General features: G+C 61.1%; 116 protein-coding genes, 2 tRNA genes and 1 other RNA gene (2 of these 119 cut by a window edge). 44 read left to right on the top strand and 75 right to left on the bottom strand.

The window, feature by feature from the left end; genetic code table 11:
- The 4 genes from smc to QQL64_RS03130 form a co-directional block, all read right to left on the bottom strand.
- Positions 1-1,136 carry the start of a chromosome segregation protein SMC gene (gene smc / locus QQL64_RS03145; protein WP_284395857.1) on the bottom strand. It extends 2,374 nt beyond the left edge of the window, so only the first 1,136 of its 3,510 coding nucleotides appear in the window; it begins with the start codon at positions 1,134-1,136; its stop codon lies beyond the left edge, outside the window.
- 119 nt (positions 1,137-1,255) lie between these two features.
- Positions 1,256-2,719: a hypothetical protein gene (locus QQL64_RS03140; RefSeq protein ID WP_284395856.1), complete on the bottom strand. Its 1,464-nt coding sequence runs from the start codon at positions 2,717-2,719 to the stop codon at positions 1,256-1,258.
- A 53-nt stretch (positions 2,720-2,772) separates the two neighbouring features.
- Positions 2,773-3,018, bottom strand: coding sequence for a BolA family protein (locus QQL64_RS03135; RefSeq protein ID WP_284399622.1), 246 nt, complete (start codon positions 3,016-3,018; stop codon positions 2,773-2,775).
- Between the two features lie 8 nt (positions 3,019-3,026).
- Positions 3,027-3,329, bottom strand: a complete 303-nt coding sequence (locus QQL64_RS03130; protein WP_284395855.1) for a YciI family protein — start codon at positions 3,327-3,329, stop codon at positions 3,027-3,029.
- A gap of 310 nt (positions 3,330-3,639) precedes the next feature.
- Here QQL64_RS03130 and QQL64_RS03125 point away from each other — a divergent pair, with 310 nt between their 5' ends.
- Genes QQL64_RS03125 through QQL64_RS03100 form a run of 6 tightly spaced genes read left to right on the top strand, consistent with a single transcriptional unit; the run spans position 3,640 to position 7,341 of the window.
- Positions 3,640-3,960: a hypothetical protein gene (locus QQL64_RS03125; RefSeq protein WP_284395854.1), complete on the top strand. Its 321-nt coding sequence runs from the start codon at positions 3,640-3,642 to the stop codon at positions 3,958-3,960.
- A 4-nt stretch (positions 3,961-3,964) separates the two neighbouring features.
- Entirely contained in the window at positions 3,965-4,339 is a 375-nt protein-coding gene (locus tag QQL64_RS03120; protein ID WP_284395853.1) for a GntR family transcriptional regulator, read from the top strand.
- Positions 4,336-5,193: an ABC transporter ATP-binding protein gene (locus tag QQL64_RS03115; protein ID WP_284395852.1), complete on the top strand. Its 858-nt coding sequence runs from the start codon at positions 4,336-4,338 to the stop codon at positions 5,191-5,193. Before QQL64_RS03120 ends, QQL64_RS03115 begins: the two co-directional genes overlap by 4 nt.
- Complete coding sequence (locus QQL64_RS03110; RefSeq protein WP_284395851.1) at positions 5,190-6,146, top strand: hypothetical protein; 957 nt, start codon at positions 5,190-5,192, stop codon at positions 6,144-6,146. The genes QQL64_RS03115 and QQL64_RS03110 overlap by 4 nt, the downstream gene beginning before the upstream one ends.
- Positions 6,147-6,196: 50 nt before the next feature.
- On the top strand, positions 6,197-6,718 hold the full coding sequence (locus tag QQL64_RS03105; protein WP_284395850.1) for a hypothetical protein: 522 nt from the start codon (positions 6,197-6,199) through the stop codon (positions 6,716-6,718).
- A 59-nt stretch (positions 6,719-6,777) separates the two neighbouring features.
- Positions 6,778-7,341 (top strand): DUF2884 family protein, encoded by a 564-nt coding sequence (locus QQL64_RS03100; RefSeq protein ID WP_284395849.1) that lies wholly within the window; start codon positions 6,778-6,780, stop codon positions 7,339-7,341.
- 49 nt (positions 7,342-7,390) lie between these two features.
- On the opposite strand, the gene QQL64_RS03095 is transcribed toward QQL64_RS03100, so the two are convergent.
- Positions 7,391-8,788, bottom strand: a complete 1,398-nt coding sequence (locus tag QQL64_RS03095) for a class II fumarate hydratase (RefSeq protein ID WP_284395847.1) — start codon at positions 8,786-8,788, stop codon at positions 7,391-7,393.
- A gap of 373 nt (positions 8,789-9,161) precedes the next feature.
- On the opposite strand from QQL64_RS03095, the gene purB reads away from it, so the two are divergent.
- Positions 9,162-10,529: an adenylosuccinate lyase gene (gene purB / locus QQL64_RS03090; RefSeq protein ID WP_284395846.1), complete on the top strand. Its 1,368-nt coding sequence runs from the start codon at positions 9,162-9,164 to the stop codon at positions 10,527-10,529.
- Between the two features lie 67 nt (positions 10,530-10,596).
- Positions 10,597-11,346, top strand: coding sequence for a sulfite exporter TauE/SafE family protein (locus QQL64_RS03085; protein WP_284395845.1), 750 nt, complete (start codon positions 10,597-10,599; stop codon positions 11,344-11,346).
- A 30-nt stretch (positions 11,347-11,376) separates the two neighbouring features.
- Here the strand turns inward: QQL64_RS03085 and QQL64_RS03080 are convergent, their stop codons facing one another.
- The gene (locus QQL64_RS03080) at positions 11,377-11,985 is read right to left on the bottom strand and encodes a hypothetical protein (protein ID WP_284395843.1); all 609 of its coding nucleotides are present in this window, start codon (positions 11,983-11,985) and stop codon (positions 11,377-11,379) included.
- 128 nt (positions 11,986-12,113) lie between these two features.
- Between QQL64_RS03080 and QQL64_RS03075 the strand changes: the two genes are divergently transcribed.
- From QQL64_RS03075 to pilH, 8 genes are all read left to right on the top strand, one after another.
- Positions 12,114-13,325 carry a JmjC domain-containing protein gene (locus QQL64_RS03075; protein WP_284395841.1) on the top strand — a complete coding sequence of 404 codons (1,212 nt, stop codon included), beginning with the start codon at positions 12,114-12,116 and terminating at the stop codon, positions 13,323-13,325.
- Positions 13,322-13,831 carry a DUF7931 domain-containing protein gene (locus QQL64_RS03070; RefSeq protein ID WP_284395839.1) on the top strand — a complete coding sequence of 170 codons (510 nt, stop codon included), beginning with the start codon at positions 13,322-13,324 and terminating at the stop codon, positions 13,829-13,831. The genes QQL64_RS03075 and QQL64_RS03070 overlap by 4 nt, the downstream gene beginning before the upstream one ends.
- Positions 13,832-14,081: 250 nt before the next feature.
- Complete coding sequence (locus tag QQL64_RS03065; RefSeq protein ID WP_284395836.1) at positions 14,082-16,925, top strand: 2-oxoglutarate dehydrogenase E1 component; 2,844 nt, start codon at positions 14,082-14,084, stop codon at positions 16,923-16,925.
- 50 nt (positions 16,926-16,975) lie between these two features.
- The gene (sucB, locus tag QQL64_RS03060) at positions 16,976-18,178 is read left to right on the top strand and encodes a dihydrolipoyllysine-residue succinyltransferase (RefSeq protein WP_284395834.1); all 1,203 of its coding nucleotides are present in this window, start codon (positions 16,976-16,978) and stop codon (positions 18,176-18,178) included.
- Between the two features lie 135 nt (positions 18,179-18,313).
- A complete protein-coding gene (gene lpdA / locus QQL64_RS03055; protein ID WP_284395831.1) occupies positions 18,314-19,738 on the top strand; it encodes a dihydrolipoyl dehydrogenase in 1,425 nt (474 codons plus the stop codon).
- Between the two features lie 155 nt (positions 19,739-19,893).
- On the top strand, positions 19,894-20,490 hold the full coding sequence (locus tag QQL64_RS03050) for an LOG family protein (RefSeq protein WP_284395829.1): 597 nt from the start codon (positions 19,894-19,896) through the stop codon (positions 20,488-20,490).
- Between the two features lie 34 nt (positions 20,491-20,524).
- Entirely contained in the window at positions 20,525-21,529 is a 1,005-nt protein-coding gene (locus tag QQL64_RS03045; RefSeq protein WP_284395827.1) for a YhdH/YhfP family quinone oxidoreductase, read from the top strand.
- A 69-nt stretch (positions 21,530-21,598) separates the two neighbouring features.
- Positions 21,599-21,964: a twitching motility response regulator PilH gene (gene pilH / locus QQL64_RS03040; RefSeq protein ID WP_284395826.1), complete on the top strand. Its 366-nt coding sequence runs from the start codon at positions 21,599-21,601 to the stop codon at positions 21,962-21,964.
- 73 nt (positions 21,965-22,037) lie between these two features.
- Here pilH and QQL64_RS03035 read toward each other — a convergent pair whose 3' ends face one another.
- Both QQL64_RS03035 and QQL64_RS03030 read right to left on the bottom strand, forming a co-directional pair.
- Positions 22,038-22,937 carry a DnaJ C-terminal domain-containing protein gene (locus tag QQL64_RS03035; protein WP_284395824.1) on the bottom strand — a complete coding sequence of 300 codons (900 nt, stop codon included), beginning with the start codon at positions 22,935-22,937 and terminating at the stop codon, positions 22,038-22,040.
- Between the two features lie 133 nt (positions 22,938-23,070).
- The gene (locus QQL64_RS03030; RefSeq protein ID WP_284395821.1) at positions 23,071-23,523 is read right to left on the bottom strand and encodes an Hsp20/alpha crystallin family protein; all 453 of its coding nucleotides are present in this window, start codon (positions 23,521-23,523) and stop codon (positions 23,071-23,073) included.
- Positions 23,524-23,662: 139 nt separating this feature from the next.
- Here QQL64_RS03030 and QQL64_RS03025 point away from each other — a divergent pair, with 139 nt between their 5' ends.
- On the top strand, positions 23,663-24,151 hold the full coding sequence (locus QQL64_RS03025; RefSeq protein ID WP_284395819.1) for a peroxiredoxin: 489 nt from the start codon (positions 23,663-23,665) through the stop codon (positions 24,149-24,151).
- A 149-nt stretch (positions 24,152-24,300) separates the two neighbouring features.
- On the opposite strand, the gene gyrA is transcribed toward QQL64_RS03025, so the two are convergent.
- The 41 genes from gyrA to QQL64_RS02820 form a co-directional block, all read right to left on the bottom strand.
- Positions 24,301-26,907, bottom strand: coding sequence for a DNA gyrase subunit A (gyrA, locus tag QQL64_RS03020; protein WP_284395817.1), 2,607 nt, complete (start codon positions 26,905-26,907; stop codon positions 24,301-24,303).
- A gap of 138 nt (positions 26,908-27,045) precedes the next feature.
- Positions 27,046-27,456 (bottom strand): GtrA family protein, encoded by a 411-nt coding sequence (locus QQL64_RS03015; RefSeq protein WP_284395815.1) that lies wholly within the window; start codon positions 27,454-27,456, stop codon positions 27,046-27,048.
- On the bottom strand, positions 27,453-28,478 hold the full coding sequence (gene mtnA, locus QQL64_RS03010) for an S-methyl-5-thioribose-1-phosphate isomerase (protein WP_284395813.1): 1,026 nt from the start codon (positions 28,476-28,478) through the stop codon (positions 27,453-27,455). Before mtnA ends, QQL64_RS03015 begins: the two co-directional genes overlap by 4 nt.
- Before the next feature lie 49 nt (positions 28,479-28,527).
- Positions 28,528-29,595, bottom strand: coding sequence for a class III poly(R)-hydroxyalkanoic acid synthase subunit PhaC (locus QQL64_RS03005; RefSeq protein WP_284395811.1), 1,068 nt, complete (start codon positions 29,593-29,595; stop codon positions 28,528-28,530).
- Between the two features lie 9 nt (positions 29,596-29,604).
- Positions 29,605-30,666 carry a poly(R)-hydroxyalkanoic acid synthase subunit PhaE gene (locus tag QQL64_RS03000; protein ID WP_284395810.1) on the bottom strand — a complete coding sequence of 354 codons (1,062 nt, stop codon included), beginning with the start codon at positions 30,664-30,666 and terminating at the stop codon, positions 29,605-29,607.
- A gap of 111 nt (positions 30,667-30,777) precedes the next feature.
- Positions 30,778-32,883: a polyribonucleotide nucleotidyltransferase gene (pnp, locus tag QQL64_RS02995; protein WP_284395808.1), complete on the bottom strand. Its 2,106-nt coding sequence runs from the start codon at positions 32,881-32,883 to the stop codon at positions 30,778-30,780.
- Between the two features lie 75 nt (positions 32,884-32,958).
- Positions 32,959-33,228 (bottom strand): 30S ribosomal protein S15, encoded by a 270-nt coding sequence (rpsO, locus tag QQL64_RS02990; protein ID WP_284395806.1) that lies wholly within the window; start codon positions 33,226-33,228, stop codon positions 32,959-32,961.
- A gap of 152 nt (positions 33,229-33,380) precedes the next feature.
- A complete protein-coding gene (gene truB / locus QQL64_RS02985; RefSeq protein ID WP_284395805.1) occupies positions 33,381-34,322 on the bottom strand; it encodes a tRNA pseudouridine(55) synthase TruB in 942 nt (313 codons plus the stop codon).
- Positions 34,323-34,349: 27 nt separating this feature from the next.
- Entirely contained in the window at positions 34,350-34,724 is a 375-nt protein-coding gene (gene rbfA, locus QQL64_RS02980; protein WP_284395804.1) for a 30S ribosome-binding factor RbfA, read from the bottom strand.
- A gap of 178 nt (positions 34,725-34,902) precedes the next feature.
- Complete coding sequence (infB, locus tag QQL64_RS02975) at positions 34,903-37,695, bottom strand: translation initiation factor IF-2 (protein ID WP_284395802.1); 2,793 nt, start codon at positions 37,693-37,695, stop codon at positions 34,903-34,905.
- 125 nt (positions 37,696-37,820) lie between these two features.
- Positions 37,821-39,326 (bottom strand): transcription termination factor NusA, encoded by a 1,506-nt coding sequence (gene nusA / locus QQL64_RS02970; RefSeq protein ID WP_284395800.1) that lies wholly within the window; start codon positions 39,324-39,326, stop codon positions 37,821-37,823.
- 47 nt (positions 39,327-39,373) lie between these two features.
- Positions 39,374-39,892 carry a ribosome maturation factor RimP gene (locus QQL64_RS02965; protein ID WP_284395799.1) on the bottom strand — a complete coding sequence of 173 codons (519 nt, stop codon included), beginning with the start codon at positions 39,890-39,892 and terminating at the stop codon, positions 39,374-39,376.
- A gap of 188 nt (positions 39,893-40,080) precedes the next feature.
- Positions 40,081-40,157 (bottom strand) — tRNA-Met (locus QQL64_RS02960).
- Between the two features lie 87 nt (positions 40,158-40,244).
- The gene (nuoN, locus tag QQL64_RS02955) at positions 40,245-41,684 is read right to left on the bottom strand and encodes an NADH-quinone oxidoreductase subunit NuoN (protein WP_284395797.1); all 1,440 of its coding nucleotides are present in this window, start codon (positions 41,682-41,684) and stop codon (positions 40,245-40,247) included.
- A 12-nt stretch (positions 41,685-41,696) separates the two neighbouring features.
- A complete protein-coding gene (locus QQL64_RS02950) occupies positions 41,697-43,205 on the bottom strand; it encodes an NADH-quinone oxidoreductase subunit M (protein ID WP_284395795.1) in 1,509 nt (502 codons plus the stop codon).
- Between the two features lie 14 nt (positions 43,206-43,219).
- Complete coding sequence (gene nuoL / locus QQL64_RS02945; protein ID WP_284395793.1) at positions 43,220-45,268, bottom strand: NADH-quinone oxidoreductase subunit L; 2,049 nt, start codon at positions 45,266-45,268, stop codon at positions 43,220-43,222.
- A gap of 4 nt (positions 45,269-45,272) precedes the next feature.
- Positions 45,273-45,578, bottom strand: coding sequence for an NADH-quinone oxidoreductase subunit NuoK (gene nuoK, locus QQL64_RS02940; RefSeq protein ID WP_284395791.1), 306 nt, complete (start codon positions 45,576-45,578; stop codon positions 45,273-45,275).
- The gene (locus QQL64_RS02935; protein WP_284395789.1) at positions 45,575-46,240 is read right to left on the bottom strand and encodes an NADH-quinone oxidoreductase subunit J; all 666 of its coding nucleotides are present in this window, start codon (positions 46,238-46,240) and stop codon (positions 45,575-45,577) included. The genes nuoK and QQL64_RS02935 overlap by 4 nt, the downstream gene beginning before the upstream one ends.
- A 12-nt stretch (positions 46,241-46,252) precedes the next feature.
- Complete coding sequence (gene nuoI / locus QQL64_RS02930; protein WP_115476770.1) at positions 46,253-46,744, bottom strand: NADH-quinone oxidoreductase subunit NuoI; 492 nt, start codon at positions 46,742-46,744, stop codon at positions 46,253-46,255.
- A gap of 8 nt (positions 46,745-46,752) precedes the next feature.
- Positions 46,753-47,781 carry an NADH-quinone oxidoreductase subunit NuoH gene (gene nuoH / locus QQL64_RS02925; RefSeq protein ID WP_115476771.1) on the bottom strand — a complete coding sequence of 343 codons (1,029 nt, stop codon included), beginning with the start codon at positions 47,779-47,781 and terminating at the stop codon, positions 46,753-46,755.
- A gap of 3 nt (positions 47,782-47,784) precedes the next feature.
- Positions 47,785-50,112 (bottom strand): NADH-quinone oxidoreductase subunit NuoG, encoded by a 2,328-nt coding sequence (nuoG, locus tag QQL64_RS02920; RefSeq protein WP_284395787.1) that lies wholly within the window; start codon positions 50,110-50,112, stop codon positions 47,785-47,787.
- Positions 50,109-51,434 carry an NADH-quinone oxidoreductase subunit NuoF gene (nuoF, locus tag QQL64_RS02915; protein WP_284395785.1) on the bottom strand — a complete coding sequence of 442 codons (1,326 nt, stop codon included), beginning with the start codon at positions 51,432-51,434 and terminating at the stop codon, positions 50,109-50,111. The genes nuoG and nuoF overlap by 4 nt, the downstream gene beginning before the upstream one ends.
- Positions 51,435-51,444: 10 nt before the next feature.
- Positions 51,445-51,972 (bottom strand): NADH-quinone oxidoreductase subunit NuoE, encoded by a 528-nt coding sequence (gene nuoE, locus QQL64_RS02910; RefSeq protein ID WP_284395784.1) that lies wholly within the window; start codon positions 51,970-51,972, stop codon positions 51,445-51,447.
- Positions 51,973-51,990: 18 nt separating this feature from the next.
- On the bottom strand, positions 51,991-53,250 hold the full coding sequence (locus QQL64_RS02905; RefSeq protein ID WP_284395782.1) for an NADH-quinone oxidoreductase subunit D: 1,260 nt from the start codon (positions 53,248-53,250) through the stop codon (positions 51,991-51,993).
- 2 nt (positions 53,251-53,252) lie between these two features.
- Complete coding sequence (locus tag QQL64_RS02900) at positions 53,253-53,981, bottom strand: NADH-quinone oxidoreductase subunit C (RefSeq protein WP_284395780.1); 729 nt, start codon at positions 53,979-53,981, stop codon at positions 53,253-53,255.
- Positions 53,982-53,991: 10 nt separating this feature from the next.
- On the bottom strand, positions 53,992-54,549 hold the full coding sequence (locus tag QQL64_RS02895) for a NuoB/complex I 20 kDa subunit family protein (protein ID WP_115476777.1): 558 nt from the start codon (positions 54,547-54,549) through the stop codon (positions 53,992-53,994).
- Positions 54,540-54,896, bottom strand: coding sequence for an NADH-quinone oxidoreductase subunit A (locus QQL64_RS02890; RefSeq protein WP_284395779.1), 357 nt, complete (start codon positions 54,894-54,896; stop codon positions 54,540-54,542). Before QQL64_RS02890 ends, QQL64_RS02895 begins: the two co-directional genes overlap by 10 nt.
- A 304-nt stretch (positions 54,897-55,200) precedes the next feature.
- The gene (locus QQL64_RS02885) at positions 55,201-55,554 is read right to left on the bottom strand and encodes a PilZ domain-containing protein (protein ID WP_284395778.1); all 354 of its coding nucleotides are present in this window, start codon (positions 55,552-55,554) and stop codon (positions 55,201-55,203) included.
- Positions 55,555-55,656: 102 nt separating this feature from the next.
- A complete protein-coding gene (locus tag QQL64_RS02880; protein ID WP_284395776.1) occupies positions 55,657-56,583 on the bottom strand; it encodes a PIG-L deacetylase family protein in 927 nt (308 codons plus the stop codon).
- Entirely contained in the window at positions 56,583-57,518 is a 936-nt protein-coding gene (gene holB / locus QQL64_RS02875; RefSeq protein ID WP_284395774.1) for a DNA polymerase III subunit delta', read from the bottom strand. Before holB ends, QQL64_RS02880 begins: the two co-directional genes overlap by 1 nt.
- Positions 57,515-58,150 (bottom strand): dTMP kinase, encoded by a 636-nt coding sequence (tmk, locus tag QQL64_RS02870; RefSeq protein ID WP_284395773.1) that lies wholly within the window; start codon positions 58,148-58,150, stop codon positions 57,515-57,517. Before tmk ends, holB begins: the two co-directional genes overlap by 4 nt.
- Positions 58,147-59,187, bottom strand: a complete 1,041-nt coding sequence (gene mltG / locus QQL64_RS02865; protein ID WP_284395771.1) for an endolytic transglycosylase MltG — start codon at positions 59,185-59,187, stop codon at positions 58,147-58,149. The genes tmk and mltG overlap by 4 nt, the downstream gene beginning before the upstream one ends.
- Positions 59,184-59,999, bottom strand: coding sequence for an aminodeoxychorismate lyase (gene pabC, locus QQL64_RS02860; RefSeq protein ID WP_284395770.1), 816 nt, complete (start codon positions 59,997-59,999; stop codon positions 59,184-59,186). The genes mltG and pabC overlap by 4 nt, the downstream gene beginning before the upstream one ends.
- On the bottom strand, positions 59,999-61,348 hold the full coding sequence (locus QQL64_RS02855) for an aminodeoxychorismate synthase component I (protein ID WP_284395768.1): 1,350 nt from the start codon (positions 61,346-61,348) through the stop codon (positions 59,999-60,001). Before QQL64_RS02855 ends, pabC begins: the two co-directional genes overlap by 1 nt.
- Positions 61,348-62,586, bottom strand: a complete 1,239-nt coding sequence (gene fabF, locus QQL64_RS02850) for a beta-ketoacyl-ACP synthase II (protein WP_284395765.1) — start codon at positions 62,584-62,586, stop codon at positions 61,348-61,350. Before fabF ends, QQL64_RS02855 begins: the two co-directional genes overlap by 1 nt.
- A gap of 197 nt (positions 62,587-62,783) precedes the next feature.
- The gene (gene acpP, locus QQL64_RS02845) at positions 62,784-63,023 is read right to left on the bottom strand and encodes an acyl carrier protein (RefSeq protein WP_115476787.1); all 240 of its coding nucleotides are present in this window, start codon (positions 63,021-63,023) and stop codon (positions 62,784-62,786) included.
- A gap of 279 nt (positions 63,024-63,302) precedes the next feature.
- Positions 63,303-64,043, bottom strand: a complete 741-nt coding sequence (fabG, locus tag QQL64_RS02840; RefSeq protein ID WP_284395763.1) for a 3-oxoacyl-ACP reductase FabG — start codon at positions 64,041-64,043, stop codon at positions 63,303-63,305.
- A gap of 48 nt (positions 64,044-64,091) precedes the next feature.
- Positions 64,092-65,039, bottom strand: a complete 948-nt coding sequence (gene fabD, locus QQL64_RS02835; protein ID WP_284395761.1) for an ACP S-malonyltransferase — start codon at positions 65,037-65,039, stop codon at positions 64,092-64,094.
- A 109-nt stretch (positions 65,040-65,148) separates the two neighbouring features.
- Positions 65,149-66,123: a beta-ketoacyl-ACP synthase III gene (locus tag QQL64_RS02830; RefSeq protein ID WP_284395758.1), complete on the bottom strand. Its 975-nt coding sequence runs from the start codon at positions 66,121-66,123 to the stop codon at positions 65,149-65,151.
- Between the two features lie 167 nt (positions 66,124-66,290).
- A complete protein-coding gene (rpmF, locus tag QQL64_RS02825) occupies positions 66,291-66,485 on the bottom strand; it encodes a 50S ribosomal protein L32 (protein ID WP_284395755.1) in 195 nt (64 codons plus the stop codon).
- 18 nt (positions 66,486-66,503) lie between these two features.
- Positions 66,504-66,983: a YceD family protein gene (locus QQL64_RS02820; RefSeq protein WP_404601090.1), complete on the bottom strand. Its 480-nt coding sequence runs from the start codon at positions 66,981-66,983 to the stop codon at positions 66,504-66,506.
- A gap of 197 nt (positions 66,984-67,180) precedes the next feature.
- Here QQL64_RS02820 and QQL64_RS02815 point away from each other — a divergent pair, with 197 nt between their 5' ends.
- On the top strand, positions 67,181-67,633 hold the full coding sequence (locus QQL64_RS02815) for a hypothetical protein (protein WP_284395751.1): 453 nt from the start codon (positions 67,181-67,183) through the stop codon (positions 67,631-67,633).
- The gene (locus QQL64_RS02810; protein WP_284395748.1) at positions 67,630-68,214 is read left to right on the top strand and encodes a Maf family protein; all 585 of its coding nucleotides are present in this window, start codon (positions 67,630-67,632) and stop codon (positions 68,212-68,214) included. Before QQL64_RS02815 ends, QQL64_RS02810 begins: the two co-directional genes overlap by 4 nt.
- On the opposite strand, the gene QQL64_RS02805 is transcribed toward QQL64_RS02810, so the two are convergent.
- On the bottom strand, positions 68,215-69,837 hold the full coding sequence (locus tag QQL64_RS02805; RefSeq protein WP_284395746.1) for an ArnT family glycosyltransferase: 1,623 nt from the start codon (positions 69,835-69,837) through the stop codon (positions 68,215-68,217).
- On the opposite strand from QQL64_RS02805, the gene QQL64_RS02800 reads away from it, so the two are divergent.
- The 4 genes from QQL64_RS02800 to QQL64_RS02785 are packed head-to-tail and all read left to right on the top strand — an operon-like array spanning position 69,836 to position 74,320.
- On the top strand, positions 69,836-70,777 hold the full coding sequence (locus tag QQL64_RS02800) for an AAA family ATPase (protein ID WP_284395743.1): 942 nt from the start codon (positions 69,836-69,838) through the stop codon (positions 70,775-70,777). The two genes, QQL64_RS02805 and QQL64_RS02800, sit on opposite strands and share 2 nt — an antisense overlap.
- On the top strand, positions 70,777-71,724 hold the full coding sequence (locus tag QQL64_RS02795; RefSeq protein WP_284395741.1) for a DUF58 domain-containing protein: 948 nt from the start codon (positions 70,777-70,779) through the stop codon (positions 71,722-71,724). Before QQL64_RS02800 ends, QQL64_RS02795 begins: the two co-directional genes overlap by 1 nt.
- A gap of 44 nt (positions 71,725-71,768) precedes the next feature.
- Entirely contained in the window at positions 71,769-73,697 is a 1,929-nt protein-coding gene (locus QQL64_RS02790; RefSeq protein WP_345782623.1) for a transglutaminase TgpA family protein, read from the top strand.
- A gap of 50 nt (positions 73,698-73,747) precedes the next feature.
- Complete coding sequence (locus tag QQL64_RS02785) at positions 73,748-74,320, top strand: Slp family lipoprotein (RefSeq protein ID WP_284395739.1); 573 nt, start codon at positions 73,748-73,750, stop codon at positions 74,318-74,320.
- Between the two features lie 50 nt (positions 74,321-74,370).
- Here the strand turns inward: QQL64_RS02785 and QQL64_RS02780 are convergent, their stop codons facing one another.
- The 8 genes from QQL64_RS02780 to QQL64_RS02745 all read right to left on the bottom strand — a co-directional run bounded on the left by QQL64_RS02780 (position 74,371) and on the right by QQL64_RS02745 (position 79,355).
- A complete protein-coding gene (locus QQL64_RS02780) occupies positions 74,371-74,715 on the bottom strand; it encodes a histidine triad nucleotide-binding protein (protein WP_284395736.1) in 345 nt (114 codons plus the stop codon).
- Between the two features lie 27 nt (positions 74,716-74,742).
- Positions 74,743-75,342, bottom strand: coding sequence for a recombination mediator RecR (gene recR / locus QQL64_RS02775; RefSeq protein WP_284395733.1), 600 nt, complete (start codon positions 75,340-75,342; stop codon positions 74,743-74,745).
- Positions 75,343-75,422: 80 nt separating this feature from the next.
- Positions 75,423-75,746, bottom strand: coding sequence for a YbaB/EbfC family nucleoid-associated protein (locus tag QQL64_RS02770; RefSeq protein ID WP_188798615.1), 324 nt, complete (start codon positions 75,744-75,746; stop codon positions 75,423-75,425).
- A gap of 11 nt (positions 75,747-75,757) precedes the next feature.
- Entirely contained in the window at positions 75,758-77,404 is a 1,647-nt protein-coding gene (dnaX, locus tag QQL64_RS02765) for a DNA polymerase III subunit gamma/tau (protein WP_284395726.1), read from the bottom strand.
- Between the two features lie 89 nt (positions 77,405-77,493).
- An RNA gene (gene ffs, locus QQL64_RS02760) (signal recognition particle sRNA small type) lies at positions 77,494-77,590 on the bottom strand.
- 74 nt (positions 77,591-77,664) lie between these two features.
- Positions 77,665-77,757: transfer RNA gene (locus tag QQL64_RS02755), tRNA-Ser, on the bottom strand.
- A gap of 87 nt (positions 77,758-77,844) precedes the next feature.
- Entirely contained in the window at positions 77,845-78,603 is a 759-nt protein-coding gene (locus QQL64_RS02750; protein WP_284395724.1) for an MBL fold metallo-hydrolase, read from the bottom strand.
- Positions 78,600-79,355 carry a 3-deoxy-D-manno-octulosonic acid kinase gene (locus tag QQL64_RS02745; protein ID WP_284395720.1) on the bottom strand — a complete coding sequence of 252 codons (756 nt, stop codon included), beginning with the start codon at positions 79,353-79,355 and terminating at the stop codon, positions 78,600-78,602. Before QQL64_RS02745 ends, QQL64_RS02750 begins: the two co-directional genes overlap by 4 nt.
- Positions 79,356-79,371: 16 nt before the next feature.
- Here QQL64_RS02745 and QQL64_RS02740 point away from each other — a divergent pair, with 16 nt between their 5' ends.
- Entirely contained in the window at positions 79,372-80,421 is a 1,050-nt protein-coding gene (locus QQL64_RS02740) for a glycosyltransferase family 9 protein (RefSeq protein WP_284395716.1), read from the top strand.
- A 25-nt stretch (positions 80,422-80,446) separates the two neighbouring features.
- Here QQL64_RS02740 and QQL64_RS02735 read toward each other — a convergent pair whose 3' ends face one another.
- From QQL64_RS02735 to QQL64_RS02665, 15 genes are all read right to left on the bottom strand, one after another.
- Positions 80,447-80,845: a DUF6165 family protein gene (locus QQL64_RS02735; RefSeq protein ID WP_284399618.1), complete on the bottom strand. Its 399-nt coding sequence runs from the start codon at positions 80,843-80,845 to the stop codon at positions 80,447-80,449.
- Between the two features lie 82 nt (positions 80,846-80,927).
- On the bottom strand, positions 80,928-81,902 hold the full coding sequence (lpxK, locus tag QQL64_RS02730; RefSeq protein ID WP_284395715.1) for a tetraacyldisaccharide 4'-kinase: 975 nt from the start codon (positions 81,900-81,902) through the stop codon (positions 80,928-80,930).
- A gap of 5 nt (positions 81,903-81,907) precedes the next feature.
- Positions 81,908-83,692, bottom strand: coding sequence for a lipid A export permease/ATP-binding protein MsbA (gene msbA, locus QQL64_RS02725; RefSeq protein ID WP_284395713.1), 1,785 nt, complete (start codon positions 83,690-83,692; stop codon positions 81,908-81,910).
- Positions 83,689-84,120 carry an ExbD/TolR family protein gene (locus QQL64_RS02720; RefSeq protein ID WP_284395712.1) on the bottom strand — a complete coding sequence of 144 codons (432 nt, stop codon included), beginning with the start codon at positions 84,118-84,120 and terminating at the stop codon, positions 83,689-83,691. Before QQL64_RS02720 ends, msbA begins: the two co-directional genes overlap by 4 nt.
- A gap of 3 nt (positions 84,121-84,123) precedes the next feature.
- A complete protein-coding gene (locus QQL64_RS02715; protein ID WP_284399616.1) occupies positions 84,124-84,777 on the bottom strand; it encodes a MotA/TolQ/ExbB proton channel family protein in 654 nt (217 codons plus the stop codon).
- A 105-nt stretch (positions 84,778-84,882) separates the two neighbouring features.
- Positions 84,883-87,201, bottom strand: coding sequence for a DNA internalization-related competence protein ComEC/Rec2 (locus QQL64_RS02710; RefSeq protein ID WP_284395709.1), 2,319 nt, complete (start codon positions 87,199-87,201; stop codon positions 84,883-84,885).
- 88 nt (positions 87,202-87,289) lie between these two features.
- Positions 87,290-87,994, bottom strand: coding sequence for a lipoprotein-releasing ABC transporter ATP-binding protein LolD (gene lolD / locus QQL64_RS02705; RefSeq protein WP_404601091.1), 705 nt, complete (start codon positions 87,992-87,994; stop codon positions 87,290-87,292).
- On the bottom strand, positions 87,987-89,231 hold the full coding sequence (locus tag QQL64_RS02700) for a lipoprotein-releasing ABC transporter permease subunit (protein WP_284395706.1): 1,245 nt from the start codon (positions 89,229-89,231) through the stop codon (positions 87,987-87,989). The genes lolD and QQL64_RS02700 overlap by 8 nt, the downstream gene beginning before the upstream one ends.
- 123 nt (positions 89,232-89,354) lie before the next feature.
- Positions 89,355-89,789: a YgfX family protein gene (locus QQL64_RS02695; protein ID WP_284395704.1), complete on the bottom strand. Its 435-nt coding sequence runs from the start codon at positions 89,787-89,789 to the stop codon at positions 89,355-89,357.
- Positions 89,761-90,009, bottom strand: a complete 249-nt coding sequence (locus QQL64_RS02690; protein ID WP_284395701.1) for an FAD assembly factor SdhE — start codon at positions 90,007-90,009, stop codon at positions 89,761-89,763. Before QQL64_RS02690 ends, QQL64_RS02695 begins: the two co-directional genes overlap by 29 nt.
- 160 nt (positions 90,010-90,169) lie before the next feature.
- Positions 90,170-90,952 (bottom strand): succinate dehydrogenase iron-sulfur subunit, encoded by a 783-nt coding sequence (locus QQL64_RS02685; protein ID WP_284395696.1) that lies wholly within the window; start codon positions 90,950-90,952, stop codon positions 90,170-90,172.
- Between the two features lie 23 nt (positions 90,953-90,975).
- Positions 90,976-92,763, bottom strand: coding sequence for a succinate dehydrogenase flavoprotein subunit (sdhA, locus tag QQL64_RS02680; RefSeq protein ID WP_284395693.1), 1,788 nt, complete (start codon positions 92,761-92,763; stop codon positions 90,976-90,978).
- Positions 92,764-92,768: 5 nt separating this feature from the next.
- On the bottom strand, positions 92,769-93,164 hold the full coding sequence (gene sdhD / locus QQL64_RS02675) for a succinate dehydrogenase, hydrophobic membrane anchor protein (protein ID WP_284395685.1): 396 nt from the start codon (positions 93,162-93,164) through the stop codon (positions 92,769-92,771).
- Positions 93,161-93,556: a succinate dehydrogenase, cytochrome b556 subunit gene (gene sdhC / locus QQL64_RS02670; protein ID WP_284395684.1), complete on the bottom strand. Its 396-nt coding sequence runs from the start codon at positions 93,554-93,556 to the stop codon at positions 93,161-93,163. Before sdhC ends, sdhD begins: the two co-directional genes overlap by 4 nt.
- A gap of 93 nt (positions 93,557-93,649) precedes the next feature.
- Entirely contained in the window at positions 93,650-93,817 is a 168-nt protein-coding gene (locus QQL64_RS02665; protein ID WP_284395682.1) for a DUF1674 domain-containing protein, read from the bottom strand.
- A 128-nt stretch (positions 93,818-93,945) separates the two neighbouring features.
- Between QQL64_RS02665 and ygfZ the strand changes: the two genes are divergently transcribed.
- Both ygfZ and QQL64_RS02655 read left to right on the top strand, forming a co-directional pair.
- Positions 93,946-94,749 (top strand): CAF17-like 4Fe-4S cluster assembly/insertion protein YgfZ, encoded by an 804-nt coding sequence (ygfZ, locus tag QQL64_RS02660; RefSeq protein WP_284395681.1) that lies wholly within the window; start codon positions 93,946-93,948, stop codon positions 94,747-94,749.
- Positions 94,750-95,189: 440 nt separating this feature from the next.
- Positions 95,190-95,624 (top strand): cell wall hydrolase, encoded by a 435-nt coding sequence (locus QQL64_RS02655; RefSeq protein WP_284395678.1) that lies wholly within the window; start codon positions 95,190-95,192, stop codon positions 95,622-95,624.
- A 75-nt stretch (positions 95,625-95,699) separates the two neighbouring features.
- On the opposite strand, the gene QQL64_RS02650 is transcribed toward QQL64_RS02655, so the two are convergent.
- On the bottom strand, positions 95,700-96,173 hold the full coding sequence (locus QQL64_RS02650) for a glycine zipper 2TM domain-containing protein (RefSeq protein ID WP_284395675.1): 474 nt from the start codon (positions 96,171-96,173) through the stop codon (positions 95,700-95,702).
- 20 nt (positions 96,174-96,193) lie between these two features.
- A complete protein-coding gene (locus QQL64_RS02645) occupies positions 96,194-96,823 on the bottom strand; it encodes a glycine zipper 2TM domain-containing protein (protein ID WP_284395672.1) in 630 nt (209 codons plus the stop codon).
- A gap of 185 nt (positions 96,824-97,008) precedes the next feature.
- Here QQL64_RS02645 and QQL64_RS02640 point away from each other — a divergent pair, with 185 nt between their 5' ends.
- The 18 genes from QQL64_RS02640 to QQL64_RS02555 all read left to right on the top strand — a co-directional run.
- Positions 97,009-97,773: a TatD family hydrolase gene (locus tag QQL64_RS02640; protein WP_284395670.1), complete on the top strand. Its 765-nt coding sequence runs from the start codon at positions 97,009-97,011 to the stop codon at positions 97,771-97,773.
- Between the two features lie 89 nt (positions 97,774-97,862).
- The gene (locus tag QQL64_RS02635; RefSeq protein ID WP_284395668.1) at positions 97,863-98,387 is read left to right on the top strand and encodes a MarR family winged helix-turn-helix transcriptional regulator; all 525 of its coding nucleotides are present in this window, start codon (positions 97,863-97,865) and stop codon (positions 98,385-98,387) included.
- Entirely contained in the window at positions 98,384-99,940 is a 1,557-nt protein-coding gene (locus QQL64_RS02630) for an efflux transporter outer membrane subunit (protein ID WP_284395667.1), read from the top strand. The genes QQL64_RS02635 and QQL64_RS02630 overlap by 4 nt, the downstream gene beginning before the upstream one ends.
- Positions 99,937-101,133, top strand: a complete 1,197-nt coding sequence (locus QQL64_RS02625) for an HlyD/EmrA/EmrK family protein (RefSeq protein WP_284395666.1) — start codon at positions 99,937-99,939, stop codon at positions 101,131-101,133. Before QQL64_RS02630 ends, QQL64_RS02625 begins: the two co-directional genes overlap by 4 nt.
- A gap of 21 nt (positions 101,134-101,154) precedes the next feature.
- Positions 101,155-102,708 (top strand): DHA2 family efflux MFS transporter permease subunit, encoded by a 1,554-nt coding sequence (locus QQL64_RS02620; protein ID WP_284395665.1) that lies wholly within the window; start codon positions 101,155-101,157, stop codon positions 102,706-102,708.
- 87 nt (positions 102,709-102,795) lie between these two features.
- Positions 102,796-103,311 (top strand): polyhydroxyalkanoate synthesis repressor PhaR, encoded by a 516-nt coding sequence (gene phaR / locus QQL64_RS02615; protein WP_284395664.1) that lies wholly within the window; start codon positions 102,796-102,798, stop codon positions 103,309-103,311.
- A 71-nt stretch (positions 103,312-103,382) separates the two neighbouring features.
- Positions 103,383-104,144, top strand: a complete 762-nt coding sequence (gene phbB, locus QQL64_RS02610) for an acetoacetyl-CoA reductase (protein WP_284395662.1) — start codon at positions 103,383-103,385, stop codon at positions 104,142-104,144.
- Between the two features lie 63 nt (positions 104,145-104,207).
- The gene (locus QQL64_RS02605; protein WP_284395661.1) at positions 104,208-105,578 is read left to right on the top strand and encodes an FAD-dependent oxidoreductase; all 1,371 of its coding nucleotides are present in this window, start codon (positions 104,208-104,210) and stop codon (positions 105,576-105,578) included.
- The gene (locus QQL64_RS02600) at positions 105,571-106,005 is read left to right on the top strand and encodes a DUF3293 domain-containing protein (protein ID WP_284395660.1); all 435 of its coding nucleotides are present in this window, start codon (positions 105,571-105,573) and stop codon (positions 106,003-106,005) included. Before QQL64_RS02605 ends, QQL64_RS02600 begins: the two co-directional genes overlap by 8 nt.
- Before the next feature lie 20 nt (positions 106,006-106,025).
- Positions 106,026-106,661, top strand: coding sequence for a cytochrome c biogenesis heme-transporting ATPase CcmA (ccmA, locus tag QQL64_RS02595; RefSeq protein WP_284399612.1), 636 nt, complete (start codon positions 106,026-106,028; stop codon positions 106,659-106,661).
- The gene (gene ccmB / locus QQL64_RS02590) at positions 106,654-107,349 is read left to right on the top strand and encodes a heme exporter protein CcmB (RefSeq protein WP_284395658.1); all 696 of its coding nucleotides are present in this window, start codon (positions 106,654-106,656) and stop codon (positions 107,347-107,349) included. The genes ccmA and ccmB overlap by 8 nt, the downstream gene beginning before the upstream one ends.
- A 2-nt stretch (positions 107,350-107,351) precedes the next feature.
- Positions 107,352-108,110: a heme ABC transporter permease gene (locus QQL64_RS02585; RefSeq protein ID WP_284395657.1), complete on the top strand. Its 759-nt coding sequence runs from the start codon at positions 107,352-107,354 to the stop codon at positions 108,108-108,110.
- The gene (ccmD, locus tag QQL64_RS02580) at positions 108,107-108,319 is read left to right on the top strand and encodes a heme exporter protein CcmD (RefSeq protein ID WP_284395655.1); all 213 of its coding nucleotides are present in this window, start codon (positions 108,107-108,109) and stop codon (positions 108,317-108,319) included. The genes QQL64_RS02585 and ccmD overlap by 4 nt, the downstream gene beginning before the upstream one ends.
- A gap of 26 nt (positions 108,320-108,345) precedes the next feature.
- On the top strand, positions 108,346-108,816 hold the full coding sequence (gene ccmE / locus QQL64_RS02575; protein ID WP_284395653.1) for a cytochrome c maturation protein CcmE: 471 nt from the start codon (positions 108,346-108,348) through the stop codon (positions 108,814-108,816).
- Entirely contained in the window at positions 108,813-110,786 is a 1,974-nt protein-coding gene (locus QQL64_RS02570) for a heme lyase CcmF/NrfE family subunit (RefSeq protein WP_284395652.1), read from the top strand. The genes ccmE and QQL64_RS02570 overlap by 4 nt, the downstream gene beginning before the upstream one ends.
- Positions 110,783-111,325 (top strand): DsbE family thiol:disulfide interchange protein, encoded by a 543-nt coding sequence (locus QQL64_RS02565; protein WP_284395650.1) that lies wholly within the window; start codon positions 110,783-110,785, stop codon positions 111,323-111,325. The genes QQL64_RS02570 and QQL64_RS02565 overlap by 4 nt, the downstream gene beginning before the upstream one ends.
- Positions 111,325-111,768 carry a cytochrome c-type biogenesis protein gene (locus QQL64_RS02560; protein ID WP_284399610.1) on the top strand — a complete coding sequence of 148 codons (444 nt, stop codon included), beginning with the start codon at positions 111,325-111,327 and terminating at the stop codon, positions 111,766-111,768. The genes QQL64_RS02565 and QQL64_RS02560 overlap by 1 nt, the downstream gene beginning before the upstream one ends.
- Positions 111,765-112,546: the 5' portion of a tetratricopeptide repeat protein gene (locus QQL64_RS02555; protein ID WP_284395648.1), read on the top strand. 280 nt of this gene lie beyond the right edge of the window; 782 of the gene's 1,062 nt are visible here — the first part of the coding sequence; its start codon is at positions 111,765-111,767; its stop codon lies off the right edge, out of view. Before QQL64_RS02560 ends, QQL64_RS02555 begins: the two co-directional genes overlap by 4 nt.

Raw genomic sequence — 112,546 nt, 5'->3', positions numbered from 1 at the left:
TCGGCCAGCTTGGTTTCGGTTTCGCGCTGTGCGTCCGCGGTGTCGTCCTGCATCTGGCGCAGGGCTTCCAGCTTCGGCTCGCCCTCGGACAAGGCCATGCGCAAGGTTTCGACCTGATCGCGATCGGTGGTGATATGCGCCGCCAATTCGCTATGCTCGCGTTCGGCATCGAGCTGCGCGCGCTGCAAACGTTCGGCGGTCTCGCGGTTGTAACGCACCTGCTGTTCGACGCGCGCGATCTCGGCGCCAACCTTGTAGACCTCAGCTTGTACTGTATTGAGGTGTTCGCTTGCTTCGGTATGGCGCTCGCGCGCGCTTTCGATTTGCGCTTCGATCTGGCGTTGCTCGGCGAGATGCTTCTCGATCTCGGTTTCTACTGCGGAAAGCCCCTGCCCTTGTCCTTCGTGCTGGCTCTTGAGTGCGCGGTATTCCAGCGCACGCAGTTCGGCTTCCTTGCGGGTTTGTTCTTCTTTATAAGCTTTCCAGCGCTCGGCGGCGCGCGCCTGGCGATTGAGATGTTCCAGCTGCTTGTCCACCTCGTCGCGCACATCGCGTACGCGGTCGAGGTTTTCGCGCGTCGCCTTGATGCGGCTTTCGGTTTCCTTGCGGCGCTCCTTGTATTTGGAAATGCCGGCCGCCTCTTCCAAATGCGTGCGCAACTCTTCCGGATGTGCCTCGATGATCTGGCTGATCATGCCCTGTTCGATGATCGAGTAACTGCGCGGTCCCAGGCCGGTACCCAGGAACAGGTCGGTAATGTCGCGTCGGCGGCAACGCGCACCGTTGAGGAAGTACGCGGACTGTCCGTCACGCGTTACCTGGCGCTTCACGGAGATTTCGGCGTACTGGCCGTACTCGCCCTGAATCGTGCCGTCGGCGTTATCGAAGATCAGTTCGACTGTCGCCTGCCCCACCGGCTTGCGCGCATTCGAGCCGGAAAAAATGACGTCCGTCAGCGAATCGCCGCGCAGGCGGCTGGCCGCGCTCTCGCCCATCACCCAGCGAATGGCGTCGATGATGTTGGACTTGCCGCAGCCATTGGGCCCCACCACGCCGGTCATGTTGGTAGGCAGATGCAGGGTTGTCGGGTCGACGAAGGACTTGAATCCGGCAAGTTTGATCGTGGTTAAGCGCATGAAATTCTCATCTCGGTGGTCCAGCCCTGCCTGGGCAAATTTGCGTTGTTATTTTCCCGGGCTGCGAAATCAATCGGTAAGCCATTGATCCGCAAGATCATAAACACGCCAAGCATGCCTCACTGGACCAGCACGATATGACCATCCTGCTGCACCTGATAACGCGGGCTGGCAGTGTCACTGAACCTTGCGCGCGGCAAGAAGAGCGGGAGCAAGCTTCGGGTATCGGGCGTTGTCCAGAACAAAGAAAGATAGTGCGGAACTCTATCATTCTCAAAAACTGGCGTATCGTCGGAGATCTGTGCCAACCCGCCCCGAAGATTTCCAAGGTACTGGTGCGACTGCTCCATCACCCAAAGAGCCCCTATAGGATGCTGGCGGCCCCATCGTACGTAACTGATATTGGTCCCCGCGTAAACCAGCACTAAAGCGAAACCGATCAACCATACCGTCCGACGGTAGCCACCCTCCGCACTCGCGATACCGACCCGAACGCTCCATATACCCGCGAGCAGCGCGAACAAGTGCAGCTCTTCGTAGCCGAATCGAGATTGGTGCATTACCAAAAGACCGGACCATGTGGCCCGATTTGATAAAGCGATCGGTAGATAATCAAGCATCAGTATCAGGAATCCGGCGAGCAACACTTTCCAACTGTCTGCTCTCCGCCAAATGCCCCATACGACGACAGCACCGCCTACTAGGATCAAACACAGCAACCGTAGCGACATCCCATGTGTGGGAACGTCATGAAAATCTTCGATGCCGGCCCCTGAAGCCGTCGCGAAAAATACTTTTGCAAACTCCAGGTCTGCTCTTATCGCCTGAAGAGGCGTGGATTTCACCGAATTCCCATTCAGTGCCAGGTAGCCGGCCACATAAACAGCTGATCCGAGCAACAGCAAAACGGGTGGGCTAAGAAATTTTTTGGCGTTCAAGCGGAAATAGCGCTCATCGGCCAGGTAACCCACGAGCAACATATGTATCGGGATCAATACGGCTTTCTCGTAAAAACCGAATGCTGCTACAAATGCCAAAGCAACAAAAAGTAGATGAAACCGGTTGCTATTCTTCGTCCACGCGAGATAGTTGTAGATCGCGCAAGCATCCAGAAACACATAAGGGGCGCGATGCTCCGCATGAGCCCACCACATCAATCCGTATACCAGGATGGCGGATGACGCATATCCGCAGACAATGAGATCTCCGAACTGTCCAGCCTTAAGCAGATGCAGCGTCCGCACGAGCAAGATCAACGTACCGACATGAAACGTCAACAGAATCACGATGGCCACTGAGAAATTCATTGGCGCCACGTGATAGGCAATCCAGCTCATCAGCCTGTGCAAGGGTACATAGTGCACATCGGCCGGCATCATCAGGAACTTCCAGAAGCCCGTGTGCTGCATGAGCACAAAGTTATCTAGATCATCGTTGCTGAAATCACTATGCCTGTGCAGATACCAGGCAAGGTACAAGACGAGAACGGCAATGGTCGCGGCGGTTATGTTTCGTGTCGATCGCACCCATGCGTTGTCCACAGTTGTAGCGTCCTGCGGATTTCCAGAAATCACTCGATCCATTACCCCCCCAAGATCTATGTAACGACCGCTAGATCGCCTCGTCCTCTAATAGGTCAGATGGCGTGAGCGTCTATCGACAACGCATGGATACCGTTATCCATCAACCCCTCGAGCGCGGCGTAGACCATACGATGCCTCTTGAGCGGCGACAGCCCAGCGAATGAAGCACTAACGATGCGCACATGGAAATGCCCCTTCCCGTCATTTGCATGCCCCGCGTGCTTGTATCCCTCATCCAAGACTTCCAGCTCAACGGGATGCAGCGCCTCGAAAAGGCGGTGGCGGATTTCTTCGGCCATGATTGCCGTCACGCCGGCAGCACCTTGCGGAAGGGTTTGACACTAACGCCGGCGTAGACACCCGCATCGACATACGGATCGGCCTTGGCCCACTGCTCTGCTTCGGCTAGCGACGCGAACTCGGCGACGATCAGGCTACCCGTGAAACCCGCCGGACCAGGCTGTTCGGCATCGATGGCGGGAAACGGGCCGGCCAGCAACAGGCGACCCTGTTCCTGCAGCTTTTCCAGGCGCGCGAGATGCGCGCCACGCGCTGCCAGTCGGCGCTCCAGCGAGTCGGCATGATCCGTGCCGGTGATGGCGTACCACATGTATCGAACTCCCTCAGGCAATCCGTGATTTTAGCCGAGTGGGTCAGGAAAGTCGGGGGGTGATACCTGTCAGGAGCGATCCCTGACACCCGCCGCTGCAACCCCGAAGAGTTGCCGCGCATCCTTATATCCAGGCCCGGACATGGAATGAATTCCACGGCGGTTCGACTGCCCCTACACCAGGCGTGAGCCCATCCCGACAGTCCAAGGCCCCTAGGCCATCAGTCATGGCAGGTCCTTGTTGACAGCTTCGAAGATGGTGTTATAGTTCACTACAACACCGGTCCACGAGATCACTAGGAGAGCCGTCATGAAAGCACCGAACCCGATCGCCATCACTGCCGCGGTTCTGTTTACCACGGTAAGCCTGATCGCCATTAGCCCGAACACCCCCAAGACACCCGTCAGCGAGATCAACGGTGCCAAGGTCATCAACCTGGCCCCCGTCGAAGTGCGCCCCACCGCCGCCGACCAGCGCGCCGCTGCCCTGCTGACTACAGCCGATCTCACCATCGTCAATTCGCCGATGGCTTACGAAGCCGAAAGCGGCGCGAGTCTGCTCGGGGCGCAGTTGGCCATGCCCTACTATTCGTTTGGTTCGACCAAGTTCGCCGGCATCAGTAAGGAATAAATCCATGTCCATCACCTGGAACGACAGCGTCCCGATCTATCGCCAGCTACGCGAACGCGTCGTGGCAATGATCCTGGACGGCGCCTTGAACGAGGGCGACCCGCTGCCGTCAGTACGCCAGGTGGCTGCGGATTTTCAGATCAATCCGCTCACCGTTTCCAAGGCGTACCAGGAACTGGTCGACGATCAACTTGTGGAAAAAAGGAGGGGGCTGGGTATGTTCGTCACCGATGGAGCCCGCGAGGCACTGCTCAAGTCCGAGCGCGAACGCTTTCTGCGCGAGGAATGGCCGACGCTTTACGCACGATTGCAGCGCCTGGGCCTGGACCTGAAAACCCTACTGCGCGAAGCGCCGCAGGATTCGGAGAATCAGTCATGAATGCGGTCATCACCGCCAGTGGTCTGAGCAAGCACTACAAGAATACGGTAGCGCTGGATGACGTAAGTTTCGAGATACCTGCCGGCCGCATCGTGGGTCTTATCGGTCCCAACGGCGCCGGCAAAACCACCGCACTCAAGGCCATCCTCGGTCTGACCGACTTCCAGGGACGGCTCGATGTGCTGGGCATGGATCCGCGCAGTCAACGCGACAAACTGATGGAACAGGTCTGCTTTATCGCCGACGTCGCTGTGCTGCCGCGCTGGATTCGTGTCAGCGAAGCCATCGACTTCGTCGCCAACATTCACCCGCGTTTCAACCGCGCCAAGTGCGAAGCGTTCCTTGCTCGCACCAAGCTCACCCCCGGTCAACGGGTGCGGCAGATGTCCAAGGGCATGATCGTCCAACTGCACCTGGCGCTGGTGATGGCCATCGATGCCAAGCTTCTGGTGCTGGATGAGCCCACGCTCGGCCTGGACATTCTTTACCGTAAGCAGTTCTACCAAAGCCTGCTTGAAGAATATTTCGACGACAACAAGACGATCATCGTCACCACGCATCAGGTCGAGGAAATCGAAAACATCCTCACCGACCTGATGTTCATCCGCGACGGAAAAATCATCCTGAACACCGAGATGGAAGCCCTGGGTGATCGCTTCGCTGAAGTGATGGTAAGCGCCGACAAGGCCGCCACGGCACGTCAATTGAATCCACTGGACGAACGACAGGTGTTCGGAAAGAGCATCTTCCTGTTCGACGGTGTCGACCAGTCGCGACTGGCTGAACTGGGCGAAATTCGCCGGCCGTCCGTCAGTGATCTGTTCGTCGCTACCATGAAGGGGACGTACGCATGAAAACCCTCTACTGGCTTGTCAAACGCGAATTCTGGGAGCACCGCGGCGGTTTCCTGCGTGCGCCGGCCATAACGGCCGCAGCGTTCCTCGCCATCGCCCTCATGACGATCATCGGCGGCGAGATCATGGGACATCGTTTTAGTGCCCAGTTCCCCTTGGATGATCCGAACATGGGCATCTCCGCGGACGGCCACATGACTGCGCAGAACCTGCAGCAGGCAGGCACGTTCCTCGACGCGGTCATCTGCGGCAGCACGGCCACCGTGCTTGCGATCATGGCGATCGTGGTGTTCTTTTACTGCCTTGGATCGCTTTACGACGATCGCAAAGACCGTAGCATCCTGTTCTGGGAGTCGCTACCGATCTCCAGCTGGAAAACGGTGGTTTCGAAGGTTCTCAGCGCCACAGTCGTCGCTCCGGTCATCGCCACGATCATCGGCATCGTGTTTGGGTTGCTGCTGCTAGTTCTGGGTGTGTTCCTTTGCGAGATTCACGGGTTCAGCGTCTGGCACGTGCTGGGTGCGGCGCATCCAATCCACGTCACCTTCGACATCATCGCGCTGATCCCACTGTATGCACTGTGTGCACTCCCGACGATCGGCTGGCTGATGCTCTGCTCTGCCTGTGTACGCAGCATGCCCATCCTGTGGGCGCTGCTTATCCCATTGGCAAGCAATCTAATCGTATGGTGGCTGCACATCATCGGCCTGGCTCAACTCAGCCCAAGCTGGTATTTCTCGCACGTCACCGCCCGCCTGCTGTTTGGTCTGCGTCCTGCCAACTGGCTCGAATTTTCGTCGAATTCGCTTCACCCCGTGACCGCGCTCGACCACCTGGGATTGGTGGAGAATTACGCAGCACTGGCAGCGCCGGATGCGTGGATCGGAATCATTGCCGGAGTCGCCATGATCGCGGCCGCCATCTGGTTCCGCCGCTGGCGCCACGACAACTGAAATCGCACACTTGCCATCTGGCAAACCAAGACCTGAGTGGGGAACGCATCATGAAGTACCAAGGAACGATTCTTCTTGCGGCGCTATGTGTTGTTCTGAGCGCCTGCGATATGCCAGATACCACCATGGCGAACGGCGCCGTCACGCTGAAGGACAACGTCGTTACCCTGCATGTGGATGGCGCGCCGGATGCCATGATCAATGCGAAAGGCGAACTGCAGGTCGGCGACAAGACAATCGCCACCACACCACCAGAGCAGGGCCTGCTGATGCTTTATTACGGGAACATCGCGGATGTTCACGACACAGGCACCGAAATGGGCAAAGTCGGCGCGGGCATGGGCAAGAATGCGCTGCAGGATAAGTTGAACGGCAAGTCCAAGGAGGAAACCGACAAGGATGCCGAAAATGGTGCCGCTCAATTGAAAACGCTGGCGAAGAAGATGTGCCAGGACCATGTAAACATGCTGAGCGTCCAAAATCAGCTGGCAGCGCAGCTTCCCGAGTTCAAGCCGTACGGCAAGATTTTTACCAACAAGGATGAGGATGTGTCGTGCAATAAGGACGACTAGGACAAATGAGTCTCTCGACAACGTTTGGTCAACCTATCGGCACAACAGGTTACGCACTCATGAAAAACGTTCTTACCCTTGGACTGCTGACAGCATGTCTGCTCATCACGGCATGCAGCGGCAAGTCAGGCAACGATGTGATCGTTATCAATGGCTCGACCGACATGGCAAATGGACACATCCGGTTGAATAACGACCACGTGGTATTGCGTGTCGATGGTTCGCCTGACGCCACGATCAGCGCGAACGGCGATCTACAGATCGACCAGCAGAGCGTGAACATAAACGATGCACAGCGCCAGCTGCTGCAGTCGTACTATCAGAACGCCTTCGCCATCCGCACCGACGGCATTGCCACCGGCAAGGCCGGTGCCGCCGTCGGTGCGCAAGCACTCAAGAGTGTGGCGACGCGTTTGGCCAGCGGCGATCCCGACAAGATTCAGCAAGACGTGGACGCCAAGGCCAAGCTCGTCAAAGAAGCCGCCAGGAAGATCTGCCAGGACATCAGCGGCATCCAGGCAGTGCAGAATCAACTCACGCCACAGCTTCCCGCATTCAAGCCCTATGGCAACATCATGGGTGCCGGCGACGCGAAAGATTGCATGGACGGCACGAAGGACTGACGCTCATCCACGATGCCGCCCGAAAGGCGGCATCGCTTTGGATATCCCGTCAGCCACCCCCGCCACCGCCGCCGTGGATGCCGCCCTTGGTTAGCGCACGCGGGTCGAGCAACTTCTTCAGCTCTTCATTCGACAGACCCGATTTTTCAAGCGCCACCTCCATGATCGGGCGTTTTTCCTTGTACGCCTGCTTGGCTATCGCTGCGCCCTTTTCGTAACCGATCACCGGATTCAAGGCTGTAACAAGAATCGGATTCATCGCCAACGCGAGATTGACGCGCTCGGCATTCACCTGGAAGCCGGCAATCGCCTTGTCCGCCAGCAATCGCGAGACATTGGCGAGAATGTGGATCGATTGCAGCAAGTTGTAGGCAATCAACGGCAGCATCACGTTGAGCTGAAAATTGCCCGACTGCCCGGCGATAGTGATCGATGCATCGTTGCCGATCACTTGCGCTGCCACCATCGTCGTCGCTTCCGGAATGACCGGATTGACCTTGCCAGGCATGATGGAGGATCCGGGCTGCAGCGCAGGCAGTTCGATTTCACCTATTCCTGCGAGCGGGCCGGAATTCATCCAGCGCAGATCGTTGGCGATCTTCATCAGCGCAACCGCAAGCGCCTTGAGCTGACCGGAAAGCTCGACCGCTGCATCTTGTGCGGCCATGCCTTCGAAGTAGTTTCCAGCCGAATCAAAACGCACGTTGGTAAGTTTCTTCAGCTCGCGTGCCACCGCGGCACCGAATTTCGGATCGGCATTGATGCCGGTACCCACGGCCGTACCGCCAAGCGGCAACTGCCGCATGCGCTTGAGGCTGTCCTGAATGCGCTCGATAGCGGACTCGATCTGCGCCGACCAGCCGGATAACTCCTGCCCGAAAGTGACCGGCATGGCATCCATCAGGTGCGTGCGCCCAGTCTTGGGGACGTTGCGTAGTTGATGAGCACGACGGTCGATCACCCGCTTGAGGTGCTTGAGCGCCGGTAGCAGCTCCTCGTGCGAGGTCAGCGTAGCGCTCACATGAATCGCGGTGGGAATCACGTCATTGGAACTTTGCCCATAGTTCACGTGATCGTTGGGATGGATCTTGGCGCCGGCCTTCGCCGCAAGGTGGGCGATCACCTCGTTGGCATTCATGTTGGTACTGGTGCCCGAGCCGGTCTGGAAGATATCGATCGGAAACTGATCGTCGAACTGCCCATCCGCTACCGACAATGCAGCCTTGCGAATGGCGACCGCCTGTCCTTTCTTCAGGTGCCCCAAACCGAGATTGGCCTCGGCGGCAGCTGCTTTGATCAAGCCCAGCGCGCGAATAAACGCCCGCGGCAAGTGCAGGCCTGAAATCGGAAAATTGTCGATGGCGCGCTGGGTCTGCGCGCCGTACAGGGCGTCGGCGGGCACCTTCAATTCACCCATGCTGTCTTTCTCGATGCGAAAACCACTCATGGCTGCGTCTCATACCTTGGGGACCGGCCGACTATAAGCCCGCAAACGTAGAGATGCTCTGAACGAGTTTACGCAGCCGTCACCGCCCCTGTCTGTTCGCAGACCACAGGGGCATCGGCGAAGGCAGACTGGCCGTCTGTCGAGCCGGTGCACCGAAGGTATGTGAACAGACAGGGGCGGCCCGAAGGGTGATGACCAGAAAGCCCGCAGAGTGCGCCGCGCGGCTTGGCAAGACGGCCAGTCTTCCCTGCGCCACGCAACACACTCTGCGGGCTTTCTGGTCATCATGCCGGCTGCGTAAATTCGTTCAGAGCATCTCTAACCTTGCGGCAATGTAAAATGCCGGGTTCTGATCCCCCGCGGAAATTGCCCGATGTCCACCCACGCCCTCACCGCCCTGTCGCCGCTGGACGGCCGATACGCCAGCAAGACCGAAGCGCTGCGCCCCATCTTTAGCGAGTTCGGCCTGATGCATCGCCGTGTGCACGTGGAGATCGAATGGTTGCTGGCGATGGCAGCCGAACCTGGCATCGGCGAGTTGCCGGCATTTACCGCTGCGCAGATCGCCAAGCTGAAGGCGATCGCTGCAGATTTCAGTGTCGAGGACGGTGTCCGCATCAAGGCCATCGAAGCCACCACCAATCACGATGTGAAAGCGGTGGAGTACTTCATCAAGGAGCGCATCGGTAACGATGCGTCGCTGGCTCAGGCCAAGGAATTCGTACACTTCGCTTGCACCAGCGAAGACATCAACAACCTTTCCTACGCACTGATGCTGCGCGACGCCCGCACGCACGTGTTGCTGCCCTGGTTCGACAAAATCATCGCCAAGCTGCGCGATATCTCGCATACCAACGCCGATCTGCCGATGCTGTCGCGCACGCACGGCCAGACCGCCTCGCCCACCACGCTGGGCAAGGAACTGGCCAATGTCGTGGCGCGACTGGAGCGCCAGCGCAAGCAACTCGCGGCGGTCGAGGTTCCCGGCAAGATCAATGGTGCCGTCGGCAATTACAACGCGCACGCCATTGCCTATCCGGAGATCGACTGGCAAGCCTTCTCGCAGCGCTTCGTCACCGGTCTCGGGCTGGACTACAACCCTTACACCACGCAGATCGAGCCGCACGACGGCGTGGCGGAATACTGCGATGCGGTGCGCCGCGCCAATACGATCATGATCGACCTGGCACGCGACGTCTGGGGTTATATCTCGGTCGGCTATTTCAAGCAGGCGCTGAAAGCGGGCGAAGTGGGCTCATCGACCATGCCGCACAAGGTCAATCCGATCGACTTCGAAAATGCGGAGGGCAACTTCGGCCTGGCCAACGCCCTGCTCGGCCATTTTGCGGAAAAGCTGCCGATCAGCCGCTGGCAGCGTGACCTTACCGATTCCACCGTGCTGCGCGCACTCGGTACCGCGTTCGGCCATACACTGGTCGCACTGGAGTCGTTGCAGAAGGGTCTGGGCAAACTCAACGTCAACGCCGACCGCCTCGCGGCCGACCTCGATGCCAGCTGGGAAGTGCTCGCCGAAGCGGTGCAGACGGTGATGCGCCGTTATGGCCTACCCGAACCCTACGAGCAACTGAAAGCCTTGACCCGCGGCCAGGGCATAACCCGCGAATCCATGCGTCAGTTCATCGGAAGCCTGGCCTTGCCGGAGGACGCCAAGCAGCGCTTGCTCGATCTGACTCCCGGCACCTACACCGGCCTCGCCGGCAACCTGGCAAAGAGGATCTGATCCGTCGGACCGGACAAGACATCGTGGCTTTTGTCATGATGGCCGCTGCCCGGTTTGAACGAGCGTCATGGCGCCTCTTTCCGAATTCCTGATTTTCACCGGCATCGGTGCACTCGCCCAACTGGTCGACGGCGCATTGGGCATGGCGTATGGCGTTACCTCGGCGGGCATGCTGCTGGGCATGGGCATGCCTCCGGCGCTAGCCAGCGCCAGCGTGCACTATGCGGAGACGTTTACGTGCGGCGCGTCCGGGCTCAGTCATTGGTGGGCGGGCAACGTGCAGCGCCGGCTATTTCTGGCGCTCGCCATTCCCGGTGTCGTTGGAGCCGTGATCGGCGCCACGCTGCTGGCGCATCTACCCCCAGCATGGATACGGTATTTCCTCACGCCGTATCTGCTTTTGATGGGCCTGTTTCTGCTATTTCGCACCACCGGCCGCACCGAGCGGCGCAAAGATGTGCCGCGCGGCACGGGCGTACTTGGTTTCATTGCGGGATTGCTCGACGCTGCCGGCGGCGGCGGATGGAGTGCGTTGACGGTGACCACGATGGTGGCGCGCGGACAGGAGCCACGCATGGTGATCGGCAGCGTGCATCTGGCCAAATGCATCGTGAGCCTCGCCGCTAGCATCACCTTTTTGCTCAGCATCGGCGAAAGCCGCCTGCACGTCGTGCTGGGGCTGATTCTGGGCGGCGTGATTGCCGCACCGTTCGGCGCATGGCTGGTGCGCCGTTTGCCGGCACGCGTCACCACGCTGCTGGCCGGCCTGACCGTGCTGACTTTGGGGCTGTACAACTTCTACCGGATAGTGCGCTGACTATTCAGCACCGCGCCGGGTAAATGTCTGCTACCGCGACAGCTCGCAAATCCAGTTCACTTCCCAGTTTCTGCCACCATCCGGCGAGAACGACTGCTCCATCCGCGCCGCATGCGGTGAAATGTTGAGCCACATCCAGCGCACCAGTACCACGCGACCTTTCCAGGTGACACGGTTGTAGAACTCGCCGCGATTGCCGTGAAATTCACCGACGACGGGCGCTGCGGGATCCAGTTCGCCGTTGTCCAGGTCTAGCCCGTAGATGATCCACTGGTGCGTTTGCGGGTTGTACATGCGCAAAGTCTGCGCCTTGATATGCAGCTTCTTGTCGGGGCTGCTGACCTCGAACTGCTCGAAGTTGGCGTTGGTGTCGAGTAGCTTGTGGTGGTTGGAAATGCCGTAATACTCATCCCACGCGGTCGAGCCGTCGAGGCGATCCGGCAAGCGGCGGACGTGCGCCTTCCAGTCGCCGATGAGGAAATCGAAATCATGCGAGCCGTCGCGCTGCGGCACGGCGAATACCGCCGTCGGGTTTGGCGGACCTTCCGCCACAGCCGGAACGGCAACTGCTATTACCCATGCCAACGCTGACATCGACAACACTAGAAACTTGGGTACTGCCAGCCTGACCGTAGCCATGCTCTCCTCCCGTTGGTCTGGCGCGATGCCAGAAGGGCGCATCGCAGGACCATCCAGCGCAGCCTGAAACCGGGTTATTGCGCCGGAGGCTACGCTTATCGGCAGGTGGATTCCATACAATGCCGCCCATGACACTTTCACGAACCTCCCGCAAGCCGCTACCCATCGAAGTGCGCGGCACCCCCAGGCTGCCGCTCGGCATGAGCGCAGCGCAATTCCTACGCGATTACTGGCAAAAGCGGCCGTTACTGATACGCGATGCGTTTCCCGCGTTCCAGTCGCCGATCGAGCCGGAGGATCTCGCAGGACTCGCCTGCGAGGAAGGCGCGCTGTCGCGCCTGATCCAACACGATGAAGATCGCCAACGTTGGCGCGTAAAAACAGGTCCAATGAGCGAGGGCGATTTCGCCAAGACGGGTAACGCGAACTGGACGTTGCTGGTGCAGGATGTCGATAAATGGGATATGGACGTCGCGGCCCTGCTCGACCACTTCAGTTTCCTGCCTAGCTGGCGCGTGGACGATGTGATGATCTCCTACGCCGAGCCTGGCGGCGGCGTCGGCGCACACGTCGATCAATACGATGTATTCCTGCTGCAAGGCCTAGGTCAGCGTCACTGGGGCATCAGCACCGATCCGCATGCGCCCAAGGATTTCCGCAGTGATGTGGAACTGAAACAGCTGCAGCACTTCGAACCCACGCACGAATGGCTGCTGGATGCCGGCGACATGTTGTATCTGCCGCCCGGCATACCGCATGACGGTGTTGCCTTCGGTGGACCATGCATGACGTTTTCAGTGGGCATGCGTGCGCCGTCTCAGGCCGAGTTGGTCGGGGATCTCGCCGATTACCTCGCCGAGCGTCTGCCCGAAGAGCTGCGCTATGCCGATCCGGACCTTGCGCCCGCCAAACGTGCCGGCGAAATCGACAAAGCTTCGCTGAAACGTATCCGCACAGCCCTGCCGTTCGCCGCGCCTCTGGACGACGCAACGCTGCTCGACTGGTTCGGTCGCTTCATTACCCGCTACCGCAGCGCGCAGGCGCCGCTTCCACCGGCCAAACCTTTGAGCGAGGCGGCGCTGTTGAAGCAGCTGACGGGCGGCACGTCGCTGCTGCGTCATCCGTGGTCGCGTATGGCCTGGACCCAGAACGGCTCGCGCTGCACGCTGTATGCCAACGGCCACGCCTATCCGGCCTCCGTCCGCTTGGCGACACAACTGTGCACGCAACGTACGCTCTCACCGCCGCATGAACTTTCTACCGCCGAACATGGGTTGTTGTTGGCGCTGGTCAACGACGGCCATCTGGTTCCACGCCGACTGCGAGGACGCAACGCTTGAGCACCCTGCCGCCCACACCCGACACCGACGTTCGCGCCGTCGAAGGCCGCGAGGAACTCGCCACAGCGCGACTGCAATTGCTGACCGCCGCCCGTTACAAGCTCGCTATCCATCTGCCCGTTCTGCCGCCCGATGCCTATAGCAGTTCCTTGGAACTCGCCGAGCTGCGTCGTATCGCAACATCCGGACGCGGCGCCGAGATCCGCATCCTATTAAACGACCCGGCAGCCGCCCTGCGCGCGGGACACCGCCTGATCGACCTCGCCCAACGCCTGCCCAGCGTGTTGCAGATCCGCGTGCCTGCAGACGAGCAAAGCGAGGGCCCGAGCGCCAGCGGCTGGCTGCTCAACGACACTTACGGCTATCTGTTCCTCCCCGATGCAGACCGCCTTGAGGGACGAACCGCCCTGCACGACGGCCCCGGACAGGCACCCCTCCTGCTGCAATTCGAACAAATCTGGGAGCGCGCGGCACCAGCCACCCAGCTGCAGCCGCTGGATATGTAGACCGCTGGCTGAACAGGGATGGGGCCGCATTCGAGCACCCATCCCTCTACCGAAGTCCCGACATCGACGTAAAAGCTTGTACGCGCTGTTGTTCGCTCTCTGACCGCCGGAGCGGACTACCTCAATCGGCGTCTCCCATCGGCTTGCCGCGTCGCAGCAGCCGCAGGCTATAATTAACAGGATTTTTCGCCAGCGAACCGCCATGATCAGACGGCTCGCTGCAAGGCCTCCCTTCCCTGCCGGTGGTGACGTGAGCACAAACCTGATCCGCGAGTTTTTCGAGTCTTCGCAGCTCGCAGGCGGCAACGCCGATTACATTGAATCGTTGTATGACACTTGGCTGGCCGACCCCGCGTCGGTGCCCGCCGAATGGAACACTTATTTCAAGACTTTCAAGGGCCGCGAGTCGGGGGATGTCTCCCACACCGCGGCCATTGCACGCATCGAGGCGGCGCAAAAACAGCGCCTCAACGGCGCGGTGGCAGCGCCCGTCAGCGATGAGCACGCGCGCAAGCAGGCAGGCGTATTGCGCCTGCTGACGGCCTACCGCTCGCGCGGCCATCTCGCCGCCGACCTCGATCCGCTGGGCCTGGCCCACAAGATGGACGCGCCGGACCTCGGTCTTGCCTTCCACGGCCTGTCTGACGCTGACCTCGATACCGAATTCGACTGCGGCAACTTTGCCGGCGGCGGCCAGCGCATGAAACTGCGCGAGTTGCTTGCTCGCCTGAAGCGCGTCTACACCAACACGGTCGGCGCGGAGTTCATGTACATCTCCGACCACGCCCAGCGAAACTGGATCTACTCGCACCTGGAGCAGGCCAACGGCAACGCCGGCCTGGACAAGACAGGCAAGCAGCGCGTGCTGGACGGCCTCACTGCGGCCGACGGTCTCGAACGCTATCTGCACACCAAGTACGTGGGCCAGAAGCGCTTCTCGCTGGAAGGTGGCGACAGCCTGATTCCGATGATGGACGATATCGTCCGCGCCGCGGGCGACAACGGCATCAAGGATCTGGTCATCGGCATGGCCCATCGTGGCCGTCTGAACATGCTGGTGAACATTCTCGGCAAACCGCCGAAGACGCTGTTCAACGAGTTCGAAGGCAAGTTCGAACACGCTGAAGACGATCCGGCCCACTCCGGCGACGTGAAGTACCACATGGGCTTCTCCGCCGACGTGCGCACGCCCAAGGGCGGCGTGCACGTGGCGCTGGCGTTCAATCCATCGCACCTGGAAATCGTCAACCCGGTGGTGGCCGGCTCGGTGCATGCGCGCCAGGTCCGCCGTCGCGACACCGAGCACACGCAGTCGCTCGCCGTGCTGATCCACGGCGACGCCGCGTTGGCCGGCCAGGGTGTGAACATGGAATTGTTCAACATGTCGCAGGCCCGCGGTTTCAAGATCGGCGGCACACTGCACATCGTGGTGAACAACCAGGTGGGCTTTACCACCTCCAATCCGCAGGATGCCCGCTCCACGCTGTATTGCACCGACCTGGCCAAGATGGTCAACGCGCCGGTGTTCCACGTGAACGGCGACGATCCGGAAGCAGTGATCCAGGTCACCCGTCTCGCTTACGAATTCCGCAAGCAGTTCCGCAGGGACGTGGTGATCGATCTGGTGTGCTACCGCCGCCACGGCCATAACGAAGCCGACGAACCGTCCGCCACGCAGCCGGTGATGTACCAGATCATCCGCAAGCGCCCTCCCGCGCGCGAGCTGTACTCGCAGCAGTTGGTGAAGGAAGGTCTGCTGGCCGAGGGCGATGCGCAGAAGCAGTTCGATGCTTACCGCGATCGCCTCGAAGCAGGCGCCGCGATGACCGATCTGCATCCTTCGCTAACCAAGGACGTGGAAGTGGACTGGAGCCAGTTCATCGGCGGCAAGCTGTCCACCCCGGTCAACACTACGGTTCCGAAAAAGAAGCTGGTCGAGCTGGCCAACAAGATTCTCGATCTGCCACAAGATTTAGTGCTGCAGTCGCGCGTGGCCAAGATCTACGACGACCGCCGCAAGATGGCCAGTGGCGAACAGCCAGGCGATTGGGGTTTTGCAGAAAACCTCGCCTACGCCACGCTGATCGACCAAGGTCACAACCTGCGCATGGTCGGCCAGGACTCGGGCCGCGGCACGTTCTTCCATCGCCACGCCGTGCTGCACGATCAGAAAGACGGCCACACCTTCATGCCGCTGGCGACGCTGCGCGCCGATGCCAATGTCGAAGTGATCGACTCGCTGCTCAGCGAAGAAGCCGTGATGGCGTTCGAATATGGTCACGCGACCACCGATCCCTACACGCTCAACATCTGGGAAGGGCAGTTCGGCGACTTCGCCAACGGCGCGCAGGTGGTGATCGACCAGTTCATCAGCTCCGGCGAAGCGAAGTGGGATCGTTTGTGCGGTCTCGCACTGTTCTTGCCGCACGGCTACGAAGGCCAGGGTCCAGAGCATTCCTCTGCACGCCTGGAGCGCTTCCTGCAGATGTGCGCACTGGAAAACATGCAAGTCTGCGTGCCCACCACGCCGGCGCAGGATTTCCACATGATCCGCCGTCAGATGCTGCGCCCGGTGCGCAAGCCGCTGATCGTGATGACGCCCAAATCGCTGCTGCGCCACAAACTGGCCGTGTCGACGCTGGACGAGCTGGCTAACGGCAGCTTCCAACTGGTGATCGGCGAACACCGCGATCTGCCGGCGAAGAAGGTCAAGCGCGTGGTGCTGTGCTCGGGCAAGGTCTACTACGACCTGCTTGAAGAAGCCGATAAGCGCGGACTCACCGATGTAGCGATCGTGCGTGTCGAACAGCTGTATCCGTTCCCGCGCCCCGAAGTCGTGGCCGAACTGGAAAAGTACCCTTCCGTGAAGGAAGTGATTTGGTGCCAGGAAGAACCGATGAACCAGGGAGCCTGGTTCCAGATTCGTCACCACCTGCAGGCGTGCGTGGGTAGCAAGCAAAGCCTCTCCTACGCGGGTCGTGCACGTTCGCCGGCACCGGCGGCTGGTCACCTCAACGATCACATCGCCGAACAAGCGGCGCTGGTCGAGCAGGCGCTGGTTGCTCCGATCGGCGACGATCACTCTGCTGAATAACATCCAGGAATCTCGCGCTCACGGATGAGCGACCAACCCCAGGATCATCTATGTCCACCGAAGTCAAAGTCCCCGTTCTGCCCGAGTCTGTCTCCGACGCCACCATTGCGACCTGGCACAAGAAAGCCGGCGACGCGATCAAGCGCGACGAGAACCTGGTCGATCTGGAAACCGACAAGGTCGTGCTGGAAGTGCCCGCACCGGTCGACGGCGTGATCAAGGAGCTGAAGTTTCAGACCGGCGACACCGTGAACAGCCAGCAGGTGATTGCAATCATCGAAGAAGGTGCCGTCGCCGCTGCCGCAACCCCTGCTCCCGCTCCGGCCGCAGCAGCACCTGCACCGGCCGCTGCCGCTGCAGCGCCGAAAGCTGCAGCGAAGGGTGCAGAAGATCTCTCCCCGGCCGGCCTGCGCGTCGCCACCGAGCAAAGCATCGATCCGTCCAAGGTCGCCGGTACCGGCCGCGATGGCCGCGTGACCAAGGAAGACCTGGTCAACTACGGCAAGGGTGGCAGCGTCGCCGCTGCACCAGCCGTCGCACCGACGCCCGGCTCCCGCCCGGAAGAACGCGTGCCGATGACGCGCATCCGCGCGCGCATCGCCGAACGCTTGATGCAGTCGAAGAACTCCATCGCGATGCTCACCTCGTTCAACGAAGTGAACCTCGCCGAAGTAACCAAGATGCGCAAGACGCTGGGCGAGCAGTTCGAGAAGTCGAACGGCGTGAAGCTCGGCTTCATGAGCTTCTTCGTCAAAGCTGCCGCCGAAGCGCTCAAGCGCCACCCGGTGGTCAATGCCTCGGTCGATGGCAACGACATCATTTATCACGGCTATCAGGACATCTCCATCGCCGTGTCCACCGACAAGGGCCTGGTGACGCCGGTGCTGCGCGACGTGCAGAACATGAGCTTCGCCGATATCGAAAAAGGCATCGGCAACTACGCCAAGAAAGCGCGCGAAGGCAAGCTCGGCCTGGATGACTTGCAGGGCGGCACCTTCACCATCACCAATGGCGGCACGTTCGGCTCGCTGCTATCCACGCCGATCGTCAACCCGCCGCAGAGCGCGATCCTTGGCATGCACACGATCAAAGAGCGCGCCATCGTCGAGAACGGTCAAGTGATCGCTGCACCGATGATGTATCTGGCGCTGAGCTACGACCACCGCATCATCGACGGTAAGGATGCCGTGCTGTTCCTGGTCGATATCAAGAACCAGCTGGAAAATCCGCAGCGCATGCTTCTTGGTCTCTGATCGCCGCCCCGGCGATCAGAAAATAAGTACGAAGCTCTGGCGGCGATTCTCGATAGTGAATATCAGAATCGCCGCAGTCCTCCCCCGCTTCACTATGGCGCGCACCACAAACGCGTCACGCAGCTAGGAAAAATCATGAGCGACAAATTCGACGTCATCGTCATCGGCGCCGGCCCTGCCGGATACGTGGCCGCGATCCGCGCCGCACAGCTCGGTCTAAAGACCGCTTGCGTCGACGCCTTCGTCGGCAAAGACGGCAAGCAGGCGCTTGGTGGCACCTGCCTCAACGTCGGCTGCATTCCGTCCAAGGCATTGCTCGATTCGTCCAAGCAGTTCTTCAACCTCTCGCACAACCTGCCGGCGCACGGCATCAGCGTCGAGAACGCGAAGGTCGATATGGGCACCTTCATCGGCCGCAAGGACAAGATCGTCAAGCAGTTCACCGGCGGTATCGGCCAGCTGTTCAAAGCCAACAAAGTCACCGCGTTCTTCGGCAAGGGCAAGCTGCTGAAGGATAACAACGTCGAGATCACCGGTAACGACGGCAGCAAGCAAACGATCAGCGCTACCAACGTGATCCTCGCTTCCGGTTCGGTGCCGATCGAATTGCCGTTCGCCAAATTCGACGGCAAGAACATCATCGACAACGCCGGCGCGCTCGATATCAACGAAGTGCCGAAGCGCTTGGGCGTGATCGGCGCCGGCGTGATCGGCTTGGAGCTGGGCAGCGTGTGGAACCGCCTGGGTTCGCAAGTGACGATCCTGGAAGCGCTGCCGGATTTCCTCTCGGTGGCCGACGCCGACGTGGCGAAGATCGCTGCCAAGGAATTCGCCAAGCAGGGCCTCACCATCAAGCTCGGCGCCAAGCTGACCAAGGCCGAAGTCAAAAAGAATGAAGTCGCGCTTACCTACGAAGACAAGGACGGCGCACACGAACTCACCGTCGACAAATTACTTGTCGCTGTAGGCCGCCGTGCCTATACCGACGGCTTGCTGGCTGGCGACACTGGCGTGAAGGTGGACGAGCGCGGCCGCATCGTGGTCGACGAACACAACCACACCGGCGTCGACGGCGTGTGGGCCATCGGTGATGCCGTGCGCGGCCCGATGCTGGCGCACAAAGGCTCCGAAGAAGGCGTCGCTGTCGCCGAATGGATCGCTGGCAAGGCCGGTCACGTGAATCTCGACACGGTGCCGTGGGTGATCTACACCGAACCGGAAATCGCCTGGGCCGGCAAGACCGAGAAAGAACTGAAAGACGCTGGCATCCCGTACAAGATCGGTACTTTCCCGTTCGCCGCGATCGGTCGTGCGGTCGCGATGAACGAAGCGATCGGCCAGGTGAAGGTGATCGCCCATGCCGAAACCGATCGCTTGCTTGGTGTACACATGGTCGGCCCCGGCGTATCGGAGCTGATCGCCGAAGCCGTGGTGGCGATGGAGTTCAAGGGCTCCGCCGAAGATCTGGCGCGCATCGTCCACGCGCATCCGACCTTGTCGGAAGCCGTGCACGAAGCCGCGCTTTCGGTCGACAAGCGCGCGATTCACAAGGGCAATTAAGACAAATGTCCGCGTGATCGACGGCCCGCTCGTGGCAACATGGGCGGGCCGTTGTGTTTTCGATGTTTGCGAAACATGGCTGCATAGCACCGAAAATCTCCAACCTCATCCGTTAGGTGCAAGTCGAAGTCACCCGTCTAATCGAGCCCGTTGATATGTCCATGCCTACTTCCCTCTGCGTCTACTGCGGCTCCAGCTCCGGCAAGCATCCCGAATATGTCGAGCAGGCCCGCGCATTCGGTGAGGAAATGGCGCGCCGTGGCATCACGCTGATCTATGGCGGCGGCAAAGTGGGCTTGATGGGCGCAGTGGCCGATGCGCTGCTGGCCGCTGGTGGCAAAGTCGTTGGAGTGATCCCGCGCCAGTTGGTCGAACGCGAGGTCGCCCATCCTGGGCTTACCGAGATGCACGTGGTCGAGACCATGCATCAGCGCAAAACGCGTATGTACGAATTGTCGGATGCCTTCGTCGCCCTTCCCGGCGGCTTTGGCACCATGGATGAGATGTTCGAGATGTTGACCTGGGCCCAATTGGGCTTACATAGATATCCATGTGCTTTTCTCGACGTCCGCGGCTACTACGCGCAATTGCACGCCATGATGGACCATATGGTGCAGGAAGGTTTTGTACGCACGGAACACCGCGAAAGCATATGGTTCGGCGACAGCATGACCCAGTTATTCGATTGGATGGCGCACTATCAAGTCGGCCATACGCCCAAATGGATCGATAGCAGCAGTGTGAAAGCCTAAGTCGCCGTTTTACGATGCTGTAAGGAAATCCATCATGACCACGCACACCGACTTTCGCGCCTTCCGTATCCATAACGACGCAGCGGGTTATCGCGGCGGCATCGAGACCATGAACACTGCGGCGCTAAGCGCGGGCGAAGTCCTGGTGAAAGTGGCCTATTCCTCGGTGAACTACAAAGATGCGCTGGCCGGAACGGGCAAGGGCAAAATTCTTCGCCAGTACCCGCTCAACGGCGGCGTCGATGCCTCGGGTGTCGTAGTGGCTTCCACCGATCCTAAGTTCAAGGAAGGCGACCCTGTGCTGTGTACCGGCAGCGGCCTTTCCGAGACGCGCGACGGTGGATATGGCGAGTACATCCGACTGCCTTCGACATGGACAATCCCGTTACCGACGGGACTGAGCCTGCGCGAAAGCATGATTCTGGGTACGGCCGGCTTTACCGCTGCGCTGGCCTTGCTGCGCATGCAGGACAATCGCCAAACGCCAGCGCTCGGCCCGATTGCCGTGACGGGCGCTAGCGGCGGTGTGGGCATGCTGGCCATCGATATTTTCAGCCGTGCCGGCTATGCCGTGCACGCCATCAGCGGCAAGGCCGATCATTTCGATGTCCTGCGCAATCTGGGCGCAGTCGAGTGCATCGACCGACATCAGCTAGTTTTCAGCGGCAAGCCGATGGATTCGGCCCGTTTTGGCGGTGCACTCGATAATGTCGGCGGCGCCATGCTCGCAGGGCTACTGCCACTGATCGAGCCTTACGGCAACGTGGCCATCTGCGGCAACGCCGGCGGTATCGCCTTCGAGAGCACCGTGATGCCGTTCATCATCCGCGGCGCCAGCCTGCTGGGTATCGCTTCAGCCGGTACCGCACGCGATCTGCGCGATCAGGTGTGGCAACATCTGGCTAGCGACTGGAAGCCTGCCCATCTCGACCGGATTGCTACCCGAGAAGTTACCCTGGAGCAGCTTCCGGAGGTGTTCGGGCGTATGCTGGCAGGCGACTCGTTCGGCCGCACTGTTGTGCGTGTCGGCAAGGTTTGACACGTTTGCGCTTGGAAGAGCTGCAGCGGCGACTTAGAATTGACGAAACAACAAGGGGACTCCCACCTTATGGCACGTATTCTTATTGTCGACGATTCTCCGTCGCAACTTCTTGGCATCAAGCGCATCGTCGAGAAGCTCGGCCATGAGACGCTGACCGCTGAAGACGGTGCCGCCGGTGTCGAGGTGGCAAAGCAGGAAAAACCCGATTTGATCCTGATGGACGTGGTGATGCCCAACCTCAATGGTTTCCAGGCTACGCGCACCATCAGCAAGAACCCGGACACGGCGCATATCCCGATCGTGCTGGTGACGACCAAGGATCAGGAAACCGACAAGGTGTGGGGCATGCGTCAGGGCGCCAAGGCGTACGTGACCAAACCGATCAAGGAAGAAGAACTGGTCGCCACGTTGAAAGAACTGTTGCCGGCCTGAGTCCAGATAAATCGACGTACAACAAACGGCGCCTTACGGCGCCGTTTGCACGTCCGACTTCCACAAACCGTCTTCAGCGCCGCGGATCGTAATGCGCAAACTGCTCCCGCAACGCCTCATACGCCTCACGCTGCGATTCGCTCTCGACCGTCGGTACCCTGATCGACACTTCCACCAGCTGGTCACCCGGCGGATGTCCCGGCAATCCGCGCCCTTTCAAACGCAGCTTGCGTCCGGATTGCGTACCGGCTGGAATGCGCAGGTCCACCGTGCCTGCCAGCGTAGGCACAGGCACCGCGGCACCCAGTGCCGCTTCCCAGGGGCTGACTGGCAGCACGTGTAGCACATTACGGCCATCCAGCTTGAAGCGCGCATCATCACGAATGCCCACCTCAAGCAAGAGATCGCCATTCGGACCGCCCGCCATGCCAGGCTGCCCCTGCCCACTTAGACGGATGACTTTTCCCGGCTGAATGCCGGCAGGAATCTTTACCTCGAGCACGCGCTCGCTACCGCTGCCATCGTCCAGACTGAGGCGCGTCCGGCCGCCATCGAAGGCGGTTTGCAGGTCGATCTGCACATGGGCCTGCACATCGCGGCCGCGATGTGCACGTGGGGCCTGGCGAGCACCGCCCGCGGTGCGGCCGAACAGACTTTCGAAGAAGTCGCTGAAATCGCCCTCGCCCGCATCCCCAAAATCGAAGCCCTGTCCCTGCCCCCAATTGGGTGGAGGACGGAATTGCTCGCCCGGACGATATCCACCGGCCTTCAGCTGATCATAGGCGCGGCGCTTCTCAGCGTCGCGAAGCACTTCGTTGGCTTCGTTGATCGCTTTGAATTTTTCCTCGGCGCCCGCTTCTTTGTTCTTGTCCGGATGGTATTTGCGCGCCAGCTTGCGATAGGCCGCCTTGATGTCGGCCTCGCTAGCATCGGGCTTCACACCCAGGGTGTCGTAATAGTCTTTGAATTCCACTGTGACTCCCCATAAGCCGGCCCGTTATCTTGAGCCGGCCCCGATTCAAATCAAATACGTCCACATACGCACAGCCCACCACGGATCATCGTCCGTGGCAGGCTGCCTCCGCAACATCAAGCGAGATGCGGTTTTATTGTGCGGTGTTGATGGTGATACGGCGCGGCGCTATTTCCGCCTTCTTCGGTATGACGATTTCCAGCACGCCGTGCTTGCCATGAGCACTGACGTTATCGGCGTCGGCGCTGTCAGGCAAGGTAAAGCGGCGATGGAAGCTGCCATGCGAGCGCTCAACACGCGTGAATCGGCTGTTCTGCTCGCTCTTTTCGATCGTGCGCTCGCCTTTGATGGTAAGCGTGCCCTTTTCCATGCTTATGTCGATGGCGGCCGGATCGACACCCGGGACGTCGACGAAAATCACAAAACGCTGGTCTTCTTCCCTGATGTCCACGCGTGGCGCCCACTGGCTGGTCACCCCATGGGAAGTATCGTTTTCATCGTGTTGCAAAAAACGATCGAACACCTGGCGGATGTCCGACGGGAAAGCGCTGGGTGTGCCCCAGATTACGTTGCGGCTCAGTGTCATGGTTCTTACCTCGAAAAAGTTGCGGCGCGCTCACCGCTTGGGAACTAGATAGTTCCGGCGCCGACAGTTTCAAGGCGCGACAAACCGCCTTGCCGGGCAGTAGCATGCCCGCCGTTGCCATGCCTTCAGCGAGTTGCACATGACCATCCAGATCGGACAGACCCTGCCGGACGTCGAGGTAGCCGTCGTCGACGGTGAATCCGACGTACAACGGGTTGCCACCTCAGCGCTCTTTGCTAGCCAGAAGGCGGTGTTATTCGCTGTGCCGGGGGCCTTCACGCCAACCTGCTCGGAGCGTCATCTACCGGGTTACGTTAACCACTATGCGGAATTCAAAGCCCGTGGCGTGAGCGTCTACGGCATGGCTGTCAACGATGCTTTCGTGATGAAAGCCTGGGCCGCGTCGCAGCGTGTACCGGCGGGACTGAAGCTGTTGGCCGATGGCAATGGCTCATTCGCTAAAGCGCTGGGATTGGAGATGGACGGCAGCGCCTACGGCTTGGGCATGCGTTCGCGGCGCTTCGCGCTGTATGCAGAAAACGGCATCGTGAAACAGCTTTATGTCGAAAGCCCGGGCGAGTTACGCGTGACAACGGCCGAGGCCATGCTGGCGGCGATACCGCACTGAGGCCTGTAAATAGCGAGATAGTCATCCGTGCTTTAGCAGCAAAGGACGCCAAAGTGGTCAGCGCCACTTACACAAATAGCTGCCCCGCATGATGCGCAAAAAGCAAAGCCCCGGACTCACCGGGGCTTTGCAGTAGTAGGTCATGCAGCTTATTCGGCGTTCGTCGGCGTATCCGCCGGATCACCTGATTCCGGCGGGAGACCATTACCTGCGTCGGTCTCGTCACCGTTACTTTCATCGGCGTCCAGCCGCACCACGCTGACCAGCGACTCCTCGGCAGGCAGACGGATAAGCGTCACACCCTGCGTGTTGCGACCGAGCTGCGACACTTCCGTAACGCGAGTACGCACCAAGGTGCCTTGATTCGAGATGAGCATCAGCTCGTGTGCACCGGTGACCTGTGCCGCCGCCACCAGGGAACCGTTGCGTTCGGAACACTGGATGCCGATCACGCCCTGCGTGCCACGCCCTTTCTTTGGGAACTCTTCAAGCTGGGTGCGCTTGCCGTAGCCGCGCTCAGTGGCAGTGAGGATGTCGCCTTCCGCGGCAACGATCAGCGAAACCACTTTCGCATTGTCGGTCAGCTTCATACCGCGCACGCCGGTGGCGGTGCGACCCATGGAGCGCACCTCGCCTTCGTCGAAACGCACGACCTTGCCGTTCGATGCGAACAGCAGCACGTCGCTGTTGCCGTCGGTAAGTTCGACGCCGATCAGCGCATCGCCTTCATCGAGATTGATCGCGATCTTGCCTTTCTGCAGCTGATAGGCAAATTCCGTGAGCGGCGTCTTTTTGACCGTGCCGTCCGCGGTAGCGAAGAACACATAACGATCCTCGCTGTATTCATGCACCGGCAATACCGCCTGCACTTTTTCGCCTTCACCCAGCGGCAACAGGTTCACCATCGGCTTGCCGCGCGCATTCGGGCCTGCATCGGGCATCTGATAGACCTTGAGCCAGTAGACGCGGCCGGTGCTGGTGAAGGTGAGCAGCGTGTCGTGGGTGTTCACCACCCACAGCTGTTCGACAAAGTCCTCGTCCTTCAGTGCCGAAGCCATGCGTCCCTTGCCGCCGCGACGCTGCGCGCGATAGGTGTTGGCCGGCTGACGCTTTACGTAGCCAGAATGCGAAAGCGTGACGACCACATCTTCCGGCGCAATAAGGTCGAGCACGTTGAGATCTTCTTGCGAACGCTGTATCTCGGTGCGGCGCTCGTCGCCGAATTCGGTTTTGATGGCTTCCAGCTCATCGCGGATAACCGAGAGCAAGCGCGCAGGATCTTCCAGGATCTCGATCAGCCCGCGGATGGTTTCCAGAATCTGGCGGTATTCATCGGAAAGCTTTTCCTGCTCCAGGCCGGTGAGGCGGTGCAAGCGCATCGCCAGGATTTCCTGCGCCTGGGTGTCGGACAGCTGATACCCATCGGCCTTTAGACCGTCGCGCGGGTCCATGTCTTCCGGGCGCGAAGACTCCGCACCCGCAGCGGCAAGCAGCGCACCCACCATGCCCGGCTGCCATTTGCGTGCAAGCATGCGTTCGCGTGCTTCCTGCGGCGAATTGGAGGTCTTGATCAGCTCGATCATCTCGTCGATGTTGGCGAGCGCAACCGTAAGGCCTTCCAAAATATGAGCACGTGCGCGAGCCTTGCGCAGTTCGAAGATCGTGCGACGCGTAACCACTTCGCGGCGATGACGAATGAAGGCTTCGAGGATTTCCTTGAGATTCAGCGTGCGCGGCTGACCGTCGAGCAACGCCACCATGTTGATGCCGAACGTGACCTGCAGCTGCGTCTGCTGGAACAGGTTGTTCAACACCACATCGGCCATCGCATCGCGGCGGATCTCGATGACGATGCGCATGCCGTCCTTGTCGGACTCGTCGCGCAGTTCGGAGATGCCCTCGAGGCGCTTTTCCTTCACCAACTCGGCGATCTTTTCAATCAGCCGTGCCTTGTTTACCTGGTATGGCAGTTCATGAACGAGGATCGTCTCGCGACCGTTGGATTCGGTCTCGATCTCGGTACGCGCACGTACCAGAATGCGGCCACGGCCCGTGCGATACGCTTCGACAATGCCTGCTGCGCCGTTGATGATGCCCGCAGTCGGAAAATCCGGGCCGGGTATGTACTGCATCAGATCGTCGACGCTGAGCGACGGATCATCGATCAGCCCGATCGTGGCGGAAATCACTTCGGTGAGATTGTGCGGCGGTACGTTGGTGGCCATGCCCACTGCGATACCCGCCGAACCATTCACCAGCAGGTTCGGCACGCGCGTGGGCAGTACCAACGGCTCATGCTCGCTTTCGTCGTAGTTGGGCCCGAAGTCGACGGTTTCCTTGTCGATGTCGGCGAGCAGCTCGTGCGTAAGGCGCGCCATGCGCACTTCGGTGTAACGCATCGCGGCGGGGTTGTCGCCGTCGACCGAGCCGAAGTTACCCTGACCATCGACCAGCATGTAGCGCAGCGAAAACGGCTGCGCCATGCGCACGATGGCGTCGTAGACGGACGCATCGCCGTGCGGATGGTATTTACCGATCACGTCACCGACGACGCGAGCGGATTTCTTGTAAGGCTTGTTATAGACATTGCCCAGTTCGTTCATCGCGAACAACACACGGCGATGCACAGGCTTGAGACCGTCGCGAACATCCGGGAGGGCGCGTCCCACGATCACGCTCATGGCGTAATCGAGGTAGCTCTGGCGCATTTCGTCTTCGATATTGACGCGGATGATTTCTTTGGCGAGCTCTGCCATCAATCGGCTTCCCTGGTAACAAATAAGGGCCTCGCGACCAGCGCGTTATGCGCGTGTCTGTGGAGGCCAGGCGGTAGCTTGGAAGTGTAACACAACAGGGCTTGAAAATGGCTTATTTTAGCCTTTTCAATCAATGAGTTACGAGCGTGTTTTGGCGCGCCGGAAAAGCAGTGTCCGGGCACTCACAAAATTGACCAGCGCGGCGAAAACCGAACCTACCGCAACGGCCAAGGCTGGCCACCGGTGCCAGCTCGGAAACTCGAGCAGACAGAGCACATAAACGGCGTAATTGACCGCCGCACCGCCGCTCATCAACGCCATCCAGTGCAGCCATTCGCTCGGCAATGAGCGACCGCTTTGACGAGCTGCGAAGGTGTGGCTGCGGTTCCACCACCATGTGGCGGTAGCCGCCAGCAGGAAAGAAATCACTCTACCGATGTATGGATCGGTGTGAGCAAAGCTGACCAGCAATTGCACAACACCCGCATCGACGACCAGACCTATCAAGCCGCCGATCGCGAACAGCATGAACTCGTGGCGCAACCTCATCCGGCGAACACGGCTCGCATGCGTTCCGTGCTGGGTTGTTCGATCACGCCACGTTCGGTGACGATGGCGTCGATCAATGCCGCTGGCGTGACGTCGAAAACCGGATTCCAGGCTTGCGCACCTTCGACGACCGTGCGGCGGCCGGCCACGCTAAGCAGCTCTGCCGCATCGCGCAGCTCGATTTCGATATCGTCGCCGGAAACTGTAGCCATATCGACCGTGGACGACGGCGCTACGACCATGAATTTCACGCCGTGATGGCGTGCTGCAATGGCCAACTGGTAAGTACCAATCTTATTGGCGGTATCGCCGTTTGCGGCAATGCGATCCGCACCGACAATCACCCATTTCACCGCGCCCGACTTCATCAGGTGCGATGCGGCGGAATCCGCGATGAGTTTCGCGGGAATGCCGTCGCGCACCAGCTCCCACATGGTTAGCCGCGCACCCTGCTGCCACGGTCGTGTTTCACCCGCGTACACATGCGCGATACGGCCAGCCGCGACACCGGCGCGAATCACACCCAATGCCGTGCCATAGCCGGACGTCGCCAGCGAACCGGTGTTGCAATGAGTCATCACACCGGAACCCGGTGCGATCAGGGCCGCTCCGAGTTCGCCCATATGGCGATTGGCGGCGAGGTCTTCGTCTTGAATGGCCTGCGCCTCGCGTTCCAACGCTGCCGCATCCGCACCGGCGGTGATGCGCGTCTTCATGCGGTCGAGTGCCCACATCAGGTTCACTGCGGTCGGTCGCGCCGCGCGCAACTGTGCAAGCGCCTGATCGAGTGCAGCACCCTGCTGCGCAGCGAGCACCACACCCCATGCCGCAGCAATGCCGATGGCTGGCGCACCGCGTACCGCCAGATCCTTGATGGCCTGCGTGACGGCAGTCGCGTCGTGACAATCGAGCCAGCGTTCCTCGGCCGGTAGCAGACGCTGATCCAGCAGTCGAAGGTGATCGCCATGCCATTGCACGGCGCGGATGGTGTCGTGGGTTTGGGGAGAATGCGTCGAGGTCATTCCCCTAGTTTAGAGGGCAGCGTGACGCCGGGCGAGAGGGAGGTTTGGGTCAGCTCCGCTCGCGCAACCACTGATGGATCGCGGGAGCCACCTCACGCTGCGCACGGCCGGACACGTAAATACCGATGTGGCCGCCCTTGAAGGCCAGCTCCGTATAATCTTTGGTGCCCACATGACGACCTAGCGGCCGCGAAGCATCCGGCGGCACCAGGTGATCCTGGTTGGCATAGATGTTGAGGACGGGCTGGGTGATCATGCCAAGGTCGACCGGCTGCTTGCCGATCTGCAGATCGCCCTTGATCAGCTTGTTCTGCTGGTAGAAATCCTTGATGAACTGGCGGAATGCTTCACCCGCCTGGTCGGGCGAATCGAAGATCCATCGTTCCATGCGCAGGAAGTTCTTCAGCTCCGCCGGATTGTCGAGAATATCGACCATGCTGACGTACTTCTGCTGATTCAGGCGTAGTGGCTTGAGCATGAGGTACACCCAGTTCATCAACTCCGCGGGCACATTGCCCAGCGTGTCGACGAACAGATCCACGTTCAAGCTTTGCACCCACTGCGAGAGCATGTTGTCCGGCGTGCGGAAATCTACTGGCGTCACCATGGTGACTAGGTTCTTGACCTTCTCCGGATGCATCGCGGTGTAGCACAACGAGAACGTACCGCCCTGGCAGATGCCGAGCAGGTTGATCGCATCCAGGCCGTGACGCTTGCACAGCACATCGACGCAACGATCAAGGTATCCGTTGAGGTAATCGTCCAGCGTCAGCCAGCGATCGGCGCCATCGGGATAACCCCAATCAATCAGATAAACATCTTCGCCCTGTGCCAGCAGATTACGCACCAGGGAGCGGTCGTCTTGCAGGTCGGTCATCCACACCGTGTTGACCAGCGCATACACAATCAGCGTGGGCACCTTGGCCGTAGGCTTTGTGTTGCCCTTCATGTGCCAGACGGTGAGTTTGTCCTCGCGATAGATCGCTTCACGCGGCGTGTTGGCGTATTCCTGCTCGCCCAGTCCACGCAGGTTTTGCATGCCGGCGGCGAGCTTGCGCTGAAACGCGGCGATTTCATTGAAGGCTTGCTGGGGGTCGATGTGCAACGGGGTTTGCATGGCCGATCCTTACTTGCGCTTGGCCGAGGCAGAGCGCGTCGCTTTCGCGCGCTGCGTAGATGCCGCTGATGGCTTGTCGTTATCGTCGGACTTGCGGGTGATCGGCCTGACCGTCGCCGAGGTTTTCGTAGCCGATTTGCTCGCGGCTAGCTCGCGTTTGAGCGATGCAATCTCGGCCTGCAAAGCGTCGACGACGGAAGTGTCCGCCTGCGCAGGTTCCTGCCGACGTTCCTGCATCTCGCGCCGCATCTGCTGCAGACGCTGGCCCAGGCTATCCACTTCGCTGCGCGTGGGAATGCCCAATTCGCGGCACATTTGCTCGGTTTGCTGTTGCTGCAATTTGCGCACGTGCATCTGCGCATTGACCATGGCGCCGAACACCTCGCGGTATTCGTCGGTAAGTGCCATTTGCGAGTAGGCCTCTTCCATGGCATCGACCCACAAGTCGTAGAGCGATTTGAGTGAGTCGATCTGTTTGCCCGGTTCGGTGCGCTGCCCCAGCATTTCCTGCAGACGCGCGATGCCCTTCGTATTCACTTGCTGCAGCAGCGCCTGATAGCGCGCGCTGATCTGCGCATATTCGTTCATGGCCGCAGCTAGCGCCTGCTGGTCCAACTGCATTTCGCGCGTGATACCGAAAGCAGCTACGGGGCTGGGACCAGGCATCCCTCCCATCCCGGCACGCTGCATCGCCTGCAGCCAGGATTGCCATTGATGGTCGAGCCCGAATGCCGAGGCGCTATCGATACCTGCCACAGTCTGCGCGAAGGGTTGGCTGAACGCCGCCAGGAAGGGCTGCATGGCGGACGGCTGCTGCCAGTTGCCCATGCCCATCCCCATGTTGCCCATGGGGCCAGCACCCGCGCCAGCGGCTTGCTGCAGCCAGGTCCCATAGGCCTGGAGGCTGGCAAGACTGCGGGTCAGTAGATCATCGGTTGGCGCGGCGGGCGGGATGGCGCCGAAGGAAGCGGAAGCCCCTGGCTGCTGTTGCAGATATCGCATCCAGGTATCCCAGGATTGCTGCGCAAAAGCCTGGTAGTCCTTAAGAAACTCGTTCGCCTGGTCGGGCATGCCTGCATTCCTCGAACTGAACCGATATCGTAGCAAATACCAGCTTGCAGAAATGAAAACGCCCGGCTACAGGAGCCGGGCGTTTTCGACGATCAGTGCGTCAGAAAAAACTCAGACGCTGGCGCCTTCGTCCTCGGTAACGGCCTTCATGGACAAGCGGATACGGCCCTGCTTGTCCACTTCCAGCACTTTGACCTTGACGATATCGCCTTCCTTGAGCTTGTCGGAGACCTTCTCCACGCGCTCGTTGGAGATCTGCGAGACGTGGACGAGACCGTCCTTGCCCGGCAGGATCGTAACGAACGCGCCGAAATCCATCAGCTTGGCGACCTTGCCCTCGTAGATGCGGCCCGGTTCGACGTCGGAAACGATCTGCTCGATGCGCGCCTTGGCAGCGTTGGCGGCCTCGCGGTTGACCGAAGCGATCACGACCGTGCCATCGTCGGTGATGTCGATGGTGGTGCCGGTTTCTTCGGTGATCGAGCGGATGGTGGCGCCACCTTTGCCGATGACCTCGCGGATCTTGTCCGGATGGATCTTGATGGTAAGCAGGCGCGGAGCGTACTCACTCATTTCAGAACGCGGCGTATTCAGCACCTTGGCCATTTCGCCCAGGATGTGCAGACGACCACGCTTGGCCTGCTCCAACGCCACCTTCATGATCTCTTCGGTGATGCCGTCGATCTTGATGTCCATCTGCAACGCGGACACGCCATTGGCGCTACCGGCTACCTTGAAGTCCATGTCGCCGAGGTGATCTTCGTCGCCCAGGATGTCGGACAGCACTACGAAGTCGCTGCCTTCCTTCACCAGGCCCATGGCGATACCGGCCACCGGAGCCTTCAGCGGCACGCCGGCGTCCATCATGGCCAGCGAGGAACCGCACACCGATGCCATCGACGAAGAGCCGTTCGACTCCGTGATCTCGGAGACCACGCGCAGCACGTACGGGAATTCTTCGATACTCGGCTTGACGGCCTGCACGCCGCGCTTGGCGAGGCGGCCATGACCGATCTCGCGGCGCTTGGGAGCACCGAAGCGACCGGCCTCACCCACCGAGAACGGCGGGAAGTTGTAGTGGAACAGGAATGGATCCTTCGACTCGCCTTCCGGCGCATCGATGATCTGCGCATCACGCGTGGTGCCCAGCGTAGCAACGACCAGCGCCTGTGTTTCGCCGCGGGTGAACAGCGCCGAACCGTGGGTACGCGGCAACACGCCGACGCGCACGGTGATCGGACGCACGTCGTCCAGCTTGCGGCCGTCGATGCGGATCTTCGACTTCAGCACGCTGTCGCGCATGGTGCGGTATTCGAGTTCAGCGAATTCTTTCGCGAGCTCGGCCGACACCCAACCATTCTGCTCGGCCTGACCCTTGAGCGATTCCAGTACATCTGACTTGATCGCGGCGATGGCATCGCGGCGCTGCAGCTTGTCGCGCACCTGGAAAGCTTCTTCGAGCTTGTTGCCGACTTCCCCCTTGAGGGCGGCAATCAACGACTCGTTACGGGCCGGCGGCTGCCAGTCCCATGACGGCTTAGCGGCTTCAGTGGCCAGCTCGGCAATCGCATGGATCACGGTCTGCAACTGCTGGTGGCCGAACATCACGGCGCCCAGCATCACTTCTTCGCTAAGTAGCTTGGCTTCAGATTCCACCATCAACACGGCGTTGGTGGTGCCGGCTACAACCAGGTCGAGATCCGAAGTCTTCAGTTCGGTAACGGTCGGGTTAAGCAAGTACTTACCGTTGGCGTAACCGACACGTGCGGCACCGATCGGGCCCTTGAACGGGATACCGGCCAACGACAGTGCGGCGGAAGCACCGATCATGGCAAGGATGTCGCCGTCGATCTCGGGGTTCAACGAAACGACTTGCGCGATGACCTGCACTTCGTTCTTGAACTCTTCCGGGAACAGCGGGCGAACCGGGCGATCGATCAGGCGCGACGTGAGCGTTTCCTTCTCGGTCGGACGTCCTTCACGCTTGAAGAAACCACCCGGAATACGGCCGGCGGAATAGAACTTCTCGACGTAGTCGACGGTGAGCGGAAAGAAATCCTGCCCCTCTTTCGCCTTGGAAGCGGCCACCGCGGTGACGAGCACCACCGTGCCGCCCATGCTGACCATGACTGCACCGGATGCCTGCCGGGCGATTTCGCCCGTCTCCAGTGTGACTTCGTGATTACCGTACTGGAATGACTTGGTTACTTTCGCCACTGGGTTTGTCCTGATTTGAATAGTGCGGCCAGGGATGGCCGCTTTTTGACTTTCGCGGTCACGGATGAGCAGCAATTACCTGCGCAAGCCGAGGCGCTCAATCAGGCTCTGATAACGGCCCAGATCGCGATCCTTCAAGTAGCCGAGCAGGCGCTTGCGCTGGTTGACCAGCTTGAGCAAACCACGGCGGGAATGATGGTCTTGCTTGTGCGCCTTGAAATGATCGGTGAGGTGATCGATGCGGGCGGAAAGCAGGGCAACCTGCACTTCCGGCGAGCCGGTATCGTTCGGCACGCGGCCGAAGTCAGCAATGATCTTGCCGGTCTGTTCTGCGTTGAGAGACATGGGTAACTTTTCCTTAAAAGCGGGTGCGGAACTTGCGCAACGTCACCGCCCGGTGACGTTGCGCAAGCTCCGACTGGTTAGTGAAAGCTCTGAATCAAGTGGGTTATTGTACCGAGCCGGACCGCATTGCAACAAGGGCATGGCCTTGCGCATTAAGCCCCCACGGGTGAAATAGGCAGATTGAAGCCTCGTAGAATGCGTACCCGGTTCAGCTCATCGCAATCGACCAGGGCCAGTAGACGCCCATCGTTGCCGAATGCGGCGGATCGCTCATGCCGGGCCTCGGCGGGCCAGTCGATCTGACGGCCCTGTGAGACAGCCTGGCTGGATTCGGCGTCGAAATGCAGCGCGGGAAGGTCCGCCACCCCTGCCGAAAGCGGCAATACCAGCCGATCCACCGTCTCTTCGCCCTGCTCTGCCGCCTCGCGGAGCTGGTCCAGGCTCACCATTACCGGCTCCCGGAATGGATCCACCCATAGTCGCCGCAGCGCGATCACGTGTGCACCACAGCCCAATCGCTCGCCCAAATCGACCGCCAGACTGCGGATGTACGTTCCGGAACCGCATTCCACGTGCAGCGTGAGGATGTCCGCGGTGCGCGAGACGAGTTCCAACCGATCGATCTCGACCTCGCGCGGCGGAGCCTGAACGGCTTCGCCCCGGCGCGCCTTGAGGTAAAGCGGCTCACCGTCCTGTTTCAGGGCCGAATACACCGGTGGTACCTGAACAATGCGCCCGCGAAAAGCGGCGAGCGCAGCCTCGATCGCGGCATCATCCAGAGGCGGTATCGGTCGCTGGTCGATGATCTGGCCCTCGAGGTCCGCGGTCGTGGTGGTGGCGCCGAGCCGGCATTCGGCAACGTAAGCCTTGCGCGATCCCAGGAGATTGCCGGCGATCTTGGTCGCCTCGCCAAAGCACAGCGGCAATAGGCCCGTGGCGAGCGGATCGAGGGCGCCGGTGTGGCCGCCTTTGGCCGCGCGCAGGATGGCCAGCGCCATCTGCAGCCCCTTGTTGGAGCTCATGCCCAGCGGCTTGTCGAGCAACAGGATGCCGTGCAGGTCACGGGCACCGGGACGATGGCGACGACGACTCATGGTGACGGGTGAAACCGGTTCGTAAACTCAGCTTTCGCCATCATCCGACGAAGCGTCCACGGAGTCCTGGCGCAGCAGATGCTCGATGCGCTCGCCCTTGTCTACCGAATCGTCGTATTTGAAACGCAATTCGGGCACCCGTCGCAAGCGCATTTGGCGCGACAGTGTGCGGCGAAATTCAACGGCCAATTGGTTCAGCGCCTTCACTGCCTCTTTGGATTGCGCAGGCAACAAGGCGGTGACCCACACCGTGGCCCAATCAAGATCGCGTGTTACTTCCACATCCGACACGCTGACCGACGGCAGGCCGTGATCGCGCACTGCTCCGTGAACCAGCGTGCCGATCTCACGGCGAAGTTCGGCGCCGACGCGGTCTGTGCGTTTGAAGTCGCGTGAGGGCATGGCAGCCGCTCCTATTTGATAACGATACGACACCGCGTAGCGACGGTGACCTGCTCACCATTTTCCCGCTGGGAAAGACGATGAGTGAGGGCAGTGCTTGCTCCGCCTTTCATAAAGCCTGAGGCAAGATCAACCCTACACCTGAACCCTCTCCCGACGGGAGAGGGTTCGATGGTTTTTACAGCGTGCGGGCGACTTCGATGCGTTCGAAGCACTCGATCTGATCACCCACTTTCACGTCGTTGTACTGTTTCACGGCGATACCGCATTCCATGCCGTTACGCACTTCGTCGACCAGGTCCTTGAAGCGGCGCAGCGACTCGAGTTCGCCCTGGAAGATCACCGTGTTGTTACGCAGCACGCGGATCGGCTTGCTGCGCTTGACCGTACCTTCCGTGACCATACAGCCGGCGACCGCGCCGAACTTGGAGCTGCGGAACACATCGCGCACTTGAGCCACGCCGATGATTTCCTCGCGCACTTCCACGCCGAGCAAACCGGATGCTGCCTGTTTCACCTGATCGATCACGTCATAGATGATCGAGAAGTAGCGTACGTCCAGACCCGAGGTTTCGATCACCTTGCGCGCGGAGGCATCCGCACGCACGTTGAAGCCGATGACCAACGCCTTCGATGCGGCCGCCAACGTGGCGTCGGATTCGGTGATGCCGCCGACACCGGCTGCGATCACGTTCACCTTCACGTTCTCGTTACCGATCTGACTGAGCGATTCGCGCAACGCCTGCACCGAACCCTGCACGTCTGCCTTGACGAGAATGTTGAGCGTTTGCTGTTCGGTCGCCTGCCCCATCTGCGCCATGATGTCTTCGAGGCGGTTGGCCTTGCTGACCATGCGCGTCTCGCGGCGCTTGAGCTGACGTTCCGCTGCCACTTCGCGCGCCAGACGCTCGTCGGCCACGGCGACAAAGTCATCGCCCGCTTCCGGCACGCCGGAAAGACCCAGCACCTGCACAGGAATCGACGGACCCGCTTCCTGCACGGTCTTGCCGGTCTCGTCGACCAGCGCGCGCATACGGCCATATTCGATGCCGCACACGACGAAGTCGCCGCGCTTGAGCGTGCCCTGCTGCACCAGCACCGTCGCCACTGGGCCGCGACCGCGATCCAGGCTGGATTCGATCACCACACCAGAGGCCGGGCCGTCATGCACCGCGGTCAGCTCCATCACCTCGGCCTGCACCGAGATGGCGTCGAGCAGGTCGTCGATACCCATGCCCGTCTTCGCCGATACCGGCACGAACGGTGTGTCGCCACCCCATTCTTCCGGAATCACTTCGAGATTGCCGAGGCCCTGCTTGACGTGGTCCGGATTCGCATCGGACTTGTCCATCTTGTTGATCGCGACGATCAGCGGCACCTTGGCGGCACGCGCATGCTGCACAGCCTCGATCGTCTGCGGCATGACGCCGTCGTCGGCAGCCACCACCAGCACCACGATATCCGTGGACTGCGCACCGCGTGCGCGCATCGATGTAAAGGCGGCGTGGCCAGGGGTGTCGAGGAAGGTGATCACGCCCTTGGGCGTTTCCACGTGATACGCACCGATGTGCTGGGTAATGCCACCCGCTTCACCCGAAGCAACCTTGGTGCGACGGATGTAGTCGAGTAGCGAAGTCTTACCGTGATCGACGTGGCCCATGATGGTGACCACTGGCGGACGCGTGGAGCGCTCGCCGTCGAGTTCCGCATTCTGCGTGTGCGCGGCCAGGGCGGATTCGGCGTCGTTCTGGTTGGCGTCGACCGGCGTGTGGCCGAGCTCTTCCACCACCAGCACGGCGGTGTCGTGGTCGATGGTCTGGTTGATGGTCGCCATCACGCCCATCTTGAACAGCGCCTTGACCACCTCGGAACCCTTGACCGCCATCTTCTGCGCGAGCTCGGCAACGACGTTGGCATCGCCCACGACGACTTCGCGCACGACCGGTGCGGTCGGACGCGAGAAGGCATGCGCACCGCCTGCCGCCGGAGCACCGCCGCGCGAAACTTCGCGCACGGCACCCTTGCCAGATTTGCCTCGCTTATTGGAACGACGAGCGCGATCAGCTTCGGACAGATGCAATTCGCCCGCGGCGAAACGCTTGCCGCCCGGCCCTTCATCACGGTCACGGCCACCGCCACCGCCGTGACGCGCCTTGCCGCCACGACCAGCATCGCCCGCGCTCGGCGCAGGCGTCGGTGCGGGCGCAGGAGCCGGCGCCGCCGCCACGACCACCGGCTTCTTTTCGCGCTTGCGCGGTTCGTGGATGCGGGGAAGGATCATGCCCAGCGACTTTTGATCGATGCGCTGTACCGACGGTGATTCCGGCGCGGCCGTTTCGCCTTGCTCAACGGCTTCGGCTGCGATCGGGCCGGCAAGCTCTTCGTCAGCAACGTGTTCTTCGGCTTCAGGCTCAGCAGCCTGCGCTTCGGCAGCGGCCTGCGCCTCGATGCGCGCACGCTCTGCTTCGGCTTCGCGACGGGCGGCCTCTTCGGCACGCTCGCGCGCCTCGTCCTGGCGCCGACGCTCTACATCGACGCGTTCGTTTTCTTCGTGCTCGCGCTGCTGTTGCGATTCGTGCAGTTTGCGCAGCGCATCCTCGCGCTCCGGCTCCGCACTGGCTTCCTCGGCAATCACGCTACGCTTGACGTAGGTGCGCTTGGCGCGCACTTCCACGTTGACCGTCTTAGCGCTGCTCTGCGTGCCGCGACCGCCAGGTGTGGCGACCTTGAGCTCGCTGATCTTGCGACGCTTGAGGGTGATCTGCCGGGGAGCAGAGTCTTCTGCTTCGGGGGCCACATCGGCCTTGCCGTGTGTACGGCGCAGGAAACCCAACAGCTTCACCTTTTCGGTGCTGCTGATGACCTGCTCCGGATCGGAGAATTTCATGCCCGCTTCGCCAAGCTGGGTTAGCAGCTTGTCGACCGGCAGGCCCAATACCTGGGCGAGTTGTTTGATTGTGACGTCCGACATCGTGTTCTTTCTCCGCCGTTCCCGCGCTTATCGTCCGTACAAAAGTTTTTGTACGGTCACCTCCATCCTTGGCGGAGACCCAGTAGGTCTCCCGGCGCGCCCATCCAGGGCGCGGCCGCTCGCGGTTAGCCGCCCTTCTCCAGTCGAGCAATCATCGGCGCACGTGCCGCCATGATGAGTGCCGCAGCCCGATCTTCGTCCATGCCTTCGATATCGATCAGGTCGTCGACCGCGAGGTCGGCCAGATCGTCCACGGTGACAACGCCGCGCTCGGCGAGCGCATACGCCGTCGATTCATCCATGCCTTGCAGTTCAAGCAATTCCTGCGACGGCTGGTGTTCGTCGATGTTTTCTTCGACGGCCAGCGCCTCAGTCAGCAACGAGTCGCGGGCACGGGCACGCAGTTCCTCGACGATATCCTCGTCGAAGCCTTCGATGGCCAGCAGCTCGGCGCTCGGTACATAGGCGATTTCCTCGACGCTGGAGAAACCTTCCTGCACGAGGATGTTGGCGATTTCCTGGTCCACTTCCAGCTTGTCCATGAACAGCTGGCGGGCAGATTCCTGTTCGGCCTCGCTCTTGGCGGCGACCTGGTCCTGAGTCATCACGTTGAGCTGCCAGCCCGTGAGCTTACTGGCAAGGCGCACGTTCTGGCCGCCGCGGCCGATGGCCTGCGAGAGCTTGTCCTCGGCCACAGCGATATCCATGGAGTGCTTGTCTTCATCCATGATGATGGACTGCACTTCGGCCGGCGCCATGGCGTTAATTACGTACTGGGCCTGGTTCTCGTGCCACAGGATGATGTCCACGCGCTCGCCGTTGAGCTCGTTGGACACAGCCTGCACGCGCGAGCCGCGCATACCGATGCACGCGCCGATAGGATCGGTGCGGCTGTCATGCGCCACCACGGCGATCTTGGCGCGGTCGCCGGGATCGCGGGCGCAGCCCTTGATCTCGACCAGACCCTGGCCCACTTCCGGCACTTCGAGCTTGAACAGCTCGATCATGAATTCCGGTGCGGCGCGCGACACGAACAACTGCGGGCCGCGCACTTCGGAGCGCACTTCCTGCAGATAGCCGCGCACGCGGTCGCCGACGCGATGCGATTCGCGCGGAATCGTCTTGTCGCGCGGAATGAAAGCTTCCGCATTGCCGCCGAGATCGAGATAGACATTGCCGCGCTCGACGCGCTTGACGATGCCGGTGACCAGCTCGCCGACGCGATCCTTGAACGCATCGACCACCTGCTGGCGCTCGGCCTCGCGCACGCGCTGCACGATCACCTGTTTGGCGGCCTGGGCGGCGATACGGCCGAATTCGGCGTTCTCGATCTGCTGCTCGATGAATTCACCGATGGCGGCGTCTGCACGCTCGTCTACGGCATCCATCAGGCGCAACTGGCGGAACGGCGACTCCATCTCTCCGTCGTCGGCGATCACTTCCCAGCGACGGAAGGTTTCGTAGTCGCCCGAGTTGCGATCGATGCTGACGCGAATATCCGGATCTTCGTCCGGATAGCGCTTTTTCGCGGCCGACGCCAACGCAGCTTCCATGGCCAGGAAGATCACGTCACGCGGCACACCTTTTTCGTTGGCAACTGCATCAACCACCAGCAAAAGTTCTTTGCTCATTGCAACCACTCCGTGAACGCCGTCCGGCGTTCCTTCGACAGATTGAATTATTTCGACTCTTTCTTACCCGGCTTGCGACCGCCGGGCTTGGGCTGCGGCACGTAACCGAGCGCCACCCAGTCCGGCACGATGCGCGCGCTTTCCACCGCATCGTGCTCGAATTGAAAAACCTTGCCTTCAGCTTCCAGCGCGATCTGGCTGCCTTCCACCGATACCACCTTGCCGCGCAACCGACGGCGACCTTCGAGCGGTGCCTTCAACAGCACTTTCACTTCCTGACCGACCACTTTCGCGAACTGATCGGCGGTAAACAGCGGACGATCGATGCCCGGCGATGACACTTCCAGCACGTAATGGCCGGGAATGGGATCCTCGACGTCCAACAAAGCCGAAAGCTCGCGGCTGGCCGCCTCGCAGTCATCGAGGTTGACCTCGCGCCCTTCGGCATTCAAGTAGACGCGCAGCGTACTCTGCCCCTGCGATGGAGTGAATTCCACACCAAGGCATTCCAGCTGGAGATCCGCCAGTACATCGGTGAAGCGTTGTGCCAGAACTTGCGTGTCCATATCCGTCTACCGTCGCCAGAAACAAAAAATGGGCTCAAGCGGCCCATTCCCTTATCTCGCCGATGTCCCGACTCTTCCAGGCTCTTTCCGCGCACCCGTCATAGCAAAAAAAGCCAGACAAAATGCACCGCAATCCTTGCGCCCAACAAAAAAGCCTCACGAGGAGGCTTTCTTGTCCAAGAAAGATCTGGTAGCGGGGGCAGGATTCGAACCTGCGACCTTCGGGTTATGAGCCCGACGAGCTGCCAGACTGCTCCACCCCGCATCAGAGTCCGAGAATATTAGCGAGATGGCCGGATTCTTGCAAGCCTAAACTCGTTATTTCTCGCTCCGTGCGAGCGAAACACACTTCTCAACCTGCAAAAGCCTGCTTGCACCAACCTAGCAGCGGACCCCAGTAAAGACCCAGTGCGAGCAACGCCAGTGCATTCAGCGATAAAGCCACGCGCAATGTGAAATCGGGTTGAAGACGAACTTCGGTACCAGCAACCGGCTTGTCGAAGTACATCACCTTCACGACATGCAAGTAGTAGTAGAGCCCGATGATCGCGAACACTGCACCGACGATGGCCAACCACATCATGCCCGCGTGGATCGCGGCCTGCAGTACCAGCAGCTTGGCGAAGAAGCCGAACAGCGGCGGCACACCAGCCAGCGAGAACAACGACAGCATCATGAGGAACGCCATCCACGGCGCACGCTGATTGAGACCCTTGAAGTCTTCGATCTCTTCGCACTCGAAGCCCGCACGGCTCAGCGCAAGAATCACGCCGAAGGCCGCGGTCGACATCAACGCATAGCTGATCGCATAGAACATCGCCGCGGCATAGCCTTCCGGCCCTGCGTTGACCAGACCCAGCAGCAGGTAGCCCATATGGGAAATAGTCGAATAGGCGAGCAAGCGTTTGAGATTGCTCTGCACGATAGCGACCAGATTACCGATAGCTAGCGACAACACCGCCAACACCGCCAACATCAATTGCCAATGCTGGGAAAGATCGCCCATGCCGGATTCGAGCAAACGGAACGCCATGCCGAATGCAGCCAGCTTCGGCGCCGAACCGATGAACACCGTAACGGCCGTGGGCGAGCCTTGATAGACGTCCGGAATCCACATATGGAACGGCGCAGCACCCAGCTTGAACGCAATGCCGATGATCATGAAGATCAGGCCGAACACCAGCAGGTGCGGCATCGTGCTTTGCGGGATCGCATCATGCAGATGCGCCAAATCCAAGGTACCGGTAGCACCGTAGAGCATCGACATGCCGTAGAGCAGCATGCCCGAGGCGAGCGCACCGAGCACGAAATACTTGATCGCAGCTTCGGAAGAAAGTTTTGAATCGCGGTTAAGAGCAACCAGTGCGTAAGACGAGAGCGTCAGCAGCTCCAGTCCCAGGTAGATCATGATCAGGTTGCCGGCCGAGACCAGCAGCATCACTCCGATAATCGCAAAGATCATCAGCGTATAGAACTCGCCCACGAACAGCTTGCGATCGACCAGGTATGGACGCGCGTAGATGAACACCAGGATCGTGCTCAGCAAGGCAAATACCTTGAGGATCTCAGCCACGCCATCGCGGATAAACATGCCGTTGAATGCGGTGACCGAACCGCTCGGCTGCCCACGCACCACCAGGTAGATGGTCACGACCAGCACCGCGATGGAAATCCAGTGCAGGAAGGGGCGCTCGGCAGGCTTCATGAAAGCATCGGCCACCAAAATGACGCACGCCGCGGCAACCAGAAAAAACTCCGGCAGCATGATAAGAATGTCATTGAAATTCGGCATGGGCGCTCTCGATCAGACCTTGTGAATGGCCAACACTTGGACCAGTTGTGTCACCGAACTGTCCATCAGATGGATCAGCGGCTCGGGCCAGACGCCGACAATAAGCACCAATGCGGCGAACGCACCCAGCACAAGGGTTTCGCGTCCGTTGATGTCTTTCATTTCTGCCACATGGGGGTTGGTCACCTCGCCCCACAGCACTCGCTTGACCAGCCACAACGTGTAAGCGGCGCCGATGATCAGGGTGAAGGCGGCAAACAGTGCAATCCATGGATTGGCACTGAAGCTGGCCAGGATCACCATGAATTCACCCACGAAACCGCTGGTGCCCGGCAAACCGCAGTTGGCCATCGCGAACAGCACATAGAAGAAACCGAACCACGGCATCACATTGATCACGCCGCCGTAGTCCTTGATCGAGCGAGTATGCAGGCGGTCATACAACACGCCGATGCACGAGAACATCGCGCCCGAGATAAAACCGTGCGAGATCATCTGCACCATCGCACCCTGCATGCCCAGCCGTGCGGCATCGGTATTGCCCTGCTCGCGCACCAGCATGAAGGCGATGAACACGCCCAGCGTCACGAAACCCATGTGTGCCACAGACGAATACGCCACCAGCTTCTTCATGTCGTCCTGCACCAGCGCCACATAGCCGATGTAGACCACGGCGATCAGGCTGAGCAGGATCACTACCCACGCAAATTGCATCGACGCGTCCGGCACGATCGGCAAACTGAAACGCAGGAAACCGTATCCGCCGATCTTCAGCATCACCGCCGCCAGTACCACGGAACCACCGGTGGGTGCTTCCACGTGCGCATCCGGCAACCACGTATGCACCGGCACCATCGGCACCTTCACCGCAAACGCAATCAGGAAGGCGAAGAACAACCAGCTCTGCTCTTTCAGCGTCAAGGGCAAGGCCGCCAGCGTGTGCAAATCGAACGTGCCTGCCTTCAGGTACAGGTAGATCAGGCCGATCAACATGAAGATCGAGCCGAGGAAGGTATAAATGAAGAACTTCAGCGTGGCGTAGACGCGACGCGGACCACCCCAGATACCGATGAGAATAAACATCGGGATCAGCATCGCCTCGAAGAACACGTAGAACAGCAAGGCATCGGTGGCGCAGAACACGCCGATCATTAGGCCTTCGAGCACCAGCATCGCGGCCATGTACTGATGCGGATTGTCCTGGATCACCTCCCAGGCACCCACGATGACCAGGATGCCCACGAACGTGGTCAGCAGGATCAGTGCGACCGAAATACCGTCGACGGCCAGGCTGTAATGCACGTTCAGTGCGGCAATCCACAGATGGCTTTCGGCCAGCTGCATGCCGCCCGCATCCGCGTGGTACTGCGGGATGAGGTACAGGCTGACGGCGAAAGTAAGCACCGCCATCAACAAGGCCAGCCAACGGGCTGTATTGGGACGACTGGAGCCGGCCAGCAGGACAGGCACCGCGCCTGCGATGGGCAGCCAGATCAGCAGGCTGAGCAGATGATTGAACATGGAGCTCGCTTCCCTTATTGCCCGATCAGCCAATACCCGCCAAGCAGCAGGATCAGGCCGAGAATCATCGCAAAGGCGTAGTGGTACAGATAACCGGACTGGACACGACGCATGCCGGAGGCAATGCGTTGGACCAGGCTCGCCGAACCGTCGATCAGCACACCGTCGATCACGGCGGCATCGCCGCCCTTCCAGAACATGCGGCCCAACATGACGCCGCCGCGCGCAAAGATCGCAAAGTAGATGTCGTCAACCCAGTACTTACGGTCGAGAATCGTCCACAGCGGCTTTAGCGCGTTCTTGATCTTGCCGGCCATGGCTGGGTTGAACAGGTAAATGTAGGTCGTGATGATGAATGCGAGCACGATCAGGATGAATGGCAACTGCGTGAAGCCGTTAAGCGCCATCGCCAGCGAGCCGTGAAACTCCTTCCCTATCTCGCCCAGTACGTTGTTCGCTTCGTTCACATGCACGGCACCTCCGAACCAGCCGCCGAACAGCACCGGCTGGACCGTGAAGTAACCCACCAATAGCGACGGAATGGCCAACAGGATCAGCGGCAACGTCACCACCCACGGCGATTCCTTGGGTGCATGATGCAGCACACCGGGCTCGAGATGACCGTGATCATCATGATGATCATCGGCGCCATGCGCGTCGTGATGATCGTGGCCGTGGTGCTCGATCACTTTGAAGCGTTCCTTGCCATGGAAGGTCATGTACATCTGGCGGAACGTATACGTAGCGGTCACGAAGGCACCGGCCATGACGCAGAAGTACGCGTAACCCGAGCCCCAGCGATGCGAATCATGCACCGCGTCGATGATCGAGTCCTTCGAATAGAACCCCGCAAAGAACGGCACACCGCACAAGGCCAACGCACCGATCCACATCGTGATCCAGGTGATCGGCATGTACTTGCGCAGGCCGCCCATGTAACGCATGTCCTGCTCATGGTGCATGGCGATGATCACCGAACCGGCGCCGAGGAACAGCAGCGCCTTGAAAAACGCGTGGGTCATCAGGTGGAACACCGCTCCGGCATAAGCCGACACGCCGAGCGCCACCGTCATGTAGCCGAGCTGCGACAGCGTCGAATACGCCACCACGCGCTTGATATCGTTCTGCACGATGCCGATCAGGCCGGTGAACAACGCGCCGGTGGCACCGATCACCAACACAAAGCTGAGCGCGGAATCCGACAGCTCATACAGCGGCGACATGCGCGCCACCATGAAGATGCCGGCGGTCACCATCGTCGCGGCGTGGATCAGCGCGGAGATCGGGGTCGGGCCTTCCATCGAATCGGGCAGCCACACATGCAGCGGCACCTGCGCCGATTTACCCATCGCACCGATGAACAACAAGATGCAGATCACCGTTGCCGCATCCCAGTGGATGCTCTGGGTCAGCGTTAGCGTCTTGCCGACCAGCGTCGGAGCGGTGGAAAACGCCGTGGCGTAATCCAGCGTCCCCAGGAAATACAGGATCGCGGCGATACCGAGCAGGAAACCGAAGTCGCCCACGCGGTTGACGATAAACGCCTTGAGGTTGGCGAAGATCGCGGTCGGACGCTTGTACCAGAAGCCGATCAGCAGATACGACACCAGGCCCACCGCTTCCCAGCCGAAGAACAGCTGCAGGAAGTTATTGCTCATCACGAGCATCAACATCGAGAAGGTGAACAGCGAGATGTAGCTGAAGAAACGCTGGTATCCGTCGTCATCGGCCATGTAGCCAATGGTGTACACGTGCACCAGCAGCGACACGAACGTGACCACCACCATCATCATGGCGGTAAGGCGATCGATCAGGAAACCAACGGTGGCGGTGTATTTGCCGATCTCGAACCACGTGTAGATATTGTGGTTGTAGACCGGCGCACCGCCCATCGTGATCTGGTACAGCACGTAGAACGATAGGCCGCAGGAAATCAGCAGACCCAGAATGGTGACGCTGTGCGCGCCGACCCTGCCGATCTGCTTGCCGAGAAACCCGGCGAGCAAACAACCGACCAGCGGCGCCAGTGCGATAGTCAACAGTATGGAGGTGGAAAGTTCCATGTGCTCAACCCTTCATGCTGTCGATTTCGGCGATGTTGACCGTGCTGCGGTTACGGAACAGCAAGACCAGGATCGCCAGGCCGATGGCGGATTCCGCCGCGGCCACGGTAAGGATGAAGAAAACGAAGACCTGTCCCGCCACGTCATGATTGAAACGCGAGAAGGCCACGAAGTTGATATTGACGGCGAGCAGCATCAACTCGATCGCCATCAGCAGTACGATCACGTTCTTGCGATTGATGAACAGTCCAGCCACCGAGATGCAGAACAGGATCGCGCCGAGCACGATGTAATGCGAAAGCGTAATCATGGCTTGGGCTCCTCGGCCGGTGCGGACTGGCTACCTGGCTCGCCGACGATTGGGCGCTCCGCTGCCATCTTCACGATACGGACGCGGTCGCGCGCATTCACAGCAACCTGTTCGCTAGCCTGCTGATGACGCACGCCGGTGCGCTGGCGCAAGGTAAGCGCCACGGCGGCGATCACGCCCACGGTAAGGATCAGCGCGGCCACTTCGAACGGCAGCAGGTACTGCGTGTACAGCGCCATACCCAGCCACGCGGTATTGGACATGCCCGCGGCGGTGGCCGGGTTCACGCCCATCGTCTGGGCATGCATCACGCGCACACCGATCAGACCTAGCATTTCCACCAGCATCACGACCGCGACGACCAGGCCGACCGGCAGGAACTTTACGAAACCTTCGCGCAGTTTCTCTTGGTCGATGTCCAGCATCATCACCACGAACAGGAACAGCACCATCACCGCACCGACGTACACCACGATGAGTGCAATGGCGAGGAACTCGGCCTCCGCCAGCATCCAGATGCAGGCCGTGCTGAAGAAGGTGAGCACAAGGGCCAGCACCGCGTGCACCGAGTTGCGCAGCGTGATCACCGACAGCGCCGCGATCACGGTCACCGCAGCGAACGCATAGAAACAGACGAGTTGGAACATTTGCGGATCAATCATGATGTCCCGTCCTCAACGATAGGCCGCGTCTTGCGCACGGGCCGCGGCGATATCGGCTTCGAAGCGGTCGCCGATGGCCAGTAACTGCAGCTTGTTCACCACATTCTCGCCACGGTGCTCGAAGTGGTATTCGTGCACATGCGTCTCGACGATCGAGTCCACCGGACAGCTTTCTTCGCAGAAGCCACAGTAGATGCACTTGAACAGGTCGATGTCGTAACGAGTGGTACGGCGCTGACCGTCACTGGCGCGCGGCGCAGAATCGATCGTGATCGCCAACGCCGGGCACACCGCCTCGCAGAGTTTGCACGCGATGCAACGCTCTTCACCATTGGCGTAACGGCGCAGCGCGTGCAGACCGCGGAAGCGGTTGGACTTGGGGATATGCTCCATCGGATAGCGCATCGTGTACTTGGGGCTGAACAGATACTTCCAGGTCAGCACCATGCCCTTGAGCAATTCGATGAGCAGCAGGCTTTTGAAATAGTTGGTAATGCGAGACATGGCTTTCTTTAGCCCCCCGTGCCGATGTGAACCCAGCCGTAGTACTTCATGCAGCCGGCGACGAACACCCACACGATGGCGATGGGAATGAATACCTTCCAACCCAGACGCATGATCTGGTCATAGCGATAGCGCGGGAAAGTGGCGCGGAACCAGAGGAACAGGAACGCGAAGAAGAACGCCTTCGCCAATAGCCAGATGAAACTGGTGTGCCCAAGCACCGGCACGCTTTCCGGGAACGGACTCAACCAGCCGCCCATGAACAGGAGCGAAGCCAGGAAGCTCACCAGGATCATGTTGGCGTATTCGGCCAGGAAGAACAGCGCGAATGTCGAGCCCGAATATTCCACGTGGAAACCGGCGACGATTTCCGATTCGCCTTCCGCTACGTCGAAGGGCGCACGATTGGTTTCGGCCACGCCCGAGACGAAATAGACCACGAACACCGGCAGCAACGGCCACATGAACCAGTCCAGGATGCCCTTATGACCGGCCTGTGCATTGACGATGTCAGTGAGGTTGAGGCTGCCCGCCAGCACCAGCACACAGACCAGGCACAGACCCATCGCCAGTTCGTAGGAGATCACCTGCGCCGCCGAACGCATCGCACCCAGTAGCGCATAGCGCGAGTTGGAGGCCCAACCAGCGAGGATGATGCCGTACACACCTAGCGAGGTCATGGCGAGCAGATAGAGCAAACCCGCGTTGGCGTTGGACAAAGCAAAGCGCGCACCGAAAGGTATCACCGCCCATGCTGCCAACGCCGGAATCAATGCCAGCAACGGTGCCGTGTAGTACAGGAACTTGTTGGCATTGGTGGGCAGGATCACTTCTTTGCAAATCAGCTTCACCACGTCGGCGAAGGCTTGCAGCAAGCCCAACGGACCGATCTGGTTGGGCCCCATGCGCACGTGCATCCAGCCCAGGACCTTGCGCTCCCAGTACACGTACAGCGCCACCGTGAGAGTGAGCGGAAGAACGACCGCCACGACCAGCAATATGGGAATGATTAGCTGATGGAGAATCTGATCGCCCATGGTTTACGCCTTGCTCAAGGTGATGGCCGCGCCGTAAGGCGGCAGCGTCGCGGTCTGATCGTGTGCGGCTTCGATCCACACAGCGCCATCGGGCACCGTTGAATCGATGACCAGCGGCAGGACGACGTTCGCAAGCTTGACCAGGCCACCCTCAGCCAGGCCCTGACGCTGCGCTTCTTCCGCGTTTACGCGCACGGCTGCTGCACGATTGAGCGGATGCGCCTGCAGAGCCGTGGCGCGGCGAACCACAGCGTCGCTGCGATAAATCGGCCACGTCGCAAGGCGGCTCAGCCCCTGCACGGTCTTGCGTGCGGAAAGCCCCTGCTTCGCCACCGCCACGTGCTCAGTGATGCCGTTGCGCAAACCGGCGAGATCATCGAATTCGAAGCCCGGCAACTTCATCTGGCCACCGAGGGCACGCAGCACCTTCCAACCCGCGCGTACATCGGTACCCGGTGCCTTGGCACCCGCTTCCACGTGCTGTGCGAGACCGTCGACGTTCACGAGCGTACCGTCGATCTCCGGCAGCAGGCCGATCGGCAAAATGACGTCGGCCACATCGCGAAGTTGCGGCGTAGCAAACGCGGCAAACGCGATGATGTGCTGGGTACCGTGCAGCGCATTGACTACAGCCGAACCGTCGGCGAAGTCGTGCGGCAATTCCACGCCGTAAAGCACATAGCCTTTACGCGGCTGCGCCAGCATGGCTTGCGCATCCAGACCACCGTTGCCTGGTAGCACGCCGACCTTGGCCAGACCGATGGCGTTGGCGCCAGCCGGCAACTCGTTGTAAGCGGCCCCCGTGGCTTCGGCGACGAAGCGTGCGATGGCACGCAGCCACGAAGCCTGCGGATGCGTCACAGCGGCATCGCCCAGAATCACCACGGCATGACCGGACTTGAGCGCCGCGATCGCATCGCTGTCGCCCTGATCGTTTGCAGCACTGTTGATGGCATCGGCGAGATTCGCCGGAGCCGTCGCGCCAGCAGCTACCGCCGCCTTCGCCAACGACAACAACGCATCGACCAACGCATGCGGCGCAACGATGGCTTCGCCGGCCAGCTTGTAGTTGAAGTGGAACTCTGCCGGATTGACGGCGTAAACCTTGGCGCCCTTCTTCACCGCCTGATGAATGCGGTGGTTGAGCAGCGGCATCTCGTAGCGGAGATTGGAGCCGACCAGCAGCGCCGCCTTCACCTTGTCGACTTCCGCCACCGGCATGCCGAACGGCTGCGCAACGGCGTTGTCGGCGAAATCGAGCTGACGCAGACGATGATCGATGTGAGCGCTGCCCAAACCGTGCGCAAGACGCACGAGCAGGTCGCCTTCCTCGTTGGTGGTGGACGGATGCACCAGCACGCCGACATCACTACCAGGAACGCTCTTCAGCGCGTCGGCGGCAACCGCCAAAGCGTCGTCCCACGTCGTACCCTGCCACTGACCGTTGCGCTTCACTTCGGGAGTACGCACGCGGTCGGCGGCATACAGACCCTGATGGCTATAACGGTCGCGATCGGACAGCCAGCATTCGTTGATGGCTTCGTTATCGCGCGGCACCGTGCGCAGCACCTCACCGCGGCGCGTATGCAGCCAGAGATTCGAGCCCAACGCATCGTGATAGGCGATCGATGGTTTGGCGATCAGCTCCCACGCACGTGCCTTGAACTGGAACGGCTTGTTGGTAAGCGCGCCGACCGGGCACACATCGATGATGTTGCCCGACAGCTCGGTTTCCAGCGTCTTGCCGATGTACGTACCGATCTGCAGGTTCTCGCCGCGGCTCATGCCGCCCAGCTCATAAGTGCCGGCGATTTCGCTGGTGAAGCGTACGCAGCGCGTGCACTGGATGCAGCGAGTCATCTCGGTAGCGACCAGCGAGCCGAGGTTTTCATCGGCGATAGTGCGCTTGCGTTCGGTGTAGCGCGACACGCTACGACCGTAGCCGAGCGCCACGTCCTGCAGTTCGCATTCGCCACCCTGATCGCAGATCGGGCAGTCGAGTGGGTGGTTGATCAGCAGGAATTCCATCACGTCGCGCTGGTACTTCAGCGCGCCGGCGGTACGCGTCGTGACCTTCATGCCTTCGGCCACCGGCGTGGCGCACGCGGGTTGCGGCTTGGGCATGGGGCGGCCGCCCATTTCCACTTCCACCAGGCACATACGGCAGTTGGCGGCGATAGGAAGTTTGCGGTGATAGCAGAAGCGCGGAATCGCGACGCCGATAGCGTCGGCCGCTTCGATGATCATCGCGCCCTTGCGAATCTGTGTCGGCTTGCCATCGATTTCGATGTTCAGCAGATCAGGCGCGGTATTGGCTGGCTGCGCACTCATGCAGCGACTCCACGGCGGGTTTCGGCAAGCTGGTCTTCGGTCATCGACCGGCCGTGCTGCACGTAGTATTCGAATTCATCCCAGAACTTGGCGAGGAAGCCCTGCACTGGCCACGCGGCGGCTTCGCCGAACGCGCAGATCGTGTGGCCTTCGATCTGGCCCGCGATAGCCTTCAAGCGATGCAGATCGTCCAGCGTGCCCTTGCCTTCCACGATGCGGGTCAGCACGCGGTACATCCAGCCCGTGCCTTCGCGACACGGGGTGCACTGGCCGCAGGATTCGGCGTGATAGAACTGCGAGATGCGATGGCAGGCTTTGACCATGCAGGTAGTCTCGTCCATCACGATCACAGCGCCGGAGCCCAGGCCCGAACCTGCCTTCTGCAGACAGTCGTAGTCCATGGTGGCGACCATCATTTCGTCGGCCTTGAGCACCTTCATCGAGGAGCCGCCAGGAATGACCGCCTTGAGCTTGTTGCCGTTGCGAACGCCACCGGCCATCTCAAGCAGATCCTTGAACGATGTGCCGAGGCGGATCTCGAAGTTGCCCGGATGGTTGACGTGACCGGACACCGAGAAGATCTTCGGACCACCGTTGTTTGGTTTGCCGAGATTGAGGAACCACTCGGCACCGTTACGCAGGATCGCGGGCACCGAAGCATACGTCTCGGTGTTGTTGATCGTGGTCGGCTTGCCGTACAGACCGAAGTTGGCCGGGAACGGTGGCTTGAAGCGCGGCTGACCTTTCTTGCCTTCGAGCGATTCCATCAATGCGGTTTCTTCGCCGCAGATGTAAGCACCCGCGCCAAGCGCGCCATAGATGTCCACGTCGATGCCTGTGCCCTGAATATTCTTACCGAGCAGGCCGGCCGCGTAGGCTTCCTTCAGCGCCTCTTCGAAATGCTCGAAGGGCTCATGATGGAATTCACCACGCAGATAGTTGTAGGCCACCGTCGAGCCGGTCGCGTAGCACGCGATCGCCAGGCCTTCGACCACCGCATGCGGGTTGTAGCGCAGGATGTCGCGGTCCTTGGCGGTGCCGGGCTCGGATTCGTCGGAGTTGCAGAGGATGTACTTCTGCATGTTGCCCTTGGGCATGAAGGACCACTTCAAACCGGTGGGAAAGCCCGCACCGCCACGGCCGCGCAGGTTGCTGTTCTTGACGATATCGACGATCGAAGCGGGATCGGGCTTTTCGGCGAGAATCTTCTTCCACGCCTTGTAACCGTCCACTTGCAGATAGCTGTCCATCGCCCACGGCTTGTCGAAATGCAGCGTGGTGTAGACGACCTGGTGTTCCTGGGGTGCGGGTCCGACTGCCATTGCCCTGACCTTATTTCAGACCGTCGAGAATCTCATCGACCTTTTCGGTCGTGAGGCGCTCGTGGTAATGACCATTGACCGTCATCGCCGGCGCATAAACGCAGGCAGCGATGCACTCTTCTTCTTTCTTCAGATACACGCGGCCATCCGCAGTGCTCTCGCCCACCTTGATACCGAGCTTCTTCTCGCAGTGACGAAGGATATCTTCGCCGCCATTGAGCCAGCACGAGATGTTGGTGCAGACGGCGACGTTGTTGCGCCCGACGGGCTTGGTTTCCAGCATCGAATAGAAGCTGGACACTTCGTAGGCCCACACGGTCGGCACGTCGATGTACTTGGCGACAGCCGCGATCAGCTCATCGGTCAGGAAGCCATTGTTCTGCTCCTGCGCGGCGAACAGCGACTGGATCAGCGCGGAACGCTTGCGATCCGGCGGAAACTTGCCCAGCCAGTGATCGATGTGATGACGCGTGTGCTCGTTGAGCACGACGAGCGGATCGACGTTTTTGACCTGCTCGTAATTTCCGGTGACTTTCATGTGTTCGTTCCTCCGGGCTCAGCGATCGACTTCGCCGAACACGAGGTCATAGGTGCCGATCACAGCCACGGCATCGGCCAGCATGTGGCCGCGCACGAGAGCATCCATCGACGACAGGTGGGCAAAGCCCGGCGCGCGCAGGTGTACACGGAACGGCTTATTCGCGCCGTCGGAAACCAGGTAGCAACCGAACTCGCCCTTCGGGGCTTCAACCGCGGCGTAGGTTTCACCCGCCGGCACACCATAACCTTCGGTGAAAAGCTTGAAGTGATGAATCAGCGCTTCCATGTCTTCCTTCATGGCCTCGCGTTTGGGCGGCGCGACCTTGAAGTTTTCCACCATCACGGGGCCCGGGTTGGCTCGCAGCCAAGCCACGCACTGTTTGATGATGCGATTGGACTGGCGCATTTCTTCGACGCGCACCAGGTAACGGTCGTAGCAATCGCCATTGACGCCGACCGGTATGTCGAAATCCATATCGGCGTACTTCGCATACGGCTGCTTCTTGCGCAGATCCCAAGCGATACCGGAACCGCGAATCATCGCACCGGTCATGCCCCACTGCTGGGCAAGTTCGGGCGACACGACGCCGATGCCAACGGTACGCTGCTTCCAGATGCGGTTGTTGGTGAGTAGCTCTTCGTACTCATCCACCTTGGTCGGGAAGTCCGAAGTGAAAGCATCGAGGTAGTCGAGCATCGAGCCTTCGCGCCAACTGTTGAGGCGCTTAAGATCGCTGCCCTTGTGCCAGGGCGACTCGCGGTACTGCGACATCTTGCCGGGCAGATCGCGATACACGCCGCCGGGGCGATAGTAGGTGGCGTGCATACGTGCGCCGGACACGGCTTCGTAGCAGTCCATCAGCTCTTCGCGTTCGCGGAAGGCGTAGAGAAATACCGCCATCGCGCCAAGGTCGAGCGCGTTCGAGCCCACCCACATCAAGTGATTCAGGATGCGGGTGATCTCGTCGAACATCGTGCGGATGTATTGCGCACGCTCCGGCGCCTGAATTCCCAGCAGGGTCTCGATGGCGCGGACGTAAGCGTGCTCATTGCACATCATCGACACGTAGTCGAGACGATCCATATAGCCGATCGACTGATTGAACGGCTTGGATTCGGCCAGCTTTTCGGTGCCACGATGCAGCAGACCCACGTGCGGATCGGCGCGCACGACGGTTTCGCCGTCCATCTCCAGCACCAGGCGCAGCACGCCGTGCGCAGCGGGATGCTGCGGGCCGAAGTTCATCGTGTAATTGCGGATTTCTTGGACGCTCATGCTCAGTTCTCCCGCCAGTGGTCGGCGGCTTCGGCCTTGGCCTGGATCAGGTCGGCGTCGTCGCGGATCACGCGCGGGACCAACACGCGCGGTTCGATGGAAACGGGTTCATAGATCACACGCTTCTGCTCGGGGTCATAGCGCACTTCGACGTTGCCGATCAGCGGGAAGTCCTTGCGGAACGGATGACCGACGAAGCCATAGTCGGTAAGGATGCGGCGCAGATCCGGATGACCGTCATAAATGATGCCGAACAGATCGAACGATTCACGTTCGAACCAGTTCAGTCCCGGCCAGATATGCACCAGAGACGGCAGCACCGGCAGACTGTCGTCGTCGCAGAACACGCGCACACGCAGGCGCTGGTTGTGCTCAATCGACAACAAATGGAACACGGAAGCGAAACGACGTGGCTTCGAAACATCGCGCGGACGGTCGGCCCAGTTGAAACGACCTTGTGCTTCGCCTTCCACGCCACGCGAGAAACCAGTGCTGGTGACGTCGGTGGTATCCCACTCGGTCTGGCCGTAGCCGAGATAATCGACACCGCACAGGTCAACCGCTTCGGTGAAGCGAAAGCCGGGCTCGTCGCGCAACGCGGTCGCCACGGACAGCAAGTTACCGCCAGCGACTTCCGCCGTCGTCTGGCCGTGCGAGACGGTGATTTTCAGCAAATCGCCGAATCGCGCGGAAAGGCGCTCGACCAGCGAGTTCGTTTGCGTATCGCTCATGATGGAGCCTTCAGGAACGCGCGATGGTGCTGGTACGACGGATTTTCTTCTGTAACTGCAAAATGCCGTGGATCAACGCTTCGGCCGTGGGCGGGCAGCCCGGCACGTAGATGTCCACCGGCACGATGCGGTCGCAGCCGCGCACCACAGAATAGGAATAGTGGTAATAACCACCGCCGTTTGCGCAGCTGCCCATGGAGATCACCCATTTCGGGTCGGGCATCTGGTCGTAAACCTTGCGCAGCGCGGGCGCCATCTTGTTGACCAGCGTACCGGCCACGATCATCACGTCAGACTGGCGCGGGCTGGGACGGAACACCACGCCGTAGCGGTCCAGGTCCAGACGCGCGGCGCCGGCGTGCATCATCTCGACCGCGCAGCAAGCAAGACCAAAGGTCATCGGCCACATCGAACCGGTGCGCGCCCAGTTCATCAGCGCGTCGACGGTGGTCGTGACCGCACCGCGTTGGATGACAGGGTTGTCGCCGGCCGGACGCAAGATGTCGTCGACCACGTTCAACGGCTGCGGGTTGTGCATCACCCGATCAATGGCGGAGATCACTCCCATTCCAGCGCTCCCTTCTTCCACACGTAAGCGAAACCGATCACCAGCAACAGCAGGAACAGGCCCATTTCAATCAGCGCGACAATGCCGATCTGCTTGAACACCACCGCCCACGGAAAGAGGAAGGCGATTTCCAGATCGAAAATGATGAAGAGGATGGCAAGGAGGTAATAGCGCACGTCAAATTGCATGCGCGCATCCTCGAAAGCCTCGAAGCCGCACTCGTAGGGTGAGAGCTTGTCTGGTTCGGGTCGACGCGGACCGACCAGCAGGCCGAGTGTGATAAGGACGATGCCCATTCCGGCGGCAACCGCGATGAACAGGAGAACTGGCCAATATTCGGCAAGCACGGTTTAACTTACCTCCGCACCATGCAGGTGCATCAGTGACCGTTGGGGTAAACGGTCCGGAAGTTCGATTCAGCGGGCTGTCCAGCCCTGAATGCTGACATGCAGGATGCAGGTGCTCGACGATCCCCGGGGCGGGCCCGGGGATCGCGACATTGTATCAGCGCGCATGGGTGGGCCGACAAGCCTTGTGTGGCGCAACATGGACGTTTCTTGCAAGAACCAACAGGAAAATACAAAGCAAGGGCCGCTCCGTATGGTGCGTAGGCCCTTTCCTGCCTTGCATGCAAACAGCCGCTAGTGCGAATTACATCGTATGCGTGGCGCGCTCGGAACCAAGCGTGCCGGCAAGCAGGGCCTCGATACGGCTACGCGCCGCTTCGCCGTCGGCCGATTCATTGAACTGCACGCCGATACCGGCGGTACGGTTGCCTTGTGCGCCGATCGGGGTAATCCACACCACTTTGCCTGCCACCGAAAGACGCTCGCTTTCGTCGATCAGGCTGATCAGCAACACGACTTCGTCACCCAGCGCATAGCGCTGCGCGGTGGGCGCGAACAGGCCGCCATGCTTCAGGAATGGCATATATGCGTTATAGAGCGACGCCGTATCTTTGAACTTCAGCGAGATAATGCCCTGGCGGGCGGCGACCGGGTTCATGCCTGCTCCTGTCGTGCAACGCTGTCGGCGGATGGTGAGACTGCATCGTAACCAGCTGCCTCTTCTTGCGCAAAGCTATTGTTGCGAACTGCGAAAGCGGCCTCACAAGGCGTGCCAGCCCCAGTGATCGAAAATCCAGGGCGAAGGCCAGTCCAGGTAGAGCTTCACGAATACGGGAGCCGGGATGGATAAGCCCGGGGGCCACTGCCACCGGTACATCCCGTCCGGATCGCGAACGACGGGCGCCTCCGACCAGCGCCAATCCTGGACGCTGTCAGATGAGGCGACCAGTAGCCGCAACCAGCGCCGCAAAACAGACGGTGGTTGCCAGGGTAACCGTAGTGGATCGCTCGTCACGGTTTCGCTGTGCATATACCGTTCCGGACTAAGCGCGAAACGGCGCATGCGACCCCCGCTGAGCGTCATCTGTGTCTTGTGCTCGGCCAAGGCTTGCAGTTTACGTTGCTGCTGCCCAGGCGCGGCCTCGATCAGGATGGGGTAAGCCGATGGGTCAGTCACGCCGTGGACGGGATAAGCCAGCAGCATCGGCGAAGGCGTTACGCCGGTCAGCGCCAAACGGCATAACACGTGCGCCGCTCCGTGGTCCGGATGGCTGTCGCCGAGCGCTGGGCAGCAGACCAACGTCGGCTGGAACTCTTGCCATACCGTGCGCATCGCGGCGATTGCGCCGGGCACATCGTCGAGCAAGTGGTGGGTTATCTCCATATCCCGCCAGCCCAGGGCCTGCAGCGCAGAAGCGGGCACGCCGAGATGTGCCATCGCCCGCGTCACTTCGCTACGACGTCGCGCGCCCCAGCGCAGACGCGCTGTATCGTCGATGCGCAGACGACGTTCGATGTAACGCTGCGGCCATGGGTTGTTGTCGCCGTCCGTCAGCAAAAGTAGCCGGATCGCTCCCCCTGCGGCCAACACTTGCTGGATGAGCAACCCGCAACCTAGCGTTTCATCGTCCGGATGCGGCGCCACCACCAGCAGGCGGGTTTGCGTAGAAACGGACAATGGCTGCATCAGCGCCAACGCCCCAGTAACTCCAGCAGTAACAGATCGCCGCGCAGCGGACCTCGCAACGCTTCGCGCGCACGGTTCGCAGCGTCATACCACGCGCCGAGACCTTCGATGTCGAGCGCACTGGCAAGGGGACCTGTTTGTGTCGCGGCGCGGGCACGCATTTCGTCCGCCACGGCTTGCGCGGCAAACCACAATCGTTGATCGGGCGCGTTGTCGAGCCAGCGCCGTCCCATTTCCATCGCATCGCCACGCCCGGCGGCCAGCGCAGCAAGATCCTTGCGGACATCCTGCCGCTGCGCGAGTGCTCCCTCTTCGGCCCAGATGCGCGCAAGCCCTGGGTTGCCGCCGGCAGCAGCCAGGGCAGCGGGTGCCTCGCGCACGCCTACGTCTTGCAACCAGGCCAGCGATTCCGCCTGCGCAGGCAGTTGGAAATCGATGCGTTGGCAGCGACTGCGGATGGTGGCCGGCATGCGCCACGGCGCATCGGCTACCAAGATCAGCATGGTTTGCGAAGCGGGTTCTTCCAGTGTCTTGAGCAAGGCATTGGCCGCCGCCGCATTCATCGCATCGGCCGGATCGATGCTGGCGATCTGCCAGCCACCGAATTGGCTGGCCGTAGCTAGTCGCGCGGACAGTTCACGGATCTGGTCGACTACGATTTCCGAACGCTGCACACCGTCCTTGCGCAGACCGTAGCTCAACGCAACGTAGTCGGGATGCGTGCCAGCGTCGAACAACAAGCAGCTACGGCAGGTGCCGCAGGCATCACCTTCTTGGGGTCGCTGGCACAAAAGTCCGCGTACGAAGCGCCTCAAAAAATCACGCTTGCCTAGTCCACGCGGCCCGCACAGCAACAACGCGTGCGGTAAGGCATCGCGTTGGCGACGCGCTTGCAGACGCGTCCAGTGTTCGCTATGCCACGACGGAATACTCATGTATCGACCTCGAACAAATGTGCAACGGCGGCCACTGCCGCTTGCAGCACTTTATCCGGCGACTGGCTGGCGTCGATCACACGAAAACGCTCGGGTTCGGCCTCCGCTCGCTCGCGATAGGTTTGGCGAACACGCTCGAAGAATGCATCGGCTTCAGTCTCGATGCGATCCGCTGCGCCGCGACCAGCGGCACGTGCGCGTCCCGTCGACACCGACAAATCGAGCAGCAACGTCAGGTCCGGCTTCAGTCCCGCGCAGGCCCAGCGTTCCAGTTCTGCGATTCGCTCCTGCGGCTGTCCGCGCCCTCCTCCCTGGTAGGCATAACTCGCATCGACGTAACGATCGCATAGCACCCACTGCCCCGCATCCAGCGCGGGAAGCATGCGCTCACGCACCAGCTGCGCACGCGCCGCAAACATCAGCAGCAGTTCGCTTTCGGCGCTGATGTGAGGATGAGATGGATCGAGCACGATCGAGCGAATCGCCTCGCCCAGATCGGTGCCACCGGGCTCGCGCACCTGCAGCAGACGCACGCCACGCTGCAACAAATGATCGTGCAGCCCGGCCAACAAGGTGCTCTTGCCGGCGCCTTCGCCGCCTTCGAGCGTGATGAGACGTCCTCGCCGATTCATTGGCAATGCTTCAGTTGATAACAGGCAACGTTGCGGTTCTGCTCGTCTAGCGTATTGGCAAAGGCATGTGTGCCGTCGCCACGTGCCACGAAATAAAGCTCGTCGCCCGCTGCCGGATGCAGGGCCGCCTCGATGGCCGGCTTGCCTGGCATCGCGATCGGCGTCGGCGGCAAGCCCGGTCGTGTATAGGTGTTGTAAGGCGTGTCGGTGGTCAGATCGCTTTTGTGGATCGTGCCCGCGTAGCTGGACCCCATGCCGTAGATCACGGAGGGATCGGTCTGCAACAGCATTTTCTTTTGCAGGCGACGGATAAAGACGCCCGCAATGCGTGGTCTTTCATCGGCGCGACCCGTTTCCTTTTCGACGATGGAGGCAAGGATCAACGCGTCGTAGCGCGAGTTCAACGGCAGATCGGGCGCACGTTGTGTCCACAACGTCGCCAATGTCTTGCTCATGGCCGCATGCGCGCGACGCAGTATGTCCAGATCGCTGTCGCCCTTTACGTAGGCATAGGTTTCCGGCAGGAAATTTCCTTCGGGTTTTTCGCCGGGTGCGCCGATTTTCTGCATGATCGTCGCGTCATCGACACCGGCCGTGTCGTGCTTCAATTTGTCCGCCTTGGCCAAGGCCTGCAATACCTCGCGGAAGGTCCAGCCATCGACGATGGTGACGTCGCGCTGCAATACCTTGCCTTCTGCCATATTGGTCAACAGCTGCTGCGGCGTGATGCCGGGCTCGATCGCGTACTCGCCCGCGTGTAGCCGGCCCGACACATGCATCTGCTCGGCAAGCAGGCGCCAGTACAGCGGTGCAGCCGTGCTAAGACCTTGGCCGCGCAGCTGGTGCACGATGTCTTTGAAACTGGTGCCGCGCCCGATCTCAACACTCTCGCCCGTCTCACTGACGTGCAGCGGGGTGGTGCCGAACCGTGTGAAATCACGCCAGAACCAGGCGGCGGTACCGATGAATACCAGCAACAGGACTAACAACAGAAGGCGCCACGACGCGCGCCCGACGTTTGCACTGTTTCGTTTCATGCCTGCTCCGTCGGAAATCCGAGATCGCGCCAATGCCGCTGCATGGCGCGGGTCACCGGCCCGGGAGCGTACACGGTATCGCCCACGGCCAGAACCGGCAGGATGCCGCGAATGCTGGAACTGAGGAAGAGTTCGGAGGCGCGCAAGCACTCAGTGAGCGGCAGATCACGAATCTGGCAGGTAGGCAGCGCATCAAGCAGCACCGCACGAGCCACGCCGGCCACACCGCAGCGATCCACCGTCGAGGTCACCGGTACGCCGTCGATGACGGCAAACAGGTTGGCGGCGGTCGCCGAAACTGCGTTGCCGTGCTGATCGCACACCAGCCCTTCCCCGATGGAAGGATCGCTCCACTCGGCGCGCGCCAACACCTGCTCCAACCGGTTCAGATGCTTGATGCCGGCCAGCAGCGGTTGATCAGCGAGCGCCGTCTGGCATAGATGCATGCGAATGCCGTTTTTGTAGACCAGCGCAGGTACTGCAGGCATGGCGAACGCTGCAACGACACGTGTCGCGGAGCTCAAAACTGGTGGCGCATAGCCTCGCTCACCAACACCGCGAGTCACCGTAATACGCACTACGGATTGTTCGAGCCCCATGCTGACCAACAGCGCTTCTTGCCACAGCTGCTGCGGATCGGGCGCGGGTATCTTCAAGCGTGCGCAACCGGCAAGCAGGCGTTGCGTATGCCTGGACCACAGCGGCGCCTTGTCACCGACGAAACGTATCGTTTCAAACAGCCCATCGCCGTAGCTCAACCCACGATCAAGCGCAGACACGCTATCTCGCGGCTGGCCGTTGACCAGCATCATCAGCCGTCGACTCCTAGCGCCCGCAGCATGCCGCGGGCCTTGGCGCGTGTTTCGTCCAGTTCCTTCTCCGCGACGGAATCGGCCACGATGCCGGCGCCGGCGCGCAGGCTTACTTCGTTGTCGCTCAAGGTCAACGTGCGAATCAGGATATTCAAGTCGAGGTCGCCATTGCGGTCGAGGTAACCCAGCGCACCGGTATAAGCACCACGTGGTGCGTCTTCCAGCGCTGCGATGATCTCCATGCAACGCACTTTGGGGCAACCCGTGATCGTGCCACCCGGGAAGGTTGCGGCGATGACCTGCCCTGGGGTCACGCCATCGCGCAAACGGCCTCGCACGTTTGAGACGATGTGGTGCACGTGTGCGTAGCTTTCCACCACCATCAATTCGTTGACCTCGACCGTGCCTGGCCGGCAGACGCGGCCGAGATCGTTGCGTTCGAGATCGATCAACATCACGTGCTCGGCGCGTTCCTTCGGATGGGCGCTGAGTTCGCGGATACGTGCCAGATCGTCATCGCCGGCCACGCGGGGCCGCGTGCCTGCAATCGGCCGGGTTTGCGCCATACCACGCCGCACCTCGACCAGACGTTCGGGCGAAGAACTGACGATCGCCCAATGCTTTTGTTGCAGTAGACCGGCGAACGGCGCCGGATTGGCTTGACGTAACGCGGCATAAAGACTGGCTGCCGAAGGTGCCTCGGCAAAACGCGCGCGCCAGGCACGCGAAAGATTTGCCTGAAACACGTCACCGGCGTGCAAATGTTCGTGGATGCGCTCTACGCCATCGAGAAACAGTGATGGCGCGTCTTCCTCGATAGCTTCGGGCGTCGCAAGCGGCCGAATGACTGGTACCGCATCGAGATCGGCTTCCATCGCATCGAGCAAGTCGGCCTGCCCTGCCTCGGCCACGAGCATGGTCCGTTCACGCAAATGATCGACGATGATCGCCGCCGGGCAACGGACAGCCATCGCTACCGGTAACTGTTCCGACGGACGCAAGTGCAGCGTCGGTTCGATTTCCGCTGCGAGTTCGTATGCGAGCAACAGCACCCAGCCGCCATGGAACGGCAATCCATCGTCGGCACCGTGCGGCAAGCGTTCTGCGCGCCACGCAGCATCAAGTGCATCAAGAAAACGGCCAGGGTGTGTTTGCCCTTCGGCATCGTGCACACGGCCGTTGGAGGTCAAGCTAAGCGTTGCGCGTGGGAACGCAAACAGAATGTCGTAGCGCGCATGCGCGCTTCCTCGCGTCACGCTCTCGAGTAGCGCTGGATAGCGCTCCGGAAACGCAGCGGCCGGCGCGAGCAGATCGCGCCGGCCGGCGAGCGTACGAGTCACACAAGTCACTAGATGCGACGGAAGGCGAGCGTGCCGTTGGTACCGCCGAAGCCGAACGAGTTGGAAATGACGACCTCGATTTTCGCGTCGCGCGCCGTATGAGGCACGAAATCGAGATCGCAGCCTTCGCCGGGCTCGTCGAGGTTGATCGTCGGCGGCAGCACCTGATCGCGCATGGCGAGAATGCTGAAGATCGCTTCCACGCCGCCAGCGGCACCCAGCAGGTGACCGGTGGTCGACTTGGTCGAACTCATCGCCAACTTGTAGGCGTGATCGCCGAACACGCGTTTGGCCGCCAGCACTTCGCCGAGGTCACCCAACGGCGTCGACGTGCCGTGTGCATTGATGTATTGCACGTCGGTCGGATTGATACCGGCGTCGCGCAGTGTGGCATCCATGCAACGCGCAGCACCTTCGCCGCCTTCGCTGGGCGCGGTGATGTGGTACGCATCGCCGCTCATGCCGAAGCCGACCAGCTCGGCATAAATGCGCGCGCCACGAGCCTTGGCTTGTTCGTATTCCTCAAGCACGAGCACGCCGGCACCGTCGGACAACACGAAACCGTCGCGGTCCTTGTCCCACGGACGACTTGCCTTGTGCGGCTCGTCGTTGCGGGTGGACATGGCCTTGGCCGAGCAGAAGCCCGCCATCGCCGTACCCGTGGTCGAGAATTCGGCACCGCCGGCGATCATTACATCCGCATCACCGTACTGGATCATGCGTGCGGCCAGGCCGATGTTGTGAGTAGCCGTGGTGCATGCGGTCACGCAGGCGATGTTCGGGCCCTTCAGGCCGAACATGATCGACAGATGACCCGACACCATGTTGATGATCGAGCTGGGCACGAAGAACGGGGAGACGCGGCGCGGCCCCTTTTCGTGCAGTTCGATGGCGGTGTCTTCGATGGTGTTGAGGCCGCCGATGCCGGCACCCACCGCCACGCCGATGCGCGGCGCGTTGGCCTCGGTCACTTCCAGACCGGAATCGCGCAGGGCCTGCGTGCCCGCAGCAATGCCGTAATGGATGAAAGGATCCATCTTTTTGACGTCTTTGGGCGGCATCCACTGCAGCGGATCAAAGTCGCGCACCTGACCCGCGATGCGGGTGGCATACGTGGTGGCGTCAAAATGTGTCACCGAACCAATACCGCTGACACCCTTGAGGATGTTGTCCCAGGCAGTGGCGATATCGTTGCCGACCGGCGAGATGATGCCCATGCCGGTCACTACCACACGTCGTTTGCTCATGGATCAAAGTTCCTTGCTGTTTCGGGAAGGATCCGCCGTCAGGCATCACCCCCCACAAATCGCGATGCGCGCCGACCTGCACACCATACGGGATCGGACGTTGCAAATTGCAGAAACGAAAACTGCGCCTTGATGGCGCAGCTTCCGGTATCGCTAGTGGTACATGGGACGCACTGTGCGTCGCCCGCCACAACGAATCATTCCTTGGTGTGGGCCCGAATGTAATCGACGGCCTGCTGCACGGTGGTGATCTTTTCGGCGTCCTCGTCAGGAATTTCGGTTTCGAATTCCTCTTCTAGCGCCATCACCAGTTCGACCGTGTCCAGCGAATCCGCGCCCAGATCGTCCACGAACGAAGCGTTCGCCGTGACCTCATCTTCCTTCACGCCCAGCTGCTCGACGACGATTTTTTTGACGCGTTCTTCGATGGTGCTCATGTTGCCTTTACCTCCCAAGGGGAAATTGTCTATCTATGCCGGATTTTTCGCCGACAAAGTCTGCGGCATTGTAGTGGCTAAGCCGTGAAGCCGCCAATTATATGCCAGGGATACAAGCCGCCACAGTGCCAGTGCCGGCGCGAAAGCGCCGATTGTCGCCCAAAACGGGCGCCGTGACGACTTTTTTCATATCGGCTGACTCGAAGGTCAGCAAAATTCAAACGGTGTGAAGAAACTTATCGTCTCTTCCACCCGAGGTTTACGCCGGCCGCCCCCCTCTCAAGGCATGTACATGCCGCCGTTCACATGCAAGGTTTCACCCGTGATGTAGCCGGCCGCTGGCGATGCAAGGAAGCCCACCGCCTTGGCAATATCGGTGGAGTCGCCCAGGCGGCCTAGCGCGATCTGGCCCAACAAGGCCTGCTTTGATTCTTCGGGAAGGCCGCGGGTCATATCGGTATCGATGAAACCGGGTGCCACCACATTGACGGTGATCCCACGCGAACCAATCTCACGCGCCAGCGATTTGGAAAACGCGATGATGCCGGCCTTCGCCGCCGCGTAGTTGGATTGCCCCGGATTGCCGGTAAGCCCGATCACCGAGGCAATCGAGATGATGCGTCCCTTGCGCGCCTTCATCATGCCGCGCATCACCGCCTTGGAGGTGCGATAGACCGAGGTGAGATTGGTATCGAGAATGGCCTGCCAGTCTTCGTCGCGCATGCGCATCAGCAACTGATCGCGGGTAATGCCCGCGTTATTGACCAGGATCGAGACGCTGCCGAACTGCTTGGCAATGCTGTCGATCAATGCATCGACCGCTGCGCCATCGGTGACGTTGAGTACACGCCCATGACCACCTTTTGCAGCAAGCCGCTCACCGATCGCCGCGGCACCCGCTTCACTGGTTGCCGTGCCGATCACGATGGCACCCATCGCAGCGAGTTCGTCGGCAATCGCCGCACCGATACCGCGGCTGGCGCCGGTGACCAATGCGATTTCACCTTGCAGTGTGCTCATTCTTCGATTTCCTTCAATGAAGCGAGATTCGGGTGACCCAAACGACCCTCAGACCCATTCGCTACGCGCAACATCGAGATCAGCCGGCGTGCCGATCGCGCGCGCTTCAACACTTTTGTCGATGCGTTTGATCAGACCCGCCAGCACTTTGCCCGGACCGCATTCGGCGATGCGCGTGGCGCCACCGGCGACCAGTGCTTGAACGCATTCCGTCCAACGCACCGGCAGATATAGCTGGCGCTGCAGCGCGCCGCGGATATCGTCCAGCGACGCGTAACTGCGTGCCTCGGCATTCTGTACCACTGGGATGGTCGGCAGTTGCCACGCTATCGACGTCATGCGCTCGCCGAGCTTGTCGGCCGCCTCGCGCATCAGCGCACTATGCGACGGCACGGAGACGGCTAATTTCACCGCCTTCTTCACGCCCAACTCGGCGAGCCGGGCCAGCGCCCTGTCGACTGCCTCAGCATGGCCGGCAATCACCAACTGCCCGGGCGAATTGAAGTTGGCGGGAGCAACTATCTGTCCGTTCGCAACTTCCGCACACACAGCCGCAATTTGCTGATCGTCACCGCCGAGAATAGCCGCCATCGCGCCCACACCAGCAGGCACGGCAGCCTGCATCAGGCGACCGCGCTCGGCTACCAAAGCTGCTGCGTCATGCAGCGATAACGCACCAGCACAAACAAGGGCGCTGTACTCGCCCAGGCTATGTCCGGAAAGTTGCGCTGGTTGCGCACCGCCCAGCTTTTGCCACAGACGCCAAACCGCGACGCTGGCCGCCAACAATGCGGGCTGGGTGTTTTCGGTGCGATTGAGCTGGTCTTCCGGCCCCTGCTGACTCAATGCCCACAGGTCGATGCCCGCGCCTTGCGACGCTTCGTCGAAGGTGGCCTTTACGTCGCCATGCGCAGCAGCCAGATCGGCAAGCATGCCGACCGATTGCGAACCCTGGCCAGGAAAAACAAAGGCGAGCGATGCGGACGATTGGGTCATGAACAGGCGCAGTCCATCGGGTAAAAGCGAAATGGTGCCATCAATACGCGACGTACGCAGCCGTATTCGTCTATCGAAAGAAATACGTACCGGCAGACCTTGCGCTGAATCAGTAACGGAGCAGCGCGGAAGCCCAGGTAAAGCCGCCACCGAACGCTTCGAGCAACAGGTTCTGACCACGCTTGACCTTGCCCGAACGTACCGCACTATCCAGTGCCAGCGGCACCGAGCCGGACGAGGTGTTGGCGTGCTTGTCGACGGTGACGATCACCTGGTCCATCGGCATGTTCAGACGCTTGGCCGTGGCTTCGATGATGCGCAGGTTGGCTTGATGCGGAATCAGCCAATCCAATTGCGATGCGTCCATGCCAGCCGCTTTGAGCGTTTCCTCGACCAGCGAGTCGAGTGTCTTCACCGCCACCTTGAATACTTCGCGACCGGACATGCGAATGCGCACGCCGTGATTGGGCTCGTCTTTGAAACCGACAGAAACGCCAACCGGGTTGTAAAGCAGTTCTTTGTGACCACCATCGGCATGCAGGCAGGTGGCGTAGATACCCGGCTCATCGGAAGCTTCCAGCACCACGGCGCCAGCGCCGTCACCGAACAGCACGCAGGTCTCGCGCTCGGTCCAGTCGATCATGCGGGTAAGCGTTTCTGCGCCGATCACCAGCACTTTCTTGGACTGACCGCTGCGAATGAACTTGTCGGCCACGCCTAATGCATAGACAAAGCCCGAACACGCAGCGTTGACGTCGAACGCGGCACAACCGTTGGCGCCCAGCCGGTGCTGCACCAGACAGGCGGTCGACGGAAAAATGATATCCGGCGTGGTAGTGCCCAGGATGATCAGGTCCAGCTCGGAGGCTTTGACGCCAGCCGCATCCAGTGCACGCTGCGCGGCCAATGTCGCCAGGTCGCCAGTGGTCTCCCCCTCGGCCGCTACATGGCGCTGACGGATGCCGGTGCGCGAATGAATCCACTCGTCGCTGGTATCGACGAATTTTTCGAGATCGGCGTTGGTCAGGACACGCTCCGGCAGCGCGCTGCCGGTGGCCATGATGCGGGAGTAGATCTGTGCCATTGAATATCCATCAGCAAGCGAAGGGTGCTGCACGCCATCCGCCTTGCGGGTGACCAACACACCAGAACCGCAACGTTACGTTGCCGGACGCCGGAACGCAAAGCGGCGCGTCACCGCGCCGCCATACGAAACCGAATCCCAGAACCTTAAAGGCTCAGCGGGACGGCTCAGTCTTCTTCGACCACCGCGACGTTGGTCTGGATCACTTTCTTGCCACGGTAGTAACCGTCGGCCGTCACGTGATGACGACGATGCACTTCGCCGCTGGTCGGATCGGTGGCCAGCTGCACGGTGCTCAGCTTGTCGTGCGAACGACGCATGCCGCGGGTGGACGGGGTTTTGCGGCTCTTGGCAACAGCCATGATGGTTCTCCAGCTGAATCAGTTTTTCTTGAGTTCGCGCAACACGGCGAACGGGTTATCGGGGCGCCTCTCGGTGGGAGTTTCCTCCTCCGGCGGGCGTGTTACTTCTTCGGGCAGCTCACCGTCCGGATTGACCGGCACCAGCGGCAGCGCTAACAGCAATTCGTCCTCGATCACATCGATCGGGTTCAGTTTGTCGTCCTCGGCGACCAGAAGTGGCTCGCACCCGGCCGGTAGCGCGGATTCCTCACGCTCGGAACGGATCATGCCCAACCGGCTGTCCACCGTTACCGGCATGACGAACGGCTCGAGCGTGCGCTGGCAGACCAGCCATAAAGGCGCCTGAACACGAACGTCGACATAGGCCGTACCGTACTCGTCCCGACCGAAATCGAGCTCGTACTGGACCACACCTGCATCATCCGCCAGCACTTCGCAGAGGCGACGCATTGCGGCGATGGGCAGTGACCCCTGGAACGAACGCCGCGCTGAAACCATGCGCCAAGCGTCCACGGACTCTGGCAGTGTCGCGGACATAACCGGGAAATAGTAAGTTTCCAGCCTGTTGAAGTCAACCGCGCGTCACAGGCGCCCTCAAGCCGCAAACGGTGTCACGGCGCCAACCATGCCGCTTTGCCTGAATCCTGAACATACGGCAGACTGCGGCCCTATCCCCGCCTGAGCCGAACACCTAAGTGGACACCTACCTCACGTTCGGCCTGGCCATCCTGTTTATTTTACTGATTGTGGCCCTGGTTGGCGCCTTCCTGCTGCGTCGGGCGACACAACGCGCCACCAGTCTGCGACGTCTGCTGGACCTGGCCGACCGGCTGGAAGCCGATCTCAAATCCTGCCGAGCCCGCCTGCAGCAGGCCCACGCTGTCATATCGCTAAACCCCGACCTGCCGGCCGCCAGCGAACAGGAGGCGGCTCATGCCGTCGAGGCCGGTTTGCGCGCCCTGCTCCAGCAGCGCATCTGGATCCGCGACTACGCCCCAACGGCCAGCCAGAGCGAACTGGATGCTGCTACCAAGGCGATGGATCAGACCCGCGAACGGTTGAGCCCCTTGCTTCAGGCCCTGGGCCAGGCTCAGAACGAACTGGATAGCGCCATGCGGGAGCACATACGGCCCGATTCGCCGACATGACGACGCGGCAGCTGGTTCTGGGGTCCACCTCGCGCTACCGCGCCGAGCTGCTGCATCGGCTTGGGCTGGCTTTCGAGCTGCGCTCGCCGGGAACAGAGGAAAGCGTGATGGCCGGCGAGGCGCCGGCGGCGCGCGCGATGAGACTGGCCGAAGCCAAAGCCGTCGACGCTGGTGCCGGGCTGCCCGACGCGCTGGTGATTGGCTCTGACCAAGTCGCCGAGCTCGACGGTGTACTGCTGGATAAACCAGGCTCCACCGAGCGAGCGCAGGCGCAGCTTTTGGCCTGCTCCGGCCGCACCGTTTATTTCCACACCGCGTTATGCGTGTTCGATACGTATGCCGGGCGGCGCTATACGCATGTTAATCTCACTCGCGTGCATTTCCGGCAACTCGATGCCGCAGAAATAACGCGCTACATCGAACGGGAGCAACCCTTGGATTGCGCCGGCAGTTTCAAATGCGAGGGTTTGGGCATCAGTCTGTTTGAGCGCATCGAGAACAGCGATCCCACCGCCTTGATTGGCTTGCCACTGATCGCATTGTCCCAGCTGCTGCGCGATGCCGGCGTCAGCGTTCCTTAATCATTCTGCAGCTCCCGCGGCATTGCGTGAGGCGATGCAATCGCCCGCGTTCGGCATGCTTGCCGGCATCAGTCCGGCAACCCGCCCGCGATAGAACGCGACACTTTTGCGGCCGTCGAAGAGACTGAGCCTTTGCACAGGCTGCAGGTTTTCCACGCGCACACACAACGAGTTCAGCCACAATGCACGTTCGCGCGCACGCGCCGCATGTTCATCGACAACCAACAGTATGGGAGCCGCGGCATGCAGGCGACGCAATGCCGTTTCATCAGTGCCCCACCATGCGACTTGCGGCGCACGCCCGTATTTCACATTCAAAGGATTGTCGAGCGTATAAATCACGCGCTGCCCGTTGAACTGGAAATCGAGTTCTGCAGCCATCATGAAATTGTCCGCCACCAGGATGGCCGGCTGTGTGGCGAGCTGCGTCTGCGCAATATCCGCGCTTTCGCGCCAGCCGATAAAACTAGTCGGAACTATGCGTGCCGCCCCAAGCCATCGAGCGGTATCGGGATAAGACGCCAAGCCGAGATAAAACAAACCGGTCAATTGCACCAGCAATGCCAACCCTGCTCCTGCCACGGCAACAATCCGCCAGATTCGATTTACGTTTGCATCACGCAGCAATACGGGAAGCGCTGCCATCAACGGCAAATATCCGGGCAACGGCCAATGCACGCGGAAGCGCTGATCGTCAGCGAATAGCCCCGCTGCAAAATAGACGACGATAAATGTGAGCGATAGCAGTGCGATCACATCCCATGGCCCACCGTCGCGACGCCGGCACCAACAACGCCATGCCGCCCACAGCAAACATGCATACAGAAATGGAGTGCATGTCACAGCCTGTTCCAACGGCTGCACCAGCGTATCGGGGTGAAAGCGCCATGGGTTGCGCTCGACCAACTGGAATGCCAACCCGGCGCCACCTTGCTGCCAGTTCGACATGGCCAACGGCAACAACCCCATCGCGGCAATCAGCATCGCTATCCAGAAACCGCTGCGAGTCCACTGCATACGTCCGCGCGGTGTGAGCAGGCATAACAGCAACCCCGCAAGCATGAACATCGCGGCGCGGTAATGGCTCATCCAGCACACCGCGAGCGCGACGCCCAACAGCAACCAATAGCGCCACCGGTTTTGATCCATCGCGCTCAGCAACGCGAGCATCGCGACAGCACCGGCCACGGTGAGCGGCACATCCGGCATCGCCATCACACCCAGGCTGCCGGCCAGTGGCAGGCAGAGACAAAGCAGACCGGCCTGCCAACCTGCGCGCGCATCGAAGGCGCGGCGACCGAAAGCCACGATGAGCCAGGGCAGACAGCTCCCTAATAGCAGGAATGGCCAACGCATGCCGAGCACACCATGCCCGGCCACGCTTTCGCCCAGACGAATCAACCACGCCGTAAACGGTGGCAGATCGCTATAGCCCCAGGCGGGGTGCCGGCTTTCCTGCCAGTAGAACGCTTCGTCACCGAACGGCTGAAGAGTTGCCGCGAGCACCAGCTTTATCAAGAATAGGCAGAGGAATACCGTGACGAATGCCGCTCGCCAGCGCGCGATGCCGGCGACTACACTGGCGTGGTCTCCCCAATCTGTCCTCGCCTTCCACAAACCCATGTCAGCGATCACCCCGCTTCGTGATGAAAATCTGCAGCAGCGTCTCCACGCTGCCATCGCCCAGGTCAATCGGGTACTGCTCGGCAAGGCACGTCAGGTCAAACTGGCTTTCACCTGCCTGATCGCAGGCGGCCACCTGTTGCTGGAAGACGTACCCGGTGTTGGCAAAACTACGCTTGCGCATGCACTGGCGGCGAGCTTCGCGCTCGATTTCCAGCGCGTGCAGTTCACCAGCGACCTGCTGCCGTCCGACATTATCGGGGTCAGCATGTACGAGCGCGAGACCGGTCAATTTCGCTTTCATCCCGGACCCGTGTTCGCCGGGCTGTTACTGGCCGACGAAATCAACCGCGCCACGCCGAAAACGCAGAGCGCGCTGCTGGAGGCCATGGCCGAACGCCAGGTCACCGTGGACGGGCAGACTCATGCTTTGCCGGAACCGTTCTTCGTGGTTGCCACGCAAAATCCGTTGGATCTTGCGGGCACTTTCCCCTTGCCCGACTCGCAGCTCGACCGCTTCATGCTGCGCGTCTCGCTGGATTATCCCGACGCCAGCGCCGAACGCGAACTGCTCACCGGCAGCGACCGGCGCGACTTGCTTACGCGCCTCACGCCGCAACTGGATGCCGCCAGCCTGACGGCGCTGTATCGGCAAATTCAGACCATTACGGCCAGCCCCGCATTACTCGATTATCTGCAGGCATTGCTCACGGCCAGCCGCCGGCATCCCGATATCCGAGTGGGACTATCGCCGCGTGCGGGTCTTTCCTTGCTCGCCGCAGCGCGCGCGTGGGCCATGCTCAGCGATCGCGGGCATGTTTTGCCGGAAGATATCCAAGCGCTGTTCGTCCCACTGGCGGCCCATCGCCTGGTCGCGGCACGAGGAGCCAGTGGCGAAACGCTGGCGCGCACATTGTTGAGCGAAGTCGCCGTCGACTGATGCGCGCCCAGTTTCAGCGCCTGCAGCAATGGGCCGAGCGCCGGCTACCGGCGCTGACACAGCATCGTCGATTGGAGGAGTTGCCGATCGAGCTGCATCGGCAACGTATCTACATCATCCCCACCGGCTTCGGCGTGGCATTTACGGTGTTGCTGTTGGTGATGATGGTCGGCAGTCTCAATTATTCGAACAACGCCGCACTGCTGCTTACCTGTCTGCTCGGTGCTGCCACATCGATCAGCATGCTCGTGGCGTTTCGTACATTGAACGGTTTGCGCGTGCACGGCCTGCGCGCCGGCCATGCGACGGCCGGGCAGCCCATCGACGTCACTTTCGATTTTCAGGCCAGGCGCCTACGACAGGCCGTTCGGCTCGATATCGCCGACAACAGTCATAGCTTCGACGTCAATGGTCGCACCGATGTAACGGTGAGCATCCCCACTGAACATCGCGGCTGGCTGGCACTACCGCGATGTCGCATCTGGACGACCTGGCCGCTGGGTCTGTTCCGCGCCTGGAGCTGGTTGCGTCCGCACTATGCGGTACTGGTCTGGCCACGACCTGAATTTGCCGGGCCTGCTCCCACGTTGCCGGAAGAGGATAACCGGCGGCAGCGCCTGCACCGCGGAGAGGATTTGGCCTCCCTACGCGATTACCGCAGCGGCGATTCGATGCGTCACGTAGCGTGGAAGGCCAGCGCGCGCCACAACGCTCTACTGGTGAAGGATTACGAGCAACCCGAGGCCAGGCAGGAGTGGCGATTGGACTGGCGGCACTTACGCGGCCTGGACAACGAGGCACGCATTGCCCGCCTGGCCCGCTGGCTGAATGAGGCGCAGGCACAGGGACGTCCGTGCAGCTTGTGGTTGCCCAGCGAGGTGATCGGCCTGGGCAGTGGCGTCGCTCACTACGCGCGCTGTATGAGCGCATTGGCACTGTTGCCATGATGGCTACAGGACGAACGACAAGCCATCGTCGCGTACACGCGCGCGTGAGCGAACGCACCTTCGATCTGATGAGCCTGAGCGCCGCCTTCGTACTGGCCGTCCATGTCAACCACTTGCCCTGGTTGTTGAGCGTGGCACTGATCGTGGCGCTGGCACTGCGCTGGTGGCAGCGGAAGCATCGACCCGGCAACGTACCGGCATGGCTAAAAGTACCCATGCTGGTCATCCTGGTTGCAGCTGTCATTCTCGAATACGGCAACCTATTCGGCCGGGAACCCGGTTCTGCACTGGCGGCGGGGCTGCTGGTGCTGAAATTGACGGAGAGCGAATTCCCGCGTGATGCACGCGTTGCGGCAGCCTTCGCCTGCTTCCTGTTGATGGCGGCATTGCTGTTTGGACAGGGACTGATCGCAACGCTAGTCGTAGCGTTCGGGCTGCTACCTGCCTTGGCCACATGGCGTTCCCTCGAACCGACGCAAGTGCCCGTCACCCTGCCGCGCCAGTTGTTGCCGGCGCTGGTACTGCTCATGGCGTCGTTGCCGCTGGCGCTGACCGCGTTCGTGCTGGTGCCGCGGCTGAGTTCGCCGCTGTGGGGTACATCTAACCCGCAAGCGGCCCGAACTGGCCTCAGCGATCAGATGTCCCCCAGCGACTTCACCGAATTGCTGACCGACGACAGCGCGGCCATGCGTGTGAGTTTCGAAGGGCCGCCGCCACCCAATGGTCAGCGCTATTTCCGCGCTTACGTCATGTGGGACTACGACGGCAGAGATTGGACGCGACTCGATATGCCGGCCAGCGACGCCTTACCCGTTGAAGCCGCAGGTTCCATCGCTTATCGAATCAGCCTGGAACCCACCCACCAACACGTGCTTCCGACCCTCGACCTGCCTTTGCAAGCGCCCGCGCAATCGCACATGCACTTGGACGGCGAGGTATTTGCCGACCAATCCGTTAACGACGTGCTCGATTACACGCTCCATTCGGCACTTCATTATCGGCTTCAGGCCGAACTCGATCCCGCCACGCGCCTGCGCGCATTGCAGTTGCCGGAGGGATTCGATCCACGCACGCACGCGCTGGCCGCCGAACTGCGGCAACGCTTCGCCCAAGATGACGCCGGCATTATCCAGGCTGCGCTGCGGCGATTTCACGATGACGGCTTCAGCTACACGCTGACGCCGGCGCCGCTGGGACGCGACGCCGTCGATGACTTTCTGTTCAACACTCACGAAGGTTTTTGCGAACACTACGCATCTTCTTTCACCGTACTGATGCGCGCCGCCGGGATACCGGCGCGCGTCGTCACCGGTTACCAGGGCGGTTTCTGGAACGCCATGGGCCAATACTTACTGGTCCGTAATTCCGATGCGCACGCCTGGAGCGAGGTATGGCTAGCCGGGCGGGGTTGGGTGCGTGTGGATCCCACCGCAGCGGTGCGGCCGCAGAGAATTAATTTGGGCGCATCCAGCGCTGCCAGCGGCCAGCTCCCCTGGTACCAATCCGGCGTGCTGGAATCGATGCGCAATCACTGGGACATCGTCAACCGATGGTGGAACCAAGGCGTTATTGGTTTTGACGCCCTCCGCCAACGCGGACTGCTGACCCCGTTCGGCATACGCGAGGTCGACACCGGCATGCTTGAAAAGCTGCTGGCTGCCAGCATCGCGTTGTTCGGCATCGTCGGCTTGTCGTGGGCGCTGTGGCGTCGACCGGAGAGCGACCCTGCTCTGGCAGCAATGCGAGCGCTTGAGCGCAAGCTTGCTGGAGCGGGGATTGCGCGTGGACACAGCGAAGGACCGCAGAATTTCCTCCGCCGCGCTATCCGTGCGCTGCCCGGGCAACGTACCGAACTGGACCAGCTGATGAGGTGCTATATCGAACTGCGCTACGCCACTGTCGAACCTTCCCCTGAAACTTTGCGCGCTTTCCGGCTGGCAGTACGGAATTTCCAACCGCACCGCGTGGTCTAACCAGAGCGCAACGCTGTAGCATGCATCCGCCCATGATGGAGAAATACACCATGTCTCCCCTTTATCGAATTCTTAGCCTCGCAGCGGCTTCCGCCCTGTTGGCCGCGTGCGCCACGGTGCCGCAGCCATTGCAGGGCAATTACGCGACCAACGTCACGTCGCTCGGTGCCCAGCAAGGCAGCGCCAACGGCACGGCAGTGCGTTGGGGCGGCGAAATCATCAGTACGGAACCGGGTCAGCAGTCGACCTGTTTCTACGTGCTGGGTCACCCGCTGGATGATCAGGCGCGTCCCACGCGCAGCACCAGCAACGATAGCCAAGGTCGTTTCGTAGCCTGCCGCGCCGGCTTCTATGATCCGGAAGTCTTTGCGCGGGGTCGCGAGATCACCGTTACCGGCACCGTCCAAGGCACGATGAGCCGAAAGGTGGGTGATTACGATTACGCCTATCCGCGCGTCGAAGCCAATGTGGTTTATCTGTGGCCGAAGCGTCCGATGGTCGTGAATTATCCCTATGGACCGGGCTGGTACGACCCGTTCTGGGGCCCCTATTGGGGTGGTCCCTATTGGGGCGGCTGGGGTGGTTTTTATGGCCCGCCGGTGATCGTCGTGCGACATCGCTGATCAATCCTTCGCCTATAAAAAACGCCGGCTTATGCCGGCGTTTTTTTATCTCAGCCAGGCGGCCAAGTGAGTCGGCGTCCGGCCAGCAAATGGACGTGAAGATGAAACACGGTCTGTCCGCCATGCTCGTTGCAGTTGACCACCGCGCGGTAGCCCTCCTTGTCGAAACCTTCGCGCTTGGCGTAATCGGCAGCGGCCAGCAACAGTTTGCCGAGCAATTCGGCATCCGGTACAGCGGCATCGTTCAAAGTCGCGATGGGGCGCTTCGGGACAAACAGCACATGCACAGGCGCTTGCGGATTGAGATCGCGGAACGCGAGCACGTCGTCGGTCTCGTAGACGATATCGGCTGGGATTTCGCGACGGACGATCTTGCCGAAGATAGTGTCACCCATGAGCATCGTTCCTCTGCTGTATTCCGATCATTCCAAGGATTGCCGACTACCGAATGCATGTGCCAGCGTACTGCGATCGACGTATTCCAACTCGCCACCCAGCGGAACGCCGTGTGCCAGGCGTGTCGGACGAATACCTGCGGCGCGTGCCAGCTGCGCCAGATAATGGGCGGTGGCTTCGCCTTCCACGGTCGGGTTGGTGGCGAGAATCAGCTCCTCGACTTCGCCCTCGGCCAGACGCTCGCTTAGCAGGCCCAGCCCCAGCTCTTCGGGCCCAAGACCATCCAGCGGCGACAGGCGACCCATCAAAACGAAGTATTGCCCGCGGTAACCCGTAGCCTGCTCGATCGCGGCCAGGTCAGTGGGCGACTCGACGACGCAGAGCACGTGGCGATCGCGACTGCTGCTGGCGCAGATCCCGCACACGGGTGTTTCGCTGAAATTTCGGCAGCGCGTGCAATGACCAATGTTCTGCATCGCCTGTTGCAGCACCACCGCCAATTTCAGGCCGCGCTCGCGTTCCCGCTCCAACAAGTGGAACGCCATGCGCTGCGCGCTTTTGCCGCCCACGCCAGGCAAGCAACGCAGCGCTTCGATGAGTTCGTTGAGGAGTGGGGAGCCGCTCATGATTCAGCCGGATGCGCCAAGGAACGAGGGGATGAGCAAAGGTGCTAGGTGATGGCGCGATCGTCCAACGCCCTTCCCCATCAAAACGGCATCTTGAAGCCCGGCGGCAGGTTCATGCCTGCCGTGACGCCGCCCAGTTTGTTCTTGCTCGCCTCGGCGACTTTATTCACCGCGTCGTTGATCGCTGCCGCGACCAAGTCCTCGGCCATTTCCGGATCGTCGGCGAATAGCTTGCGATCGATCTGCACGCGGCGAACTTCATGCGCACCGCTCATCACGACGCTGACCAGTCCGCCGCCGGAACTACCGGTGACCTCGAGCTTGGCGATTTCCTCCTGCGCGCGCTTCATGTCTTCCTGCATGCGCTGCGCCTGCTGCATCAGCTGGCCAAGTTGTCCTCTCATGACATGTACTCCTAGGATTCGATGGGTTTGATGGAGTTCGGCACGACGCGTGCGCCAAACTCTCGCTTCAGCGCCTGCACCAGGGGATCGCCCTCGATCGACGCTTCGGCCGCCGATTGCGCCGCACTGCGTGCACTGGCCGCACGCGCCGCCGGGGTATGGACAGCGCCCTGGCTGTCACCGATGAAACGCAGCCGTATCGGTTCGCCCATCACCTCGCTCACGCGATCGGCGATCTGGCTCACCATCGGCTCTACGGCCAGATGCATATGGGTCGGCTGCAAGGCCAGCACCAGCGTATTGCCTTCCCGCCCGCGCAACGCCGAATTCTGTGCCAGCTGGCCGAGCGGGCCGCGCAGGTCGGCACGCTGGATCAACGCTTCCCAATCGGGCAAACCGCCGGCTTCGGCAACGCGGGGCGCCGCCGCTTCCCGCGTCGTGGCCGGATGAGAAGGTGCCAAGGAAGAGCGCGGCGGGATGGGGGCTGCCGCAGGTGCGGGCGGCGTGGCTGGCGCAGGCCGCTGAGGTGGCGCAGACCGCTGACCACCGGAAGCGGCAGGCACTGCATCGTCGGATGGACGAAACGCGAGCATGCGCAACAAGACCATCTCAAAGCCGGTGCGTGTGTCGGGCGCCAATGTCAGATCCCGACGGCCGGCGATGGCGATCTGGTAGTAGAGCTGTACGTCTTCGGCAGTAAGGTGCTCCGCCAGGCCAACCAACGCGCTGTCCTCGCCGTCGTTGCTTTCCGGACGATAGCCAGGCACCAGTTGGATGAGCTGAATGCGATGCAGCGATGCCGCCAAATCGTCCAGCACACTACCGAAATCGGGAGAGAACGACGCGATACGCGTAGCCTCGGCCAGCAAAGCCTGTCCGTCGCCCGCCGACAGTGCATTGAGCAAACCAAGCACTTGCCCGCGCTCAACGCTGCCCAGCATGGCTCTGACGTCATCGGCTTTCAGCGAGCCGCCGCCATAGGCAATCGCTTGATCCAGCAGCGATAGACCATCGCGCAACGAACCATCCGCCGCACGCGCGAGTTCCACGATGGCCGGATCTTCGTATTCGATATGTTCGGCGCCGAGAATGTGCCGCATCTGACCGGAGATCTGATCCGGCAGCAGGCGTTTGAGGTTGAAGCGCAGGCAGCGCGACAACACCGTGACCGGCAGCTTCTGCGGATCGGTGGTCGCCAGCAGAAACTTCACATGGGGCGGGGGTTCTTCCAGCGTTTTCAACAAAGCATTGAAGGCCGGTTTGGAAAGCATGTGCACCTCGTCCACCAGGTACACCTTGAAACGCCCGCGCGCCGGCGCGTATTGCGCGTTCTCGATCACTTCGCGCACATCGTCCACGCCGGTGTTGCTGGCCGCGTCGATTTCGAGCAGGTCCACAAAGCGGCCGGCATCCACCGCCGTACAAACGGCGCATTCACCGCAGGGATCGGCCGACTCGCCACGTTCGCAGTTGAGCGACTTGGCGAAGATGCGCGCGATCGTGGTCTTGCCGACGCCGCGCGTGCCGGTGAACAGGTAAGCATGGTGCATGCGCCCGCTGTCCAGGGCGTTGGTCAACGCGCGTACGACGTGTTCCTGACCGACCAGTTCGGCGAACTTGCGGGGGCGCCACTTACGCGCGAGTACCTGATAGGACATGCGTCAAAGCCAGTTGGGGCAGAACCCGATTGTGCCAAGTCGGTCAAGGCAAGTCATGCGAACCCGGCGGCATTCGCAAAAGGCGGCGGCCCCGCCAGCCACACCCCGGCACCCGAATCATCCGCTACCGTTGCTTCCTTCCGGACCTGGCGGGGTTTGCGAACTATCGTCGCGGGGGGACCGACGGGGCCACCATAGGGGTGGGCATCGAAGCCCTGGATGGACGCCAAATTAAGCCTCGTCGCCCATCTCGCTGTATTTGGCGGAGAGAGAGGGATTCGAACCCTCGATACGGGTATAAGCCGTATACACACTTTCCAGGCGTGCTCCTTCAACCACTCGGACATCTCTCCGCACGCATCAACCGCAATGCCGTCCGAAGACCGGCAAAGAAGCGGAAGGATAACGGGTGCTCCCGGCGCAGACAAGAGAGCGGCGGTTCAACCGGCGTCCGGCCGCGGAGGAGGCGGCGCAGCCAGCGCCACGTGCTCGCCGGTTCCGGCGACACGGTATCCGCGTGCAGTGAGAGTTGCCCCATCGGCAGCGCTGCCGTAGTGGTATAGCAACAGGCGCGCACGCAAGGCTGCGTCGTAGTCGCGTTCTATATCGTCGATGCCCGTGTGCGACGGATTGCCGACCAGCCCGCAATCGTGCGCGATCAATTCATGATCGCCCGCATAGTGTGCCAACACTTCCGGAATCGGGCGCGTGTCGCCGGTGAAGACAAAACTTCCACGCAAACTCAGACCAAAGGAGGTGCCGGGCCGATGATGCCGCGTGGCGAATACGTCGAACCATAGGCCATCGAGCCAGAAGCCGCGGGAGCACGGCACCAGCCGGAACGCTTCCCAGTAATTCACGCCACCTTCCGCCAGCACGCCCGGATAGTCGGCCACCCGCGTCTGCAACCACGGAACCAACGCCGCGTGAATGAATACGCGCGTTTGCCCGCGCAACGCCTCGTTGAACCATAACCGCGTGAACAATCGTTCCAAACCACCTACATGGTCCAGATGCGTATGCGTGATGTAGATCGCATGCGGCAACTCACCATACGCAGCCATGTACCGATCGAGGGTGTCCGGGCCGCAGTCGATCAGCAGCAACGGCTTGCCATCGCGCTCGAGCACGGCAGATGACGAACCCAGTTCCACTGCGTGCGCCGCGCCCGTACCAAGGAAATGAAGATGCCAGTTCATGCGCTCAGGGTACGCTCGTAGCCGTACATTAGGGATGTCCAAATCGTCTCATCGAAAACGGACTCTCCCTGTGTTGCCGCGCCAAGCTTTAGCAGCGAACGACGCAGCCGCTGCAAGTTCGCCACACGCCACCCCTGCCCAGGTGAACGCAGACGACCGCGATCAAAATCGATCAGGTACAGCGCAGCCTGTGCTAGCAGCACGTTGTGTGCATTGAGATCGGCGTGCCATACACCGGCGCGATGAAACCGCGCCACCAGCGCGCCGACTTCCTGCGCCAGCTCCGCATCGAGCCACCCTCCCGCCAGGCATTCGGCCAGCGTCTGCGCATCGGGAATGCGGCGGGTGATCAGATCGGCGCGGTAGTGAAATCCAACGCGCTGATATCGAGCCGCAACGACCTGGGGTGCAGGCAACTCCAACCGAGTCATCGCTTGCAGCAAACGGAATTCAGCAAAGCTGCGCGTACGGTCGGCGCCCGTCCATAGATAACGGTCGCCCATCAGCGCCGCGACCATGCCGCCCCGCCGGTAGTGACGCAGCACACACTCGCCGGCCGGCGTGGCGATCACGGCTACACCTCCCCTCCCACCGGCCTGCGTGCGCAGCGCGCCGCGACCATGCCAGTATTTGGGATCGAACCAGTCGCCATCGACTTGTGGCGACACCGTAGTGTCGAACAGAATCGCAGCTTCGGCGTCTTGGCGCAGTTGCTCGTGCATCGGTGTTGCCGCTGCTCCGTCTCGGTTCATTGCCCGGCGATTCTACATGTCTGATCCCAGATCCATCTGCCTGCTGCGCACGTCAGCCATCGGCGACGTGACCCATGTCGTTCCGCTGGTACGCACCCTACAGCGGGCCTGGCAACAGACCTCGCTAACCTGGATCGTCGGCAAGCTGGAACGCAAGCTAGTGGGCGACTTGCCCGGTGTGGAGTTCGTCACCTTCGACAAAAGTGCGGGCTGGGCCGGTATGCGGGCCGTCAGTGCGGCTCTACGCGGCAGGCAGTTCGATGCCTTGCTGCACATGCAGGTCGCCCTGCGTTCAAATCTGTTGAGCCTGGGTATCAAGGCGCAGCGCCGTATCGGCTACGACCATGCACGCGCGAAGGATCTGCATACCCTGGTCATCAACGAACGCATTCCTGCTCGCACCGGCGAACATGTGCTGGACGCGATAGGCAGCTTTTGCGAACCGCTGGGCCTGAAACAGACGGATGTGCGTTGGGACATCCCGATTCCCGACGATGCCCATGCCTGGGCCGCCGAGCAATTGCCCGGCGATCAGCCGACGCTATTGGTTAGCCCCACGTCGAGCCACGTCCTACGCACTTGGCAGCCTCAGCGCTACGCCGCGGTGATGGATCATGCCGCCGCTCGCGGCTGGCGGATCGTGCTGATCGGCGGTCCCTCGCCCAACGAGCGCCAGATGGCCGATACGGTGCTAGCCGCGTGTCGCCACACACCGCTGGATCTGACCGGCAAAGACACGCTCAAAAAGTTGATGGCGATGTTCTGCCGTGCGCAACTGCTGCTCACTCCCGACTCGGGCCCCATGCATATGGCCAACGCGGTGGGTATGAAAGTGCTTGGCCTGCATGCCGCCAGCAATCCCGCACGCTCGGGACCCTACTCGGACCGGCGCTGGTGCGTGGACAAATACGATGCAGCATCCCGCAAATATCTTGGCAAGCCAGCCAGCGAGATTCCGTGGGGCAGCAAGATCGAACAGCCGGGCGTGATGGATCTGATCGCAATCGATGACGCCATCGAGCGTTTCGAGGCCGCGGCTGCGGCCCTGGGCGTTAGCGCAGGTTGAACGGCGTGACGCCCGTCCGCACCGCTTATTTCTGTCGATAATCCTGATACGACTTTTCTTCAACCAGCTGCGAACCCAGCTTGAGATTGATCTCACGCTTCACGGCCGCGCGCTCGTCGTTCTGGAAATACACCGAACGTGCCAACTCGATGAATTCGGCATCGAACGCTTGCGCTTTTTCCTTCAACCGAATGCGATCTTCGATGTCCCACAAGGTTTCGTTCACCGCGAGCAGGCGGGCGCGCTCTTTGGCGATATCGGTCTGCGACGCATGATGATTGGCCCAGGTGGCATTGAGCAGGTTGAGCTCGTTATGGACGTTGGCCAGCTTGGACGCATCGGAAATATGGCGCGACTTGATCTCAAGTATCGTGATCTTGTCGATCAGTTCGCCGAAGGACACCGGTACCTGGATCAAGCTCATGAAAACCTCGCGCTGGAAGATGTATACCGGCTCAAGGCCGGGAACAGCGCGCATGATAACGCCCCAGGTGTTATTTTTATGCCTAGCGGCTATCGAGTCGCGCGCACACCGCATCGTAAAAAGCGAGCGGCAGCTCAGCTTTCACCGGCACACTCCACCAATCCGGCCGGGCAAAGATGCGGCACTTAACCGCATCCTTTTCAGTCATCAGCACGGGCAAATCGTCGCCGAAAGCGAGATCGGCTGGCACAAACGCGTGATGGTCGGCGAAAGGATGGGCGATGACGTCAATGCCCTGCATGGCCAGACTTGCAAAAAAGCGTTCGGGGTGGCCGATAGCTGCGACCGCATGTGCACGTGCGCCGGAAAAATCTGCAATGGACCGTTCTTGCCCATCGCGCAGTGCACGCACCGTACCGCCGCGCAAAAACATCGGAATTTCGCCCGCTTGCGCCGTTCCGCCATTGCACACGCGAAAGTTCACTTTATCTAATCGACGTAACGGCTCGCGCAGCGGCCCTGCGGGCAACAGTCGCGCATTACCGAATCGGCGGTCGCCATCGATCACGCAGATCTCGACATCGCGCGCCAGCCGGTAATGCTGCAGACCATCGTCTGCAATCAACACATCACATCCGGCGTCGAGCAACAGTTGCGCGGCGGCCGGACGATCGCGACCGATCGCCACAGGAACACCCGCGGCGCGGACCAGGCAAGGTTCGTCGCCCACCTCGGTAGGGTTCGGTGTATCGCCGAGCAACATGGGTTCGCGCCGACTTCCACCGTAACCACGGCTCACGACGCCCGGTCGATAGCCACGTGTGCGCAGCGCATCGCTCAAGGCCAACGTAAGCGGTGTTTTGCCGGCACCACCCGCTGTGAGGTTGCCTACCACGATGACCGGGCAAGGCAATCGCACGATGCGCAACCAGCCCCACGCGTACAGTGCGCGACGGATCGCCACCACCGCACCGTAAAGTCCCGCGAGCGGATAGCACCACCACGGCAGGCGTCCCTTGCCGTACCAGCCCGCCTGGAGCGTTTCGGCCAATGTCATCGCGCTCAATCAGCGGCGACAGCAGCAGGACGCTCGTTGAATTGCATGCGATGCAGCGCCGCATAGTGACCGTTCAACGCCATCAGTTCGGTATGCGTGCCACATTCGATGATACGACCATGATCCATCACTGCAATCTGGTCGGCGTGCTCGATGGTTGAGAGGCGGTGGGCAATGACCAACGTGGTGCGATCGCGCATCAAGCGCTGCAGAGCCTGCTGAATCAGCCGCTCCGACTCGGTATCGAGTGCACTGGTCGCTTCGTCCAGCACAAGAATCGGCGCGTTCTTGAGAATGGCGCGCGCAATCGCAAGGCGTTGACGCTGGCCACCGGAGAGCATATTGCCGCCCTCGCCGATATGGCTGTGTATACCTTTCGGCAAGCGCTGGATAAATTCCATCGCATTGGCGGCTTCGGCGGCAGCAACGATGTCCTGCTCACTGGCACCACTCAGCTCGCCATAAGCGATGTTTTCGGCCACGGTGCCATCGAACAACACCACGCTCTGCCCTACCCATGCAATCTGTCGACGTAGCGAAAGCAGCGTATAAGAGCCGTAATCAGCGTCATCGAGCAGGATGTGGCCGCTCGTGGGCTCGTTGAATCGTGGCAGCAAACTGACGAGGCTACTCTTGCCGCTACCCGAACGCCCCACCAGCGCCGTCACCGTACCGGGCGCGCAATGCAGGTTCACGCCGGCCAGCGCTTCGAAGTCGTTGCGCGGATAGATTAGACGCACATCTTGGAAGCGCAGATCACCGCGCGCGCGTTCCAGCACCTCTGTGCCATGGTCGACTTCCGGCGGCATGTCCATGACCTCGAACAGGCTTTCGGCCGCGGAAATACCACTCTGGATGTTGGCTTGCACGTTGGTCAGGCGCTTCAGCGAAGGCAGCATGCCGCCCATCGCTGTCAGCACCGTGACGAAGACACCAGGCGTAATACTACCGATGACGCTCGGGCGCGATCCAAGGAAAACTAGGCCGGCCAATGCAAAAGAGGCCACCGTCTGGATGGCTGAGCTGGATGATGCATTGGTTGCTGCGATCTTGAGATTCAAGTAACGCGCACGGTCCGTCACGTCCGCAAAGCGAGACGCCGCATGTTGCTGCCCGCCGTAGATGCGTACTTCGCGATGCGCCGAGACGGTTTCTTCCACGGTCCCGGTCACCGAGCCCATCATGCCCTGGATATGCCGGCTAATTTGCCGATAGCGCCGGCTGACGATCGAGGAGATATATAAAATCGCCGGAATCATCACCAACAGCGCCGAAGTCAAATACACGCTGTTGTGAAGCATGACGTACAGCATGCCGATGACAGTCACACCTTCGGTCACGCCTACCTTGACCGAATCCGTTGCGGCCGCGGCGACCTGTTCGCTGGTGTAGGTAATGCGCGAGATCTGGTGACCGGAATGTTCTTTGCCGAAGAACGCTGCCGGCAAACGCAAGTAAGCAGCGAACACATCACGTTGAATCGAATTCACGACGTTGCGGCCAATGTAGGAAATGCCATAGCCGCTAGCAAATGTACCCACGCCACGCACGACGAAAATCAAAATGATCCAGATCGGCATCCAGAAGATCAGGTACGGATCCTTCTGCGCAAACAGCTTGTCGATGATCGGCCGCAGCTGCTGCGTAAATATGGCCAAACCACCGCCGTCGACAGCCATGCCGATGACGGAGATCACTGCAACCAGCCAGTAGCGCCCCGAATAACCGAGCAGTCTTTTGTAGACCTGCAGGGATTCGGGACCCCAGACCGCGACTTTCTTACCGCTCATTGGCCCGCTTCCGACTGCGTCGGCGTCGTGGCGATCGAGAGATGGGTGAAACCGAGCTGGCCGAGCGCATCCATCGCCGTGACCACATTCTGATGCGCCGTCATGGCATCTGCGCGGATGGTCACGGTCTGGTTGCGATCATCCCCTGCCACACGGGCGATAGCCTCTTTCAGCGGATCTACACCTGCACCCGTCACTTCATCGCTACCGACGTAGAAATGCCCGTCGCGATCCACCATCACGGTGATCACGGGCGGTTGCATGTCGCGGTCTTCCGCGCTCGCTTGCGGCAGCTCGACCTTCAGGCGCGAATGCTGCACGAACGTGGTCGTGAGTACGAAGAACATCAACAGAGTCAGCAGCACGTCGATCAGCGAGACCACGTTGATCTCGAAATCATCGCTGCGACGGTCGTTACCGATACGCATAGGTCAGACCGAAGCTTTGCCGCTTGCGGCAGTTACCGGAGCGCGGCGCGGGCGCGTGGTTGCAGTGGGCGCGGACATGGTCAGGTCGTCCAGCAGCAGTGTGGCCTGCTTCTCCATCTCGACGCAGTAGCCGGCCACCTTCGAGCGAAAGTAGCGATGCAGCACGTAAGCGGGAATCGCCACGGTAAGACCGGCAGCCGTGCAGATCAGCGCTTCGCCGATGCCGCCGGCCATCTTGGTCGGATCGGCCATACCACCGACCATCACCTGCATGAACATGCGGATCAAACCGATCACGGTGCCGAACAAACCGAGCAACGGGCCAATCAGCGCGATCGTGCCGAGCGTATTGAGATAACGCTCCATGCGATGCACCACATGGCGGCCCGTGTCTTCGATACGTTCCTTGATCAACTCGCGCGGACGATTGCGCACCGCCAGCGCGGCGGCTAACAGTTCGCCCAACGGCGAGCCGGTCGAAAGCTTTTCCAGATGTGCCGGATCGAGCTGATCGGAGCGCGCCCATTCGCGCACTTCCTGGGAAAGTCCGGGCGGCAGCACCGAGTTGCGCCGCAAGGTCCAGCACCGCTCCAGTACGATCGCCAGCGCTACCGCCGAGCAGATCAGGATAGGCGCCATCGCCCAGCCACCCGCCATCAGAATCTGACCCAAATCACCCACAACAAACTCCCGGCGTTGCCGTCTGCTTGAAGTCGGCATCATAGCAGCGTCGCTATGGCATACCGTGCGGCTGGTGGCAATTCATTCCCGCCAGTAACGGCGCTCCCGCAGGCGCCAACGCGCGGCGACGTAGGCTGGCGCATGCGCCGGAAAATCAATCTGAACGGCACCTTCCAGCGCGGTATTGAATACCGGTACGCCCGCTTCGGCGTAACGCTGCAAAACCTCCGGGCGGGGGTGACCGAAACGATTCCGCCAACCGGCTGAAACAACGGCCAGCTCCGGTTTGATGGCTGCGATAAAAGCGGCGCTGGACGACGTTTTGCTGCCGTGATGGGGAACCAGCAAGACAGGTGCGGGACCGGGTCCCATTGCCGCTGCGACGCGAGGCTCGATGTCCGAGGCGATATCCCCGGTCAGCAGCATGCGCCCTGCACTTCCTTCGACCAGCAAGACACAGGAGCGATCGTTGTCCGATGACGCCTGCCCTGTTCCGACCGGGCTGAGCACCTGGAAGCGCACACCGTCCCAATCCCAATGCTGGCCGGCCACACATTGTGTCATCGGCAGCGGCATCCGTTCCGGTTCTCCGGCATAACGGCGTGCTGCAGGGAAAGCCGCTGCCACCGCCGGCGCACCGCCAGCATGATCATTGTCGGCGTGGCTGACCATCAGCACATCCAGATGATCGGCGCCGAGCGCATACAGCGACGGAAGCACCGCCGCCTCACCCAGATCGAACTCCGACGGATAACGCGCACCGGTGTCGTAAACGAGGATGTGATCATGAGTGCGCACCACGACCGAGAGTCCCTGTCCGACATCGAGCACCCACGCCTGAAACGCCCCAACGGTTGGCTCGTACCGTATCGGCCAGACCAACGGTAGAAACAGCAAAACGCCGGACGCACGCAACGGCACGCCTCGCGGCATAAACAGCCATGTTGCACCTAACATGGCGAGCACTAGCGCGTAAGGCTGCACTGCCGGCAAGAACCAATGTGCTCCCGGCCAAGTGGCTGTTTGCTCGAGCAACCACCATTGCGCATGTGCAAGCCATCCCGCCCCTTGCAGCACGGGCGATGCCAGCGGCGGACAGATCAGCAGCAGCAACACGCCAAGCAACGCACACGGCACGATCACGAAACTGACGAAGGGCACCGCAACGAGATTCGACAAAGCGCCAACCAAGGACGCTTCGCCGAAGAACCACAACGTCAACGGCAACAGCGCAATGGTCATCACCATCTGGCCCATGGTCAGTTCGCGCAGGAACGCACGAATCCCCCGCCCCTTTGTCTCCAGACACAGAATGAGAAATCCCACGCCGACGAACGACAACCAGAAACCCGCCTGTAGCACGGCCAATGGATCGACCACCAAAATCGCCATGAGCGCGAGCGCCAACGCGTGACCTGCACCCGATGCACGTTTGGCACATCGAGCCAGCGCTATCGCCGCAATCATCAACACCGTTCGCACCGTGGGCATGCCGAAGCCGGCCAGCCCAGCGTACGCAAAAGCCACCACTAAAGCCGCTATGGGCTGCGCTTGGGCGCGTGGGCAGCGGAGCGCGAGCCGAGGCCACAGCCAGTAAACGACCAGACATAACCAGACACCGAACACCGCCGCGACGCCGACGTGAAATCCGGAAATGGCGATCAGATGCGAGACGCTGTTGGCGCGCGCCACATCCCAATCGTGTGCATCGAGTCCGCGCGTGTCGCCAACGGAGAAGGCGCGCAGTAGCGCCGCATCGTGCGCATTGGACACGCGCGTCTGGATGTCATTCGCTAGCGAAGCGCGCACGCGGTCCAGGCACCAGCGCGCGACGGCTTGCCGCTCGTTGGATCGGTCGTCGCGCACATACCCGACTGCCGCGATGCCATGCGCAAGGGCGCTGCGCTCGCCATCGGCGCCACCCGGATTGACCAGCCCGCGCGGCCTTCGCAAACGCAATGACAGCTGCCAGCGCGAACAGGGCTCGAGTTCCGATGGCGGCTTGCCATACCAGCTTACGCGCGCCAAGCCACGCCAAGGTAGAACCTGGTCATCGCGTTTCGTCTGTTCGATCTGAAAGAGAAAGCTCGTCGCATCGGCTTTCGTCTGCGCCAGACCGCCGATACGGCCGACCACGCTGACATCCTGCCCTTCCCACGCGCTTGGCAGACGCGCATCGATCGCGACGCTACCGCGCCATGCCGCCCATGCAAAACCAAGCAGCGCGACGAATAACCAGCGTGCACGTGGCAGACGCCACGCAAGCACCAGCGCAGACGCAACCAGCGCAGCCATCATCCAATGCGGAGGCAATACCGGAAGCCATTGCACCGTGAGCACACCGGCCAGCAGCGCTAAAGCTGCAGCTGTCGCACTCGGCCATTTCCGTGCCTGCAGCATGTCCGTGCCGCTCCGCATCCCGACAAAGCGACACTAACGCATGACAGCAGGTTTCACGTGTAGGCAAGCGACTTGCCCAAGGTAAGAACTATGGCTTTTCGCGTAGCTCGCCGTTGTGCAACTCCAACGTTCGATCCATGCGCGCCGCCAGCCGATTATCGTGCGTAACCAGGATAAAGCTGGTGCCGATTTCGCGGTTCAATTCCAGCATCAAGGCATAGACCTGCGCGGCATTGTCTTCATCCAGATTACCGGTCGGCTCATCGCCCAATACGCAGGAAGGACGCGTTACCAGCGCACGCGCTACGGCACAACGCTGGCGCTCGCCGCCGGACAGCTCGGCGGGCTTGTGCTCCAGCCGCTGGCCCAATCCCACGCGTTCCAGCAGCGCTTTTGCCTGCTTTTGCGCTTCGTCGATCTTGGTGCCGCGTATCAACAACGGCATGCAAACATTCTCGATCGCCGTGAATTCCGGCAGCAGGTGATGAAACTGGTAGATAAAACCGAGCGAACGATTGCGCACTCGCCCGCGCTCGGCATCGGAAAGCCTGGAGAGCATGCGGCCTTCCACTTCGACCTCGCCCCCGGTGAGCGTGTCCAGACCGCCGATGATGTGCAGCAATGTGCTTTTGCCGGAGCCCGACGCACCCACGATGGCCAGCGTCTCGCCGCGCTTGAGGGTAAAGCTCACATCGCTGAGCACCTTCGTGCGCAGATCGCCTTCCTCATAGGTCTTGGCGATATGGCTGGCTCGCAGTACAACATCGGAAGCATTCGTCATGGGCTTACTCATAGCGCAACGCCTGCGCCGGCTGGGTACGCGATGCGCGCCATGCGGGATAGAGCGTGGCAAGCAGGGAAAAAGCGAAAGTGACGAGAGCCACCCAAGTCACGTCGTGCCAATCCAGTTTGCTCGGCACTTCGCTGATGTAATAAACGTCCGGCGAGAGAAAGACCACGCCCGTGACGTGCTCGATCCACTTCACGATGCCCGGTAACTGCCATGACAGCAGCGAACCGAGGGTGACGCCGAAACCAATGCCCACGACACCGACCAGCACGCCTTGCACCATGAACATGCCCATGATGCTGCGTGGCGTGGAACCCAACGTGCGCAAAATGGCGATGTCGGCCTGCTTGTCAGTCACCAGCATCATCAGCATCGAGATCAGGTTGATCACTGCGACCAGAATGATCAGCGAGAGGATGATGAACATCACTTTCTTCTCCATCGAAATCGCGGAGAAGAAGTTGGCATGGCTGTCCATCCAGGTTGTTACTTCGTAAACCTGGCCCAGGTTGTTGGCCAATTCGCGGGCGACAGGGCCTGCGTTGTACAAATCATCTAGGCGCAGACGAATACCGGTAGGGCCGTCGATGCTTTTCAGCTTTTCGGCATCACTGATGTTGATCACGCCAAGGCCGGAGTCGAATTCCTCCATGCCCAACTCGAAGATGCCACTGACCTTGAAACCGCGGATGCGCGGCACGGCGCCCATCGGTGTCGCGCGTAGTTCGGGCACGACCATGGTGACCCGATCGCCGACATTTACGCCGAGTTGCACCGCCAAGTCCCTGCCAAGCACGATGTTCCAGCTATCCGGCGTCAGCGAATCGAACGAACCAGCGATGATGTGCTTGTTGATATCCGAGACATTCGGCTCCTGCGCCGTGTCGATCCCGCGCACCATGGCGCCGCCGGATCGCTGCGCCTGCAGGAAAGACTGAATCTCGACATAGGGCGCCGCACCCTTCACGTGCTGATTGGCCCGCACCACGTCCATCGCGTGTTGCCAGTTCTGCACGCTTTCGCCAGGCAGGCCGGAAACCGTGGCATCCGAGATCGCACCCAGAATGCGCGAGCGCAGCTGGTAGTCGAACCCGTTCATCACTGACATCACCGTGATCAACGCCATCACGCTGATGGTGATGCAGACGATGGAAACGCTGGATATGAAGGAGATGAACTGATTGCGCCGTTTGGCGCGGGTGTAACGCAGGCCGATGAAAAGCTCGAGCGGTCGGAACATGTAGGGTTCGCTTTTGGGGTCGGGAGACAGGCCGCCCGGACGCCTGATTATCGTGGAATCCCTTGGACCGTGCCGCGCGCGCAGAGTGCCCGAAGCGGGGCAATGCGGCAACCTCAAAGGGTCTTAGCCCGTACTTTCTTCCGTATTGGCCCTTTGTATGGCCAACCGCATACGCAGGCGCCGCCGGATATCCGCATCGCTATTGTCCGGCATCAGCCAGAAGGTGAGCTTGCCGTAACGGCGGCTTGCCAGCCGGAGCAGGACCACGGTTCGAAAAACCTTATGCGAGAGCAGCACGGCTGGCTCGTCTGCGCCATCCAGGCCACGCAAGCTCCAACCACCCTGGTTGGCCCAGCCGACCGCGCTGACTGGCAAACGCAGCCGACGCAGCGCATGACCGCAGGCGGCTGCGGCACCAAGCATGGAGATCAGCTGCAGAAATCCCGGCAAGCCCGATAACGCGATTGCCAATAACGTCAGGCCGGTCACTGCGACAAGCAGACGAGGTACCCAGCGCGAGGGTCGATATTCAAAGCCGATGGCGGGCGCGGATGTCATCGATGATCGCCTGCCAGTCTGCGCGAGGTGGCCGGGCATAACCCATCACCCAGTCCCACAGGTCCGGATCCTGCACGTCGAGCAATTCGTCGAAAGCCTGGCGCTGAGCTTCGTCTGCCGTCGGAAAAGACGTTTCCAGCCAGCCTCCGAACAGCGCATCGAGTTCACGCGTGCCGCGGCGGGTACGCCAGCGCAGGCGTTTGATTCGTTCGGCGTCCATTGACGCAAAAGCCTCCTGATAGTGCCCCTCTCCCTCCGGGAGAGGGGTTGGGATGAGGGTACGGAGCTTGCGCGATGATCCAACTTCCGCTTTAACGCTCCGATCGCACCCTCATCCGCCCTACGGGCACCTTCTCCCAAAGGGAGAAGGAAAAGCGACATCACGCCGAGCGACGCTCCACGATCAGCTTCTTGATCTCGGCAATCGCCTTCGCCGGGTTCAAACCCTTCGGACACGTGCGCGCGCAGTTCATGATGGTGTGACAGCGGTAGAGCTTGAACGGATCTTCCAGATCGTCCAGGCGTGCACCGGTGTCTTCGTCGCGCGAGTCGACGATCCAGCGATAAGCCTGCAGCAGGATCGCCGGCCCCAGATAACGGTCGCCGTTCCACCAGTAGCTCGGGCAGCTGGTCGAGCAGCAAGCGCAGAGGATGCACTCATACAAGCCATCGAGCTTCTTGCGATCTTCCGGCGACTGCAGGCGCTCGCGGTCCGGGGTTGCGCTCTGCGTGCGCAGCCACGGCTTGATCGAGGCGAACTGGGCATAGAAGTGCGTGAGATCCGGCACCAGATCCTTCACCACCGGCATATGCGGCAACGGGTAGATCTTCACGTCGCCCGACGGACACTCGTCGATGGCCCGGGTACAAGCCAGCGTGTTGGTGCCGTCGATATTCATCGCGCACGAGCCGCAGATACCTTCGCGGCAAGAACGGCGCAGCGTGAGCGTGGGATCGATCTCGTTCTTGATCTTCAGCAGCGCGTCCAGAACCATCGGGCCGCAGGCGGCCAGATCGACTTCGTACGTGTCGATGCGCGGGTTCTGGCCGTCGTCCGGCGACCAGCGATAGATGCGGAACGTCCGCGGTTTCTTCGCGTCCTTCGCCGGATAGTGCTTGCCCGGCTGGATCTTCGAATTCTTGGGTAGCGTGAACTCGGCCACGATTGCCTCTCCAGTCGGAATACTTAGTAGACGCGCTTCTTCGGCGGCACAACCTCGACCTCATCGGTCAGGGTGTACATGTGCACCGGGCGGAAATCGAAACTGCTGTTACCGTTGTCGTCGACTTTGACCAGGGTGTGCTTCATCCAGTCGTGGTCGTCGCGCTCCGGGAAATCCTCGCGGGCGTGCGCGCCGCGGCTTTCCGGACGCTGCTCGGCCGAATGCATGGTGGCCACCGCCTGCGCCAGCAGGTTGGAAAGCTCCAGCGTTTCGATCAAGTCGGAGTTCCACACCATCGAACGATCGCTGACCTTGACGTCCTTGAACGAGTCATAGACGGCCGAGATCTTCTGCTTGCCTTCCTTCAGCGTTTCGCCGGTGCGGAACACGGCGGCGTCCTTCTGCATCGTGCGTTGCATGTCCATGCGGATTTGCGCCGTCGGCGTGCTGCCGTTGGCGTTGCGTAGGCCGTCGAAACGGGCCAGCGCTTTATCCAGCACACTGGCCGGAAGATCCTTGTGCGCGGCACCCGGCTTGACCAGCTCGGCACAGCGATGCGACACGGCACGACCGAATACCACCAGATCGAGCAGCGAATTGGAACCCAGACGGTTGGCGCCATGCACCGACACACAGGCCGCTTCGCCGATGGCAAACAGGCCCGGCACAACGGCGTCGACGTTGTCGCCTTTCTTCTGCACCACTTCGCCGTGATAGTTGGTGGGAATGCCGCCCATGTTGTAGTGCACGGTCGGCAGTACCGGAATCGGTTCTTTGGCCACGTCCACACCGGCAAAGATGCGGGCGGATTCGGCGATACCCGGCAGACGCTCATGAATCACTTCGGCGCCCAGGTGCATCAGATTCAGGTGCACGTGATCCTTGTGTTCGCCGACGCCGCGGCCTTCGCGGATCTCGACGGTAATCGCACGACTCACCACGTCACGCGAGGCAAGATCCTTCGCGCTAGGTGCATAGCGCTCCATGAAGCGCTCGCCCTTGGAGTTGGTGAGATAACCGCCCTCACCGCGCACGCCTTCGGTAATCAGGCAGCCCGCACCGTAGATGCCGGTGGGATGGAACTGCACGAATTCCATATCCTGCAACGCAAGGCCGGCACGCAACACCATGCCACCGCCATCGCCCGTGCAGGTATGCGCAGATGTGGCGCTGAAGTAGGCGCGCCCATAACCGCCCGTGGCCAGCACAACGGCCTGGCCGCGGAAGAAGTGCAGCGTGCCCTCGTTCATATCGAGCGCAAGTACGCCACGGCAAACGCCTTCGTCGTCGAAGATCAGGTCGATTGCGAAGTATTCGACAAAGAACGTGGCGTCATGCGCCAGCGCCTGCTGATACAGCGTATGCAGGATCGCGTGGCCGGTGCGGTCGGCGGCGGCACAGGTGCGCTGCGCGGTGCCCTTGCCGTAATGCGTGGTCATGCCGCCGAACGGGCGCTGGTAGATGCGTCCGTCGTCGGTACGCGAGAACGGCACACCGTAATGTTCCAGTTCGAGGATCGACGGGATGGCTTCGCGGCACATGTACTCGATCGCGTCCTGGTCGCCCAGCCAGTCCGAACCCTTGATCGTGTCGTAGAAGTGGAAGCGCCAGTCGTCCTCGCCCATGTTGCCGAGCGCTGCGGCGATACCGCCCTGCGCCGCCACGGTGTGCGAACGAGTCGGGAACACTTTGGTAATGCAGGCGGCCTTGAGGCCCTTCTCCGCCAGACCGAAGGTGGCGCGCAGACCGGCGCCGCCGGCACCGACCACGATCACGTCATATTTGTGTTGCTGAATCTTGTAGGCTTCCATCGGCCTCAGGCTCCCAATGCGATGCGCAGCACAGCCAGCGCGCCAGCCAGCGCGCCCAGCACCGCGAGGAACTTAATTGCCACCAGTAGAAAAATTTCTTTCCAGCGGGTGTGTACGTAGTCTTCGATCACCACCTGCAAACCAAGCACGGCATGCCAAAAAGCGGTGATGAGGAACGCGACCAGCAGCACCGCATTCCACGGTTTGGCCACCGCCGCCCTTGCAGTCGCGTAATCGGCATGCAGCAAGCCAAGCACAAGGACGACAAACCAGATGCCGAGCAGCACCAGGCCCGCTGCCGTGACACGCTGCGTCCACCAATGGCCAACACCCGATTGAGCCGAGCCGAGCCCGCGGGCACGCTTGAGCGGATTACGCAGATCGTTCGCATTCGTGCTCATGCGGCACCTCCGGCGGTCAGTACGTAAGCCCATACGAGCAACGTCAGCACGATACTGATGATCACCGACAGCCAGCTGGAGCGCACGAACTGGGCAATGGCGTAACCGGTACCCGCGTCCTGAATCAGGTGGCGAATGCCGTTGCACAGGTGAAAGAACAGCGACCAGCTCCACCCGATCATCAAGATGATCCCGATCGGACTGCCAGCGCAGACCTTGAACTGATTGAAGGCATCTTCGCCGGCAGCCAGCGAGAGCAAGCCCCACAGGATCAGCAAGGTGCCCACGGCCAGGGCAATGCCGGTGGCGCGATGCAAGATGGAGGTCACCATCTGCACTTGCCACTTATATATCTGTAGGTGCGGTGAAAGCGGTCGTCGCGTGTCTGCCATGGCGGCTATCCTGGGGTGGAATCGCTGATGCCCGCACTACCCTCTGCTTCCCCTGTTCCATGGCCACCTATACGACGCGGCCGGTACAGCGAATCAGAAGTCGATGCAGCGCCCGTTCTTTTCCCAATCGCCGTAGCGTGTGGGATCCGGTGCCGGTCGCCCGGCCGGTTCCTTCTCCTGCGTTGGCGAAGCAGGCGTGATTACGCGCTCCGTCTTCGCGGGTTCGGGACTGGTTGCGGGTTTGGAGGAGGTGTCAGGCATGGTTTGTATCGCTAAAAGCGTAATACTTGCGGCATAGCGGCACAACCAGTTGACGTGCGGCGCCTAGCGCTGCATAGGCCGGCTGCCGCCTTGCACCATGCCCCTGCAGCCCCCACTTCTCTTAGCGCATGCCGACATCCAACCTCGCCCAAGCAGTTTTCATCGAAGGTCCGGACGCTGTTGCGTTCGCACACAGCCAATTCACCAGCCAGGTCAGTGCCCTGCCTAACGGCCAATGGCAATTCAGCAGCTGGCTCGATGCACAAGGGCGAGTACGCGCTGTGTTCCATCTCGCGCGACTGGCCGAGGAGCGATTGTTGCTGCTGCTGCGCGGTGGCGATGCCGCAAGCTTCGCAGAAGCGCTGCAACGCTTCGTCTTTCGTTCGCGTGTGCGCTTGTCCGTTGCGAACACGTCGACGCTCGGAAGCGGCGCTGCACTACCCATGCACATCGTCGACGCAGACGGTGACGTGATTCGCCTGGGTTGCGGTTCGCACTCTTTGCAATTCGGTACCGATGTTGTCGATGACGACGCATGGCGACTCGCGCAATTGCGCGCAGGATGGCCATGGCTTCCCGCGGATGCATTGAACGAATCTCTTCCGCCTGCGTTATCGCTGCATCGACTCGGCGGCATCGCACTCGATAAAGGTTGTTACCCAGGACAGGAAATCGTTGCGCGATTGCACTATCGCGGCGGGAACAAACGGCACCTGCATCGCGTCGAACTATCACGAGCCGTTGCAGAAGGGAGTATGTTGCGTAGAGGTGATCGCGAATTCGTGCGATTGCTGAACGTCATCTCAAACGAGGAACGCATCGAAGCGCTTGCAGTCATAACTGACGACATAGCAAGCAGCATCATGCAAAGCTCAGAAAACACTAGCGATAATGGTGTAGTAGTGCAGTTGCTCGATACTTGGTCGGATTGATGTATGCACGATGTGCAGCGTGTCATCAATGTGAGTGAAATGTGAACCAAACCGACCAGGCACTTGCAAAGAAAAGAAAGCCCCACTAGATTCCGCCAAACTTTTTTCGGCATCCACCAGCCCGCAGGGTGCCGTTATACGCGACGAACCGGAGGGGTCCGGATCGGCGCGACCCGGCAGAGCATCGCCGGATGACAATTCGCCGTATGCGCGAACACGCTGCAAGCATGGGCCTTTTGCCCCGCAGCGTCACAGCAAACTCATGACGGTCGGCACCGGACAAGTCGATCGATTTCGCCACGATGTCGTGGCTAACCGCTTGTGCCACAAGTTTCGGCCCAGGCGATATATCCAGGTGGAACGGTCTGCCCGCCCGTCCACCGCAACTGCGTCAACACATGCATGTCATGTCGCGATGTAACTGCAAGCTGGAGGCAGGTATGAAACTTTCCATGTTGTTGTGGCTGATGTCCGTACTGCCCCAACCGCTCGCAGACCAGACTTGTCTGGCGACTACCGTCTATCTGGAAGCACGTGACCAGTCGACGGTCGGTCAGATGGCCGTGGCCGAAGTTGCCATGCGCCGACGCGAACGCGGTCAGTGGGGTGGCACGGTGTGCGATGTGGTGAAGTCACCACATCAATTTGCGCTCACTACTACGTCGCAGTCCCAGGATATCGACAATCTCAAAGCGTTCCAGAAGGCATGGGACATCGCGGGCAAGTCGATCGTCAATTGGGATCTTCCCGTAGACGAGCGGCGCTTCTTCGTGCCGCATGCGGATCACTTCGCTACCGTATCGATTTCGCCTGCATGGTCGCGCAATCTACATGCAATCACCATCGGCGATCACAAGTTCTATTCGATCAACTGATACGCACAATTTGGCGAATAAAAAAGGCCCTCTGCAGAGGGCCTTTTATTTTATGGACGTTTAGACGTCTATTTATCAGCGCGGATAAACCTGATTATTGTTGATTACGACGTAATCACCGGGGCGCACGCCGGGATTGGGGACCTGCGTAACCGTCGCGTACTGCCCATTGTCGAGACGAACGACAATCTGCCAGGCCGGCACGGTACTGCCAGGCGTACCGCTTTGCGAACCGATGGCGTTACCTACCGCGCCACCAGCCACTGCACCCACAACGGTGGTAGCGGTCGTACCGCGGCCATGGCCGAGCGTGCTGCCTAATAAGCCACCCGCCACCGCGCCGATCACGGTGCCGATGCCCGCGTTGTTACTACCCTGCTGCTGCACATAGACCTGCTGAATTTGCTGCACCACGCCGCAGCTTTGGCAGCCGCGGTATCCATAGGCCGGCTGTGCCTGATAGACCGGTTGAGTCTGACATCCAGAAAGGGCCGCCATACCTACCATCAATGCCGCTACCACTGCGAACTTGCCTGACTTGATTTCCACGACGACCTCCTGTGAATCGATCAATGTGCGTCCGAGACTGCCATAACACCTTGTTCCACCCTGACGCGGTTGCCTGGATCGTGATCCATGCGAGTGGTACGTGTCACACCGTTGTAAACGTAAGTCACGTCATAACCCACGATATTACTGCTACTACTTTCAACGGTAGTGCAACGATGCACTACCGTGGACTGGACGTTGTGCTCTTGCCGGCTCGCCTCGATGCGATTACCCGCATAGCCGCCGCCCACCGCACCGGCGACGGTCGCCAGGGTATTTCCCTTGCCGCTGCCGATCATGTGACCCAGCAACCCGCCCGCCACCGCACCGATGGCGGTTCCAGCGATGCGATGCTCATCTTTCGGCGGCACCTTCCTGGTGACCACCTCGTCATGGCAAACCTGCTGCGGTTGACCGGCAGCCTGGCGAACAGGCGCCACGCTAACCACCTGGGCATATTGCGCGTCGTCGCTACCGGGCGGCGGCGACTGAGCCGGCTGCGTAGCCTGAGCGGCACCGTCAACACTGGCCGCCGGAGCTGCACCCGCAGTACCCGCGTCGAAACTCGCCTGCTTGCTGCAGGCCGCCAAACCGAGTGCAAAAGTCGCTATCACACTTATGCACAATGCCTTGAGTGCTAACTTGGTCATGTCCGAATCTCCTGTACTAAAACAGCCAGCGCCTGCGCTGCGCCGCCGCGATAATCTGCGCAAGCGCATTGAACCGCCGGGACGCTGAATAGCGCTTAGACTGATCTCAAGACCGTTGATCCTTTCGCGCCACGAATCGACAGCACGGCGTCAGGACAGGGCTGCATAACAAATCGACCCAAGCCATGCCATTACTTGCCGATAGCCATGTACACCTGGACGATGAACGCTTCGACAGTGATCGCGAAGCTGCGATCGGGCGCGCCCGTAGCGCGGGCGTAGCGCTGCAGGTGATTCCGGGAACGGATGCCGCAAGCTGGTCGCGTATCCATGCCTTGTGTACCACCGGGAGCGGGCTATTCCCGGCTTATGGCCTGCACCCGATGTTCATGCATCGGCACCATCGTGACGATCTCGCAACCTTGTCACATTGGCTCGATACGCAACGCCCCGTCGCCGTAGGCGAAATCGGCCTCGATTTTCATCAGGAAGGACACGATGCGCAGGGGCAACGCGATTATTTTCGACAGCAACTGGCCCTGGCCCGTGAGTTCGATTTGCCGGTGATCCTGCACGCACGCGCCGCCATGGATGAAGTGACAACCACTCTCCGACGGACCGGCGGCTTGCGCGGCGTGGTGCATAGCTTCTCGGGCAGCGAGGAACAGGCCGAACAGCTGTGGAAGATCGGCTTCCATCTCGGCATCGGCGGCCCAATCACTTACGAACGCGCCCAACGCTTGCGCCGGATCGTCGCCAACATGCCGATCGAATATCTGCTGCTGGAAAGCGACGCTCCCGACCAACCCGGCGCCGCGCATCGCGGCGAACGCAACGAACCGTCTTACCTCCCCGACGTCCTGCACTGCATCGCCCAGCTGCGCAACGAGGACCCCGAGCTCATCGCAGCAGCCACCACGGCAAACGTACGGCGCCTCTTCGGGATTTGATCCACGCATCCGATTGATCGGCGGGTACTTGCGGATCGGCCGCATTGTGTTGCATCATTTATTTCATCAGTGAAATATGCACCGATGAAATGTCCCTCATAGACCACCTCAAATGGCTGGACGAAGGCATTGCCGGCGTCCGCGCAGCGATTCCGGAGATGCCCGAGGATGCGGCGCTTTGTCGTGTGCTGATGCTGTTGAGCGAGCGCATGCAAACGGAGTTTGAGTACAAGCTCCGCCCCTACAAGCTCAACGACAGCGAGTTCCGCACGCTGATTACCTTGTTCTCCCGACCGGATGGCAGTTCCACGCCGGGTGAGCTTTGCGTCTTCACATCGCAAGGCGCCACCAACATGACGCGCATCGCCAACGCCCTGGTCAAACGAGGCCTCATTACGCGCGGTCCCAGCGCCGAAGATCGGCGCCGCGTCGTCATGCAAATCACCACTGCAGGCAGGCGCTTCGTATTGAAGATGCTGCCCACCATGTTTCCCCGTCTGAAGCTCATCTTTACCGGCTTCAGCGATGCAGACAGGCGCAACTTGAGCCGTCTGCTGCGCAAGCTTGCCTACAACCTCAGCCAACTCAAATACGAAGCGGGTGATCCGCCATGAACGTTGTTTCGTCCAAGCCTCCCGTGCGTCTTCGTCCGCTTGCGTTAACCATGCTATGCACGGTGGTCCTCGCGGGCTGCGCATTCGCTCCGGCGAAATTGCCGCATCCTACGCTACGTGACGACGTCCCGCTGGCCGGCCTGCAAGCCCCCACTCGCGCAGGTTGGCCCGCCACCGATTGGTGGCGCGTATACAACGATTCGCAATTGGATGATCTGATCGCACTGGCCATGAAACAGTCGCCAGACCTGGCGCAGGCGCATTCGCGCGTGCAGACCGCCGAACAATCCGTGAAAGTTGCCGCCGCACAGGCCGGCCTGAGCATCAACGGCAATGCGCAACTGACACGTCAACGCATGAGCGATCACGGTCTGTTTCCACCGTCCCTGCTCGGCTTCAATTGGTATAACCAGGCCGATCTCGGCGTACAGCTCGAGTACGACTTCGACTGGTGGGGCAAGAAACGCGAATCGATCGAAGCGGCGCTAGATCAGGCCCACGCAGCGGAAGCGCAACGCAGTGCCGCCGCACTGACCATCCAGAATGCGGTGGCCGATACCTATTTCGGTTGGCTTGCCGACGAAAACAGACTCACATTGGCGCAACAGGCGGTGACGGTGCAGCAGCGATTGCTGCAGATCGCCGAATTGCGCGTGCGACAAGGTGTGGATCTGCCTGACACCGTGCAACAGGCGCGCGTGCAACTAGCTGGTGCGCAGCAGACGCAGGTGACATTGGAAGGCTCGATCGAGATTCGCAAGGTGGCACTCGCCGCACTCGTGGGTGTGTCGCCCGCCGAACTGCCCCCACTGCAACCGCATGCGTTACCGGACGTCGCGGGTGCGTTGCCTGACGATGCGCGACTGGATCTGATCGCGCGCCGTCCGGACATTGCCGCCAGCCGTTGGCAAGTCGAGGCCGCGCTGAAACAAACCGATGTGGCGCGTGCCGAGTATTTCCCCGACATCAGCATCAATGCGATGGCTGGCTTGTCCAGCACCAATCAGGGTTCGCCCAATATTCCTGGCCTGGCAAAAGGCAGCAGGGGCGATCTCGGCAATCTCTTCGAACTCGGCAGCCGGGTTTTCGGTATCACGCCGGCCGTGCATTTGCCGATCTTCGAGGGAGGGCGGTTGAAGGCAGCCTACGGCGCCAGCCGAGCGCAACTCGATGACGCCATCGCGCAATACAACGTAACGGTGACAGGTGCTGCCAAAGATGTCGCAACGCAAGCCGTGACTGCGCAGCAAATTGCCGCGCGCCGCGCCAAGCAAGATGCACAAGTGCAGGCCAACGGGACGCTGGTTGCTACCGCGCAGGCGCGCGCCCAGCGCGGCGTCAAGGACGCCCGCGAAAACCTCGCTGCCGAAGCACAGCTGCTGCTGCAGCGAGACCAGGCCATCAGCCTGCAAGCGCAAGCACTCAGCACGGACCTCGCGCTGATCAAGGCGCTGGGCGGTGGCTATCACGTCGACGCCGGTAACGCATCGCCGCAGACGACTTCTTCTTCCCCTGCTTCCACTTCGAATCTCGCCGGAGCCCCACAATCATGAGCGCCTCTGAGTCCACCCTCTCCAAGGACGCCAACGATAGCGGCCTTGCCGCGAAGGACCCTGCCAAGCGCAGCCGCGCGCTGCTGATCGTGGCCACCATCTTCGTGCTCGCCGCGCTGACCTGGTTCCTGCTTTGGTACTTCGTGTTATCCACCCGCGAAACCACCGACAACGCGTATGTCGGCGGCAACCAGGTGGCGCTTTCTTCGCAGGTTCCCGGCACCGTCGTAGCTATCCTTGCCGACGACACTCAGCACGTTGAAGCCGGACAGGTGCTGGTGAAGCTGGACGGCACCGATGCCGACGTGCGCCTGCGCCAGACCAGCAGCGCATTAGCGCAAGCGGTGCGCGAAGTGCGTCAGCAGACTGATTCGGTGAATGGCGCCGATGCCACGGTCGCCGCTCGCCAGGTTGATCTGCGCAAGGCCGAGGCCGATCTCACTCGCCATTTGCCGCTGGTTGCCGCGCAAGCCGAATCGCCGGAAGTCGTGCAGCACATGCGCGATAGCGTGGCGCAGGCGCGCGCCGCGTTGGACACCGCCAAGGCACAAGCATCGGCCTCGCGTGCCGCTATCGAAGGCACCGATATCGCAAACAATCCTTCCGTGTTGCAGGCGCGCGCAAACTTCCGCGCCGCCTGGGTTGCCGCGCAACGCAACACCATCGTCGCACCGGTCACCGGTTATGTCGCGCAACGCAGCGTGCAGCTTGGCAGCAGCATCGCACCAGGCCAACAGCTGATGACCATCATTCCGCTGCACAACTTGTGGATCGATGCGAACTTCAAGGAAAACCAGCTGCGCCACATCCGCATCGGCCAACCGGTGAAGATCACCACGGACATCTATGGTGGCAGCGTCGAATATCACGGCAAAGTCATCGGCCTTGGCGCCGGCACCGGCAGCGTGTTCTCGCTGCTGCCGGCGCAGAACGCCACCGGCAACTGGATCAAGGTGGTGCAGCGCGTACCCGTGCGCGTCGCACTCGACAATGACGAGCTCGACAAGCATCCGTTGCGCGTAGGCCTGTCCACCGACGTGACCGTGGACATCACCAACGACAAGGGACCGGTGCTGGCCGCCGCCGCGCAGCAGCCGCCCGCGGAGACTTCGGTGTACGACCAGGTCGCCGCGCAGGCCGATGTAGAGGCCCAAAAGATCATCCGCGCCAATCTCGGTGCGTCCTCGAACTGATCTCTGCCGAGCGAGCGCGTCATGGCCGTCACTACCGATAACGCAGCACCTTTGAAACCGCTGCACGGCACGCCGCTGGTGCTGCTGACCATCGCCGTCGCCTTCAGCACCTTCATGGAAGTGCTGGACATGACGATCGTCAACGTAGCGGTGCCGCACATTTCCGGCAGCCTGGGCGTCAGCGCCAGCGAAGGCACGTGGACGATCAGTTCCTATTCGCTGGCCAGCGCGATCATGCAACCGCTCACCGGTTGGATCGCGCGACGTTTCGGCGAGGTTCGCACCTTTGTCACGTCGGTGATGCTGTTCGTGGTGTTCTCCATGCTGTGCGGCATGGCCACCAGCATGCCGATGCTGGTGATCGGCCGACTGCTGCAGGGCGCGGGTTCGGGCCCGATGGTGGCGCTGTCGCTGACGCTGCTGCTTTCCAGTTATCCGAAGGAACGGCAAGGTATCGCGCTGGCGCTATGGGCGATGACCGTGGTGGTGGCACCGATTTTCGGACCGATTCTCGGCGGCTGGCTTACGGACAACTTTTCCTGGCCGTGGATTTTCTACATCAACCTGCCCGTCGGCATCATGGCCGGCGTCATCACCTGGACCTTGCTGCACAAGCGCGAGACCAAGACCTTCAAGGCACCGATCGATGCGGTCGGTCTGATCCTGCTAGTAGCGGGTGTCGGCTGTCTGCAGTTCATGCTGGACAACGGCAACGATCACGACTGGTTTGCTTCACCTTTAATCACCACGCTGGGCATCACCGCGCTGATCTGTCTGACCTTCCTGGTGGTGTGGGAAATCCATGCCAAGCACCCGGTGGTCGACCTCACGCTGTTCAAGCAGCGCAATTTCACGGTGGGCGTGATCAGCCTGTCGCTGGGCATGTTTGCCTTCTTCGGTATCAACGTGGTGTTTCCGCTGTGGTTGCAGACCACGCTGGGCTACACCGCCACCTGGGCCGGCCTGGCCAGTGCGCCGGTGGGCGTCCTGGCGTTCCTGCTTGCGCCGATCCTTGGCCGCAACATGCATAGGCTCGATCTGCGCATGGTGGTGACCTTTGCCTTCATCGTGTTCGCGCTCACGTCCTACTGGTTCTCCACCTTCGACAGTGCCGCGTCCTTCGCTGCGCTGGTGGTGCCGCGCTTCGTGATGGGCATGGCGATCCCATGCTTCTTCATTCCGCTCAACCAGATCTATCTGTCCGGTCTGCCGGCGTCGGAAATTGCCAGCGCGTCGGGGCTTTCCAATTTCTTCCGTACGCTGGGTTCCAGCGTCTCGACGGCGGTGACGGTAACGCTCTGGCAGCATCGCGGGATCTATCACCACGCGACGCTGACCGAATACGTAAGCCCCGGCCAGCCAGCCGCTACGCAATACATACAGCAGCTATCGCATACAAGCCTCAGCGCCAGCCAGCGGCTGGGGCTTATCGACCAGATCGTTGGCCGCGAAGGCCTCACCCTGGCGGTGAACGACATTTTCTACCTGTGCGCCATCCTGTTCGTGATGCTGATCCCTTTCATCTGGTTCTCGCGGCCACCGTTCGGGAGCGCCGGCGGGGCCATGGGGCATTGACCTACATGCTTTGCTGCACCCTCGGGTGCAGCATAAAAGCTGAACACCGGCTGGTGCGGCGCAATACCTTCTGCTAGCTTGTGTCGCATGGCACAAACTAATCGCATTATCAAGAAGTACCCGAACCGTCGGCTCTATGACACGGAAATCTCCAGCTACATCACGCTGGAAGAGGTCCGTCAGCTGGTTCTGGATGGCGAACATTTCGAGGTCCGCGACGCCAAGTCCGGCGAGGACCTGACCCGCTCCGTGCTGCTGCAGATCATCTCCGAGCACGAGGAGAAAGGGCAGCCGATGCTGTCGCCCCAGCTGCTGAGCCAGATCATCCGTTTCTACGGCGACTCCCTGCAAGGATTCATGGGGCCGTACCTGGAGCGCAGCCTGCAAGTCTTCCTCGACCAGCAGCAGCAGTTCCGCAGCCAACTCAACAGCCTGATGGGGCAAACCCCGTGGTCGATGTTGAACGAGCTGACGGAGCGCAACATGGATGCCTGGAAGTCGATGCAGCGCGGCTTCCTCGATGCCGCCTCTCAGACCCAGCCTACGACTGCGACGCAAGGCCAGGCTGGTCGCACCGGCACCGGCACCAAGAAGCCGGGTTGATCTGCGATGGTCCGCTTCCCGCTGCAGCACAGCACGTGCTGCCGCGCGGCATGCGCTGAAGGAAATATGTAATGACTTCGTCAACTTCCACCGCTCGCGTCGCCATTGTGACCGGTGGCATCGGCGGCATCGGCACGGAAATCTGCCTGCGGCTGGCTGAAGCCGGTAAACAAGTGATTGCTGTCGATTTGGCCACCCGTGGCGAGCGCATCGAGGCGTTCCGCGAGCAGATGTCCGCCTACAACGGCGCCATCCGCTTCGAACCCTGCGATGTCAGCGACTTCAAGGCCTGCGGCAGCCTGATCGAGCACATCGAGCGTAGCGCTGGTCGCGCCGACATCCTGGTCAACGCCGCCGGCATCACCCGCGACACCAGCCTGCGCAAGATGGATCCGCAACAATGGCACGAGCTCATGCGAGTCAATCTCGACGGCGTGTTCAACATGTGCCGGCACGTGGTCGAGGGTATGACGGCGCGCAGCTTCGGTCGCATCGTCAACTTGAGCTCGGTAAACGGCCAGACCGGCCAGTTCGGGCAAACCAACTATTCCGCCGCGAAAGCCGGTGTGCACGGTTTCAGCATGGCGCTGGCGCGCGAGACGGCACGCAAGGGCGTAACGGTCAACACGGTATCTCCTGGCTATTGCGATACGCCGATGGTCGCGGCAGTACCCCATGAAATCCGCCAGCAAATCATTTCCGACATTCCCGTGGGACGACTTGGCACGCCTGCCGATATCGCGCGTGCAGTGGTTTTTCTCACGGCGGACGATGCCAGCTACATCACCGGCGCGAACTTGCCGGTGAATGGCGGCTATTTCATGAGCTTCTGAGCCCTGCTTGCAGGAAACGCTCACTTGCGGAAGAGTGGGCTGCTCTCTTCCACGGAACGCGGCATGACACGGCAACGTATCACCCTGATCGGCGGCGGCTTGGTCGGCGCCCTGCTCGCCCAATTGCTGGCTAGGCGCGGATTTGCCGTAGAGGTTTTCGAAAAGCGCCCCGATCCGCGGCGCGCCGGCTTTGTCGGCGGCCGTTCGATCAATCTCGCGCTGGCCGAGCGTGGCCTGCAGGCACTGCGCACCGCAGGCTTGGCCGAGGATGTACTGGAGCGAGCCGTCATGATGCGCGGCCGCATGGTGCATCCGCTCGAGGGTGCCTCCGGTCTACAGCGCTACGGCGTCGACGACAGCGAAGTGATCTGGTCGGTGTCGCGCGGCGGATTGAACATGTTGCTACTCGACGCGGCAGAAGCCGCAGGAGTGACACTGCATTTTGGTCAGTCGCTGGTTTCAGCCGATCTCGATGCGAAGCGCATCGTGCTTGCCGACGAAAGCGGCACGCAGCGCAGCCACGATGCATCCGTGCTGATCGGAGCCGACGGTGCAGGCTCGGCTTTGCGTGCCGCGATGGACGATTACCAACCGCTCGGCGCACGCGTCGAACCCTTGGGCCACGGCTACAAGGAACTGGAAATTCCGCCCGCCACCGGCGCCGAACGTTTCGCGATCGAACCGCACGCGCTGCATATTTGGCCGCGTGGCGGCTATATGTGCATCGCGTTGCCGAACACCGAAGGTAGCTTCACCGTCACCCTGTTCCTGCCGGCGCACGGACCGCATCCCAGCTTCGACACCCTGCCCGACTCCCGCGCAGCCGGCGCGTTTTTCCGCGAAGACTTTCCCGATCTACTGCCGCTGATCCCTCATTTCGCCGAGGACTACGACAGCCATCCCGTGGGCACGCTGTCGACGCTTTATCTGGATCGCTGGCACATCGACGGCCGCGCCTTGCTGATCGGCGATGCCGCACATGCCATCGTGCCCTTTCATGGTCAAGGCATGAATTGCGGTTTTGAAGACACGGTGGTCTTGGCCGACCTGCTCGCCGAATCCCGGCGCGACACGGCCGATGCCTTCGCCGAGTTCCAGCGCATCCGCCAGCCGAACGCCAACGCCATCGCGGCGATGGCGCTGGAGAACTACATCGAAATGCGCGATTCGGTGGCCGACCCGCACTATCTGGCCAAGCGCGAACTGGGTGCACGGCTCGCCGAGCGCGCACCGAAGCACTTCATGGCACGCTATCGCATGGTCACCTTTACGCACCTGCCCTACGCTTACGTCTACGAACGCGGTCGTGCGCAGGATCAACTGCTGGAACAATTGCTGCGCGGTTCGACCAGCGCGAACGACGTGCAGCTGGATGCCGCCATCACCGCGCTGGAAGCCACCCTGCCGCCGCTGCCGAAGTTGCGCCATGGATAACGCGCTGCTTACCGTTTATCGGACCACCGATTACCGGGTGCGTCTTGCACCGGGCGGCTGGGCTTCCATCCATGTCGATGCTGCGCTGCCGGCGCCATTGCTCGCACTGATCGGCAACCGCAGCTGGGCATTCATCACCGCCTGGAATCCCGGCTCGCAAGCACAGCCGCGCGCGCGGAACCATGCTGCGCAACAAAATCTGATCGCCGCATTGCGCGAGCTGCCGCGAACCGTTTCCATCCGCCCGGGGCTTGGGGTGGGCGTCGATTGGCGGGAGCCCAGCTTTTTCGTGGTCGGCCCGGACCTCAACGATATCGACCGTCTGGCGCAGCAATTCCAGCAGTTCGCTTATGTCCACGGCCTCGGCAAGGGCGCGGCGCGCCTGCGCCTGACCAGTGACAGGGCACCGCATGGACAAGCTGGATAAGCATTCCGACAATGCCGGCAATGACTCCTGCCACGCCAGCCACGCCCTTGCTCGAAGCTCGGGCACTGAGTTTCCATCGCCAGGACGAACCCGTGTTCGGCCCGCTGGATTTCCGTCTCGACGCCGGTGAGCTGACCCTGATCGAAGGTGACAACGGCAGCGGCAAAACGACCTTGATGCGCATCCTTACCGGTTTGCTGCGCCCCGAGGAAGGCGAGTTGCTCTGGCGCGGCGAACCGCTGAGCTGGGACCGTTGCAGCGGCGAGGTGGTGTTCCTCGGTCATCAATTGGGGCTCAAGTCCGAATTGAGCCCGCGCGAAAATCTGCGCTTCGCCATCGGCCTGCACGGCAGCCGCGAACACAGCCAGGTGGACGATGCGCTGGCGCGAGTCGGTCTCGCCGGCTTTGAAAACGAGCCGGTGCGCAAACTCTCCGCCGGCCAGAAGAAACGCGTCGCGCTCGCACGCTTGCTGCTGATCCCTGCCGCGTTGTGGCTGCTGGATGAGCCCTACGCCAACCTGGACCGTACTGGCATCGAACTGGTCAACGGACTGCTGGAAGCGCATATCGCGCACGGCGGCGCTGCCCTGGTCACCAGCCATGGCGCCGTGCAATTCCACGGCGGCGAACCGCAGCGAATCCGCCTGCATGACTGACGCGCGCCGACCCGGTCTCGGCCACGCCTGCATGGCCGTGCTGCGCCGCGACCTCACGCTGGCCTGGCGCCAGCGCGGCGACATGGTGCTGCCGGTGCTGTACGCCTTGATCGTCACCTCGCTGTTTCCCTTCGCGCTGGGTCCGGAAGACGCCTTGCTGCGACGGATCGCCGGCGGCGTAGTGCTGGTCACCATGCTGCTGGCGATGTTGCTGGCGCTGGACGCGATGTTCCGCAGCGATATCGAGGACGGTTCGCTGGAACAACTGATGCTCGCTCCGCAACCGCTGGCGTTGATGCTGGGTATGAAGATTCTTGCGCACTGGCTGGCGACGGCCGTGCCGCTGATCGTGATCGCCCCGTTGCTCGCGGGCATGCTGCACCTGCCATCTCCCGTCATTCCGGTGTTGTTGCTCGCCCTGCTGCTGGCGACCCCTCTGCTGAGTCTCGTGGGCGGCGTGTTAGTGGCGCTCACGGCCGGTACGCGGCGCTCTGGTATGCTCCTCGCCTTGATGCTGCTGCCGCTGTGCGTGCCGGTGGTGATCTTCGCCGCCGGGGCCTTGGCAGCCGCCCAAGAGGGGCTGCCTTGGATCGCCCCCATCGCATGGTTAGGCGCAGCGCTCGTCATGGCCGTTGTGCTTGCCCCTCTGGCTTGCGCAGCGGCGCTCCGTATCGCGCTGGATTCATAGCTATGGCCAACTGGATCCCTTTGTGGTTGCACAAACTCAGTTCGCCGCCGGTGTTCTACGGCTTTGCGGGCAAACTGCGGCCGTGGGCGATCGCGCTCGCATTGATCCTCGGCGTCGCCGCACTCTATGGCGGCCTGGTGCTGGCGCCGCCGGATTACCAGCAAGGCGATGACTACCGCATCATCTTCATCCACGTGCCCTGTGCCTGGATGAGTCTGTTTATTTACGGGGTGATGGGCATCGCGGCCTTCATCGCGCTGGTCTGGCGCATCAAGCTGGCTGAAGTGGTGGCGATGGCCTCCGCGCCGATCGGCGCTTCGTTTACCTTCATCACCCTCGTCACCGGTTCGCTGTGGGGCGAGCGCATGTGGGGCACGTGGTGGACGTGGGATGCGCGACTCACCTCGGAACTGGTACTGCTGTTCCTTTACCTGGGCGTGATCGGCCTGTACCACTCTTTCGAGGATCGCCGTCAGGGTGCGCGCACCGCTGCGTTTCTTGCGCTGATCGGCATCGTCAACGTACCGATCGTGCATTTCTCGGTGAACTGGTGGAACACCTTGCACCAGGGTTCCACCATCCGTCTACTCGGGCCGTCGTCGATTGCGCCGTCGATGATCTGGCCGCTGCTGACCATGATGGCCGCCACCAAGTGCTATTACGTCGCCAGCCTGTTCGGCCGCACGCGCACCGATCTGCTGGCGCTGGAAAGCGGCAAGGACTGGGTGCGTCACATTGCCGAGAACGAGGTGGCCCGATGAGCGTCGCCTCACTGCAATCGTTTTTTGCCATGGGTGGTTACGCCGCCTATGTATGGCCTGCCTATGGCGTGTTCTTCATTGTGCTGCTGATCGACTGGCTGGCGCCGCAGTTTCGCCGCCGCCGTGTGCTGCGCGAATTGCGCGCAAGAATGGCGCGGCAGGACGCACGCAAAGACCGCGCAAGCCGAAACTCCACAGCCGCAACTTAAGCGCGATTTCAAAGCACCTATCCCTTATGAACCCCACGCGCCAACGCCGACTCACCATCATCATCGCCGTGCTCGCTGCCGTTATCGTGGCGTCGGCACTCGTGGTGTACGCGCTGCAGCAGAACATGAACTACCTGTTTACGCCGTCCCAGGTGCAAGGTGGCGAAGCGGCGCGCTACAAAACGTTCCGCCTCGGCGGCATGGTGAAAGCGGGATCGATCCAGCGCAGCAACGATTCGCTCAAGGTCACGTTTACGGTGGTCGATGCCAGCGGCGATATGCCGGTCGAATACAACGGCATCCTGCCCGACCTGTTTCGCGAGAACCAATCCGTGATCGCGACCGGCCACATGGACGGCGCGCGTTTCGTCGCGACCGAAGTTCTGGCCAAGCATGATGAAACCTATATGCCGAAAGAACTGAAAGACGCGATGGCCAAGGCGCATTCGGGCAAGCACATCGATGAGACCGTCAACCAGGACAAGCCGTCGCCATGACACCTGAATTGGGCCAGTTGGCGTTAATCCTTGCGTTGATGCTGGCGCTGGCGCAGAGCATCCTGCCGTTGCTCGGCGCATGGCGCGGCAATCGCGCGCTGATGGCCGTCGCGCGGCCGGCGGCCAGCGGGCAAGCGGTGTTTGTCGCCCTGGCTTTCGCGATACTCGTGTGGGCCTTCCTGCATTTCGATTTCTCGGTGCAGTACGTGGCCGACAATTCCAATCTACAGCTGCCCTGGTATTACCGCATCGCCGCGGTGTGGGGCGCGCATGAAGGTTCGATGCTGCTGTGGGTGCTGATCCTCAACGTGTGGACCGTGGCGCTCGCACTATTCAGCCGGCAGCTGCCCGAAGTGTTTCTGGCGCGCGTGCTGAGTGTGCTCGGCATCATCTCGGTGGGTTTCCTCTGCTTCATCCTGTTCACCTCCAATCCGTTCGGCCGACTGCTGCCGATGCCCGCCGACGGCGCCGATCTCAATCCTGTGCTGCAGGATCCGGGCATGACGTTCCATCCGCCCGTCTTGTACATGGGCTACGTGGGCTTTTCGGTCGCGTTCGCGTTTTCCATCGCGGCGCTGCTCGGCGGTTCGATGGAACAGGCGTGGGTGCGTTGGGCACGTCCGTGGACGAACGCCGCGTGGGCCTTTCTGTCCTGCGGCATCGTCGCCGGCAGCTGGTGGGCATACGCGGAACTCGGCTGGGGTGGCTGGTGGTTCTGGGATCCGGTGGAGAACGCCAGCTTCATGCCGTGGCTGGTGGGCGTGGCGCTGATCCATGCGCAAGCGGTGACAGAGAAACGCGGCTCGCTGCGCGCGTGGACCATCCTGCTTTCGTTGTTCGCGTTCTCGCTTTCGTTACTGGGTACATTCCTGGTGCGCTCGGGCATTCTTACGTCGGTGCATGCGTTCGCATCGGATCCGCGCCGCGGTACCTACATCCTGTGCTTCCTCGCTTTTGTGGTGGGCGGATCGCTGCTGCTGTACGCGCTGCGTGCGCCGAAGGTGGCCGGCGGCAAGGCGTTTGCGCTGATCTCGCGTGAGAGCGCGATCCTGATCGGCAATCTGATGTTCACCGTTGCGGCCGCCATGGTGCTGCTCGGCACGCTGTTCCCACTGTTGGGCGATGCGCTGAACCTCGGCAAGATTTCGGTGGGCCCACCCTACTTCGGTCTGCTGTTTCCCTTGCTGATGCTGCCGGTGGTGCTGTTGTTGCCGTTCGGGCCGTATCTGCGCTGGGGCAAGAGCGATGTACCTGCGCTCAAGCAAGTGCTGGTGCGCGCAGGCATGGCGGCGGCAGCGTGCGCGATCATCGCGGCGTTCTTCGTGGAGGGGCAACTCAAAGCGATTGCCGGTGTGGCCTGCGCGGTGTGGGTGGGCGTCGGTGTCGTGCTGTATATCGTCAAGCGCTGGCGCGAGATGCCACGCGGACGCCGCTACCCAGCCGAGATGGCCGGCATGCTGCTGGCGCATTTCGGCGTGGCGATCTTCTTGATCGGCGTACTGCTGTCCGAATCGCTCAGCGTCACGCGCGACGTGCGCATGAGCCCCGGCCAGGTGGCCGCGGTCGGCGGTTACGAATTCCGTTTCGACGGCGTCACGCAGACGACCGGCCCGAACTGGGTGGCCGAGCAAGGCGTGGTTACCGTGACGCGAAAAGGTGCCCCGATCGCCGTCATGCACCCGCAAAAGCGCACGTATACGCACGAGCGAGTTCAAACCGCGTCGGCGGTCGATCCCGGCATCACCCGCGACCTGTATGTCGCGTTGGGTGAACCGATGGATGCGAACCACGTCGAAGGTGCCTGGGCGCTGCGCCTGTATACCAAGCCATTTATCCGCTGGATTTGGGGCGGCGGGCTGTTCATGATGCTGGGCGGATTCGTGAGCGCAGCAGATCGTCGCTTCCGCGTGAAACGCGATGCGGAAGCCACGCAGACCATCACCACGCCCGTGCAGGAATCGCAGGCGTGAGCCGGCTGCTGCCCTTCTTCGCCTTCGTGCTGCTGGCCATACTGCTTGGCTTTGGCATCTGGTGGAACAGTTCGCACGATCCGACAGCCGTGCCGTCACCGCTGATCAATAAACCTGCGCCTGCGTTTGCGCTGCCCAAGCTCGACGATCCCGCGCAGACGGTCAGCAAGGAATCGATGCTGGGCAAGCCCTACCTGGTCAATGTATTCGCCAGCTGGTGCTTCGCCTGCGGCGAGGAACATCCGGTGCTGATGGCAGAAGCCAAACAGCTGGGCATACCGGTGGTCGGTTACGACTACAAGGACGAACCGGCCGATGCCAAAGCATGGCTGGCACAACACGGCAATCCGTACGACATCGTGATAACCGATCAGTCCGGTCACACCGCCATCGATTTTGGCGTGTACGGCGCGCCGGAAACGTTCCTGATCGACGGCAAAGGCGTGGTCCGCTACAAGCGCATCGGCCCACTGACGCCCGATGTGATCGCACAACAACTCATGCCCGCCATCGCCGCCCTGCAAAAGGAAGCGCCGTGATGGGCAAGGTCTTGCGCGCATGGACACTGCTTGCGCTGATCGCCATAACCGGCATCGCCGCAGCGCAGGCGATCGACCCACTGCCGTTCCGCGATCACGCCGAAGAGTTGCGTTTCCAACACCTCACCAGCGAGCTGCGCTGCCTCGTGTGTCAGGACGAAGACCTGGCCGACTCCAACGCGGACTTCGCGCGCGATCTGCGCCACAAGGTGTTTGAGCTGATGCAGCAGGGCAAAAGCGACGCCGAGATCAAGCAATACCTGGTGGATCGCTATTCCGATTTCGTGCTGTACGACCCACCGGTCAATACACGCACGTGGCTGCTGTGGTTCGGACCGCTGCTGATCCTTATCACGGGTGGCGTCGTGGTGGGCTACACGATACGCAAGCGCAGCCGCGTCGGCACACCCGTCGCACCGACCGACAATGGGGACGATTGGTGAAGTTAGCTTTCTATATCGCAGCCGCAGTGATGATTGCTGTGGTGCTGGCACTGCTGTTGCTACCGCTACTCCGGCACGGCCGGCAATCGGGCCGTCCACGCAACGTGTTCGTGCTGATGCTGTTTATCGCGCTTGCTGTTCCCCTTGGTGTAGCGGGTCTGTATCTGAAGATCGGTACGCCCTCCACGCTCGATGGCGTGCCCGCGCAGGCGCAGGCGGGCATGGACATCAACAAGGCGCTCGACGAACTGCGCGCCCACCTCGCCAGCCATCCCAAGGATGTACAAGGCTGGGCGCTGCTGGCACAGGCCGCCACCGAAATGCAGCAGCCGGATGAGGCGCGCCAAGCTTACGAACACGTACTGCAGCTGACGCCGAACGACGCGAGTGCGATGGTCGGTTGGGCGCAGGCCGATTCGACGGCGCGCCCGGATCATCGTATCGAGGGCCGTGCGCGCGATCTGCTGGAACAAGCCGTGAAACTGGAGCCGGACAATCAGCGCGGCTTGTGGTTGCTCGGCATCAGCGATTATCAGGAAGGTCGATACGCCGATGCGGCGGCGACGTGGCGCTTGCTGCAGCCCCAACTTCAACCTGGCTCCAATGTGGCGCAGGCCGTCGCGCAGCAGATCGCGCTCGCCGATGCGCACGCGGGTGGCGCGCCCGCAGCTGCCTCAAGCGCGAACGAGGCGACATCCAGCCATGCAGAGGCGCCTGCCTTGCAAATCAAGATCGCACTGGCTCCCGCGCTCAAGTCAAAGCTCGCAGCCGGCGACAC

The organism is Dyella lipolytica (genome assembly GCF_030160075.1).
Taxonomy (GTDB): Bacteria; Pseudomonadota; Gammaproteobacteria; order Xanthomonadales; family Rhodanobacteraceae; genus Dyella_B; species Dyella_B lipolytica.
Note: the sequence above shows the minus strand (reverse complement) of the source record. Positions and strands in the feature narration are given on the sequence as shown.

Excerpts from the sequence above, each read along its gene's own strand:
- QQL64_RS02795 (WP_284395741.1), top strand. The coding sequence starts at position 70,777 with ATGCGCGCCCAGTTTCAGCGCCTGCAGCAATGGGCCGAGCGCCGGCTA.
- QQL64_RS02620 (WP_284395665.1), top strand. The coding sequence starts at position 101,155 with ATGGCCGTCACTACCGATAACGCAGCACCTTTGAAACCGCTGCACGGC.
- QQL64_RS03000 (WP_284395810.1), bottom strand. The coding sequence starts at position 30,666 with ATGCCCGACCAGGCGAACGAGTTTCTTAAGGACTACCAGGCTTTTGCG.
- QQL64_RS03080 (WP_284395843.1), bottom strand. The coding sequence starts at position 11,985 with ATGGCTACGGTCAGGCTGGCAGTACCCAAGTTTCTAGTGTTGTCGATG.
- ccmA (WP_284399612.1), top strand. The coding sequence starts at position 106,026 with ATGACTCCTGCCACGCCAGCCACGCCCTTGCTCGAAGCTCGGGCACTG.
- QQL64_RS02780 (WP_284395736.1), bottom strand. The coding sequence starts at position 74,715 with ATGGGTGACACTATCTTCGGCAAGATCGTCCGTCGCGAAATCCCAGCC.
- QQL64_RS02750 (WP_284395724.1), bottom strand. The coding sequence starts at position 78,603 with ATGAACTGGCATCTTCATTTCCTTGGTACGGGCGCGGCGCACGCAGTG.
- QQL64_RS02800 (WP_284395743.1), top strand. The coding sequence starts at position 69,836 with ATGTCAGCGATCACCCCGCTTCGTGATGAAAATCTGCAGCAGCGTCTC.
- QQL64_RS03120 (WP_284395853.1), top strand. The coding sequence starts at position 3,965 with ATGTCCATCACCTGGAACGACAGCGTCCCGATCTATCGCCAGCTACGC.
- QQL64_RS02950 (WP_284395795.1), bottom strand. The coding sequence starts at position 43,205 with ATGTTCAATCATCTGCTCAGCCTGCTGATCTGGCTGCCCATCGCAGGC.
- QQL64_RS03135 (WP_284399622.1), bottom strand. The coding sequence starts at position 3,018 with ATGGCCGAAGAAATCCGCCACCGCCTTTTCGAGGCGCTGCATCCCGTT.
- QQL64_RS03030 (WP_284395821.1), bottom strand. The coding sequence starts at position 23,523 with ATGACACTGAGCCGCAACGTAATCTGGGGCACACCCAGCGCTTTCCCG.
- sucB (WP_284395834.1), top strand. The coding sequence starts at position 16,976 with ATGTCCACCGAAGTCAAAGTCCCCGTTCTGCCCGAGTCTGTCTCCGAC.
- infB (WP_284395802.1), bottom strand. The coding sequence starts at position 37,695 with ATGTCGGACGTCACAATCAAACAACTCGCCCAGGTATTGGGCCTGCCG.
- QQL64_RS02805 (WP_284395746.1), bottom strand. The coding sequence starts at position 69,837 with ATGGGTTTGTGGAAGGCGAGGACAGATTGGGGAGACCACGCCAGTGTA.
- ccmD (WP_284395655.1), top strand. The coding sequence starts at position 108,107 with ATGAGCGTCGCCTCACTGCAATCGTTTTTTGCCATGGGTGGTTACGCC.
- rpmF (WP_284395755.1), bottom strand. The coding sequence starts at position 66,485 with ATGGCTGTTGCCAAGAGCCGCAAAACCCCGTCCACCCGCGGCATGCGT.
- nuoG (WP_284395787.1), bottom strand. The coding sequence starts at position 50,112 with ATGAGTGCGCAGCCAGCCAATACCGCGCCTGATCTGCTGAACATCGAA.
- QQL64_RS02655 (WP_284395678.1), top strand. The coding sequence starts at position 95,190 with ATGAAACTTTCCATGTTGTTGTGGCTGATGTCCGTACTGCCCCAACCG.
- ccmE (WP_284395653.1), top strand. The coding sequence starts at position 108,346 with ATGAACCCCACGCGCCAACGCCGACTCACCATCATCATCGCCGTGCTC.
- lpdA (WP_284395831.1), top strand. The coding sequence starts at position 18,314 with ATGAGCGACAAATTCGACGTCATCGTCATCGGCGCCGGCCCTGCCGGA.
- QQL64_RS02830 (WP_284395758.1), bottom strand. The coding sequence starts at position 66,123 with ATGGCACAGATCTACTCCCGCATCATGGCCACCGGCAGCGCGCTGCCG.
- QQL64_RS02690 (WP_284395701.1), bottom strand. The coding sequence starts at position 90,009 with ATGGACGCCGAACGAATCAAACGCCTGCGCTGGCGTACCCGCCGCGGC.
- QQL64_RS02935 (WP_284395789.1), bottom strand. The coding sequence starts at position 46,240 with ATGATTGATCCGCAAATGTTCCAACTCGTCTGTTTCTATGCGTTCGCT.
- QQL64_RS03045 (WP_284395827.1), top strand. The coding sequence starts at position 20,525 with ATGACCACGCACACCGACTTTCGCGCCTTCCGTATCCATAACGACGCA.
- QQL64_RS02625 (WP_284395666.1), top strand. The coding sequence starts at position 99,937 with ATGAGCGCCTCTGAGTCCACCCTCTCCAAGGACGCCAACGATAGCGGC.
- QQL64_RS03050 (WP_284395829.1), top strand. The coding sequence starts at position 19,894 with ATGTCCATGCCTACTTCCCTCTGCGTCTACTGCGGCTCCAGCTCCGGC.
- msbA (WP_284395713.1), bottom strand. The coding sequence starts at position 83,692 with ATGAGCGGTAAGAAAGTCGCGGTCTGGGGTCCCGAATCCCTGCAGGTC.
- acpP (WP_115476787.1), bottom strand. The coding sequence starts at position 63,023 with ATGAGCACCATCGAAGAACGCGTCAAAAAAATCGTCGTCGAGCAGCTG.
- fabD (WP_284395761.1), bottom strand. The coding sequence starts at position 65,039 with ATGACCCAATCGTCCGCATCGCTCGCCTTTGTTTTTCCTGGCCAGGGT.
- QQL64_RS02695 (WP_284395704.1), bottom strand. The coding sequence starts at position 89,789 with ATGACATCCGCGCCCGCCATCGGCTTTGAATATCGACCCTCGCGCTGG.
- QQL64_RS02885 (WP_284395778.1), bottom strand. The coding sequence starts at position 55,554 with ATGAACCCGGTCGCCGCCCGCCAGGGCATTATCTCGCTGAAGTTCAAA.
- rbfA (WP_284395804.1), bottom strand. The coding sequence starts at position 34,724 with ATGCCCTCACGCGACTTCAAACGCACAGACCGCGTCGGCGCCGAACTT.
- QQL64_RS03075 (WP_284395841.1), top strand. The coding sequence starts at position 12,114 with ATGACACTTTCACGAACCTCCCGCAAGCCGCTACCCATCGAAGTGCGC.
- QQL64_RS02720 (WP_284395712.1), bottom strand. The coding sequence starts at position 84,120 with ATGCGTATCGGTAACGACCGTCGCAGCGATGATTTCGAGATCAACGTG.
- nuoH (WP_115476771.1), bottom strand. The coding sequence starts at position 47,781 with ATGGGCGATCAGATTCTCCATCAGCTAATCATTCCCATATTGCTGGTC.
- QQL64_RS03125 (WP_284395854.1), top strand. The coding sequence starts at position 3,640 with ATGAAAGCACCGAACCCGATCGCCATCACTGCCGCGGTTCTGTTTACC.
- QQL64_RS03015 (WP_284395815.1), bottom strand. The coding sequence starts at position 27,456 with ATGAGGTTGCGCCACGAGTTCATGCTGTTCGCGATCGGCGGCTTGATA.
- QQL64_RS03110 (WP_284395851.1), top strand. The coding sequence starts at position 5,190 with ATGAAAACCCTCTACTGGCTTGTCAAACGCGAATTCTGGGAGCACCGC.
- ccmB (WP_284395658.1), top strand. The coding sequence starts at position 106,654 with ATGACTGACGCGCGCCGACCCGGTCTCGGCCACGCCTGCATGGCCGTG.
- phaR (WP_284395664.1), top strand. The coding sequence starts at position 102,796 with ATGGCACAAACTAATCGCATTATCAAGAAGTACCCGAACCGTCGGCTC.
- holB (WP_284395774.1), bottom strand. The coding sequence starts at position 57,518 with ATGAGTATTCCGTCGTGGCATAGCGAACACTGGACGCGTCTGCAAGCG.
- QQL64_RS03140 (WP_284395856.1), bottom strand. The coding sequence starts at position 2,719 with ATGGATCGAGTGATTTCTGGAAATCCGCAGGACGCTACAACTGTGGAC.
- QQL64_RS02740 (WP_284395716.1), top strand. The coding sequence starts at position 79,372 with ATGTCTGATCCCAGATCCATCTGCCTGCTGCGCACGTCAGCCATCGGC.
- QQL64_RS02710 (WP_284395709.1), bottom strand. The coding sequence starts at position 87,201 with ATGCTGCAGGCACGGAAATGGCCGAGTGCGACAGCTGCAGCTTTAGCG.
- pilH (WP_284395826.1), top strand. The coding sequence starts at position 21,599 with ATGGCACGTATTCTTATTGTCGACGATTCTCCGTCGCAACTTCTTGGC.
- truB (WP_284395805.1), bottom strand. The coding sequence starts at position 34,322 with ATGAGTCGTCGTCGCCATCGTCCCGGTGCCCGTGACCTGCACGGCATC.
- rpsO (WP_284395806.1), bottom strand. The coding sequence starts at position 33,228 with ATGTCTCTCAACGCAGAACAGACCGGCAAGATCATTGCTGACTTCGGC.
- sdhA (WP_284395693.1), bottom strand. The coding sequence starts at position 92,763 with ATGGAAGCCTACAAGATTCAGCAACACAAATATGACGTGATCGTGGTC.
- QQL64_RS03100 (WP_284395849.1), top strand. The coding sequence starts at position 6,778 with ATGAAAAACGTTCTTACCCTTGGACTGCTGACAGCATGTCTGCTCATC.
- nuoL (WP_284395793.1), bottom strand. The coding sequence starts at position 45,268 with ATGGAACTTTCCACCTCCATACTGTTGACTATCGCACTGGCGCCGCTG.
- dnaX (WP_284395726.1), bottom strand. The coding sequence starts at position 77,404 with ATGTCCTATCAGGTACTCGCGCGTAAGTGGCGCCCCCGCAAGTTCGCC.
- nuoK (WP_284395791.1), bottom strand. The coding sequence starts at position 45,578 with ATGATTACGCTTTCGCATTACATCGTGCTCGGCGCGATCCTGTTCTGC.
- QQL64_RS02880 (WP_284395776.1), bottom strand. The coding sequence starts at position 56,583 with ATGCAGCCATTGTCCGTTTCTACGCAAACCCGCCTGCTGGTGGTGGCG.
- QQL64_RS03095 (WP_284395847.1), bottom strand. The coding sequence starts at position 8,788 with ATGAGTGGTTTTCGCATCGAGAAAGACAGCATGGGTGAATTGAAGGTG.
- QQL64_RS02745 (WP_284395720.1), bottom strand. The coding sequence starts at position 79,355 with ATGAACCGAGACGGAGCAGCGGCAACACCGATGCACGAGCAACTGCGC.
- mtnA (WP_284395813.1), bottom strand. The coding sequence starts at position 28,478 with ATGACCTCGACGCATTCTCCCCAAACCCACGACACCATCCGCGCCGTG.
- QQL64_RS02635 (WP_284395668.1), top strand. The coding sequence starts at position 97,863 with ATGTCCCTCATAGACCACCTCAAATGGCTGGACGAAGGCATTGCCGGC.
- QQL64_RS02770 (WP_188798615.1), bottom strand. The coding sequence starts at position 75,746 with ATGAGAGGACAACTTGGCCAGCTGATGCAGCAGGCGCAGCGCATGCAG.
- QQL64_RS02585 (WP_284395657.1), top strand. The coding sequence starts at position 107,352 with ATGGCCAACTGGATCCCTTTGTGGTTGCACAAACTCAGTTCGCCGCCG.
- phbB (WP_284395662.1), top strand. The coding sequence starts at position 103,383 with ATGACTTCGTCAACTTCCACCGCTCGCGTCGCCATTGTGACCGGTGGC.
- lolD (WP_404601091.1), bottom strand. The coding sequence starts at position 87,994 with ATGAGTAAGCCCATGACGAATGCTTCCGATGTTGTACTGCGAGCCAGC.
- QQL64_RS02785 (WP_284395739.1), top strand. The coding sequence starts at position 73,748 with ATGTCTCCCCTTTATCGAATTCTTAGCCTCGCAGCGGCTTCCGCCCTG.
- gyrA (WP_284395817.1), bottom strand. The coding sequence starts at position 26,907 with ATGGCAGAGCTCGCCAAAGAAATCATCCGCGTCAATATCGAAGACGAA.
- purB (WP_284395846.1), top strand. The coding sequence starts at position 9,162 with ATGTCCACCCACGCCCTCACCGCCCTGTCGCCGCTGGACGGCCGATAC.
- nusA (WP_284395800.1), bottom strand. The coding sequence starts at position 39,326 with ATGAGCAAAGAACTTTTGCTGGTGGTTGATGCAGTTGCCAACGAAAAA.
- QQL64_RS02630 (WP_284395667.1), top strand. The coding sequence starts at position 98,384 with ATGAACGTTGTTTCGTCCAAGCCTCCCGTGCGTCTTCGTCCGCTTGCG.
- nuoF (WP_284395785.1), bottom strand. The coding sequence starts at position 51,434 with ATGGCAGTCGGACCCGCACCCCAGGAACACCAGGTCGTCTACACCACG.
- nuoI (WP_115476770.1), bottom strand. The coding sequence starts at position 46,744 with ATGTCTCGCATTACCAACTATTTCAAAAGCCTGCTGCTCATCGAATTG.
- QQL64_RS02645 (WP_284395672.1), bottom strand. The coding sequence starts at position 96,823 with ATGACCAAGTTAGCACTCAAGGCATTGTGCATAAGTGTGATAGCGACT.
- QQL64_RS02735 (WP_284399618.1), bottom strand. The coding sequence starts at position 80,845 with ATGAGCTTGATCCAGGTACCGGTGTCCTTCGGCGAACTGATCGACAAG.
- QQL64_RS02640 (WP_284395670.1), top strand. The coding sequence starts at position 97,009 with ATGCCATTACTTGCCGATAGCCATGTACACCTGGACGATGAACGCTTC.
- QQL64_RS02905 (WP_284395782.1), bottom strand. The coding sequence starts at position 53,250 with ATGAGCGTCCAAGAAATCCGCAATTACACGATGAACTTCGGCCCGCAG.
- mltG (WP_284395771.1), bottom strand. The coding sequence starts at position 59,187 with ATGAAACGAAACAGTGCAAACGTCGGGCGCGCGTCGTGGCGCCTTCTG.
- nuoE (WP_284395784.1), bottom strand. The coding sequence starts at position 51,972 with ATGAAAGTCACCGGAAATTACGAGCAGGTCAAAAACGTCGATCCGCTC.
- nuoN (WP_284395797.1), bottom strand. The coding sequence starts at position 41,684 with ATGCCGAATTTCAATGACATTCTTATCATGCTGCCGGAGTTTTTTCTG.
- QQL64_RS02665 (WP_284395682.1), bottom strand. The coding sequence starts at position 93,817 with ATGCCTGACACCTCCTCCAAACCCGCAACCAGTCCCGAACCCGCGAAG.
- lpxK (WP_284395715.1), bottom strand. The coding sequence starts at position 81,902 with ATGACATTGGCCGAAACGCTCCAGGCGGGCTGGTACGGCAAGGGACGC.
- fabF (WP_284395765.1), bottom strand. The coding sequence starts at position 62,586 with ATGAGCAAACGACGTGTGGTAGTGACCGGCATGGGCATCATCTCGCCG.
- QQL64_RS02560 (WP_284399610.1), top strand. The coding sequence starts at position 111,325 with ATGGGCAAGGTCTTGCGCGCATGGACACTGCTTGCGCTGATCGCCATA.
- sdhD (WP_284395685.1), bottom strand. The coding sequence starts at position 93,164 with ATGAGCACGAATGCGAACGATCTGCGTAATCCGCTCAAGCGTGCCCGC.
- QQL64_RS02820 (WP_404601090.1), bottom strand. The coding sequence starts at position 66,983 with ATGGTTTCAGCGCGGCGTTCGTTCCAGGGGTCACTGCCCATCGCCGCA.
- QQL64_RS02600 (WP_284395660.1), top strand. The coding sequence starts at position 105,571 with ATGGATAACGCGCTGCTTACCGTTTATCGGACCACCGATTACCGGGTG.
- pabC (WP_284395770.1), bottom strand. The coding sequence starts at position 59,999 with ATGATGCTGGTCAACGGCCAGCCGCGAGATAGCGTGTCTGCGCTTGAT.
- QQL64_RS03085 (WP_284395845.1), top strand. The coding sequence starts at position 10,597 with ATGGCGCCTCTTTCCGAATTCCTGATTTTCACCGGCATCGGTGCACTC.
- QQL64_RS02715 (WP_284399616.1), bottom strand. The coding sequence starts at position 84,777 with ATGGCGGGTGGCTGGGCGATGGCGCCTATCCTGATCTGCTCGGCGGTA.
- QQL64_RS02895 (WP_115476777.1), bottom strand. The coding sequence starts at position 54,549 with ATGGGAGTGATCTCCGCCATTGATCGGGTGATGCACAACCCGCAGCCG.
- QQL64_RS03105 (WP_284395850.1), top strand. The coding sequence starts at position 6,197 with ATGAAGTACCAAGGAACGATTCTTCTTGCGGCGCTATGTGTTGTTCTG.
- QQL64_RS03130 (WP_284395855.1), bottom strand. The coding sequence starts at position 3,329 with ATGTGGTACGCCATCACCGGCACGGATCATGCCGACTCGCTGGAGCGC.
- tmk (WP_284395773.1), bottom strand. The coding sequence starts at position 58,150 with ATGAATCGGCGAGGACGTCTCATCACGCTCGAAGGCGGCGAAGGCGCC.
- QQL64_RS02700 (WP_284395706.1), bottom strand. The coding sequence starts at position 89,231 with ATGTTCCGACCGCTCGAGCTTTTCATCGGCCTGCGTTACACCCGCGCC.
- QQL64_RS02570 (WP_284395652.1), top strand. The coding sequence starts at position 108,813 with ATGACACCTGAATTGGGCCAGTTGGCGTTAATCCTTGCGTTGATGCTG.
- QQL64_RS03005 (WP_284395811.1), bottom strand. The coding sequence starts at position 29,595 with ATGCAAACCCCGTTGCACATCGACCCCCAGCAAGCCTTCAATGAAATC.
- QQL64_RS03025 (WP_284395819.1), top strand. The coding sequence starts at position 23,663 with ATGACCATCCAGATCGGACAGACCCTGCCGGACGTCGAGGTAGCCGTC.
- recR (WP_284395733.1), bottom strand. The coding sequence starts at position 75,342 with ATGAGCGGCTCCCCACTCCTCAACGAACTCATCGAAGCGCTGCGTTGC.
- QQL64_RS02965 (WP_284395799.1), bottom strand. The coding sequence starts at position 39,892 with ATGGACACGCAAGTTCTGGCACAACGCTTCACCGATGTACTGGCGGAT.
- QQL64_RS02810 (WP_284395748.1), top strand. The coding sequence starts at position 67,630 with ATGACGACGCGGCAGCTGGTTCTGGGGTCCACCTCGCGCTACCGCGCC.
- QQL64_RS03115 (WP_284395852.1), top strand. The coding sequence starts at position 4,336 with ATGAATGCGGTCATCACCGCCAGTGGTCTGAGCAAGCACTACAAGAAT.
- sdhC (WP_284395684.1), bottom strand. The coding sequence starts at position 93,556 with ATGGCAGACACGCGACGACCGCTTTCACCGCACCTACAGATATATAAG.
- fabG (WP_284395763.1), bottom strand. The coding sequence starts at position 64,043 with ATGAGCACACTGCAAGGTGAAATCGCATTGGTCACCGGCGCCAGCCGC.
- QQL64_RS02605 (WP_284395661.1), top strand. The coding sequence starts at position 104,208 with ATGACACGGCAACGTATCACCCTGATCGGCGGCGGCTTGGTCGGCGCC.
- QQL64_RS02900 (WP_284395780.1), bottom strand. The coding sequence starts at position 53,981 with ATGAGCGATACGCAAACGAACTCGCTGGTCGAGCGCCTTTCCGCGCGA.
- ygfZ (WP_284395681.1), top strand. The coding sequence starts at position 93,946 with ATGCCGACATCCAACCTCGCCCAAGCAGTTTTCATCGAAGGTCCGGAC.